The sequence below is a fragment of the Streptomyces albireticuli genome (assembly GCF_002192455.1).
Taxonomy (GTDB): domain Bacteria; phylum Actinomycetota; class Actinomycetes; order Streptomycetales; family Streptomycetaceae; genus Streptomyces; species Streptomyces albireticuli_B.
Genome location: NZ_CP021744.1, coordinates 1,203,338 through 1,315,961, shown reverse-complemented (window position 1 = coordinate 1,315,961; position 112,624 = coordinate 1,203,338). Strand labels below are relative to the sequence as shown.

General features: G+C 72.2%; 103 protein-coding genes, 1 tRNA gene and 2 pseudogenes (1 of these 106 only partly in view). 63 read left to right on the top strand and 43 right to left on the bottom strand.

Annotated elements, in window-relative coordinates:
- The first annotated feature begins 49 nt into the window (after positions 1–49).
- From SMD11_RS05630 to SMD11_RS05620, 3 genes are read left to right on the top strand one after another with little or no spacing between them, the layout of a single operon-like run.
- Positions 50–835 (top strand): SDR family NAD(P)-dependent oxidoreductase, encoded by a 786-nt coding sequence (locus SMD11_RS05630; protein ID WP_087925375.1) that lies wholly within the window; start codon positions 50–52, stop codon positions 833–835.
- Positions 835–1,575, top strand: a complete 741-nt coding sequence (locus tag SMD11_RS05625; protein ID WP_087925374.1) for an SDR family NAD(P)-dependent oxidoreductase — start codon at positions 835–837, stop codon at positions 1,573–1,575. Before SMD11_RS05630 ends, SMD11_RS05625 begins: the two co-directional genes overlap by 1 nt.
- A 41-nt stretch (positions 1,576–1,616) precedes the next feature.
- Positions 1,617–2,654: an LLM class flavin-dependent oxidoreductase gene (locus SMD11_RS05620; protein ID WP_087925373.1), complete on the top strand. Its 1,038-nt coding sequence runs from the start codon at positions 1,617–1,619 to the stop codon at positions 2,652–2,654.
- A 130-nt stretch (positions 2,655–2,784) separates the two neighbouring features.
- Here the strand turns inward: SMD11_RS05620 and SMD11_RS05615 are convergent, their stop codons facing one another.
- Together SMD11_RS05615 and SMD11_RS05610 are read right to left on the bottom strand one after the other, a co-directional pair.
- Positions 2,785–3,333, bottom strand: coding sequence for a hypothetical protein (locus tag SMD11_RS05615; RefSeq protein WP_087925372.1), 549 nt, complete (start codon positions 3,331–3,333; stop codon positions 2,785–2,787).
- Between the two features lie 3 nt (positions 3,334–3,336).
- Positions 3,337–4,188, bottom strand: a complete 852-nt coding sequence (locus SMD11_RS05610) for an SAM-dependent methyltransferase (RefSeq protein ID WP_087925371.1) — start codon at positions 4,186–4,188, stop codon at positions 3,337–3,339.
- Positions 4,189–4,379: 191 nt separating this feature from the next.
- Here SMD11_RS05610 and SMD11_RS05605 point away from each other — a divergent pair, with 191 nt between their 5' ends.
- Positions 4,380–5,291, top strand: a complete 912-nt coding sequence (locus SMD11_RS05605; RefSeq protein ID WP_159395224.1) for a TIGR03619 family F420-dependent LLM class oxidoreductase — start codon at positions 4,380–4,382, stop codon at positions 5,289–5,291.
- Positions 5,292–5,350: 59 nt separating this feature from the next.
- Here the strand turns inward: SMD11_RS05605 and SMD11_RS05600 are convergent, their stop codons facing one another.
- Entirely contained in the window at positions 5,351–6,055 is a 705-nt protein-coding gene (locus SMD11_RS05600) for a TetR family transcriptional regulator (RefSeq protein WP_087925369.1), read from the bottom strand.
- Positions 6,056–6,119: 64 nt separating this feature from the next.
- Here SMD11_RS05600 and SMD11_RS05595 point away from each other — a divergent pair, with 64 nt between their 5' ends.
- The gene (locus SMD11_RS05595; RefSeq protein ID WP_087925368.1) at positions 6,120–7,619 is read left to right on the top strand and encodes a DHA2 family efflux MFS transporter permease subunit; all 1,500 of its coding nucleotides are present in this window, start codon (positions 6,120–6,122) and stop codon (positions 7,617–7,619) included.
- Between the two features lie 217 nt (positions 7,620–7,836).
- Here the strand turns inward: SMD11_RS05595 and SMD11_RS05590 are convergent, their stop codons facing one another.
- From SMD11_RS05590 to SMD11_RS05580, 3 genes are read right to left on the bottom strand one after another with little or no spacing between them, the layout of a single operon-like run.
- Positions 7,837–8,892, bottom strand: a complete 1,056-nt coding sequence (locus SMD11_RS05590) for a methyltransferase (RefSeq protein WP_087925367.1) — start codon at positions 8,890–8,892, stop codon at positions 7,837–7,839.
- Positions 8,889–10,043 (bottom strand): acyltransferase family protein, encoded by a 1,155-nt coding sequence (locus SMD11_RS05585; RefSeq protein WP_234365917.1) that lies wholly within the window; start codon positions 10,041–10,043, stop codon positions 8,889–8,891. Before SMD11_RS05585 ends, SMD11_RS05590 begins: the two co-directional genes overlap by 4 nt.
- Positions 10,040–10,930, bottom strand: coding sequence for an NmrA/HSCARG family protein (locus SMD11_RS05580; RefSeq protein WP_087925366.1), 891 nt, complete (start codon positions 10,928–10,930; stop codon positions 10,040–10,042). The genes SMD11_RS05585 and SMD11_RS05580 overlap by 4 nt, the downstream gene beginning before the upstream one ends.
- A gap of 453 nt (positions 10,931–11,383) precedes the next feature.
- On the opposite strand from SMD11_RS05580, the gene SMD11_RS05575 reads away from it, so the two are divergent.
- The gene (locus tag SMD11_RS05575; RefSeq protein WP_087925365.1) at positions 11,384–11,776 is read left to right on the top strand and encodes a DoxX family protein; all 393 of its coding nucleotides are present in this window, start codon (positions 11,384–11,386) and stop codon (positions 11,774–11,776) included.
- Positions 11,777–11,781: 5 nt separating this feature from the next.
- The gene (locus SMD11_RS05570) at positions 11,782–12,906 is read left to right on the top strand and encodes an acyl-CoA dehydrogenase family protein (RefSeq protein ID WP_234365916.1); all 1,125 of its coding nucleotides are present in this window, start codon (positions 11,782–11,784) and stop codon (positions 12,904–12,906) included.
- 60 nt (positions 12,907–12,966) lie between these two features.
- Here the strand turns inward: SMD11_RS05570 and SMD11_RS05565 are convergent, their stop codons facing one another.
- The 4 genes and pseudogenes from SMD11_RS05565 to SMD11_RS37210 all read right to left on the bottom strand — a co-directional run.
- Positions 12,967–13,926, bottom strand: coding sequence for an aromatase/cyclase (locus SMD11_RS05565; RefSeq protein ID WP_087925364.1), 960 nt, complete (start codon positions 13,924–13,926; stop codon positions 12,967–12,969).
- Positions 13,923–14,207 (bottom strand): acyl carrier protein, encoded by a 285-nt coding sequence (locus tag SMD11_RS05560; RefSeq protein ID WP_234365915.1) that lies wholly within the window; start codon positions 14,205–14,207, stop codon positions 13,923–13,925. Before SMD11_RS05560 ends, SMD11_RS05565 begins: the two co-directional genes overlap by 4 nt.
- A 41-nt stretch (positions 14,208–14,248) precedes the next feature.
- Positions 14,249–14,953 (bottom strand): annotated as a pseudogene (locus SMD11_RS05555) (beta-ketoacyl synthase N-terminal-like domain-containing protein); the annotation flags it as partial.
- Positions 14,922–15,107, bottom strand: a pseudogene (locus SMD11_RS37210) (beta-ketoacyl synthase N-terminal-like domain-containing protein); the annotation flags it as partial. The pseudogenes SMD11_RS05555 and SMD11_RS37210, both read right to left, overlap by 32 nt.
- A 215-nt stretch (positions 15,108–15,322) precedes the next feature.
- Between SMD11_RS37210 and SMD11_RS05550 the strand changes: the two are divergent.
- From SMD11_RS05550 to SMD11_RS05535, 4 genes are all read left to right on the top strand, one after another.
- Positions 15,323–16,279, top strand: coding sequence for a GlxA family transcriptional regulator (locus SMD11_RS05550; protein WP_087925362.1), 957 nt, complete (start codon positions 15,323–15,325; stop codon positions 16,277–16,279).
- 122 nt (positions 16,280–16,401) lie between these two features.
- Positions 16,402–17,400, top strand: coding sequence for a type I glyceraldehyde-3-phosphate dehydrogenase (gap, locus tag SMD11_RS05545; RefSeq protein ID WP_087925361.1), 999 nt, complete (start codon positions 16,402–16,404; stop codon positions 17,398–17,400).
- Positions 17,401–17,576: 176 nt separating this feature from the next.
- Positions 17,577–18,602 (top strand): DMT family transporter, encoded by a 1,026-nt coding sequence (locus tag SMD11_RS05540; protein WP_087925360.1) that lies wholly within the window; start codon positions 17,577–17,579, stop codon positions 18,600–18,602.
- 108 nt (positions 18,603–18,710) lie between these two features.
- Positions 18,711–19,217 (top strand): inorganic diphosphatase, encoded by a 507-nt coding sequence (locus tag SMD11_RS05535; RefSeq protein ID WP_087925359.1) that lies wholly within the window; start codon positions 18,711–18,713, stop codon positions 19,215–19,217.
- Positions 19,218–19,300: 83 nt separating this feature from the next.
- On the opposite strand, the gene SMD11_RS05530 is transcribed toward SMD11_RS05535, so the two are convergent.
- Together SMD11_RS05530 and SMD11_RS05525 are read right to left on the bottom strand one after the other, a co-directional pair.
- The gene (locus SMD11_RS05530; protein WP_087925358.1) at positions 19,301–19,714 is read right to left on the bottom strand and encodes an SsgA family sporulation/cell division regulator; all 414 of its coding nucleotides are present in this window, start codon (positions 19,712–19,714) and stop codon (positions 19,301–19,303) included.
- Positions 19,715–19,787: 73 nt separating this feature from the next.
- Entirely contained in the window at positions 19,788–21,257 is a 1,470-nt protein-coding gene (locus tag SMD11_RS05525; protein WP_087925357.1) for a sensor histidine kinase, read from the bottom strand.
- Positions 21,258–21,732: 475 nt separating this feature from the next.
- Between SMD11_RS05525 and SMD11_RS05520 the strand changes: the two genes are divergently transcribed.
- On the top strand, positions 21,733–22,821 hold the full coding sequence (locus SMD11_RS05520; protein ID WP_418952505.1) for a WD40/YVTN/BNR-like repeat-containing protein: 1,089 nt from the start codon (positions 21,733–21,735) through the stop codon (positions 22,819–22,821).
- On the opposite strand, the gene SMD11_RS05515 is transcribed toward SMD11_RS05520, so the two are convergent.
- Entirely contained in the window at positions 22,810–23,109 is a 300-nt protein-coding gene (locus SMD11_RS05515; RefSeq protein WP_087925355.1) for a YciI family protein, read from the bottom strand. The genes SMD11_RS05520 and SMD11_RS05515 overlap by 12 nt on opposite strands.
- Before the next feature lie 40 nt (positions 23,110–23,149).
- On the opposite strand from SMD11_RS05515, the gene SMD11_RS05510 reads away from it, so the two are divergent.
- Positions 23,150–23,854, top strand: coding sequence for an endonuclease V (locus SMD11_RS05510; RefSeq protein WP_087925354.1), 705 nt, complete (start codon positions 23,150–23,152; stop codon positions 23,852–23,854).
- A gap of 46 nt (positions 23,855–23,900) precedes the next feature.
- On the opposite strand, the gene SMD11_RS05505 is transcribed toward SMD11_RS05510, so the two are convergent.
- A complete protein-coding gene (locus SMD11_RS05505) occupies positions 23,901–24,404 on the bottom strand; it encodes a GNAT family N-acetyltransferase (protein WP_087925353.1) in 504 nt (167 codons plus the stop codon).
- Between the two features lie 175 nt (positions 24,405–24,579).
- Here SMD11_RS05505 and SMD11_RS05500 point away from each other — a divergent pair, with 175 nt between their 5' ends.
- The 6 genes from SMD11_RS05500 (at position 24,580) to SMD11_RS05475 (ending at position 32,146) form a co-directional block, all read left to right on the top strand.
- Positions 24,580–25,539, top strand: a complete 960-nt coding sequence (locus SMD11_RS05500) for a dihydrodipicolinate synthase family protein (protein WP_087925352.1) — start codon at positions 24,580–24,582, stop codon at positions 25,537–25,539.
- Between the two features lie 56 nt (positions 25,540–25,595).
- The gene (locus SMD11_RS05495) at positions 25,596–25,973 is read left to right on the top strand and encodes an MmcQ/YjbR family DNA-binding protein (RefSeq protein ID WP_087925351.1); all 378 of its coding nucleotides are present in this window, start codon (positions 25,596–25,598) and stop codon (positions 25,971–25,973) included.
- Between the two features lie 323 nt (positions 25,974–26,296).
- Positions 26,297–27,445 (top strand): CaiB/BaiF CoA transferase family protein, encoded by a 1,149-nt coding sequence (locus tag SMD11_RS05490; protein ID WP_199843803.1) that lies wholly within the window; start codon positions 26,297–26,299, stop codon positions 27,443–27,445.
- Positions 27,442–28,584: an acyl-CoA dehydrogenase family protein gene (locus SMD11_RS05485; protein ID WP_087925349.1), complete on the top strand. Its 1,143-nt coding sequence runs from the start codon at positions 27,442–27,444 to the stop codon at positions 28,582–28,584. Before SMD11_RS05490 ends, SMD11_RS05485 begins: the two co-directional genes overlap by 4 nt.
- 90 nt (positions 28,585–28,674) lie before the next feature.
- Positions 28,675–29,889: an acetyl-CoA C-acetyltransferase gene (locus SMD11_RS05480; RefSeq protein ID WP_087925348.1), complete on the top strand. Its 1,215-nt coding sequence runs from the start codon at positions 28,675–28,677 to the stop codon at positions 29,887–29,889.
- Between the two features lie 70 nt (positions 29,890–29,959).
- Complete coding sequence (locus SMD11_RS05475; protein WP_087925347.1) at positions 29,960–32,146, top strand: 3-hydroxyacyl-CoA dehydrogenase NAD-binding domain-containing protein; 2,187 nt, start codon at positions 29,960–29,962, stop codon at positions 32,144–32,146.
- 60 nt (positions 32,147–32,206) lie between these two features.
- Here the strand turns inward: SMD11_RS05475 and SMD11_RS05470 are convergent, their stop codons facing one another.
- Positions 32,207–32,935: a MerR family transcriptional regulator gene (locus SMD11_RS05470; RefSeq protein WP_087925346.1), complete on the bottom strand. Its 729-nt coding sequence runs from the start codon at positions 32,933–32,935 to the stop codon at positions 32,207–32,209.
- A gap of 173 nt (positions 32,936–33,108) precedes the next feature.
- On the opposite strand from SMD11_RS05470, the gene SMD11_RS05465 reads away from it, so the two are divergent.
- Positions 33,109–33,915, top strand: a complete 807-nt coding sequence (locus SMD11_RS05465; protein ID WP_087925345.1) for a VOC family protein — start codon at positions 33,109–33,111, stop codon at positions 33,913–33,915.
- Positions 33,916–34,027: 112 nt separating this feature from the next.
- Here the strand turns inward: SMD11_RS05465 and SMD11_RS05460 are convergent, their stop codons facing one another.
- Positions 34,028–35,536, bottom strand: a complete 1,509-nt coding sequence (locus tag SMD11_RS05460) for a M1 family metallopeptidase (protein ID WP_087925344.1) — start codon at positions 35,534–35,536, stop codon at positions 34,028–34,030.
- A 236-nt stretch (positions 35,537–35,772) separates the two neighbouring features.
- Here SMD11_RS05460 and SMD11_RS05455 point away from each other — a divergent pair, with 236 nt between their 5' ends.
- Together SMD11_RS05455 and SMD11_RS05450 are read left to right on the top strand one after the other, a co-directional pair.
- A complete protein-coding gene (locus SMD11_RS05455; RefSeq protein WP_087925343.1) occupies positions 35,773–37,731 on the top strand; it encodes a Xaa-Pro dipeptidyl-peptidase in 1,959 nt (652 codons plus the stop codon).
- A gap of 99 nt (positions 37,732–37,830) precedes the next feature.
- Positions 37,831–39,468 carry an ABC-F family ATP-binding cassette domain-containing protein gene (locus tag SMD11_RS05450; RefSeq protein ID WP_087925342.1) on the top strand — a complete coding sequence of 546 codons (1,638 nt, stop codon included), beginning with the start codon at positions 37,831–37,833 and terminating at the stop codon, positions 39,466–39,468.
- Between the two features lie 279 nt (positions 39,469–39,747).
- Here the strand turns inward: SMD11_RS05450 and SMD11_RS05445 are convergent, their stop codons facing one another.
- On the bottom strand, positions 39,748–42,120 hold the full coding sequence (locus SMD11_RS05445; RefSeq protein ID WP_087930301.1) for a Tex family protein: 2,373 nt from the start codon (positions 42,118–42,120) through the stop codon (positions 39,748–39,750).
- 95 nt (positions 42,121–42,215) lie between these two features.
- Positions 42,216–42,821, bottom strand: a complete 606-nt coding sequence (locus SMD11_RS05440; protein WP_087925341.1) for a TetR/AcrR family transcriptional regulator — start codon at positions 42,819–42,821, stop codon at positions 42,216–42,218.
- Between the two features lie 146 nt (positions 42,822–42,967).
- Between SMD11_RS05440 and SMD11_RS05435 the strand changes: the two genes are divergently transcribed.
- Positions 42,968–44,137: an FAD-dependent oxidoreductase gene (locus SMD11_RS05435; RefSeq protein WP_087925340.1), complete on the top strand. Its 1,170-nt coding sequence runs from the start codon at positions 42,968–42,970 to the stop codon at positions 44,135–44,137.
- Positions 44,138–44,161: 24 nt separating this feature from the next.
- Here SMD11_RS05435 and SMD11_RS05430 read toward each other — a convergent pair whose 3' ends face one another.
- Complete coding sequence (locus SMD11_RS05430; protein ID WP_087925339.1) at positions 44,162–45,025, bottom strand: SCO6745 family protein; 864 nt, start codon at positions 45,023–45,025, stop codon at positions 44,162–44,164.
- A 111-nt stretch (positions 45,026–45,136) separates the two neighbouring features.
- Here SMD11_RS05430 and SMD11_RS05425 point away from each other — a divergent pair, with 111 nt between their 5' ends.
- From SMD11_RS05425 to SMD11_RS05415, 3 genes are all read left to right on the top strand, one after another.
- The gene (locus tag SMD11_RS05425) at positions 45,137–46,108 is read left to right on the top strand and encodes a GlxA family transcriptional regulator (protein ID WP_087925338.1); all 972 of its coding nucleotides are present in this window, start codon (positions 45,137–45,139) and stop codon (positions 46,106–46,108) included.
- Between the two features lie 103 nt (positions 46,109–46,211).
- Entirely contained in the window at positions 46,212–46,832 is a 621-nt protein-coding gene (locus tag SMD11_RS05420) for a DJ-1/PfpI family protein (protein ID WP_087925337.1), read from the top strand.
- 94 nt (positions 46,833–46,926) lie between these two features.
- Positions 46,927–47,625 (top strand): ester cyclase, encoded by a 699-nt coding sequence (locus tag SMD11_RS05415; protein WP_087925336.1) that lies wholly within the window; start codon positions 46,927–46,929, stop codon positions 47,623–47,625.
- Positions 47,626–47,670: 45 nt separating this feature from the next.
- On the opposite strand, the gene SMD11_RS05410 is transcribed toward SMD11_RS05415, so the two are convergent.
- The gene (locus tag SMD11_RS05410; protein ID WP_087925335.1) at positions 47,671–48,426 is read right to left on the bottom strand and encodes an enoyl-CoA hydratase/isomerase family protein; all 756 of its coding nucleotides are present in this window, start codon (positions 48,424–48,426) and stop codon (positions 47,671–47,673) included.
- Between the two features lie 75 nt (positions 48,427–48,501).
- Between SMD11_RS05410 and SMD11_RS05405 the strand changes: the two genes are divergently transcribed.
- Both SMD11_RS05405 and SMD11_RS05400 read left to right on the top strand, forming a co-directional pair.
- On the top strand, positions 48,502–49,137 hold the full coding sequence (locus SMD11_RS05405) for an HdeD family acid-resistance protein (RefSeq protein ID WP_087925334.1): 636 nt from the start codon (positions 48,502–48,504) through the stop codon (positions 49,135–49,137).
- A 127-nt stretch (positions 49,138–49,264) separates the two neighbouring features.
- Positions 49,265–49,765 carry an ATP-binding protein gene (locus SMD11_RS05400; protein WP_087925333.1) on the top strand — a complete coding sequence of 167 codons (501 nt, stop codon included), beginning with the start codon at positions 49,265–49,267 and terminating at the stop codon, positions 49,763–49,765.
- On the opposite strand, the gene idi is transcribed toward SMD11_RS05400, so the two are convergent.
- The 3 genes from idi to galE form a co-directional block, all read right to left on the bottom strand.
- Entirely contained in the window at positions 49,740–50,351 is a 612-nt protein-coding gene (idi, locus tag SMD11_RS05395; RefSeq protein WP_087925332.1) for an isopentenyl-diphosphate Delta-isomerase, read from the bottom strand. The genes SMD11_RS05400 and idi overlap by 26 nt on opposite strands.
- Before the next feature lie 56 nt (positions 50,352–50,407).
- Positions 50,408–51,355, bottom strand: a complete 948-nt coding sequence (locus SMD11_RS05390; RefSeq protein WP_087925331.1) for a cation diffusion facilitator family transporter — start codon at positions 51,353–51,355, stop codon at positions 50,408–50,410.
- 151 nt (positions 51,356–51,506) lie between these two features.
- Complete coding sequence (gene galE, locus SMD11_RS05385) at positions 51,507–52,496, bottom strand: UDP-glucose 4-epimerase GalE (protein ID WP_087925330.1); 990 nt, start codon at positions 52,494–52,496, stop codon at positions 51,507–51,509.
- A gap of 267 nt (positions 52,497–52,763) precedes the next feature.
- Here galE and SMD11_RS05380 point away from each other — a divergent pair, with 267 nt between their 5' ends.
- The 17 genes from SMD11_RS05380 (at position 52,764) to SMD11_RS05300 (ending at position 73,356) form a co-directional block, all read left to right on the top strand.
- Entirely contained in the window at positions 52,764–54,638 is a 1,875-nt protein-coding gene (locus tag SMD11_RS05380) for a DUF5941 domain-containing protein (RefSeq protein WP_087925329.1), read from the top strand.
- A complete protein-coding gene (locus tag SMD11_RS05375; RefSeq protein ID WP_087925328.1) occupies positions 54,635–55,372 on the top strand; it encodes a sugar phosphate nucleotidyltransferase in 738 nt (245 codons plus the stop codon). Before SMD11_RS05380 ends, SMD11_RS05375 begins: the two co-directional genes overlap by 4 nt.
- Positions 55,360–56,421 (top strand): iron-containing alcohol dehydrogenase family protein, encoded by a 1,062-nt coding sequence (locus SMD11_RS05370; protein ID WP_087925327.1) that lies wholly within the window; start codon positions 55,360–55,362, stop codon positions 56,419–56,421. The genes SMD11_RS05375 and SMD11_RS05370 overlap by 13 nt, the downstream gene beginning before the upstream one ends.
- On the top strand, positions 56,399–57,184 hold the full coding sequence (locus SMD11_RS05365; RefSeq protein WP_087925326.1) for a CDP-alcohol phosphatidyltransferase family protein: 786 nt from the start codon (positions 56,399–56,401) through the stop codon (positions 57,182–57,184). The genes SMD11_RS05370 and SMD11_RS05365 overlap by 23 nt, the downstream gene beginning before the upstream one ends.
- A 29-nt stretch (positions 57,185–57,213) precedes the next feature.
- Positions 57,214–58,104: a glycosyltransferase family 2 protein gene (locus tag SMD11_RS05360; protein ID WP_087925325.1), complete on the top strand. Its 891-nt coding sequence runs from the start codon at positions 57,214–57,216 to the stop codon at positions 58,102–58,104.
- A 78-nt stretch (positions 58,105–58,182) separates the two neighbouring features.
- A complete protein-coding gene (locus SMD11_RS05355) occupies positions 58,183–59,118 on the top strand; it encodes an ABC transporter permease (RefSeq protein WP_087925324.1) in 936 nt (311 codons plus the stop codon).
- Positions 59,111–59,923 (top strand): ABC transporter ATP-binding protein, encoded by an 813-nt coding sequence (locus SMD11_RS05350; RefSeq protein ID WP_087925323.1) that lies wholly within the window; start codon positions 59,111–59,113, stop codon positions 59,921–59,923. Before SMD11_RS05355 ends, SMD11_RS05350 begins: the two co-directional genes overlap by 8 nt.
- A gap of 430 nt (positions 59,924–60,353) precedes the next feature.
- Entirely contained in the window at positions 60,354–61,253 is a 900-nt protein-coding gene (gene hpnC / locus SMD11_RS05345; RefSeq protein WP_087925322.1) for a squalene synthase HpnC, read from the top strand.
- Complete coding sequence (hpnD, locus tag SMD11_RS05340; protein ID WP_087925321.1) at positions 61,250–62,200, top strand: presqualene diphosphate synthase HpnD; 951 nt, start codon at positions 61,250–61,252, stop codon at positions 62,198–62,200. Before hpnC ends, hpnD begins: the two co-directional genes overlap by 4 nt.
- Before the next feature lie 91 nt (positions 62,201–62,291).
- Positions 62,292–63,752 (top strand): hydroxysqualene dehydroxylase HpnE, encoded by a 1,461-nt coding sequence (hpnE, locus tag SMD11_RS05335; RefSeq protein ID WP_087925320.1) that lies wholly within the window; start codon positions 62,292–62,294, stop codon positions 63,750–63,752.
- Positions 63,749–64,888, top strand: coding sequence for a polyprenyl synthetase family protein (locus tag SMD11_RS05330; RefSeq protein ID WP_087925319.1), 1,140 nt, complete (start codon positions 63,749–63,751; stop codon positions 64,886–64,888). Before hpnE ends, SMD11_RS05330 begins: the two co-directional genes overlap by 4 nt.
- Positions 64,889–65,004: 116 nt before the next feature.
- A complete protein-coding gene (shc, locus tag SMD11_RS05325) occupies positions 65,005–67,008 on the top strand; it encodes a squalene--hopene cyclase (RefSeq protein WP_087925318.1) in 2,004 nt (667 codons plus the stop codon).
- Positions 67,008–67,658: a 1-hydroxy-2-methyl-2-butenyl 4-diphosphate reductase gene (locus SMD11_RS05320; protein WP_087925317.1), complete on the top strand. Its 651-nt coding sequence runs from the start codon at positions 67,008–67,010 to the stop codon at positions 67,656–67,658. Before shc ends, SMD11_RS05320 begins: the two co-directional genes overlap by 1 nt.
- Positions 67,659–67,663: 5 nt before the next feature.
- Positions 67,664–68,686 (top strand): adenosyl-hopene transferase HpnH, encoded by a 1,023-nt coding sequence (hpnH, locus tag SMD11_RS05315; protein WP_087925316.1) that lies wholly within the window; start codon positions 67,664–67,666, stop codon positions 68,684–68,686.
- Positions 68,687–68,691: 5 nt separating this feature from the next.
- Complete coding sequence (gene ispG, locus SMD11_RS05310; protein WP_087925315.1) at positions 68,692–69,858, top strand: flavodoxin-dependent (E)-4-hydroxy-3-methylbut-2-enyl-diphosphate synthase; 1,167 nt, start codon at positions 68,692–68,694, stop codon at positions 69,856–69,858.
- Between the two features lie 145 nt (positions 69,859–70,003).
- The gene (dxs, locus tag SMD11_RS05305; protein ID WP_087925314.1) at positions 70,004–71,953 is read left to right on the top strand and encodes a 1-deoxy-D-xylulose-5-phosphate synthase; all 1,950 of its coding nucleotides are present in this window, start codon (positions 70,004–70,006) and stop codon (positions 71,951–71,953) included.
- Entirely contained in the window at positions 71,950–73,356 is a 1,407-nt protein-coding gene (locus SMD11_RS05300) for an aspartate aminotransferase family protein (RefSeq protein WP_087925313.1), read from the top strand. Before dxs ends, SMD11_RS05300 begins: the two co-directional genes overlap by 4 nt.
- Before the next feature lie 58 nt (positions 73,357–73,414).
- Here SMD11_RS05300 and SMD11_RS05295 read toward each other — a convergent pair whose 3' ends face one another.
- Positions 73,415–74,218 carry a tyrosine-protein phosphatase gene (locus tag SMD11_RS05295; protein ID WP_087925312.1) on the bottom strand — a complete coding sequence of 268 codons (804 nt, stop codon included), beginning with the start codon at positions 74,216–74,218 and terminating at the stop codon, positions 73,415–73,417.
- A gap of 212 nt (positions 74,219–74,430) precedes the next feature.
- Between SMD11_RS05295 and SMD11_RS05290 the strand changes: the two genes are divergently transcribed.
- A complete protein-coding gene (locus SMD11_RS05290) occupies positions 74,431–75,222 on the top strand; it encodes an SGNH/GDSL hydrolase family protein (RefSeq protein WP_087925311.1) in 792 nt (263 codons plus the stop codon).
- Between the two features lie 68 nt (positions 75,223–75,290).
- Here SMD11_RS05290 and SMD11_RS05285 read toward each other — a convergent pair whose 3' ends face one another.
- A complete protein-coding gene (locus tag SMD11_RS05285) occupies positions 75,291–75,749 on the bottom strand; it encodes an ATP-binding protein (RefSeq protein ID WP_234365914.1) in 459 nt (152 codons plus the stop codon).
- A gap of 146 nt (positions 75,750–75,895) precedes the next feature.
- Between SMD11_RS05285 and SMD11_RS05280 the strand changes: the two genes are divergently transcribed.
- From SMD11_RS05280 to SMD11_RS05270, 3 genes are read left to right on the top strand one after another with little or no spacing between them, the layout of a single operon-like run.
- Positions 75,896–76,762 carry a helix-turn-helix domain-containing protein gene (locus SMD11_RS05280; protein WP_087925309.1) on the top strand — a complete coding sequence of 289 codons (867 nt, stop codon included), beginning with the start codon at positions 75,896–75,898 and terminating at the stop codon, positions 76,760–76,762.
- A 3-nt stretch (positions 76,763–76,765) separates the two neighbouring features.
- Positions 76,766–77,023: a DUF397 domain-containing protein gene (locus SMD11_RS05275; protein WP_087925308.1), complete on the top strand. Its 258-nt coding sequence runs from the start codon at positions 76,766–76,768 to the stop codon at positions 77,021–77,023.
- Positions 77,020–77,868 carry an SAM-dependent methyltransferase gene (locus SMD11_RS05270; RefSeq protein WP_087925307.1) on the top strand — a complete coding sequence of 283 codons (849 nt, stop codon included), beginning with the start codon at positions 77,020–77,022 and terminating at the stop codon, positions 77,866–77,868. The genes SMD11_RS05275 and SMD11_RS05270 overlap by 4 nt, the downstream gene beginning before the upstream one ends.
- Before the next feature lie 239 nt (positions 77,869–78,107).
- Here the strand turns inward: SMD11_RS05270 and SMD11_RS05265 are convergent, their stop codons facing one another.
- On the bottom strand, positions 78,108–78,710 hold the full coding sequence (locus SMD11_RS05265) for a carboxymuconolactone decarboxylase family protein (RefSeq protein ID WP_324614691.1): 603 nt from the start codon (positions 78,708–78,710) through the stop codon (positions 78,108–78,110).
- Positions 78,711–78,910: 200 nt separating this feature from the next.
- Here SMD11_RS05265 and SMD11_RS05260 point away from each other — a divergent pair, with 200 nt between their 5' ends.
- From SMD11_RS05260 to SMD11_RS05250, 3 genes are all read left to right on the top strand, one after another.
- Entirely contained in the window at positions 78,911–79,582 is a 672-nt protein-coding gene (locus SMD11_RS05260) for an alpha-ketoglutarate-dependent dioxygenase AlkB family protein (RefSeq protein ID WP_087925305.1), read from the top strand.
- A gap of 256 nt (positions 79,583–79,838) precedes the next feature.
- A complete protein-coding gene (locus SMD11_RS05255) occupies positions 79,839–81,029 on the top strand; it encodes an MBL fold metallo-hydrolase (RefSeq protein WP_087925304.1) in 1,191 nt (396 codons plus the stop codon).
- Between the two features lie 223 nt (positions 81,030–81,252).
- Complete coding sequence (locus SMD11_RS05250) at positions 81,253–82,221, top strand: chitosanase (protein WP_234365913.1); 969 nt, start codon at positions 81,253–81,255, stop codon at positions 82,219–82,221.
- Between the two features lie 78 nt (positions 82,222–82,299).
- Here SMD11_RS05250 and SMD11_RS05245 read toward each other — a convergent pair whose 3' ends face one another.
- A complete protein-coding gene (locus SMD11_RS05245; protein ID WP_087925303.1) occupies positions 82,300–85,527 on the bottom strand; it encodes an amidohydrolase family protein in 3,228 nt (1,075 codons plus the stop codon).
- A 244-nt stretch (positions 85,528–85,771) separates the two neighbouring features.
- Between SMD11_RS05245 and SMD11_RS05240 the strand changes: the two genes are divergently transcribed.
- Positions 85,772–85,845 (top strand) — tRNA-Pro (locus tag SMD11_RS05240).
- Between the two features lie 237 nt (positions 85,846–86,082).
- On the opposite strand, the gene SMD11_RS35305 is transcribed toward SMD11_RS05240, so the two are convergent.
- The 5 genes from SMD11_RS35305 to SMD11_RS05215 all read right to left on the bottom strand — a co-directional run bounded on the left by SMD11_RS35305 (position 86,083) and on the right by SMD11_RS05215 (position 91,501).
- Entirely contained in the window at positions 86,083–88,500 is a 2,418-nt protein-coding gene (locus tag SMD11_RS35305; protein ID WP_087925302.1) for a hypothetical protein, read from the bottom strand.
- On the bottom strand, positions 88,497–88,847 hold the full coding sequence (locus tag SMD11_RS05230; protein ID WP_087925301.1) for a helix-turn-helix domain-containing protein: 351 nt from the start codon (positions 88,845–88,847) through the stop codon (positions 88,497–88,499). Before SMD11_RS05230 ends, SMD11_RS35305 begins: the two co-directional genes overlap by 4 nt.
- Positions 88,848–88,863: 16 nt before the next feature.
- A complete protein-coding gene (locus SMD11_RS05225; protein WP_087925300.1) occupies positions 88,864–89,967 on the bottom strand; it encodes a tyrosine-type recombinase/integrase in 1,104 nt (367 codons plus the stop codon).
- A 65-nt stretch (positions 89,968–90,032) separates the two neighbouring features.
- Entirely contained in the window at positions 90,033–91,241 is a 1,209-nt protein-coding gene (locus SMD11_RS05220) for a tyrosine-type recombinase/integrase (RefSeq protein ID WP_418952504.1), read from the bottom strand.
- Complete coding sequence (locus SMD11_RS05215; RefSeq protein WP_087925298.1) at positions 91,238–91,501, bottom strand: helix-turn-helix transcriptional regulator; 264 nt, start codon at positions 91,499–91,501, stop codon at positions 91,238–91,240. The genes SMD11_RS05220 and SMD11_RS05215 overlap by 4 nt, the downstream gene beginning before the upstream one ends.
- A gap of 422 nt (positions 91,502–91,923) precedes the next feature.
- Here SMD11_RS05215 and SMD11_RS05210 point away from each other — a divergent pair, with 422 nt between their 5' ends.
- Entirely contained in the window at positions 91,924–92,805 is an 882-nt protein-coding gene (locus SMD11_RS05210; RefSeq protein WP_087930299.1) for a DUF5655 domain-containing protein, read from the top strand.
- Between the two features lie 457 nt (positions 92,806–93,262).
- Here SMD11_RS05210 and SMD11_RS05205 read toward each other — a convergent pair whose 3' ends face one another.
- Positions 93,263–94,054 carry a TauD/TfdA family dioxygenase gene (locus tag SMD11_RS05205; protein ID WP_087925297.1) on the bottom strand — a complete coding sequence of 264 codons (792 nt, stop codon included), beginning with the start codon at positions 94,052–94,054 and terminating at the stop codon, positions 93,263–93,265.
- A gap of 171 nt (positions 94,055–94,225) precedes the next feature.
- Here SMD11_RS05205 and SMD11_RS05200 point away from each other — a divergent pair, with 171 nt between their 5' ends.
- Together SMD11_RS05200 and SMD11_RS35780 are read left to right on the top strand one after the other, a co-directional pair.
- Entirely contained in the window at positions 94,226–94,645 is a 420-nt protein-coding gene (locus SMD11_RS05200; RefSeq protein WP_087925296.1) for an NUDIX hydrolase, read from the top strand.
- Between the two features lie 21 nt (positions 94,646–94,666).
- On the top strand, positions 94,667–95,830 hold the full coding sequence (locus SMD11_RS35780) for a helix-turn-helix domain-containing protein (RefSeq protein WP_199843801.1): 1,164 nt from the start codon (positions 94,667–94,669) through the stop codon (positions 95,828–95,830).
- A gap of 23 nt (positions 95,831–95,853) precedes the next feature.
- Here the strand turns inward: SMD11_RS35780 and SMD11_RS05190 are convergent, their stop codons facing one another.
- Positions 95,854–96,060: a hypothetical protein gene (locus tag SMD11_RS05190; protein ID WP_087925295.1), complete on the bottom strand. Its 207-nt coding sequence runs from the start codon at positions 96,058–96,060 to the stop codon at positions 95,854–95,856.
- A 248-nt stretch (positions 96,061–96,308) separates the two neighbouring features.
- On the opposite strand from SMD11_RS05190, the gene SMD11_RS05185 reads away from it, so the two are divergent.
- The 6 genes from SMD11_RS05185 (at position 96,309) to SMD11_RS05160 (ending at position 103,916) form a co-directional block, all read left to right on the top strand.
- Positions 96,309–97,700, top strand: coding sequence for a helix-turn-helix transcriptional regulator (locus SMD11_RS05185; RefSeq protein WP_087925294.1), 1,392 nt, complete (start codon positions 96,309–96,311; stop codon positions 97,698–97,700).
- Complete coding sequence (locus SMD11_RS05180) at positions 97,697–98,584, top strand: phosphotransferase enzyme family protein (RefSeq protein ID WP_087925293.1); 888 nt, start codon at positions 97,697–97,699, stop codon at positions 98,582–98,584. Before SMD11_RS05185 ends, SMD11_RS05180 begins: the two co-directional genes overlap by 4 nt.
- A gap of 413 nt (positions 98,585–98,997) precedes the next feature.
- On the top strand, positions 98,998–99,978 hold the full coding sequence (locus SMD11_RS05175; protein ID WP_418952411.1) for an Acg family FMN-binding oxidoreductase: 981 nt from the start codon (positions 98,998–99,000) through the stop codon (positions 99,976–99,978).
- A 116-nt stretch (positions 99,979–100,094) separates the two neighbouring features.
- Entirely contained in the window at positions 100,095–100,973 is an 879-nt protein-coding gene (locus tag SMD11_RS05170; protein ID WP_087925292.1) for a universal stress protein, read from the top strand.
- Between the two features lie 53 nt (positions 100,974–101,026).
- Complete coding sequence (locus tag SMD11_RS05165; RefSeq protein WP_087925291.1) at positions 101,027–101,482, top strand: CBS domain-containing protein; 456 nt, start codon at positions 101,027–101,029, stop codon at positions 101,480–101,482.
- Positions 101,483–101,507: 25 nt separating this feature from the next.
- On the top strand, positions 101,508–103,916 hold the full coding sequence (locus tag SMD11_RS05160; protein WP_087925290.1) for a glycoside hydrolase family 65 protein: 2,409 nt from the start codon (positions 101,508–101,510) through the stop codon (positions 103,914–103,916).
- A 3-nt stretch (positions 103,917–103,919) separates the two neighbouring features.
- Here SMD11_RS05160 and SMD11_RS05155 read toward each other — a convergent pair whose 3' ends face one another.
- The 9 genes from SMD11_RS05155 to SMD11_RS05125 form a co-directional block, all read right to left on the bottom strand.
- Positions 103,920–104,609, bottom strand: coding sequence for a pyridoxamine 5'-phosphate oxidase family protein (locus SMD11_RS05155; RefSeq protein WP_087925289.1), 690 nt, complete (start codon positions 104,607–104,609; stop codon positions 103,920–103,922).
- A gap of 160 nt (positions 104,610–104,769) precedes the next feature.
- Positions 104,770–105,420: a CBS domain-containing protein gene (locus SMD11_RS05150; protein ID WP_087925288.1), complete on the bottom strand. Its 651-nt coding sequence runs from the start codon at positions 105,418–105,420 to the stop codon at positions 104,770–104,772.
- 32 nt (positions 105,421–105,452) lie between these two features.
- Entirely contained in the window at positions 105,453–106,127 is a 675-nt protein-coding gene (locus tag SMD11_RS05145) for a CBS domain-containing protein (RefSeq protein ID WP_087930297.1), read from the bottom strand.
- Between the two features lie 48 nt (positions 106,128–106,175).
- Complete coding sequence (locus tag SMD11_RS05140; protein WP_159395223.1) at positions 106,176–107,012, bottom strand: universal stress protein; 837 nt, start codon at positions 107,010–107,012, stop codon at positions 106,176–106,178.
- A gap of 45 nt (positions 107,013–107,057) precedes the next feature.
- The gene (ppsA, locus tag SMD11_RS05135) at positions 107,058–109,427 is read right to left on the bottom strand and encodes a phosphoenolpyruvate synthase (RefSeq protein ID WP_087925286.1); all 2,370 of its coding nucleotides are present in this window, start codon (positions 109,425–109,427) and stop codon (positions 107,058–107,060) included.
- A gap of 240 nt (positions 109,428–109,667) precedes the next feature.
- Positions 109,668–109,946, bottom strand: a complete 279-nt coding sequence (locus tag SMD11_RS36985; RefSeq protein WP_324614690.1) for a DUF305 domain-containing protein — start codon at positions 109,944–109,946, stop codon at positions 109,668–109,670.
- Positions 109,947–109,951: 5 nt separating this feature from the next.
- Positions 109,952–110,323 (bottom strand): DUF305 domain-containing protein, encoded by a 372-nt coding sequence (locus SMD11_RS36980; protein ID WP_324614689.1) that lies wholly within the window; start codon positions 110,321–110,323, stop codon positions 109,952–109,954.
- Positions 110,324–110,636: 313 nt separating this feature from the next.
- Positions 110,637–110,843 (bottom strand): hypothetical protein, encoded by a 207-nt coding sequence (locus SMD11_RS35300; RefSeq protein WP_159395222.1) that lies wholly within the window; start codon positions 110,841–110,843, stop codon positions 110,637–110,639.
- A gap of 53 nt (positions 110,844–110,896) precedes the next feature.
- Positions 110,897–111,190 carry an SHOCT domain-containing protein gene (locus SMD11_RS05125; protein ID WP_087925285.1) on the bottom strand — a complete coding sequence of 98 codons (294 nt, stop codon included), beginning with the start codon at positions 111,188–111,190 and terminating at the stop codon, positions 110,897–110,899.
- Positions 111,191–111,384: 194 nt separating this feature from the next.
- On the opposite strand from SMD11_RS05125, the gene SMD11_RS05120 reads away from it, so the two are divergent.
- Positions 111,385–112,624, top strand: the 5' end (the start) of a protein-coding gene (locus SMD11_RS05120) for a heavy metal translocating P-type ATPase (protein WP_087925284.1). It continues 1,259 nt past the right edge of the window; 1,240 of the gene's 2,499 nt are visible here — the first part of the coding sequence; its start codon is at positions 111,385–111,387; its stop codon lies off the right edge, out of view.

Here is a 112,624-nt window from a genome sequence, read left to right as displayed (position 1 = left end):
ACCGCACGCTCGTGCCGCCACCTTCCGACGACAGCGGGATCGGAGACGCATGAGCGAGACAGTCAGGCCCGTGGCCCTGGTGACCGGCGCCACGAGCGGGATCGGCAAGGAGATCGCGTGGCGGCTGGCCGCGCGCGGCACGCGGGTCCACCTCTGCGCCCGTGGCAAGGACGAGCTGGAGGCGACCGTCACCGGGCTGCGCGCCGCGGGCCACGAGGCGGACGGCGCGGTGTGCGACGTCTCCCGGCCGGAGCGGATCAGGGAGTACGTGCGCACGGCCGTGGACCGCTACGGACCGGTGGACGTCCTGGTGAACAACGCCGGCCGCAGCGGCGGCGGCGCCACCGCGGAGATCCCGGACGAGCTGTGGTTCGACGTCATCGACACCAACCTCAACAGCGTCTTCCTGATGACCAAGGAGGTCCTGACCACCGGCGGGATGCTCGCCAAGGGCAGCGGCCGCGTCATCAACATCGCCTCCACCGGCGGCAAGCAGGGTGTGGTGCACGCCGCCCCGTACTCCGCGTCCAAGCACGGCGTCGTCGGCTTCACCAAGGCCCTCGGGCTGGAACTCGCCCGCACCGGCATCACCGTCAACGCCGTGTGCCCCGGCTTCGTCGAGACGCCCATGGCCCAGCGGGTCCGTGAGCACTACGCGGCCATCTGGGACGTCAGCGAGGGTGAGGCGCACGACCGCATCACCACCCGGGTGCCGATGGGCCGCTACGTCGAGCCTCGCGAGGTGGCCGCGATGGTCGAGTACCTGGCCGGGGACGACGCGGCCGCGGTGACGGCCCAGGCGCTGAACGTCTGCGGCGGGCTGGGGAACTACTGATGTCCGCGCCCGCCCGCGTCGCCCTGGTGACCGGCTCCTCGTCCGGCATCGGGGCGGCCGTCGCCACCCGGCTGGCCGCCGAGGGGATCCGCGTCGTGGTCAACTCCGCCCGCTCCGTGGAGGCCGGCGAGAAGCTCGCCCGGTCCCTGCCGGACGCCGTGTACGTACGGGCCGACGTCTCCGTCGAGGCCGAGGCCCGCCGACTGGTGGCCGCCGCGGTGGAGCACTACGGGCGGCTCGACCTGCTGGTCAACAACGCGGGCGTCACCCGCGTCGTCCCGCACGCCGACCTGGAGGGCGCGTCCCCGGCCGTCTGGCGGGAGATCTTCGCGCTCAACGTCTTCGGCACCTGGCAGACGACCGTGGCCGCGATGCCGCACCTGGCCGCGACCGGCGCGGGGGCGGTGGTCAACATCTCCTCCGTCGCCGGCTGCCGGCCCGCGGGCAGCTCCATCCCCTATGCGGTGAGCAAGGCGGCGATCGGGCACATGACCGTGCTGCTCGCGAACGCCGTCGGCCCGCGCGTACGGGTCAACGCGGTGGCGCCCGGCCTGATCGAGACGCCCTGGACCCGCGACAGCGACTTCTTCGCCCCGATCGCCGAGAGGGTGCGCGAGGGCACGCCGCTGCGCAGGGTGGGCCTGCCCGAGGACGTCGCCGAGGCCGTACTGGCCCTCGCCGGCGCCTCGTACACCACCGGACAGGTACTGCTCGTGGACGGCGGCGCACACCTCGTCTGACGCCTCGCTCGGCGTTCGGGGACCCCAACGGAGGGAACGGCATGCGGCTCGGCGCGAATCTCATCTACCAGGGCGCGGGCGAACTGGCCCGCGCCGCCGAGGAGCTCGGCTACGACGTGGTGCTGGCCCCGGAGGGCTACCGCTCCGACGCCGTCAGCGTCCTCGGCCTGGCCGCCGGGGCGACCCGGCACATCGGGCTCGCCTCGGGCGTCATGCAGATCCCCGCCCGCCCGCCGGGCACCGCCGCCCTCACGGCGGCGACGCTGGACGCGCTGAGCGGCGGCCGGTTCCGGCTGGGGCTCGGCGTGTCCAACCCCGATGTGTCGCACGGCTGGTACGGCGTGCGCTTCGACCGGCCGCTGGCCCGCACCCGGGAGTACGTGGACATCGTCCGCCGGGCGCTGGCGGGGGAGTCCGTCACCTACGAGGGCGAGCACTTCCGCCTGCCCGTGCCCGGCACCCGCGGTGACGCGCCCCTGTACCTGCACACCGAACGGCCGCGGTCCGCGGTCCCCGTCTATCTGGCGGCGGTCGGGCCGCGTGCCCTCCGGCTGGCCGGGGAGATCGCCGACGGCTGGATCGGGGTCTTCGCCTCGCCCGAGGACGTCGCCGGGGCCGTCGCCGAGATCCGGGCGGGCAGGCTGCGGGCGGGGCTCGCCATGGCGGGCTTCGACGTCCTGCCCAGCCTGCCCGCGGCGGTCGCCGACGACGTGGACAGCGCCGTGGACGCCCTGCGCGGGCAGTACGTCTACCTGCTCGGCATCGGCGACCCCGAGCGGAACTTCTACTGCGCCATGGCCCGGCGGATGGGCTACGGACGCGAGGCCGCCCTGCTGCGGGAGCGGCTCGCCGCCGGTGACCGCAAGGGGGCGGGGGCCGCGCTGCCCGCGGCCTTCATCGACCGTACGGCCCTCGTCGGGCCCGTGCCCCGGCTCGCCGACCGGATGCGCGCGTACGCCGACGCCGGCGTCACCACGCTCGGGGTGATGGTCTCCGCGGCGGCGACCACCCTGGACGGCCGGACCCGGATCCTCCGCGCGGCGGCGGACGCGCTCGCGCTGGCGGACGCCGGGGGGTGAGGGCCGGCCCGGACGGTGCTCCGTGCCGGGCCGCGCGACGTCCGCCGCGTACGGGTGTTCGTGTAGGCGCGCCTGTACGGCGCCTGCGTAAGAGCGTGCGCGTCCGCGTGGGACCGGGCGCTTACGGGCGTCACCGCACCGGCACCGTCCGGCTGAGCGTGCCCGCCGGGTCCGGGTAGCCCGTCACCGTGCCGTGGCGGGCGTCCCGGGTCCTGGACCAGCGGTAGCTCCACGCGGGGTCGGTGAGACCGGACCCCGCCAGGCCCGTCTCCACCGCGCCGCTGCCGTCGGCCCGCAGCGTCCAGCGGAGCGCCGGGAGGGTGAACGGCACACCGGCGGCGAAGGGCCCGGGGGAGCGGACGGCCAGGCCGCCGCCGGGGAGCGGTTCGGCGTACGGGGTTCCGTCGCCGCCCTCCAGCGCGAACCGGACGTCCCGCGCGGCCGTTGGCGCGTGGAAGCGCAGGGTGGTGTCGCGGATGCCGCTGCTGATCCTGGGGTTGAACGTGAGGGGCGCGGGCGCGAGGAGCACGGTGAACTCCTCGCCGACGGCGACCGTGCGCGGCGCGGTGACGGTGAAGCGCAGCACGTACGGGATGGTGTGGTCGTCGCCGTCCGGCTCGGTGCGGACCCGGCAGACGAGCGCCGGCGCGCGCTCCGCCGTCAGGGCGTCGGCCGGCACGGCTCAGCCCTCCCGGACCGCGGCGGCCAGGCCGCTCGGGCGGGCCCCGACGCGCGCGGCGAGGTCCCCGCCGCGCCCGTACCGGGCCGCGAGCCCGGCCACCGTCGGGGCGTCCATGACGTGCCAGCCGTGCGCGGTGAGCCAGGCCGCCGGGTCGTCGAGCGTGGACCGCCAGGCCGCGCCCAGGCCGTCGAGGGTGTCCGACACCTCTGCCAGGCTGCCGCCCTTCGTGCCCGAGTCGATGTGGTCCATGGCGAGCTCGCTGCCGGGGGCCGACAGCTTGCCCACCTCGTCCAGGAGCGCGTCGTTCTCGGCGGCGGACAGATAGGGCAGCAGTCCTTCGACCAGCCACGCGGACGGCGCCGCGGGGTCGAGGCCGGCGCCGAGCAGCGCGCCGGGCCAGTCGCCGCGCAGATCGGCGCCCAGGACCGTGCGCGCGCAGGCGGGCACCGCCCGCTGCCGGGCCAGCACCCCCTCCTTGAAGTCGAGCAGCTCCGGCAGGTCCGCCTCGAACAGGCGGGTACCGCCGGGCCAGGGGAGCCGGAACGCCCGGGTGTCCAGGCCCGCGGCCAGGATCACCACCTGACGGCAGCCGCGGCCCGCCGCGCCGGTCAGGTAGTCGTCGAAGAAGCGGGTGCGCACGGCCACGTACCCGGCGAAGTCCCGCATTCCGTCCACGGCGCTCGCGCCGACGGCCTCCACGAAGGCGCGGGCGTAGGGGTCGTGGAACAGCCTGTGCTCGCGGTCGCTCTCCGCGGCCCGCCCGGCGGCGATGCCCACCGCGGTCAGGCTGACGCCCGTGGGCAGCTCCGGGCCGCCGCCGGGCCCGGCCGGTCCTGTCCTGCCGTCGTTCATCCGACGCTCCCTTCGGTGTGCGGGTGGTGTGCGTGAAGATGGTCCCGGCGGGTGGAGGGGGGCTCGAAGCCCGCTGGAAGAACGGGAGTTCGGTGCGCCGTTCGAGGGCGGCAGTAGCCGCGCTCCAGCGATCGGTGCCATCGTGGACGGGGACAGGGAAGAAGCTCTACGCGCTCACGGAGGTTCCTCGCGTGACCAGCTCCCAGCAACGTCCGCCCCGCCGGCTGAGGATCGGGGGTGACCTCCCCTACTTCGACAGCCGTCACGAACTCCGGGACTACGTCCAGGCGTTCGAGGAGCTCGGCTACGACCACCTGGGGTTCGGCGAGCACGTCCTGCCGGCCCGGGCGCCGAACTGGCCCTCGGGCATCTCCCCGTGCGAGCCGTGGCACGAGGCGTTCACCCAGGCCGCCTTCGTGGCCGCGCTGACCTCGCGGATCGAGATCGTCCCCTCCGTGCTGCTGCCGCTGCGTCCGGCCGGCATCGCGGCCAAACAGGCCGCCGAGATCGACCTCTTCTCGGAGGGGCGGCTGCGGCTGTCCGTCAGCGTCGGCTGGAACCGTGAGGAGGTCCGCGCCCTCGGTGCGGACCCCGCGACCCGCGGCCGGCTCCTGGAGGAGCAGGTGGAGGTGATGCGGCTGCTGTGGACCGAGCCGCACGTCACCTACCGGGGCAAGCTGATCGAGATCGTGGACGTGGCGGTCAACCCGCGCCCGGAGCGGCCGGTGCCGGTGTGGATGGGCGGCGGCGACTTCGAGGGCGGCGGGGTGCCCGGCCCGGTGGTCCTGGACCGGATGGCCCGCATCGCCGACGGCTACAAGATGTTCGGCCCGCTGATGCGGGACGTGGACGCCGGCCTGGACGTGATCCGCCGGCTGCGCGCCCTGGTGGCCGAACACGGCCGGGACCCCGAGGACTTCGGCGTCGAGGCGCGCATCCCGCTCCAGCTGCTGCCCGAGGACGCCTGGATCGAGCGCCTGGAGACCTGGCGCCGGGCCGGTGCCACGCATATCACCCTCTCCAACCGGCGGGGTGCGGGCGGCGCGAACGCCGAGATCGCACGCCTCACCCGCTTCCGGGAGCTGACCGACGGCCTCTGGTAGGCGGCGCGCCGGGCGCCCGGATCCGGGCGCCCGGCGGTGGCGGGGGTGCGCTCCCGCCGTTACGGCTCGCGCCCGGCCGGCTCGTACCCCTCGATCTGCGCGGGCACGGACAGGTGCCGCAGGAAGCGGCGGATCTGCTCACCGTATTGCTCCTGGAACTCGGGCGAACTCGGGTCGAGGCCCGACGCCTCCTTGGCGATCTGCGGCATCACGATCGGCGCCATCACCATGCCCATCACCGCCAGCCGGAGGAAGCCCGGGTCCATGTCGGCGGAGATCTCGCCCCGCTCGCGGGCGCGGTGCAGCCGGGCCAGGTCGGCGGTGATCGCCGACGTCTCCTCGGGGATCTCCTGCGTGTCCCCCGACAGCCCGCGCCAGATGGCGAGCCGGGCCGGCCGGGGGTCGGCCAGACCGCGCTCCAGATAGCGGACGGCGACCTCCTCCAGCGGTGCGTACTCCTCGGCGAAGAGGGCCTCGCGCTCGGCCCACTCGCGCTGCAACTCGCGGTAGAGGCCGTGCTTGCCGCCGAAGTAATAGCTGATCAGCTGCTTGTTCACGCCCGCGCGCTCGGCGATGTCCTGCACCCGGGCGCCGGCCAGGCCGTGGCTGGCGAACTCCTCCAGCGCCGCGTCCAGCAGCAGCTTCCGGGACCGCTCCGCGTCCCGCTGCCGCTCCTCGGTCTTCGGGGCGCGGCGCGGCCGGGGGCGGTCGGGCGGCTCAGTGGCCTCGGGGGCGGCCCCGGGGCGGCTCCTCTTCGTCGTCATGCGCACACTTTACTCAATCATCCGGTTGGTTGACAGTGGCATCCCGATGGATGACCATGGGGTCATGGCTGCATACGATGACCGAGCGGGCACGCCGGACGGGGCCGCGGCGGCCCCGGCGGAGAAGCCCGGCCTCTCCCCTCAAGCGCGGCAAGCGGTGCTGGTCGTCCTGCTGGGCGCGATCCTGGCCTTTCTGGACTCGACCGTTGTCAACGTCGCCCTCCGGCACCTCTCCCTCGACTTCGACACCTCGCTGGACACCGTCCAGTGGGTGGTCACCAGCTATCTGCTGGCCCTGGCGGCGGTGATCCCGCTGTCCGCCTGGGCCGCACGGCGCTACGGACCCCGCCGGCTCTACGCGTGGTCGCTCGCGGTCTTCACGCTGGCCTCGGCCCTGTGCGGCGTCGCCACGTCGGCCGAGATGCTGATCGGCTTCCGGATCCTCCAGGGCATCGGCGGCGGGCTGATGATGCCCGTCGGGCAGATGATCCTGGTGCGGGCGGCGGGGCCGCAGGGCCTGGCCAGGGTGATGAGCGCGATCGGCGTGCCGATGGTGCTCACACCGGTCTTCGGGCCGACCATCGGCGGGCTGCTCCTGGACCACGCCGGCTGGGAGTGGATCTTCTGGATCAATGTGCCCATCGGGCTGCTGGCCCTCTACCTCACGGTGCGCCTGCTCCCGCGCGATGTGACCGAGGAGGCGGGGCCGCTGGACGCGATCGGGCTGTTCCTGGTGTCCGTGGGCGTCGTCGGCGTCACGTACGGGCTGGCCCAGGCCGGTCAGCAGGGTGATCTGCTCGCCGCCGACGTCCTGCTGCCGTTCCTCGCCGGCCTGGTCCTGACCGCCGCGTTCGTGCTGCGAGCCCTGCGGGTCGAACATCCGCTGCTGGACCTGCGGCTGTACCGGAACAAGATGTTCAGCGCGGCTTCCTTCGCCACCTTCGCGATGGGCGCGGCCATCTTCGGCGGCATGATCCTGATGCCGCTGTACTACCAGGTGGTCCGGCACGAGGACGCCGTCGCCACCGGGCTGCTGCTCGCCCCCCAGGGCATCGGCGCGGCCGTCGCCATGTGGCTCTCGGGGCGGCTCTTCGAGAAGATCGGCAGCCTGACGGCCGTCATCGGCGGCGCGATCTGCGTCGCGGCGACCGTGCCGTTCGTGCTGATCACCTCCGGGAGTTCCTACTGGCTGCTGAGCCTGGCGATGGTCGCCCGCGGCTTCGGCATCGGCATGGCCGGCATGCCGGCCATGACCGCGGCCTTCCGGGCCCTGGAGCCGGCCCAGGTGGGCGACGCCACCCCGCAGCTCAACATGTTGCAGAGGGTCGGCGGTTCGATGGGCACCGCGCTCTTCGTCGTGGTGCTCCAGCAGCACCTGGACGACGCGGGCGCCCGCCCGGCCGAGCAGGCGTCCGGCTTCGGCACGACGTTCGTCTGGGTGCTGGCGGCCGCGGTGGTCGCCACGCTTCCCGCCGTCCTGATGACGGCCCTCGAACGCCGGGCGGCCAGGGAGGCGGCGGGCGTGCCGGACGACACGGGGACGGAGGCCCGCAGCGCGGTGTGACCTCGCGGCCGGCCCGACCGTCCAGGGGCATTCCCCCTGAGCTCAGCCGTCGCCCGACGGGCCCGGGCCCGGCCGGAGCGAGTTCACGTCCGCGCTCCGGCCGGGCCGGCGACGGCTCGCCGGGTCCGGTGTCGCGTCCCCCGCGCGCTCCGGACCCACCCGGCGTCGTAGGTGAGGCGCCCCCGCCCCACCCGCCCCGCTTACACCGCCGCCCCGCTCACACCCCCGCCTCGATCACCGCCTCCGTGCGCGGGCTGCCCGCCGGGTCGTCCGCCGGCGGCCGGAGGTGCCTGACCTTCAGGCCGGCCCGCAGCAGCAGATCCCGGAACTCCTCCACGGTCCGCTCCCGCCCGCCGAGGACGACCAGCATCTGGAGATCGGAGAACTTGCCGGGGTGGAAGCCACCGCCCTCCGGGATCACCTGGTCGATGACGACGAGCCGCGAGTCCTCCGTCATGGCGGCACGGACGTTGCGCAGGATGCGCAGCGCGTCGTCGTCGCCCCAGTCGTGCAGGATCCGCGAGAGCACATACGTGCTCCCGCCCGTCGGCACCCCGTCGAAGAAGCTCCGGCCCACGATCTCCACCCGGTCCGCGACCCCCGCCCCGGCCAGCACGCCGGGCGCCTCTCCGACGACCGTCGGCAGGTCCTGGAGCACACCGCGCAGCCCGGGCCGCTCCCGCAGGATGTGCGCGAGCAGCGTCCCCACGCTCCCGCCCAGGTCCACCACGGTGGTGTCGGAGGAGAAGTCGCAGGAGTCGACGGCCGGCGGGACCGTGCCCCGGCCGACCATCGTGTGGAAGACCTTCCGCGCCTCCTCGTCGCGGTCCAGGAAGGCGAAGGCGGGCATGCCGTAGATCCGGTCGAAGGCGGGCTTCCCCGTCCGCACGGTGTACATGACGTCGGCCCAGGAGCGGAAGTTCTCCGCGCCGTTGACGATCGTGAACTGCGCCAGGCCCCCGCCGCGGAACGCCTCGCCGGACGGCGTCAGTTCGAAGACCCGCCCGGGGTGTTCGCGGAACAGCCCGAGCGCGGCCACCGCGCGGCAGAAGCGGTAGAGGGCGTCCGCGTCGCTGTGGGTGGCGGCCGCCAGCTCGTCGCTGGTCAGCGGCCCGTCGCCGAGCAGGTCGGCGAGGCCGAGCCGGGCGGTCACGTACAGGCTCTGGAAGGTCCACGGGGCGCTCCGGAAGACCAGCTGGAACAGGTCGTCGCCCGGGGACGCCCCGGTGTCGGGGGACTCGGGGGAGTCGGGGGAACCAGGGGAAGAGGTCATGAGAATTCACCCACTTCGAGAACGAGTTTTCTGCGGGGCCTGCTCCACCGCCGCATCACCGGCCGTTCGACGCCCGCGTACAGCAGCCAGGCCACGCCGACCGCGGCGCCCAGGACCGGCAGGGACAGCCCCGCGGCCTGCCAGCCGGAGAGGTCGTCCGCCGGCCCGATGCCCAGGGCCCGGGCGACCTGGTCGATGAGCAGTTCGTGCACCATGTACAGCGCGAACGACACCTCGCCGAGCCACACCATCGTGGTGCCGCGCAGCGGGGACGGCCGTCCGCCCACGTCCGCCCCGGCCCCCGCGACGATCAGCAGGGCCAGCGGCACCACGGTCACCGCGGCGGTGCCGTACTGACCGGGCGCGTACAGCGCCCCGAAGTACGAACCGAGGACGAGCGCCCCCGCCGGCGCGAACGGCACCCGCGGGAACCGGCCCTCCGCGACCAGCCGCGCCAGCACCATGCCGAGCGCGAACTCCAGGCACCGCGTCAGGGGGAAGAAGTAGACGAACCACATCTGCGTCACCGAATAGGGCATCCGCGGCGACAGCACCGCACCGCCCGACAGGAACACCTCGGACACCAGCGGCACACACCACACCGCGGCGGCCAGCCCGCCGGCGCACCACCACAGCCGCCGCCCCGGCGCCCGGCGCAGCGCCGTCAGCAGCAGCGGGAACGACAGATAGAAGAACGCCTCGCACCCCAGCGACCAGCTGACCGAGTTGACGCCGGTCAGAACGTCGAAGCGCGGCAGCCACGTGTGCACCAGCAGGAGGTTCGGCAGCAGTTGGTGCCCCGTCACCGTACGGCTCTGCGACAGCGCCAGGAGCACCGCGGCCGCGGCCGTCACCAGGTGGTTGGGGTAGATCTTGCAGGCGCGCCGGCGCCAGAACGCCCCGGGCCCCGCACCGGGCCGCGCCGACCACGTCAGCACGAACCCGCTCAGGACGAAGAAGAACGACACCCCCGTCGACCCGGCCTTGCTCCAGAGGAACGCCGGCCCCTCGCCCGACCCCCAGCTGCTGGGGATGAACTGGAAGAAGGCGTGCGAGAAGAAGACCGCGGCGGCCGCCAGGAAGCGCATGCCCGTCAGCGAGGGCAGCCCCGGCCGGCGGCCGTCCCGGTCCACCGTGGCCGACGCCGTCATTCCGGATCTCGCGGTGACCACCCGGACCCCCGCAGGAAGGCGTCGAAGGTCAGCAGCCCCGGGTGCGCCGCGCGCAGCGCGGGGATGTCCGCCGTGTAGCCGACTTCGTTGAACCACACGAAGGTCTTGGCCATCCACTCGTTCTGCCGCCGGATCTCCTCGATCGGCACCGACTCGAAGCGGGCCGGCAGCCCGGTGTGGCGCGCGAACGCCTCGGCGATCCGCGGGCCGGTGAGCTCGTCACCGGCGATCTCCACGTTCCGGCCGGCGAAGTGCCCGGGGTCGTCGAAGGCGTCGGCCACGAACCAGCCGATGTCCTGCGAAGCGATCATCTGGAGCCGGGTCTCCGGCAGCAGGCCCCGGCTGAGCACCAGCTGCCCGGAGGCGTCCACGACCGGCGGCAGGTCGAGGAAGTTCTCCATGTAGTAGACCGCGCGCAGGAACGTCGTGGGCACGCCCGCCGCCCGCATGGTCCGCTCGACCGTCAGCTTGGTCTCCCGCCAGCCCACGCCGCCGGGGTTCTCCACGCCGCCGACCGAGCTGTGCACGAGGTGCGCCACCCCCGCGTCCCGTACGGCCGAGGCCAGCAGTGCCGCGTGCCGCTCCTCGCCGTCCAGACCGTTGCCGTGCGTCGGCGTGAAGACGGTGAACACCCCGTACGCCCCCGCCACCGCCGCCCGCACGGCGGCCGGGTCGTCCAGCGACCCCTTCACCAGCCGCACGCCCTTGGCCTGGAGCTCCCGGGCCCGCGGATGCTCCGGATCGCGTACGAGCGCGCGGACCGCCCAGCCCCGGTCGAGCAGGTGCCGGGCCGCCGAACCCCCTTGCCGGCCGGTCGCGCCCAGCACCAGCACCCAGCGATCGATGTCCCTGTCCCCGACGGCCATCGCATGCCCCTTCTGAGAGTCGTTGCTCCGGCGCCCCACGCTCGGCGCGCGCACTGGAATCCGGCTGGAGGCGCGGTCGACAGCTGAGCGCCCCGGCCAGGCCGTCGCCCCGGCCGGCGCGGTCGGGGCGACGGCACCGCCTGTCCAGCGCGCGTCGAGCGGCCTTCGAGCTCCCGCGGGGAGCGTCGGGCACCGCACCCGCCACGGCGAAGGGAGCCACCGGCCATGGACCACGGCCCGGGCACGACACCCCCGGCGGCCACCGCCCGTACGCCGGCCGGCTTCCGCACCACGGGCCCGGATCCCGGCCGGCGGCTGCGGCCCGTCGGCCCGCCGCCGCGGGGACGCGACCGTACGCGTCACCGGTGCGGGAGCGGCCGTCGAGCCCCCGGCCGGATCACCGTCACCACGACACCGGGCCGCTGACGGCCCGGAGAGGAGCGCGAGGGAGCCATGAAGAGGACACACCGGACCGTACGGGGACTGGCCAGGCCGCTGCTGGCCGCCAGCTTCGTCACCGGCGGCTACAGCGTGCTGCGCGACCCCGGCCCGCTGCCCGCGCTCGCGGAGAAACACGGAGTGCCGCTGCCGGAGGCCGCCACCCGGGCCACGGCGGCCGGCATGCTCGTCGGCGGCGTGGCGCTGGGCGCCGGCTTCCGGCCGCCGCTCAGCGTCTGCCTGCTGGCCGTCTGCCTGGTGCCGACGACCGTGACCGTGCACGACTTCTGGAGGCAGGAGGACCCGGCCCGCCGCGTCACCCAGCGGAACGAGTTCTTCAAGAACCTCAGCCTGCTCGGCGCGCTGGCGATCGCCGCCGCCGACGCGCTCGCGGCCGGCGGGGAGTGAACGCCGTGCGGACCGAAGAGGAGATCACCGGCGCGCCCCTCGCCGCCGGGGCCCGGGACGTCGCCCGGCTCGCGGCACACCACGCCGCCGACGCCGACCGGGAGCGCAGGCTGCGCCCCGACGTCGTCCGCGCCGTCGTCGACGCCGGTTTCGCCCGGCACTTCGTCCCCCGCCGGTGGGGCGGGACCGCCGGCACCTTCACCGAGCTCGCCGACGCCGTCACGGCCGTCGGCGAGGGCTGCGCGGCCACCGCCTGGGTGGCCTCGCTCGGCTCGACCGTGGCCCGGATGGCCGCCCACCTGCCCGAGAAGGGACAGGCGGAACTCTGGGCGGAGGGGCCCGACACCCTGCTGGTGGGGGCGCTGATGCCGGTCGGCCGCGCCGAGGCCGTCCCCGGCGGCTGGCGGCTCTCCGGCACCTGGTCGTTCATCAGCGCCGTGGACCACTCGCAATGGGCACTGGTGTGCGCGACGACACCGGCCGACGGACAGCACCGGGCCCGCTACTTCGCGGTGGAACGCGCCGCCTACACCATCCGGGACACCTGGTTCTCGGTGGGCATGCGCGGCACCGGCAGCAACACCCTCGTCCTGGACGGCACGTTCGTACCCGAGCACCTGTCCTTCGACCGCGAGCAGGTGATGGAGGGCACCGGCTCACCGTCCCCGGCGGCGTGCCACCGGGTGCCGCTGAAGGCCGTCAACGGCCTGTCCTTCGTCCTCCCCGTCCTGGGCGCCGCGCGCGGCATGCTCACCGCGTGGACCGCCTGGGCCGCCGCCCGTGCCGGCGCCGGAGCCGCGCACGACGCGGGCTTCCGCGACGTCCTCGCCCGCACCGCGGGGGAGCTGGACGCCGCCGAGCTCCTCGTGCGCCGCGCCGCCGCCGTCGCCGACCAGGGCACGTACACCGGACTGCTGACGGCGCGCGGCGCCCGCGACTGCGCGCTCGCCTCGGAGACGCTGCTGACCGCCGTCAACCGGATGTTCCGCGCGACGGGCACCTCCGGCCAGGCCGCCGGCGGCCCCTTCGAACGCTCCTGGCGGGACGTCAACTCCGCGACCAGCCACCTGGTGCTGCGCCTGGACGCCGCCGCCACGGCTTACGCCGAGCAGGTCCTGGCCGCCGGTTGACCGGATACGTCACTAGGGCCCGCCGGGGGATCCCGGCGGGCCCTAGTGACGCATTCCGCCTCAGCGTGCCGCCGTCCCGGCCCCCGCCGCCAGCGACAGCGTGGTCCGGCTGTTGTCCCCCAGCGCCCGGCGCACGTACGAGCGGGCGTCGGTCAGGGTGGCGCCCTCGCCCAGCACCGAGGGCACCGCGGCCGCGTCGATGACCACCGTGTGCCGCGCCGTCGCCCTGGCTCCACGGCCGGCTCCGGCGTCCTCGAACGTCCACAGACCGCTGTGGCCGAGCAGCGGCTTTGGCAGCACCCGCTGCTTGTAGGCGATCCAGCCGGGCCGGTGGCACACCCGGACCGAGCGCGTCGTGTGCGCCGCGCCGTCCGGGGTGACCGTCTCCATGGCCAGCTCCTGGACACCCGGGGCGATCTCCGTCAGCTCGCTGCGCGACACGTGCGGCAGCCGCTCGGCCCACAGATCGGCACGCTCGACGAAGGTGTACGCGGCCTCCGCCGGGCACGCCGCCTCGATCGTGTCGCTGAAGGTCAGGACGACGTCCCGCACCGGGTGCCCGGACTCGGAGACGCGCGCCAAGGCGGCCAGCTCCGAGCGGCTGTTACGGTCGAGGGCCGCCGAGACTCCGGCCGGGGCCACCGGGTCGTCGCCGACGGTGGTGAAGCGGTGCCGCAGCACCACCTCCGTACGGCGGCCGGGCAACGGCCGCAACAGCCACGCGCCGGCCATCGAGGCGACCGGCGGAGCGGAGCGCTCCTGCCGGAAGCCCACGTAGAACCGCTCGGGAACGAGGGTGCGGCGCGAAGTCCACCGCCGGACCTCGCCGTTCACCTCCGCCCACAGCTCGAAGCGCTCCGAGCGGTCGGTACGGGCCAGATGCCGGACGTGGACGCACGGGCCGAAGACCGCCGGCCAGGACGCCGCGTCCGCGATCAGCGCGTAGAGCCGCTCCGGGGGCGCGGACACGATGAGCGAGTGCTCGGTGCGGTGCACCCGGGGCGGGCCGGAGCCGGTCACGCGACCCTCACCTCCTCGGCCGGCTGTCCGGCGCGCGCGGATCCGTTGACGAGGTCGAGCAGCGCACGCGGCGTCTCCAGCTCGGTCAGGACGTCGTCGGCGATGTCCACCCCGAAATCCTGCTTGATCCGGGCCGCGCTCTCCATCAGGGCGAGCGAGTCGTAACCCAGGTCCGTGAAGGGGATGTCGAGGATGTCGCCGGCCGGAGCGGCCGTCTCGTCCTCGCCCGCGCAGGCCACGAGTATCCGGCGCAGGGTGTCGATGTCCATCGGTTCGGTCATGATGTGTTGCCTCCTGGTGAAAACAGCGGTTCGGTGAGCCGTCAGGAATCCGGACCGGTCATGACGACGGCCGAGTTGAAGCCCCGGCGGCCGCGAGCGAGCACCAGGGCGGAACGGACAGGCAGGCCGCGCGGCTCGTCGCGCACGAGGTCGAGACCGTAGTCCTCGGGCACCCGTGCGGTGTGCGCGGTGTGCGGGACGACGCCGTCCCGCATGCTGAGCAGGGCACAGAGCAGGTCCACGGGGCCACCGCCCCCGTACAGCCGCCCGGTCAGCGCCTTGGGCGCCGTGACGGGCACGCCGTACGGGCCGAGGACGGCCCGCAGCGCCTCGGCCTCGGCGCGGTCGAGTGCGGGGACGCCCGCGGCGTCGGCGAACACGACGTCGATGTCATGAGCTGTGAGGTCGGCGTCGACCAGGGCCGGTTCGACGGCCCGGCGCGGAGAGGGCGACCGGCCGCTCCCCGGCGGCGGATCGAAGGTCGCGGCGTAACCGGCGATCCGGCCGTACCGCCGGGGCGCGCCGCGCTCCCGCGCCGAGTCCGCGTCCTCGACCACGAGGATCGCACCCCCCTCACCGGGCACATGGCCACCGGCGTCCCGGTCGAACGGCAGGAAGGCGCGGTCCGGTTCGCGTGCCGTGCTCACCCGCCCGCCCGCCGGCTGGGACGCCCAGCCCCACGGGTCCAGCGCCGAGTCCACCCCGCCGGCGACACCCCTCGGCCCGCGCGTCGAAGTCGACCTCGCCGGCGACCCGCGAACGAAAGGGCGAGGGATCGAAGAAGGAGATCCTGCGGGTCGCCGTCCGGCCGTTGGCGAGCAGCTCCCAGAACTCCTTGGTGCCACTGCCCCCAGGGGCGCGCACCCCGATACCGGTGATCACTACGCGCCGTTCCCCCACGGCCGCTCCCTTCGCCTGCGCCCGCCACGGGCGTCCCGGAGCCCCGGCCGGACGTGCTGCCGGGGCTGCGAGCAGACTCGGGGTGCGGCCTCGACCTCCCCTGGAGGGGCACTCGGGAACGGCTCGGCGTGGGTGGAGGGGGTCCGGGCGGGGCGGGCATGATCCGGCGCGCCGCCGCTGCCGGTGGGCCGGCACGCCCCACGTAACCTCGTCCCGTGCCAGCCTCCCCTTTGTATCGCGTCGCCGTCCTCGTCCTTGAGGGCGCGAAACCGCTCGACGTCGGAATTCCCGCGCAGGTCTTCACGACCCGCGCGAGCATGCCGTACGAGGTGCGGGTGTGCGGGGCGGCACCCGGTCTCGTGACCGGCGGTGACGGTCTGTCGTACCACGTCGCCCACGGCCTGGAGGCGCTCGCGTGGGCGGACATCGTCTTCGTGCCCGGCTACCGGCACCCGGACCGCGAGGAACCGCCGCGGGCCGTCGTCGACGCGCTGGGCGCCGCCCACGACCGGGGCGCGCGGCTCGCCGCCATCTCGACGGGCGCCTTCGCGCTCGCCGCCACGGGTCTGCTCGACGGCAGGCGTGCCACGACGCACTGGCACTACACGCGGGCACTCGCGGCCAGGCACCCGCGCATCCGGGTCGACGAGAACGTCCTGTTCGTCGACGAGGGCAGCGTGCTCACGTCGGCTGGTGCCGCCTCCGGCATCGACCTGTGCCTGCACATCCTGCGCGGCGACCTCGGGGTGGCCGCGTCCAACCACGCGGCCCGCCGCCTGGTCGCGGCCCCTTACCGCAGTGGTGGCCAGGCACAGTACGTGCCGCGCAGCGTGCCCGAGCCGCACGGCGAGCGCTTCGGCGCCACTCGCGAGTGGGCGCTGCACCGGCTCGCCGAGCCCCTCACCCTCGACGTACTGGCGCGGCAGGCCGGGGTCTCGCCGCGCACGTTCTCCCGGCGCTTCGTCGAGGAGACCGGCTGCACGCCGATGCAGTGGGTGATGCGCACCCGCATCGACCAGGCCCGCGAGCTGCTGGAACGCTCGCAGCGCAGCGTCGAACAGATCGCCGCCGACGTCGGGCTGGGCACCGGCGCGAACCTGCGCCTGCACTTCCAGCGCGTCCTCGGCGCCACGCCGAGCGAGTACCGGCGCACCTTCACCCGGGGTGAATAGGAAGTGAAGAGAACCGCCACCTGGATCCGGGTGGCGGGATCCTTTCGAACCGTGGCGATCCCGCCACTGTCAGCCTCGTCCGCCGCGAGCGAGGCTGGTGGCGAAGGGAAGGGATGTCACCCATGACTCGCATCGCCATCAACGGATTCGGCCGCATCGGACGCAATGTGCTGCGCGCACTTCTGGAGCGCGAGAGCGCCCTGGAGATCGTCGCGGTCAACGACCTCACCGAGCCCGCCGCTCTCGCCCGGCTGCTCGCCTACGACAGCACGGCCGGCCGGCTCGGGCGCCCGGTGACCGTCGACGGGGACGCCCTCGTCGTCGACGGCCGCCGGATCACGGTGCTGGCCGAGCGCGAACCGGCGCGGCTGCCGTGGGCCGCCCTCGGCGTCGACGTCGTCCTGGAGGCCACCGGCCGCTTCACCTCGGCCGAGGCCGCCCGCGCCCACCTCGACGCGGGCGCGCGCAAGGTGCTCGTCAGCGCGCCGTCGGACGGCGCCGACGTCACGCTCGCGTTCGGGGTCAACACCGGCACGTACGACCCGGCCGCGCACACGATCGTCTCGAACGCCTCCTGCACCACCAACGCGCTCGCGCCGCTGGCCAAGGTGCTCGACGAACTCGCGGGTATCGAGCACGGGTTCATGACGACGGTGCACGCCTACACGCAGGAGCAGAACCTCCAGGACGGTCCGCACCGCGACCCGCGCCGTGCGCGGGCGGCCGGGGTCAACATCGTGCCGACCACGACGGGCGCGGCCAAGGCGATCGGCCTGGTGCTGCCGAACCTCGACGGCAAGCTGTCGGGCGACTCGATCCGCGTCCCCGTCCCGGTGGGCTCGATCGTCGAGCTCAACACGACCGTCGCCCGTGACGTGACGCGCGAGGACGTGCTGGCCGCCTACCGCGCCGCGGCGGAGGGCCCGCTCGCGGGCGTCCTCGAATACTCCGAGGACGCGCTCGTCTCGTCCGACATCGTCGGCAACCCGGCCTCGTCGATCTTCGACTCGGCCCTCACCCGCGTCGACGGCCGCCACGTCAAGGTGGTCGCCTGGTACGACAACGAGTGGGGCTTCTCGAACCGCGTGATCGACACGCTCGAACTCCTCGCCACCGGCTGACCGCCCACGAGGTGACGCGCTCCGGCCGGGGCAGGCCGGGGAGAGCGCCCCGCCGTAGCCCCGTACTCCATCTGTAGTACCTGACAATCCGTACCTGGGTACGACGACGGGGCGGCCTCCGCGAGGGATCGTGGAGGCATGAAGGGCTTCGGGACGGACGACCGGCGAGTGGCGACGTGAGTTCGCTGGTGGTGTCGGTGCTGCTGTGCCTGGTGTCCGCTGTCTGTTACGCGGCGGCGGCCATCGTGCAGGAGCGTGTCGCGGCCTCGGACGAGGGCGGGGCCTACGGGCCGCTGCGGCGGCCGAGCTGGTGGGGCGCGGTGGCGCTGACCGGCGTGGGCGCCGGGCTGCACGTGGTGGCGCTGGCCTTCGGGCCGCTCAGCCTGGTGCAGCCGCTCGGCGCCCTGACGATCGTCTTCGCGCTGCCGATGGCCGCCCTGCTCGTACGCAGGCCCGTCGGCGCCGTGGGCTGGCGGGGCGCCGTCCTCGCGACCTGCGGCCTCGCGGGACTGCTGGCGCTGACCGGCCCCGCGCGGACCGACTCCCTCGCCGCCGGGCAGCGGCCCGAGCTCGCCATGGGCGCGGTCGTCGTCGTGGCGGTCGTCTCGCTCGGCGCGCGGTGGGCGCGCAGACCCGTCGTCCGGGGCGTCGTGCTGGCCTGCGCGGCCGGCATCGCCTTCGGGATGGCGTCCGTCTTCACCAAGGCCGCCGCCGAGGACTGGACCTCGCACCGGACCGGCGCCCTGGTGCCCACCCTGATCACGATCGCCCTCCTCGCCTCCGCCGGGATGCTGCTGTCCCAGGCCTCCTACCGCGGCGCCGGTCTCTCCGCGCCGCTCGCGACCGTGACGGTCGTCAATCCCGCGGTGGCGGCGGCCGTCGGGATAGCGGTCCTGGGCGAGGGGTTCCGGTACGGGCTGTCCGGCGGGCTGCTGGCACTCGCGGCCGGAGTCGTCGCCGCGAGCGGGGTGATCACGCTGACGGTCCACGACAGCGACAGGAAGCCGGGCCGGGAGCGGGCGCCGGAGCCCCTGAGTCCGGCGGATCCCGGCCCCCGGCCCCCTCTCCCGGCGGATCCGGGGCCCCGGTCCGCTCTCCCGGCCGCCCCCGGACCCCGGGCTCCTCTGCCGGCCTCCCGGCCTCGCTGCCGTTCCCGGTCCCGTTCCCTCGTCCCGGCGCGCTCCGCCTCGAAGTCCGGCTGACGGGCGTCCCGGCCCGGCCGGGAAGTCGGCCCTGCCGACCCGTGGTGTCCTGCCGCCCGGCGGGCCACCATGGGTGGCCGGTCGGCCGACACTTACGGAGGAACGTCCGTGGACTTCGACGTCGTGGTGGAGATTCCGCAAGGCAGCCGCAACAAATACGAGATGGACCACGAACGGGGGCGCATCCGGCTGGACCGGCTGCTGTTCACCTCCACCCGCTACCCCGCCGACTACGGCTACATCGAGGCGACCCTCGGCGCCGACGGCGACCCCCTGGACGCGCTCGTCCTCGCGAGCGAACCCACTTTTCCCGGTGTCGTGATCCGCTGTCGCGCCCTCGGGATGTACCGGATGCGCGACGAACAGGGCGCGGACGACAAGGTGCTGTGCGTGCCCGCCGCCGACCCCCGCCACGAACACCTGCGGGACCTGCGCCACGTGCCCGAGTACGACCGGCTGGAGATCCAGCACTTCTTCGAGGTCTACAAGGTGCTCGAACCCGGCAAGTCCGTGGACGACGGGGCCTGCTGGGCCGACCGGGCCGCCGCCGAGGCCGAGATCCTCGCCTCCCGCGAGCGCGCCGGGGCCCGCTCGGGAAGGCCGCGCCTCCACTGACACCGCCGGGGCCGCGGCCGCCGTGCGGATCGCACGCCCGGCACCGCGGCCCCCGCTCGGCCCGGCCGCCCCGATCCCTGTGCTCAGGCCTCCCGCAGCAGGGCCGCCAGGTCGCCGTCCAGGTCGAACTGCCCGCCCTCGCTGCCGGCGGGCACCAGGGCGTAGGAGCGGGTGAGGAACCGGCGCAGCTCGGCCGTGTCGATCTGCACCATGGCCACGCCCTCCGCCGCGTGGAACTCCAGCACCGTCCGCTCCGGGCCGCACGGCCACACATGGACGTCACCGTGGCCCGTGGGCGAGATCAGTCCGCAGGCGAGCAACTCGCGGGAGAAGGCCCACTCGACGTCCGCGCCGTCCAGGGACGCCGTGGGTGGAAAGGCGATGTGCACGGCGAAGGGATCGGAGCGCTGATAACGCAGTTGTGCGGGAACGGCGCGGTCCTGCGGGGCCGACGCGATCAGCCGTGCCTGGACAGCTTGGTCGATGACAGTGGGCAACGCGTGCTCCCTTGCGATCGGTATGGGGTGGTGCGGTCCTTGCCTCTCTGCTTCGTCTGGAGAGACGGTGGATCTACGGTGGCAGTGCACATGAATCGAGCGTGACCTGCGTCACCACCCTTCGAAGATCAAGACATATGTTCTTTACGCCTACGAACCTGAAGTAACGGCAGGAACGTCGGGAACACCGGCATTGCCAGGTAATCCTTTCCACGGGAGCCGCCGGCAGTCGCGAGGGCGGCCTCGGCGGGGTGGCCGGAGAAGGCAGGGATCTTGCGCGGGACCCCGCGCGCCCCTCACCGCCGTACCGGCAGCACCGCCAGTACCTCCCACCCCCGTCCGGCACCGGGCCGGCCGTCAGGGAACCGCCGATGGCGTCCGCGCGTTCGGTCAGCCCGACCAGCCCCAGCCCCCCGCTGTCCTCGGGGGTGCGATGCGCGTGGGAGGCGCTTCGGCGGCCGTCGTTGCGCACGGACACGAACAGGCGCCCTTCCGCGCCCCTGAGCGTCACCCGCACGTCCGAGGTGTCGGGGCTGTGCTTGGCGACATTGGACAGCGCTTCGGCGACGATGCGGTGCACCGAGGCCGCCAGCTCGGGGGCCGGGCCCTCGTCGAACGCCGGGTCGACGCGCAGCGTCACGTCGGGCGCCCCCGGGCTCGTCCGCCGGAAGTCCTCGACCAGCTCCGTGAGGTCGAGACCGGGCAGCGGCCTGCGGTGCGGCTGGTCCTGGTTGAGTACGCGCAGCAGCCGCCGCGCCGACGTCATCGCCTCGTCACCGGCCTCCTGGATGTCCCGCAGCGACGCGGCGACCCGCGCGTCCTCGGTCAGCGACCCCGTGGCCTTGGCCATCAACGTCATCGCCGCGACGTGGTGGGACACGAAGTCGTGCAGCTCACCCGCCAGCTCCAGGCGCTCCGCCTCCCGCGCGGCGGCCACGGCCTGCGCGCGCTCCGCGTCCCGGTAGCGCAGACACAGCCCCAGAGCGGCCACCCCGGCCACGACCAGGGCGTACGCGACGACGGTGGTGCTCAGCACCTCCGCGTCCCGGACCGGCGCGGCGAGGACGCCCGCCGCCAGCGCGATCCCCAGTGGCACCGCGGCTCGCACCGGCGCCCGCCACGCCACCAGCGCCAGCAGGGCCAGCAGCGCCGCGCTCTCCGTCAGCCCCCACACGGGCAGGTGCTCCCCGGCCGTCAGCAGATATCCCGTCGCCGACCACGAGACGCCGACGGCCGCGACGGCACGGGTGCCGAGCTGCGCCCACGGCAGCACGCACGCCGCGACGAGCAGGCCGGCGACCCAGATGACGAGGTGCGCGTGATGAACGCCGCCCACGCCTGTCTGCCCCGAGTACGAGGCGCCCCGGCTGAGCAGCCGCCCCTCGACCACCCACAGGCCGCAGAGCGCGGCGGCGATCCAGGTGTGGCGGCGGCGGAACCGTCCCGGAGCGGTGGTCCGGGCCTTGACGGTCCGGGTCTTGACGGCCCCGGGTTTGGAGGCCGGGGGAGTGACGTAGGCGGGGAGTGAGGGCGTCGGCGTCATGTCCTCACGCTAGGAGGGGGCGGGGGGTGGGGGGATCGCCCGTGCGGTCACGGGGTACTGGCCGAAAGGATGAATCTTTGACGGGTTGGGGACGGGGCGGCCGGGGCCGGGGTGACGTGGGGGATGGGCCGGCCGCTGCGCGGGGCCTTTCCCCAGCCCCGCCCCTTCCCGTAACCGGGGGCGAGCCCCCGGGCCCCCGGTTCCGCGCTCCGCGCGGTGGCCTCAATCGCCGGCCGGGCTGGATTGTGCCCCTGTCCGAGGCCGGCTTTCCGTGCGCCGGAGGCCGCTTCCCTCGCTCCGTGGTCGGGTTTTCCTGCCGGGTTCCGGGCGACAAATCAGCCTGTCCGGCGTCTGAGGACCGGGGTCCGGGGCGGAGCCCCGGGAGCGGGAAGGGGCGGGTCTGGGGAAAGAAACAACCCCCGCCCCCATGGACGCCCACCCACCCCACCCACTACCTTCCCGCCCCATGAGACGGATGAGAAACCTGATACGAACCGCCGCCACTCTCACCGCACTCACCGCCGCACAAGCGGCCCTCCCCGGCCCCGCCGCCCACGCAACCCCCACCACGGCCCCCTCCGCAAACCCCACCTGGCACCTCACGGACACCGGCACCGACGCCCGCTTCCGCGGCCTCGCCGCCGTCAGCCGCTCCACCGCCTGGGCCGCGGGCACCAAAGGCACCGTCCTGCTCACCAGGAACGGCGGCCGCGACTGGCGGAACGTCTCGCCGCCCGGGGCCGCCGGGCTGGAGTTCCGGGACGTGGAGGCCTTCGACGCGCGGCGGGCCGTCGTCCTGGCGATCGGGGAGGGCGAGGCGTCCCGCGTCTTCCGCACGGACGACGGCGGCGCGACCTGGACCGAGAGCTTCCGGAACACCGATCCGCGGGCGTTCTACGACTGCATGACCTTCTTCGACGCCCGCCACGGCATCGCGCTCGGCGACCCGGTCGACGGCCGGTACCGCGTCCTCTCCACCGCCGACGGCGGCCGCAACTGGCGGGTGCTGCCCCCGGACGGGATGCCCCCGGCCCTGCCCGGCGAGGCGGCGTTCGCCGCCGGCGGGCAGTGTCTGGTCAGCCACGGCGCCCGGGACGCCTGGATCGCCACCGGCGGCGCGGCGACCGCGCGGGTCCTGCACTCCGCCGACCGCGGCCGCACCTGGACCGCCACGGACACGCCCGTACCGGCCGGCGACCCCGCCCGCGGCGTCTTCGGCCTCGCCTTCCGCGACCGTACGCACGGTCTGGCCGTCGGCGGCGACTACCGCCCCGGGCAGCCCTCGGAGCGCGCCGCCGCCGTCTCCGGGGACGGCGGCGCGCACTGGACCACCGCCGGCCGGCCGCCCGCCGCCTACCGCTCCGGCGTCGCCTGGCTGCCGCACAGCCGCCGCGCGGCACTCGCCGTCGGACCGACCGGCAGCGACCTCACCACCGACGGCGGCCGCACCTGGCGGGGCTTCGACCCCGGCTCGTACGACACCGTCGACTGCGCCCCGGACGGCGGCTGCTGGGCCGCCGGCGAGAAGGGGCGGATCGCGCGGCTCGGCGGGTCAGGACGGTAGCTGCTGCCGGTAGTGCTCCATCGCCGGCACGGTCTTCGTCGCGATGAACTCCGTGATCGAGTACTCGCACACCCCGGCGACGCTGAACGGGTCGCTCCGGGTGATCTCCTCGATCTTCGCGCGGTCGTCGCCGACCGCGAGGATGATCCCGCCGTCCCGGGGCACCTTGCGGCCGGAGGCGAGGAACACACCGGACGCGTAGTGGGCGTCCAGCCAGGCGACGTGCTCGGCGAGGGCGGCGTCGACGCGCTCGATCGGCGCGATGTAGGTCAGCTCGAGTACGAACATGATCGACAGGCTACGCCCGTCCCGTAGCGTAGGCCTCACTATGACGTACGCGACGACCGAAGCCCCCGGCGGACCGCCGCCCGGCTGGCCCACCACGGAAGCGGCGGCGACCGCCGTCCAGGACGAACTGCGCGGCCGGGTGGTGCTCGACGAGCCGGGGCCGGTGCCGGGTGAGCCGCTGACCGTCGTGGGCGTGGACGTGGCGTACGACGACGAGCGCGACGTCGTCGCGGCCGCGGCCGTCGCGCTCGACGCGGACACTCTGGAGGTCGTGGCGGAGGCCACCGCCGTCGGCCGGGTGGCCTTCCCCTACGTGCCCGGCTTGCTCGCCTTCCGCGAGATCCCCACGGTGATCGCCGCGCTCGACCGGCTGCCCGTCCGGCCGGGCCTGGTCGTCTGCGACGGCTACGGGCTCGCCCATCCGCGCCGGTTCGGCCTGGCGAGCCACCTGGGCGTGCTGACCGGGCTGCCGACGATCGGCGTCGCGAAGAACCCCTTCACCTTCCGCCACGACCCTCCGGGGCCCCGCCGCGGGGACGCCTCCCCGCTGCTGGACGGCGAGGAGGAGGTGGGACGGGCGCTCCGTACGCGCGAGGGCGTGAAACCGGTCTACGTGTCGGTGGGCCACCGGGTGAGCCTGGACCACGCGTGCGGGTTCACACTGCTCCTGGCCCGCGAGTTCCGGTTGCCGGAGACGACGCGGGCCGCGGACGCGCTGTGCCGGGCGGCGCTGCGGGAGGCCTGACGGCGGGTGCAGCCCGGGGGACGGCCGCCCCTGTCCCCGGACGCGCCTACTGCTGTCCTTCGACCCGATAGGTGCGCAGGCCCCGCTTCAGGTAATTGTCCAGTGCGCGGGGGTGGTCCTTGGTGCAGGTGTGCAGCCAGACCCGGCGCACCGCGTCCGCCCCGACGGGCTCGGTCGCCCACGCCTGGCGCAGAGCGAGCGTCAGGGCGTAGCCGCCCAGGCCTTTCCCCACGAATTCGGGCAGCAGCCCGAACGCGGTGATCTCCACGTCGCCGCCCGGCTGCGGCTCCAGGTAGGCGACGCCGGCCTGCTCGTCCTCGAAGGTGATCAGCCAGTACTGGCGCAGCGGGTGCTCCGCGAGGTGCTCGTGCCACTGCTCGTCGGTCCGGGAGGCCGAGCGCCATCCGTAGGCTTCACCGACCCGTGCCTGCACCGTGCGCACCAGCGGTGAGTCGTGGTCGATCCCGCGCAGGCCGAGAGCGGGCACAACAGGCGCCGGCCGCACATCATTCGGGTCGGTTATCTCCAGGTAGGTAGTGATTTTCTCCATTCGGAGAGGCTACCCGCCCCGCACCCAGCTGATCTTTACAGCTACCGGACCCGTGCACTCCGGAGCTTCCCCCGCCCCCTTGACACCCCCCACCCCCTCCGACAGATTCGGCGCCGAAGCGGACATCCCACCCCGGACCGCAAAGGCTGGCACCCGCGATGCCCATGAGACGCCCATGACAGGCCCCGACGGAACCACCCGCCCCTGGCCCGTTCCCCTGACCGGTGTCGTGCCCCCGGTGTGCACGCCCCTCACCCCCGCCGGAGGCGTCGACACCCGGTCGCTCCGCTCCCTCGTCGAGCATCTGCTGGCGGCGGGCGTGGACGCCCTGTTCGTCCTCGGGTCCAGTGGGGAGACCGCCTATCTGAGTGACGCTCAGCGCCGCACCGTCGTCCGGACGGCCGTCGACGTCACCGGTGGCCGTGTGCCCGTGCTCGCCGGGGTCATCGACACGAGCACCGCCCGGGTCACCGACCACGCCCGCGCGGCGCTCGCGCTCGGTGCCGACGCGCTCGTCGCCACCGCGCCCTTCTACGCGGCCACCCATCCGGCCGAGACCGCCGACCACTTCCGCCGCGTCCGCGCCGCCGTCGACCTGCCCCTGATCGGCTACGACATCCCGTCCGCCGTGCACTCCAAGCTCACCGCCGCCACCCTTCTGGCCCTCGCCGAGGACGGCACCCTCGCCGGGCTCAAGGACAGCAGCGGCGACCTGGGCGCCCTGCGCCGGCTGCTCGTCGCGCTGCGGGCCCGCGGCCTCGACCGTACGTTCACCGTGCTCACCGGCTCCGAACTGACCGTCGACGCCGCGCTGCTGGCGGGCGCCCACGGCGTCGTGCCGGGGCTCGGCAACGTCGACCCCGCCGGATACGTGCGGCTGTGCGCGCATGCCCGCGCCGGGCGCTGGGCGGATGCCGCCGCCGAACAGGACCGGCTGGCCGCGCTGTTCGCGCTCACCGAGACGGGCGACCCGGCGCACATGAGCATCGGATCCTCCGCGATCGGCGGCTTCAAGGCGGCCCTCGGCCTCCTCGGCGTCATCGACCATCCGGTCACCGCCGCTCCCCAGCGGCCCCTGCCCGACGCCTCCGTACGAGACGTACGGCGACTCCTGGTGGAGGCGGGCCTGCTGTGACCGGGCCTCCGGGATAGCGTGGGCCGCGACAGACCGAGCACCTCCCGGAGGCACCCATGGCGGCAACCCCAGCTCCCCTCAAGGCACGCGCGGCCGTCCGCGCGTTCGCGCTCGGGCTGCCCGGCACGGTCGAGGAGTTCCCCTGGGAGGATGACGCCGTCATCAAGGTCAACAAGAAGATCTTCGTCTTCCTGGGGTCCGAGGGGAACACCGAGACGCCCGGCATCAGCGTCAAGCTCAAGGACGAGGAGGCGCACGGACACGCCCTCACCGTCCCCGGCGCCGCGCCCACCGGCTACGGGCTGGGGCGGTCCGGCTGGGTGTCCGTCCCGCTCGGCGGAGGCACCCCCGTCGAGCTGCTGTGCGACTGGGTCGAGGAGAGCTATCGCACCATCGCCCCCAAGCGGCTCGTCGCCGAGCTCGACGCGGCCTGATCCGGGCGGGGCGGGTGGCGCGGGTGCGCCTGCGGCGGGCTTTTTCCCCTACCCGCCCCTTCCCGAATGTCCTCAATCGCCGGACGGGCTGAAAAATCAGCCCGTCCGGAGGGGAAAAAACCCCGCGCAGCGGCAACCCGCCCCCGTCAAATCCCCCGCCCCCACCGCCCCTTGCCCTCCCCGCCGATCCGCCCGAGGGCTTGTGAAAACTGGAACCCGTTCTTAACATCGCGAGTGTTACAGCACTTATGTCATAAGTCTGGCGACGGCGTCAGGGTGACAGTCGAGGTGACGGCCGGGACGGCGTCGGGATGGCGGTCGGAATGGCAGGGACAGTAAGCGGCGGTCCGCTCGGCGGCGTCCGCGTGGTGGAACTCGCGGGGATAGGGCCCGGCCCCTTCGCCGCCATGCTCCTCGGCGACCTCGGCGCCGACGTCGTCCGCGTCGACCGGCCCGGCGGCTCGGAAGTGCGCATAGAGCCCCGCCACGACGTCCTCAACCGCAACAAACGCTCGGTGGTCGTCGACCTCAAGTCCGCCGGCGGCCCGGCGGCCGTCCTGGACCTGGCCGAGCGCGCCGACATCCTCCTGGAGGGCTACCGCCCCGGCGTCACCGAGCGCCTCGGCATCGGCCCCGAGGCCTGCCTCGCGCGCAACCCCCGCCTCGTCTACGGCCGGATGACCGGCTGGGGCCAGGACGGCCCGCTCGCGCCGACCGCCGGCCACGACCTGTCGTACCTCGCCGTCACCGGCGCCCTGGGCCTGGCCGGCCCCGCCGACGGCCCGCCGTACGCCCCGGCCAACCTCCTCGGAGACTTCGGCGGCGGCTCCCTCTACCTCGTCGTCGGGGTCCTCGCCGCCCTCCAGCACGCCCGTACCACCGGCGTCGGACAGGTCGTCGACGCCGCCATCGTCGACGGCGCCGCCCACCTCACCGCCATGATCCACGGCATGCTCTCCGCGGGCGCCTGGCAGGACCGGCGCGAGGCCAATCTCTTCGACGGCGGCGCGCCTTTCTACGGCACCTACCGCACGGCCGACGGCGGGTACATGGCGGTCGGCGCGCTGGAGCGGCGCTTCTACGGGGAGTTACTGGACCGGCTCGGCCTGCCGGACGGACCGGAGGTGCCGCCGCGCGAGGACCCCGCCCGCTGGGACGAGCTGAGAGCCCTCGTCGCCGCGCGCTTCGCGCAGCGCACCCGCGCCGAGTGGACGGCCGTCTTCGAGGACTCGGACGCCTGCGTCGCGCCCGTCCTCTCCCTCCGGGAGGCCCCCGGCCACCCGCACCTCGCCGCCCGCGCCACCTTCGTCGAGCACGAGGGCCTCACCCAGCCCGCCCCGGCCCCGCGCTTCTCCGTCACCCCCGGCGCCGTGCGCCGCCCGCCCGCACAGCCCGGCGCGGACACCGCCGAGGTGGCGCGCGACTGGGACGTCCGCAGCCTCGACCCGCCGCAGAAAGGCCCGCAACGATGAAGCGTCAGCTCTTCACCGCCGACCACGAAGCCTTCCGCGAGACCGTCCGCACCTTCCTGGCCAAGGAGGTCACCCCGCACTACGAGCGCTGGGAGCGGGACGGCATCGTCTCGCGCGACGCCTGGCTGGCGGCCGGCCGGCAGGGCCTGCTGGGCATCGCCGTGCCCGAGGAGTACGGCGGCGGGGGGAACGACGACTTCCGCTACGGCGTGGTGCTCACCGAGGAGTTCACCCGGGCGGGTGCCGCCGGGCTCGCCGTGGGGCTCCACAACGATGTCATCGGCCCCTACCTCACCTCCCTCGCCACCGACGAGCAGAAGCGCCGCTGGCTGCCCGGCTTCTGCACCGGCGAGACGATCACCGCCATCGCCATGACCGAGCCGGGCGCGGGCTCCGACCTCCAGGCCGTCCGCACCTCGGCCGAGGACCGCGGCGACCACTGGCTGCTCAACGGGTCCAAGACCTTCATCTCCAACGGCATCCTCGCCGACCTCGTCATCGTCGTCGCCAGGACCACCCCCGAGGGCGGGGCGAAGGGCCTCAGCCTGCTCGTCGTCGAGCGCGGCACACCGGGCTTCGAACGCGGCCGCAACCTCGACAAGATCGGGCAGAAGGCCCAGGACACCGCCGAGCTGTTCTTCCACGACGTGCGCGTCCCCAAGGAGAACCTCCTCGGCGAGCTGAACGGCGCCTTCGTCCACCTGATGACCAACCTCGCCCAGGAGCGCATGAACATCGCCGTCGCCGGCATCGCCGCGGCCGAGCACCTCCTGGAGCTCACCACCCGCTACGTCAAGGAGCGCGAGGCGTTCGGCCGGCCCCTCGCCAAGCTCCAGCACATCCGCTTCGAGATCGCCGAGATGGCCACCGAGTGCGCCGTCACCCGCGCCTTCCTCGACCGCTGCGTCGCCGACCACACGGCCGGTGAGCTCGACGCCGTGCACGCCTCCATGGCCAAGTGGTGGGCGACCGAGCTCCAGAAGCGCGTCGCCGACCGCTGCCTCCAGCTCCACGGCGGGTACGGGTACATGACCGAGTACCGGGTGGCCAAGGCGTTCACGGACGGCCGCATCCAGACCATCTACGGCGGCACCACCGAGATCATGAAGGAGATCATCGGCCGCTCCCTGCTCTCCTGACGGCGACACCCGGCAGTCCGCACCCCCGCACCCCGCACCGCTCCTCCCGATCCCCCCTCGACTCGACGGATTCCCGAAAGGTTCACGACCTTGAGCACCGAAGCGTATGTGTACGACGCGATCCGCACCCCGCGCGGCCGCGGCAAGGCCAACGGGGCGCTGCACGGCACCAAGCCCGTCGACCTCGTCGTCGGCCTCATCCACGAGCTGCGCGGCCGCTTCCCGGGTCTCGACCCCGCGGCCATCGACGACATCGTGCTCGGTGTCGTCAGCCCGCTCGGCGACCAGGGCTCCGACATCGCGCGGATCTCCGCCATCGCCGCGGGCCTCCCGGACACCGTCGCGGGCGTCCAGGAGAACCGCTTCTGTGCCTCGGGCCTGGAGGCCGTCAACCTCGCCGCCGCCAAGGTCCGCTCCGGCTGGGAGGACCTGGTCCTCGCCGGCGGCGTCGAGTCGATGTCGCGGGTGCCGATGGGCTCCGACGGCGGCGCCTGGTTCAACGACCCCATGACCAACTTCGACGTCGGCTTCGTGCCCCAGGGCATCGGCGCCGACCTCATCGCCACCCTCGGCGGCTTCTCCCGGCACGACGTCGACTCCTTCGCCGCCCGCTCCCAGGAGCTCGCGGCCACCGCCTGGAAGGAGGGCCGCTTCGACCGCTCCGTCGTGCCCGTACGCGACCGCAACGGCCTGGTCGTCCTCGACCGCGACGAGCACGTGCGCCCCGGCACCACCGTCGAGGTGCTCGGCAAGCTCAAGCCGTCCTTCGCGGCGATCGGCGACGCGGGCGGCTTCGACGCCGTCGCCCTCCAGCAGTACCACTGGGTGGAGAAGATCGACCACGTCCACCACGCGGGCAACTCCTCCGGCATCGTGGACGGCGCCGCGCTCGTCGCCATCGGCAACCGCGAGGTCGGCGACCGATACGGCCTCACCCCGCGGGCCCGGATCGTCTCCGCCGCGGCCACCGGCTCCGACCCGACGATCATGCTCACCGGCCCGGCCCCGGCCACCCGCAAGGCCCTGGCCAAGGCCGGGCTGACCATCGACGACATCGACCTGATCGAGATCAACGAGGCGTTCGCCGCCGTGGTGCTGCGCTTCGCCGACGAGCTGGGCATCGGCCTGGACAGGATCAACGTCAACGGCGGCGCCATCGCCCTCGGCCACCCGCTCGGCGCCACCGGCGCCATGCTGCTGGGCACCGTCGTCGACGAGCTGGAGCGACAGGACAAGCGCTACGGCCTGATCACCCTCTGCGTCGGCGGCGGCATGGGCGTCGCCACCGTCGTCGAGCGCCTCTAGCCGTCACGCCCCGGCCCACCCGGCCCCGCGTCCGCGTCCGCACCGCGAAACCTCCATGGAGACCTCGAAAATGAGCTCGAACGTGAGCGAGAGCACCACCATCCGCTGGGAGCAGGACGGCGACGGCGTCGTCACCCTCGTCCTGGACGACCCGGACCAGTCCGCCAACACCATGAACGCCGCCTTCCAGGCCTCCCTCACCGCGGTCGCCGACCGTCTGGAGGCCGAGAAGGAGACCGTACGGGGCGTGGTCTTCACCTCCGCCAAGAAGACCTTCTTCGCCGGCGGCGACCTGCGCGAACTCATCGCGGCGACCCCCGCCCACGCCCAGGAGACCTTCGAGGGCGGCCTGCGCGTCAAGCGCGACCTGCGCCGCATCGAGACCCTCGGCGTCCCCGTCGTCGCCGCGATCAACGGCGCGGCCCTCGGCGGCGGTTACGAGATCGCCCTCGCCTGCCACCACCGCGTCGCCCTCGACACCCCCGGCACGAAGATCGGCCTGCCCGAGGTCACCCTCGGCCTGCTGCCCGGTGGCGGCGGCGTCACCCGTACGGTGCGGCTCCTCGGCATCACCGACGCCCTCCTGAAGGTGCTCCTCCAGGGCACTCGGTACAACGCCCCGCGCGCCTTGGCGGCGGGCCTGGTCCACGAGGTCGCCGCCACCCCCGAGGAACTCCTCGCCAAGGCCCGCGCCTTCGTCCAGGCGCACCCCGAGTCGCGGCAGCCCTGGGACGAGGAGGGCTACCGGATCCCCGGCGGCACCCCCGCCAGCCCCCGCTTCGCCGCCAACCTCCCGGCCTTCCCGGCCAACCTCAAGAAGCAGCTCGCCGGCGCGCCCTACCCGGCACCGCGCAACATCCTGGCCGCCGCCGTCGAGGGCTCCCAGGTCGACTTCGAGACCGCGCAGGTCATCGAGGCCCGCTACTTCACGGAGCTGGTCACCGGCCAGACCTCCAAGAACATGATCCAGGCGTTCTTCTTCGACCTCCAGGCCGTCAACTCCGGCGCCAGCCGCCCCAAGGACACAGCGCCCCGCCCGGTCACCAAGGCCGCCGTGCTCGGCGCCGGGATGATGGGCGCAGGCATCGCCTACGCCTGTGCCAAGGCCGGCATCGAGGTCGTCCTCAAGGACGTCTCCCGCGAGGCCGCAGAGAAGGGCAAGGCCTACTCCGCCGGCCTGCTGGCCAAGGCCGTCGCCAAGGGCCGGACGACCGAGGCCGAGCGGGACGCCCTGCTCGCCCGCATCACGCCCACCGGCGACGTCGCCGACCTCGCGGGCTGCGACGCCGTCATCGAGGCCGTGTTCGAGGACACCTCCCTCAAGCACAAGGTCTTCCAGGAGATCCAGCACGTCGTCGCCCCCGACGCGCTGCTCTGCTCCAACACCTCGACCCTCCCCATCACCCTGCTGGCCGAAGGCGTCGAGCGGCCCGCCGACTTCATCGGCCTGCACTTCTTCTCGCCCGTCGACAAGATGCCCCTGGTGGAGATCATCAAGGGCGAGCGGACCGGCGACGAGGCCCTGGCCCGCGCCTTCGACCTCGTCCGGCAGATCCGCAAGACCCCCATCGTCGTCAACGACTCGCGCGGCTTCTTCACCTCGCGCGTCATCGGCCGCTTCATCAACGAGGGCGTCGCCATGATCGGCGAGGGCGTCCCGGCCGCCTCCGTCGAACAGGCCGCCGCCCAGGCCGGCTACCCGGCCAAGGTGCTCTCCCTGATGGACGAGCTGACCCTCACCCTGCCGCGCCGCATCCGCGAGGAGACGCGCCGCGCGACGGAGGAGGCCGGCGGCACCTGGGAGCCGCACCCGGCCGACGCGGTCATCGACCGGATGGTCGACGAGTTCGGCCGCACCGGCCGCAGCGGCGGCGCCGGCTTCTACGACTACGCCGACGGCAAGCGGACCGGGCTGTGGCCGGGCCTGCGGGAGCACTTCGCCCCGCGGGGCGGCACGACCGCCGAGGTCCCCTTCACGGACATGAAGGAGCGGATGCTCTTCTCGGAGGCCCTGGACACCGTCCGCTGCCTGGAGGAGGGCGTCCTCACCTCCGTCGCCGACGCCAACATCGGCTCGATCCTCGGCATCGGCTTCCCCGGCTGGACGGGCGGCGCGATCCAGTACATCAACGGCTACGAGGGCGGACCGCGCGGCTTCGTGGCGCGGGCGCGGGAACTCCAGGCCGCGTACGGCGAGCGGTTCGCTCCGTCGGCGCTGCTGCTGGAGAAGGCGGAGAAGGACGAGCTGTTCCGCTGAGCCGCGCTCCTGAGGGCACGGCCCCGGGACGCCGGGCGGGCCACCGGGCCCGCCCGGCGCTCACGGCGCCGTGTCCCCTCGCGTGTCCCCCTGCGCGTACAGCTCCCGCAGCTCCCGCTTCAGGGACCGCTGGAACGCCGTCACCAGCGCCTGCACCACCAGCGGCTGCATGTGCGCCGACAGCGACTTCATCGACGCGACGTCCGGCGTGTCCACCTCCTCGTGGAAGAGCCGGGTCAGCGACCGGGCCGTGGAGCGGGCGTGCTCCAGCAGGACCGCGCGGGCCGCGAGGATCGTGTCCGGCGCGATCGGCACGTCCAGCAGCCGCAGACCGAGGTACAGCAGCCCCGGGTCCACCAGGAAGGCGTCGGCGTCCTCGGGGTCGCGCTCCAGGACGGCCATCGCGGTGAGCCGGTCGACGTCCTCCTCGCCCAGGGCGCGCCCGGCCCGCCGCTCCAGCTGCGCCCGGGTCGCCGGCTCCGGCCGGTCGGGCGTCCAGGAGGCCACCAGGGCACGGTGGATGGCCAGGTCGCCGGGGCTCAGCCCGTCCGGGAGGTGCCGGAGGTAGCGCTCGATCGCGGCGAGGGTCAGCCCCTGGTGCTGGAGCTCCTCGATGAGGGCGAGCCGGGAGAGGTGGTCGGGGCCGTAGCGGCCGACCCGGCGCGGGCCGATCTCGGGCGGCGGCAGCAGCCCCCGGGTGCTGTAGAAGCGCACCGTGCGGACGGTCACCCCGGCGCGGGCGGCCAGTTCGTCGACGGTCAGGGTCGGTCCCTCGGTCTCGGTGGCCATCGGCGACGCCTCGCTCTCTGTTCCGCGCCCTTCGGGTTTCTCAGTATTGCTGTACCACCATCACTGTGAAACCTCACGCGGGTGTCGGGAGCGGGGGCTGCCCGGCCACGGGGCGCGGTTGTCAGTGCCCGGTGGGACGCTGGCTTGACAAGGACCCGTGAAGGGAGATCGTCATGATCACTACGGACTTCGTCCCCGGTTCCCCGTGCTGGCTGGACCTCGGCTCCCGTGACATCCCGGCCACCGCGGCCTTCTACAGCACGGTGTTCGACTGGGAGTTCAAGCCGTTCGGCGACGAGGCGGGCGACTACGGCCTCTTCAGGACCGACGGCAAGACGGTCGCCGGCGTCGGCCCGCTGACCGAGGAGGGCGCCCGCCCGGCCTGGATGATCTATTTCCGCACCACCGACGCGCGGGCCACCGCGCAGGCCGCGGAGCAGGCGGGCGGCACCGTCCGCGTCGCCCCCACCGACGCCGGCGAATACGGCTCGATGGCCCAGCTCACCGACCCCCAGGGCGGGCAGTTCGCCGTCTGGCAGCCGGGGGAGACCGAGGGCGGCTTCGAGCATGCCGATGCCCCGGGCTCCCTGTGCTGGACCGAGCTCTACACCACCGACGCCGCCGGGGCGAAGGAGTTCTACGGCGCTCTGTTCGGCTGGACGACCTCGGACATGCCGCTGCCCGGCGGCGGGGGCACGTACTTCCTCCTCACCCCGGCGGGCCAGGGCGAGGAGCGGATGCACGGCGGCCTGATGGAGCTCTCCTCGGACGACCTCTCGCTGAACGGCGGCAAGCCCTACTGGCACCCGGTCTTCGCGACGGCGGACTGCGACGCCACGGTCGCGAGGGTCACGGCCGGCGGCGGCTCCGTCCAGATGGGCCCCGAGGACGCGGAGGGCGTGGGCCGGCTGGCCGTCTGCCTCGACCCGGCGGGCGCCGACTTCGTGGTGCTCACCCCGGTCGAGGACGCCAAGGGCTGACCCGGACCGCCCGGCTCCCCGGCGGGAGACGGCGAAGGGCCCGGCGCGCCGCGTCACGCGGAGCGCCGGGCCCTCGGGACCGGGGTGGGCCGGACCGGCGAGCCGGATCAGGTCAGTGCCGGTGGGCGGCCTGCGCCTCCTGGATCTTCTTCCAGGACTTGGGCTGCGGGGTGGCCGCCAGCGACTTCGCGGACTTGGCGGGCTTGCCCGCCTTGCCGCCGGGCGCGGGCAGGGAAGCGGGCTTCGACGGGGTGAACAGCCAGGTGTCGAAGAGCGGGGCCAGCTTCTTGCCGGAGACCTTCTCGGCGTACTTCACGAAGTCCTGCACGGAGGCGTTGCCGAACTTGTTCTCGGTCGGCCACTGCTTGAGGATGGTGAAGAACGTCTTGTCGCCGACGGTGTTGCGCAGCGCCTGAAGGGCGACGGCGCCACGGTTGTAGACGGCGCGGTCGAACTGCCGGTCGGCGCCCGGGTCGCCCGGCTTCACGGTCCAGAAGGCGTTGTCGGCCGGGACCGAGTCGTAGACGTACTGCGCGAGCTCCTGCGCGGTGCCCTCGCCCTCCTTCTCCGACCACAGCCACTGCGCGTAGGTCGCGAAGCCCTCGTTGACCCAGATGTCGCGCCAGTTCTTCACCGACACGCTGTCACCGAACCACTGGTGCGCCAGCTCGTGCACGACCAGTGAGGTGTTCGCGCCGTTGGCGAAGCCCGAGGGGCTGTAGTACGGGCGGGTCTGGGTCTCCAGCGCGTAGCCCGTCTTCACGTTGGGCACGTAGCCGCCGAGCGCGTTGAAGGGGTACGGGCCGAAGAGCGTGCTGCCCCAGTCGACGATCTCGGCGGAGCGCTCGATGCTGGCCTTGGCGGACGCGGCGTTGTCGCCGAGGTCCTTGCTGTAGGCGTTGACCACCGGCAGGCCGTTGGCGGTGGTGTCGGTGGTGATCTCGAACTTGCCGACCGCCAGCGTGGTCAGATAGCTGGCCTGCGGCTTGGTGGAGCGCCAGTTGTAGCGCGTCCAGCCGAGCTTCGAGGACTGCGAGGCCAGGACGCCGTTGCTGATGGCCTGGACGTCGTCCGGCACCGAGACCGAGATGTCGTAGGTGGCCTTGTCGGTCGGGTGGTCGTTGCTCGGGAACCACCAGTACGCCGACTCGGGCTCCTGCGCCACGACCGCGCCGTCCGGCGTGCGGTTCCAGGCGGTGAAGCCGTCGATCTTCACCTGGGACGGGGTGCCGCTGTAGCGGACCACCACGCTGATCTGCTTGCCCTTCTCCAGCGGGGAGGACGGAGTGATCTCCAGCTCGTGGGCGCCGGTGGTGGCGTACGTCGCCTTCTTGCCGTTGATCAGCACCTCGCTCACGTCGAGCGCGAAGTCGAGGTTGAAGCGGGACAGCTGCTGGGTGGTGGTGGCCAGCAGGGTCGCCGTGCCCTCCAGCTTGTCCGTCTTCGGCTGGTACTTCAGGCGCAGATCGTAGTGGGAGACGTCGTAGCCGCCGTTCCCCGCGGTCGGGTAGTACGAGTCCCCGACGCCCGGGGCCCCCGGCGTGGCGTCGGCCGCCGACGCAGGGATCGCCAGCAGCAGGCAGGCCGCGGCCGCGCTCGGAACGATGAGTCTGTGTCGCACGAGTCACTCCAACTCGTAGAGGAGAACGATCACTCGAAGCCTATGTATTCATCCCGGGCACGGGAATGTCCATGGGGCAACCCGACATGTGACCGACATGTGCCTGTCATCACCTGGGGCACGAGCCGTCACGAGGGGCCTCTTCCGCCCCCTTCTGCCCGGTAGTTGGGCCGCGCTACCGTCCGGCCGTGCGTAGACACCCGCGGGACACCCGCATACCCTGGACCCCCCTCGTCATGGCGGTGCTGGCCGCCCTGACGGCCGTTCTGCTGCCCCCGGCGGCGAGCACGGCGAACGCCGCGGCCGAGCGAGGCGGCTCGAACGGCGTGAGCAGACCCGTCTATTCGTACGACCGTGCCGTCCGTGAGTCCGTCTGGGTCGACACCCGGGTCGACGGTGACGGCGACGGCCGCACCGACCGCGTCGCCGTCGACATCGTCCGCCCCCGGGAGGCCGCCGAGCAGGGCCGCCGCGTCCCGGTCATCATGGACGCCAGCCCCTACTACTCCTGTTGCGGGCGGGGCAACGAGGGACAGAAGAAGACCTACGACGCGCAAGGCGCCCCCGTACAGTTCCCCCTGTACTACGACAACTACTTCGTACCGCGCGGTTACGCGGTCGTCCTCGTCGACCTTGCCGGAACGAACCGTTCCGACGGCTGCGTGGACATCGGCGGCCGCTCCGACGTCCAGTCCGCGAAGTCCGTCGTCGACTGGCTGAACGGCCGCGCCCACGGCTACCGCACCCGCACCGGCCAGGACACCGCCGAGGCGTCCTGGACCACCGGCGCCGTCGGCATGATCGGCAAGAGCTACGACGGCACCGTCGCCAACGGCGTCGCCGCCACCGGGGTCGAGGGCCTGAAGACCATCGTCCCGATCGGGGCGATCAGCTCCTGGTACGACTACTACTTCGCCAAGGGCGCCGCCCTCTACGACGGCGGCCCCGACGGCCTCGCCACCCGCGTCGAGAGCCCCGAGGCGCTCGGCCGCTGCAAGGCCGTCAAGCGCGCGCTGGCCGAAGGGGCGCCGCGCAACGGCGACCGGACGCCGCAGTGGGACGCCCGCGACTACGTCCCCGACGCCGGGAACGTCCGCGCCAGCGTGTTCGTCGTGCACGGCATGCAGGACCTCAACGTCCGCACCAAGCATTTCGGCCAGTGGTGGGACGCGCTCGCCGAGGAAGGCGTCGAGCGCAAGATCTGGCTCTCCCAGACCGGCCACGTCGACCCCTTCGACTTCCGCCGCGAGGCCTGGGTCCCCACCCTGCACCGCTGGTTCGACCACTACCTCCTCGGCTACGACAACGGCGTCGATCGCGAACCGATGGCGGACATCGAGCGCGCCCCCGACCAGTGGTCCACCGACCGCGTCTGGCCGCCCGGCGGCACCCGGACCACCGCCCTGCGCCCCGCCGAGGGCCCCGTGACCGGCGTCGGCACCCTCGGCCTCGCCCCCGCGCCGCGCGGCGCCACCGCCGCGTTCACCGACGACCCCAAGCTGAACGAGCACGACTGGGCCACCCGGATCGACGAGCCGACCCCCGGCAAGACCGGCTTCGTCACCCCGCCGCTCACCCGCGACCTGCGGCTCTCCGGCTCCTCGCGCGTCGACCTGACCGTCACCCCGTCCACCGCCTCCGCCCACCTCTCCGCCGTCCTCGTCGACCTCGGCCCCGCCACCGTCCGCGACTACGCGGCACGCGGCGAGGGCATCCTCACCCTCGACGACCGCAGCTGCTGGGGCAGCGGCACCCCGCAGGACACCGGCTGCTTCAAGCGGACCGAGGCCGACAAGGAACAGGTCGGCCACACCGTCTTCAGCCGCGGCTGGGCCGACCTCGGCCACTACGCCGACCCCGCCCCCGCACGGCCCGTCACCCCCGGCAAGCCCTACAGGATCTCCCTCGACCTCGCCGCCACCGACCACGTCGTCCCCGCCGGCCACCGGCTGGCCCTGATCGTCGCCGGCACGGACGCGGGTCTCATCGAGCCCGCCTCCACCACCCCGCGCGTCACGGTGGACCTGCGCGGCACCACCGCCCGGCTGCCCCTCGTCGGCGGCTACGCGGCCTTCGCCCGCGCCACCGCCGGTGACCACCGGGCCACGGAACGGCCCGCGCCCCCCACCGGCACACCGCGGCCCGGCATCCGGCCCCCGGCCGGCCTCGACCACCTCCCCGCCGGCACCCGCTGACCTCTTCCGCCCCTCGGTGGCCCCGCCCCGCCGGGGCGGGGCCACCCCACGGAAATCCGGTACGGAACCGTCCCCTCCAGCGGCTAGAGTCGAGGGGATATGAGCACCACTCTCGTCGCCAAGGACCTCGCCGCAGGGCACGGTGACCGCACCCTCTTCGCCGGCCTCGACCTCGTCGTCGCCCCCGGCGACGTCATCGGCCTGGTCGGCGCCAACGGCGCCGGCAAGTCCACCCTGCTGCGGCTGCTGGCCGGCCTGGACACCCCCGAGGAGGGCACGCTCCGGCTCAGCCCGCCCACGGCGAACGTCGGCCACCTGCCCCAGGAGCCCGAGCGCCGCCCCGGCGAGACGGTCCGCGCCTTCCTCGCCCGCCGCACCGGCGTCGCCGAGGCCCAGGCCGCGCTCGACGCCGCCACCCAGGCCCTCGTCGACGGCGCCCCGGGCGCGGACGACGCGTACGCCCTCGGGCTCGACCGCTGGCTCGCCCTCGGCGGCGCCGACCTGGACGAGCGCGCCGAGGAGGTCACCGCCTCCCTGGGCCTCACCGTCGACCTCGACCGGCACATGACCAGCCTCTCCGGCGGCCAGGCCGCCCGCGCCGGCCTCGCCTCCCTGCTCCTCAGCCGCTACGACGTCTTCCTGCTCGACGAGCCCACCAACGACCTCGACCTGGAGGGCCTCGCCCGCCTGGAGAGCTTCGTCACCGGCCTGCGCGCCGGCACGGTCCTGGTCAGCCACGACCGCGAGTTCCTCGCCCGCACCGTCGACAAGGTCCTCGAACTCGACCTCGCCCAGCAGCAGATCACCCTCTACGGCGGCGGCTACGACGCCTATCTGGAGGAGCGCGAGACCGCCCGCCGGCACGCCCGCGAGGAGTACGAGCAGTACGCCGACACCCGCGCCGCCCTGGAGTCCCGCGCGAACACCCAGCGGAACTGGATGGAGAAGGGCGTCCGCAACGCCCGCCGCAAGGCCACCGACAACGACAAGATCGGCCGCAAGCTGCGCGCCGAGTCGACGGAGAAGCAGGCGGCCAAGGCCCGGCAGACGGAGCGGCTCATCGAGCGCCTGGACGTCGTCGAGGAGCCCCGCAAGGAGTGGGAGCTGCGCATGGAGATCGCCGCCGCGCCGCGCTCCGGGGCGGTCGTGGCCACCCTGCGCGGCGCCGAGGTGCGCCGCGGCTCCTTCGCCTTCGGCCCCGTCGACCTCCAGATCGACTGGGCGGACCGGGTCGCCATCACCGGGGTCAACGGCTCCGGCAAGTCCACCCTGCTCGCCGCCCTGCTCGGCCGGCTGCCGCTGGACGCGGGCGCCGCGGCCCTGGGCCCCGGCGTCGTCGTCGGCGAGGTCGACCAGGCGCGCGGCCTGTTCCTCGGCACGGACACCCTGCTGGACGCCTTCGGGGCGGCCGTCCCCGAGCTGGAGCCCGCGGACGTCCGCACCCTGCTCGCCAAGTTCGGCCTGAAGGCGGCACACGTGCTGCGCCGGGCCGAGACCCTCTCCCCGGGCGAGCGCACCCGCGCGGCCCTGGCCCTCCTCCAGGCCCGGGGAGTCAACCTCCTCGTCCTGGACGAGCCCACGAACCATCTCGACCTGCCGGCGATCGAGCAGCTGGAGTCGGCCCTGGACTCGTACGACGGGACGTTGCTGCTGGTGACGCACGACCGGCGGATGCTGGACGCTGTGCGGACGACTCGCCGGATCGAGGTCGCGGCGGGGCGGGTGACGGAACGCTGACGTACGGGCCTGAGGGCGAGCTGAGAGCCCTGCGGGCGGCTTTTTCCCCTACCCGCCCCTTCCCGTGACTGGGGGCTTCGCCCCCAGGCCCCCGGCCGCGCTGACGCGCGGTGTCCTCAAGCGCCGGACGGGCTGATTTCAGCCCGTCCGGGGGCACCTCCCAGCGGTAGCTGGGGGAGTTCGAGGACCGGGGTCCGGGGCGGAGCCCCGCACGCGGCGGAGCCGCACATCGGATGCAGCGGGAAGGGGCGGGGCTGGGGAAAAAGCCCCGCGCAGCGGCTACTTCCCCTTCGGCCCGCCCAGCAGCCCCGCCCGCCGCAACGCGTCCGCCATCGCGTCGTTCGCCGGAGCCGCAGCCCCACGTGGAGCCTCCGCCCGCCGCGGCCGCGGCGTACCACCCCGCCGCTGACCCCCACGGTCCCCACGGTCCGCCCGCTCCTGCGGCCCCCCACCGGAAGGCGCCCCGTCCTCCAGCCGCAGCGTCAGCGAGATCCGCTTGCGCGGGATGTCGACGTCCATCACCTTCACCCGCACGATGTCCCCCGGCTTCACCACGTCCCGGGGGTCCTTCACGAACGTCTTCGACATCGCCGAGACGTGCACGAGCCCGTCCTGGTGCACACCCACGTCGACGAAGGCGCCGAACGCGGCGACATTGGTGACGACGCCCTCCAGGATCATCCCCGGCGTCAGGTCGCCGATCTTCTCCACGCCGTCCTTGAACGTCGCCGTCCGGAACGCCGGGCGCGGGTCGCGGCCCGGCTTCTCCAGCTCGCGGAGGATGTCGGTGACGGTCGGCAGGCCGAAGGAGTCGTCGACGAAGGTCTCCGGGCGCAGCGAGCGGAGCACGGAGGTGTTGCCGATGAGCGCCGCGACCTCGCCGCCCGTCGACTTCACCATCGCCCGCACCACGGGATACGCCTCGGGGTGGACGCTGGACGCGTCCAGCGGGTCGTCGCCGCCGCGGATGCGCAGGAAGCCGGCGCACTGCTCGTACGCCTTGGGGCCGAGCCGGGAGACGTCCTTGAGCGCGCGGCGGGACCGGAAGGGGCCGTTGGCGTCGCGGTGGGCGACGATGTTCTCGGCGAGGCCGGAGCTGATGCCCGAGACCCGCGAGAGCAGGGGCGCGGACGCGGTGTTGACGTCGACGCCCACGCCGTTGACGCAGTCCTCCACGACCGCGTCGAGGGAGCGGGAGAGCTTCACCTCGGACAGGTCGTGCTGGTACTGGCCGACGCCGATCGACTTGGGGTCGATCTTCACCAGCTCGGCGAGCGGGTCCTGGAGACGGCGCGCGATGGAGACCGCGCCGCGCAGCGAGACGTCCAGACCGGGCAGCTCCTGCGAGGCGAACGCGGAGGCGGAGTAGACCGAGGCGCCGGCCTCGGACACCATCACCTTCGTGAGCTTCAGCTCCGGATGGCGGGCGATCAGGTCCGTCGCGAGCTTGTCCGTCTCGCGGGAGGCCGTGCCGTTGCCGATCGCGATCAGCTCGACGCCGTGCTCCCGGGCCAGCCGGGCCAGGGTGGCCAGCGAGGCGTCCCACTTGTTCTGCGGGACGTGCGGGTAGATCGTCTCGGTGGCGGACACCTTGCCGGTGGCGTCGACGACGGCGACCTTCACGCCCGTACGGAACCCGGGGTCGAGGCCCATCGTGGCGCGCGTCCCGGCCGGGGCCGCGAGCAGCAGGTCCCGGAGGTTGGCGGCGAAGACCCGGACGGCCTCGTCCTCGGCGGCCTGCCGCAGCCGCAGCCGGAGGTCGATGCCGAGGTGGACGAGGATCCGGGTGCGCCAGGCCCAGCGCACGGTGTCGCCCAGCCACTTGTCCGCCGGGCGGCCGCGGTCCGCGATGCCGAAGCGGCGGGCCACCGCCAGCTCGTACGAGCTCGGGCCGGCGGCCGCGCCGTCGGCCGGGGGCTCCTCGGGCTCCAGGGTGAGGTCGAGGACCTCCTCCTTCTCGCCGCGGAGCATGGCCAGCACCCGGTGCGAGGGCAGCTCGGTGAAGGGCTCGGCGAAGTCGAAGTAGTCGGCGAACTTGGCGCCCGCCTCCTCCTTGCCCTCGCGCACCTTCGCCGCGACCCGGCCGCGCGTCCACATGCGCTCGCGCAGCTCGCCGATCAGGTCGGCGTCCTCGCCGAACCGCTCGGTGAGGACGGCGCGGGCGCCCTCCAGGGCCGCGGCCGCGTCCGCCACGCCCTTCGCCGGGTCGACGAAGGCCGCCGCGGCGGCCGCCGGCTCCACGCCGGGGTCGCGCAGCAGGCCGTCCGCGAGCGGCTCCAGACCGGCCTCGCGGGCGATCTGCGCCTTGGTGCGCCGCTTGGGCTTGAAGGGGAGGTAGATGTCCTCCAGGCGGGCCTTGGAGTCGGCGGCGAGGATCCGCGCCTCCAGCGCCTCGTCCAGCTTGCCCTGGGAGCGCACCGACTCCAGGACCGCCGTCCGCCGGTCCTCCAGCTCCCGCAGATAGCGCAGCCGCTCCTCGAGCGTGCGCAGCTGCGCGTCGTCGAGCATCTCGGTCGCTTCCTTGCGGTAGCGCGCGATGAAGGGCACGGTGGACCCGCTGTCGAGCAGGTCGACCGCCGCCTTCACCTGCCGCTCCCGCACACCGAGTTCCTCGGCGATCCTGCCTTCGATCGACGCCCCAGATGCCGTCACGATCACGCTCCGCTTTCTCTTCGAGCTGCGGTCTGCATTGTGGCAGGTGCCGCCGACAGCGCGGCCCGCCACCCGCGGGGCGCCGGGCCCGGCGGTCACCCGTCCCGGCCGGGGCGGTCCTCCTGTCGCGCCAGAGGGGTGGCGGCCCAGCCGTGTTCCAGCAGGGTGAACACGTCGTGTGTGGTGCGGGCCGGGTCCTCGCTCGCGCGGGCGAGGGCGGGGACTTCCAGGGCGAAGCGTGCCAGGCCGGTGACGGCGGGGTCCTCCGGGGCGAGTCCGGTGGCCTCGGCGAGGACGGCGGCCAGTGTCCGCTCGTGGCGTGACCACATGCGCCGGGCGTAGTCCCGCAGCGCGGGGGTGGATTCGACGAGGACGAACACGGGGTCGTCGGTCCGCACGGCGGTACGGCTGCGCACCATGTGGTCGCGCAGGGCGTGCAGCACGGGCTGACCGGGGGCCCGGTCGCGAACGGCGGCGACCAGGGCGCTCTCGATGTCCGCGTCCAGGTCGAAGACGAGGGCTTCCTTGCTGGGGAAGTGCTTGAAGAGCGTGCTCAGCGAGACGTCGGCCGCTTCCGCCACCTCACGTACCCCGACGTCGTCGAAGCCGCGCTCGGTGAACAGCCGCACCGCGGCGTCCGCCAGGGCCTGCCTGGTCAGCGCCTTCTTGCGTTCGCGGCGCCCTGTCGTTGTCTCGGCCATGCTCCCACCCTACCCCTTGAGGGGATTCGATCGTAAAGGCGATCCGATAAAAAGTCGGAGCGGTTGTACGTTTGGATCGACTGTGCTTCTGTGGACCGGACACCAGCACCGCACCCTCTTCCACCGTCGAACGGAGCGTGCCCCTCATGTCCACCACCCCTCGCATCGCGATCGCCGGCGCCGGCCTCGGCGGCCTCGTCTGCGCGCGCGTCCTCCAGCGGCACGGCGCGCCGGTCACGGTCTTCGAGCGGGACACCGGCCCCCGCTCCCGCGCGCAGGGCGGCACCCTCGACATCGACGCGGACACCGGCCAGGCCGCCCTGCGCGCGGCCGGACTGTTCGACCGATTCCTCGCCCTGTCCCGGCCCGAAGGCCAGGAGTGGCGCCTGTACGACCGCCACGCGACCCTGATACGCCACGACCGGGCCGACGAGGACGACCTGAGCAGGCCCGAGATCGACCGCGGCCGGCTGCGCACGCTCCTGCTGGACTCCCTCACCCCCGGCACGGTCCGCTGGGGCCACTCCGTAAGGGCCGTCACCCCACTGCCCCGCGGCACCGCCCGCCTGCACCACCACGACCGCACCACCGAGGAGTTCGACCTGGTCGTCGGCGCCGACGGCGCCTGGTCCCGGGTACGCCCCGCGCTCTCCGACGCCCAGCCCTCCTACGCCGGCGTCACGATGGTGGAGGCCCGCTTCGACGATGTCGACCGCCGGCACCCCGGCATCGCCCGCCTGGTCGGCCGCGGCACCATGTCGGCCAAGGCGGGCGGCCACAGCCTGGTGCTGCAACGCAACAGTGACGGGCACGTCCGCGCCTACATCACCTTCCGCGGCCCCCAGGACTGGCACGCCGGCCTCGACCTCGCGGACACCGAAGCCGTACGCGCCCGCCTCCTCGCCCGGTACCAGGGCTGGCACGAGAGCCTGCTGGACATCCTGCGCGACAACGAGGGCGGCTTCATCGACCGCCCCATGTTCGTCCTCCCCGTGCCCCACTCCTGGCAGCGCGTCCCCGGCGTCACCCTGCTCGGCGACGCCGCCCACCTGATGCCGCCCGCCGGCGTCGGCGCCAACCTCGCCCTGCTCGACGGCGCCGAACTCGCCCGGGCCGTCATCGACCACCCCACCGTCGACGAGGCCCTCGACTCCTACGAAAGCGTCATGCTGCCCCGCGCCGCCGACAATGCGAGGGCGGCCCGGCGGATGCTCGCCACCCTCCTGCCCGACACCGACTCCGACGAGGCCGTCTTCCCCGACAGCCTCTGGCCGGACGGCACCCTGCCCGACCCGCGCCCCGCTCGCACCGGCTGAGCGCCGCCACCCCGCGGAGTCGCGTCAGCCCTTGCCGACCAGGTCCGCCGGGAAGGCGCCCGCCGCGAACGCCGCCGCCGCGAAGCCACCGGCCAGCTCCGTGAGCCGGGCCACGCCCGCCGCGCCCAGGTGCTCGTACGGGGCCGCGTCCAGGCGGTCCGTCTCGTCCTCCAGATCCTTGCGCAGCCCGAGCCCCTCCTCCGTCAGCTCCCCGTCGGCGGCCAGCAACCCCCGCCCGCGCAGCCGCTCCTGTCCCGCGGTCAGCTCCTCCTCGCTCCAGCCGCGCGTGGCGAGGACCCACTTCGGGCTCATCCCGTGGCCGCTCGCCTGGTGGCTGAGGAGCGACTCCACGGGGTCGAGCCCGGCCCGCAGCAGCGCCGTCAGGTGTCCGTCGCCGCGGTGCTCGCGCAGCAGGGTGGCGGCGTGCCAGAAGGCCAGGTGCGGCGCCTCCGGCACGGGCAGACCGGCGTGGGCCGCGTACAGCGGGCGGGCGGCGGGGGAGCAGGCCTCGGCGGCGCGCAGGGCCAGCTCCGCGGCCTCGGCCATGTCCGCCGAGGTCACGGCGTCGTCGCCGAGCAGCCTGCGCAGGGTGCTGTCGACGGCGCGCAGCCGGGCCGGGAGGACCGTCTCCGGCGCGGCGGTGTCCCAGACGGCCGGGACGTGCCGGGCGACCAGCGAGGGCGCGAAGCCGTAGAACGTCGCGGTGACCGCGCCCGCGCCCACCCGGCCGAGGGCGGCCGCCCGTGACGCGAAGTAGGCGCCGCGCCGGTCCGCCACACCGATCGCGGCCATCTCCGTGAGGAGGTCGGGGGAGAAGTACACCGTGGAGTGCAGGGGGTTGAGGAAGTTGTGACAGCGACGGCCGGCCCGCGGCGGGAGAGTGGTCATGGCCGCACGCTACCGACTGGTTGGTATGGCGGGAAGGGGGGCGGCGCGATGGCAGGAAAGGTGGGGTATCCGTCATTGCGGCTGTTCCGGGGGCGCGGTCAGGATGGTCCCATGACGCCCTGTCGCACCGTGCTCATCGTCCTCTTCGAGGGCGTCCAGAGTCTCGATGTCACCGGCCCGCTCGAAGTGTTCGACACACCTCGGGTGGTGACCGGCGAGCCGGCGTACGAGGTGCGCACCGCGACGCTCGACGGCGGGCCCGTCCGTACCAGCAGCGGCCTGATGCTGACGCCCGACCTCGCGCTCACCGACGCGGAGACCCCGCACACCCTGCTCGTCCCCGGCGGCGAGGGCGTCCACGACCTGGACCCCGGCCTCTACGCGTGGCTCCGCGAGCGGGGTCCGGAGGCCGAGCGGCTGGTCTCCGTGTGCACCGGGACGTTCGTGCTCGCCGGGGCCGGGCTGCTCGACGGCCGCCGCGTCACCACCCACTGGGCCTTCTGCGAGACGCTGGCCCACCGGCACCCGGCCGTGCGCGTGGAGCCCGACCCCATATACGTACGCGACGGCAAGGTCGCCACCTCGGCGGGCGTCACGGCCGGTATCGACCTCGCGCTCGCCCTCGTCGAGGAGGACCTGGGCCGGGACCTCGCCCTCGCCGTCGCCCGCGGTCTCGTCGTCTTCCTGCGCAGACCCGGCAACCAGGCCCAGTTCAGCGCCCAGCTCGCCGCCCAGAGCGCCCACCGCAGACCGCTGCGGGACGTCCAGCAGTGGATCGCCGAGCACCCCGACGGTGACCTGTCCGTGGAGGCCCTCGCGGCCCGCGCCAACCTCTCGCCCCGGCACTTCGCCCGCGCCTTCCGCAGCGAGGTCGGCATGACGCCCGGCCGCTACGTCGACCGGATCCGCCTGGAGGCCGCGCGCCGGCTCCTGGAGGACACCACCGACGGCGTCGAGGAGGTCTCCCGCGCCTGCGGCTACGGCACGCCGGAGGCCATGCGCCGGGCCTTCGTCCGGACGCTCGGCACCGCGCCCGCGGAGTACCGGCGGCGCTTCCGGCCCCTCACGCTGCTGACGGCCTGACGCCGGCCGCACCGCCCGGGAACGGGCCCTCATGACCTTTCCGGCCTGACCTGGCCCGACCTGATCCGATCCGGCTCGATCCGATCCGACCGAAAGGGATGCCGTGCAGATCGCCATCCTGCTCTACCCGGGATTCACCGCCCTCGACGCCATAGGCCCGTTCGACACGCTCAGCCGCCTCCCCGGCGCCGAGACCGTCCTCGTCGCCGAGCACCCCGGGCCCGTGCGCAACGAGTCCGACAACCTCGCCCTCGTCGCCGAGGCCGCCCTGACCGAGGTCACCCGGCCCGACATCGTCGTCGTGCCCGGCGGGGCCGACACCAGCGGCGTGATGGCGCCCGGCGCGGTCCAGGAGTGGCTGCGCGCGGTCGACGCGACGTCGACGTGGACGACGTCGGTGTGCACCGGCTCCCTGGTCCTCGGCGCCGCCGGGCTGCTCAAGGGCCGCCGCGCCACCTCGCACTGGCTGGCCCTGGAGACGCTGGCCTCCTTCGGGGCCGAGCCGACGGGGGAGCGGGTGGTCACGGACGGCAAGTACGTCACCTCCGCCGGTGTCTCCTCCGGCATCGACATGGGGCTGACGCTCCTGGGCCGCATCGCGGGCGACCGCGCCGCCCAGAGCGTGCAGCTGCTCATCGAGTACGACCCGCAGCCGCCGTACGACGCAGGCTCGCCGGAGAAGGCCCCGGCCGACATCGTCGCCGAATGGCGCGCCACGGTGTGATCCCCGGCCCGCGGTGGTCCGGTACGGGGGTCCGGACCACCGCGCCCATGGCGCCTCCCGGGACATAAAATGGACATGTCTCCCGGGAGGCGTCATGGCATTCCTACAGCTGATCGACTGCACGACCCGTAGATACGACGACATGGACCGGCTCATGGACCGGTGGCTGGAGCTGACCGAGGGCAGGCGCACCGCCACCCACTCGGTCGTCGGCCGGGACCGCGCCCGGAGCGACCACTACGTGGAGATCGTAGAGTTCCCGTCCTACGAGGACGCGATGAGGAACTCCGGCCTGCCGGAGACCAACCGCGTCTTCGAGGAGATGGTCGCCCTCTGCGACGGCATGCCGACCTTCACCGATCTCGACGTGGTCCGGGACGAGCAGCTCAACAAGACGACGGTCCGCCGGTTCTTCGAGGACATAGCCGTCGGCGGCGACCTCGCCCTCGTCGACGAGCTGTTCACCACCGATTACCGCGACCACGACATCGCGAAGACGCAGGACACCACCGTCGGTTCCGACGTCGTCAAGCAGGACGTCGCCGGCTGGCGGGCGGCGTTCGACTTCGGCTTCACCCTCCACGACCAGACGGCCGAGGGCGACCGGGTCGCCACGCGCTGGACGTGGCGCGGCACCCACCACGGCGACTTCATGGGCCTCGCGCCCACGGGGCGGGTGGGCGAGATGGAGGGCGTGACCGTCTTCTCGTTCCGCGACGGGAGGATCTGCGAGGGGTGGTGGACGTACGACCTGCTGAGCCTGCTGCGCGCGCTGGACGTCGTGCAGCTCTGAGCGGAACCCCGGGGCGGGCCGGCCGGCCCGCCCCGCCGCGCGGCCTCAGCCCACCGTCCACCCGAAGCGCGGAGCCCGCCGCTCCAGGAACGCCGAGACCCCCTCCGCCGCCTCCCCGCTGCCCCGCCCCTGCGCCTCCCAGTGCGCCAGCCGGTCCGTCCCCGCCAGGGGCGCCGCCGCGAACTCCTTCGCCGCCACCTGCGTGAGCTGGGACCGCGAGGCGAGCACCGCCGCGAACTCCGCCACCCTCTTGTCGAGCGCCTCCGCCGGCCACACCTCGTCCACCAGGCCCGTGCGCAGCGCCCGCCCGGTGTCGATCAATTCGGCCGAGAACAGCAGGTATTTGGCCGTCGCCGGGCCGACCAGCTCGACCAGCCGCCGGGTGGACGAGGCCGCGTAGACGATCCCCAGCTTGGCCGGGGTGATCCCGAAGGACGCCCCCTCGGCGGCGAAGCGCAGGTCGCACGCCGCCGCGAGCTGGCAGCCGCCGCCCACGCAGTAGCCGCGCACGGCGGCGACCGTCGGCTTGGGGAAGGCGGCGAGGGCCTCCTCGGCGGCGACCGCCAGGTCGCGGGAGGCGTCGGGGCCGTCGGTGAGCGTGGAGATGTCCGCGCCCGCGCAGAAGGTGTCGCCCTCGCCGGTCAGCACCAGCACCCGGACCGCCGGGTCGGCCGCGCAGCGCTCCAGGAGCGGGGGCAGGGCCCGCCACATGGCCGTGGTCATGGCGTTCCGCTTGGCGGGGTTGGCGATGCGGACGGTGGCGGTGGCGTCGGTGACGTCGAGATGCAGTGCGGGCTCCATGGCCGGATGCTATCCGGGAAGGGTGGGGGCGATCCGTCCTGATGATCAAGCGGGGGGCGCTACGAGGAGGCGCTCATGTCCAAGGGCACGCGGCGGGCGCGGGACCCGGGCAGCCGCAGGCTCCACCGGGGCTTCGGGGTGCTGGCGCTGCTGGGTGGCGTGCTGGTCCTCGCGGGGCTGGTGGGCCTGGTCTACGTGGGTTTCGCGACCCTCACCACGATGATCCTCTTCGGCTGGCTGCTGCTGATCGGCGGGCTCGTCGGCCTGCTGCACGCGGTCCAGTCGAGGGAGAGCAGCTTCTTCTGGCTCGGCGTGGTGGTCGCCGCGCTGAACATGGCCGCCGGCGTGGTGGTGATCCGGCGGCCGGAGGTGGCCGCCGAGGCGCTGACGATGTTCGCGGCCCTGCTCTTCCTCACCGGCGGTGTCTTCCGGCTGGTGGGCAGCATGGTGGTGCGCGGGCCGCAGTTCGGCTGGACGCTGCTCCAGGGTGCGTTCGGGCTGCTGCTGGGCATCCTGGTGCTGGGTGACTGGCCGCACAGCAGCCTCTACGTCATCGGCACGTTCATCTCGCTCGCCCTGCTCTTCGACGGGCTCGGTCTGATCGCGCTGGGGGTCGGCGGGCGGCGCGTCGTCAACCTGGTGACGGAATCAAATGTTCCGGATCGTTCAGCGAGCAACGACCAGGGTGGCCAGGAACAGTCGCGTGAGTGACCGTGGCATACGCACGCGATCAAATCCCGTCGATAGAAGCTGACTTCTGTTCAGCCTGCCGGTGCGGACCCTCAGGTTCCCAACACTCAAGGGTGCGGTCGACCAGGGTGAGGGGTTGGTATCGGACATGGAAATCCTCGGGAGCGTCCCGCCCGAACCGGGACAGGCCCCGCCCCGCAGACCGATCGAGTTCGACGGCGCCTGGCGGTTCACGGCTCCCGCGCTGGACTCCTCCGTGCCCCGGGCCCGGCACGCGGTCCGCGACCTGCTCCGGCACCAGCGGGTGGCGCTGGGCGAGGACCTGCTCCAGGGGCTGCTGCTGATCGTCTCCGAGCTCGTCACCAACGCCGTGCGGCACGCGGCGCTGCTCTCCCCGGAGGTGTCCGTGGAGGTCTCCCTCGGCCCGGACTGGGTGCGGGTGGCCGTCGAGGACGACCACCCCTACCGGCCCAAGCCCCTGGAGGCCGGCGAGGACCAGATCGGCGGCCGGGGGCTGCTGCTGGTCAAGGCCATCTCGGACGAGGCCGGCGGCCTGTGCGACGTGGAGCACACCGCGAGCGGCGGCAAGGTGGTGTGGGCCGCCCTGCCGCTCGGCGCTCCGGCTACCAGCCCGCCGCGTCCCCGGTGATCTCACGCACCACGGGCCGCGCGGTGTCCAGGACGTCCATGAACCACGCCGAGAAGGTGAACTTCTCCCGCAGCGCGTCCAGCTCGGCCGGGGTCACGAAGGCCGTCTCCTCGACCTCCTCCGGGTCCGGGCGCAGCGCGCCGCCCACGGTCCCGACGAAGAGGTGGTTGTACTCCTGCTCGACCAGGCCGGACGCGGGGTCCGGGTGGTTGTACCGCACCGTGCCGGCCTCGCGCATCAGCGTGGGCGCGACACCGAGCTCCTCACCCGTCCGGCGGGCGGCGGCGACGAAGGGCGGCTCGTCCGGGTAGGGGTGGCCGCAGCAGGTGTTCGACCACACACCGGGGGAGTGGTACTTCCCCAGCGCCCGGCGCTGGAGCAGCAGCCGCCCCGCGTCGTCGAAGAGGAAGACCGAGAAGGCCCGGTGCAGCTTGCCCGGCGCGATGTGGGCGGACAGCTTCTCGGCGGTGCCGATGGTTCTGCCGGTCTCGTCGACCAGTTCCAGCATGATCGGTTCGGCTGTGCCGGCGGGGGTGGGAACCGCTGCGTCGTCGGTGGAGAGGCCCTTGGCGGGTGTGCTCGGCATTGACCATCCTCGTTGTCGGTCGTCGACCCTCAAGTCTGCCGTACCGCGGCCCGGCGTCAATGACAGAGTCTGGCCTCGTGCTCCGCGTGGCCACCGGGCTCCAGCTGGAAGGTGCAGTGCTCCACGTCGAAGTGCTCGCCGAGGCAGCCTTGCAGGTCGTGCAGCATTTTCTCGTGGCCGACCGAGTCCAGCGCCGCGTGGTCGACGACCACGTGCGCCGACAGGACGGGCATCCCGGATGTGATCGTCCACACATGCAGGTCGTGCAGGTCCTCCACGCCGGGCAGCGCCATGATGTGTGACCGGATCTCGTCTATGTCGACGTTCCTCGGGGCCGCCTCCAGCAGGACGTCCAGCGCCTCCCGGAACAGCTTGACCGTCCGCGGGACGATCATCAGGCCGATCAGCAGCGAGGCGACCGGGTCCGCCTGTGTCCAGCCCGTCGCCATGATCACCAGCGCCGAGACCACCACGGCCAGCGAGCCCAGCGCGTCCGAGAGGACCTCCAGGAACGCCCCGCGCACATTGAGGCTCTCCTTCTGCCCCCGCATCAGCAGGCCCAGGGAGATCAGATTGGCGACCACACCCACCAGACCGAAGACCACGGTCATGCCGCCCGGCACCTCGGTGGGGTTCGCCAGCCGCTCGATCGCCTCGACGAGGATGAAGCCGCCCACACCGAGCAGCAGCAGACAGTTCAGCAGCGCCGCCAGGATCTCGGCGCGGGCGTAGCCGTACGTCCGGCGACCGCCGGCCGGGCGGTTGGCGAAGTGGATCGCCACCAGCGCCATGCCCACCCCGACCGCGTCCGTCGCCATGTGCCCGGCGTCGGCGAGCAGCGCCAGCGAACCCGTCAGCGCGCTGCCGACGATCTCCGCGGCGAGCACCGTGAGGGTGATCCCCAGCGCGATCCGCAGCCGGCCCCGGTAGGCCGCGGCCGCCGTGCCGCCGGCGCCCGGCGGGGGGCCTCCGTGCGAATGGCCGTGGTCGTGCCCTGCGCCCATGAATGCCGCCTCCCGAACCGGTGAGCCCCGGCCGGCGGGTGCCGGCCGAGGCTTCAGTGAACTACGGGTGGGGGGTATGGGGCAACGCGGCACTGAACACCGTTGTCATCTGCTCTGACCTGCGACGATGCCCCGACGCGCTGATCTGTGGTTATGCCGGGACCCGAGCCCCGGGGTGGTGGTGGCACCAGCCTTCCCAGGCCGAACTCACCATGCCCCGCACGTCGTGCGCCGGGCTCCAGCCGAGCTCCCGGGCGATCAGTTCGTTCGACGCGACGACACGCGCCGGATCACCCGGACGGCGTGGCTCGACGACGGGCGCGGGGCTGTGGTGCCCGGTGACCTCCGCGATCAGGTCCGCCATCTCGCGGACGGACACCCCGTGCCCGGTGCCGACGTTCAGCGTGAGGTCCCCCGAGCCCGGCCGCTCGGCCAGCCGCCGCGCCGCCGCCAGGTGGGCCGTGGCCAGGTCCTCGATGTGGATGTAGTCACGGACGCAGGTGCCGTCGGGGGTGGCGTAGTCGTCGCCGAAGATGCGCGGGCTCTCGCCCCGGCCGAGCCGGTCGAACATCATCGGGATGATGTTGTAGACCCCGGTGTCGGCCAGCTCGGGCGTGGCCGCCCCCGCCACGTTGAAGTAGCGCAGGCAGGCGGTGGACATGCCGTACGCCGAGCCGGTGGCCCGGACCAGCCACTCGCCGGCCAGCTTGGTCTCCCCGTACGGGTTCATCGGCAGGCACGGCGTCTTCTCCGTGACGAGGTCCACGTCCGGCATGCCGTAGACCGCCGCGGAGGAGGAGAAGACGAAGCTCCCGACGTTCGCCGCGACCGCCGCCTCCAGCAGCACCGTCAGCCCGTGCATGTTCTCCCGGTAGTAGAGCAGCGGCTTCTCCACCGACTCCCCGACCTGCTTCTTCGCCGCGAGATGCACCACACCCGTGACACCCAGCCGGGCGAACGCCGAGTCCAGCACCTCACGGTCCAGGACCGAGCCCCGCACCAGCTCGCACTCGCCGGGCAGCCGCCCGGCCACGCCGGTGGACAGATCGTCCAGCACGGCGACCCGCTCCCCCGCCGCCACCATCGCCCGCGCCACGTGCGCCCCGATGTACCCGGCCCCGCCTGTGATCAGCCATGTCATAACGGCACCCTAATCCAGCCAAGGTAAGGGCCCCGTCGGCTTCACTTCTCTTCACTTCCCTTCACTCCAGTGCGCCCGGAACCTCCTGGGCGTCCCATGCGTCCTGTCAGTGGCGGGAAGGCGGGGTGCACGTGCGGTGAACGGCACCTTCCGGTGATCCGATAGCCTCTGCCGACGTGCCGCCCGCACCCGGGTCCGGGCACGACTGCCGCCCGCCGCGTCCCGCGGCCCCGAGGCGGCCATGTCAGCCGCAAGGAGTGAGTTCGTCTGTCGACCGCCATCCTCACAGGCCCGCCGCCCGTCGGCTCCTCCCTTGAGGAGGACCTGCGGTCCCTCGGCTTCGACGTCCGCGTGGCGACGGACGTCACCGGGGCGCTGGCCGCCGTCCCGGCCACCGAGCGGGTCGCTCTGGTGGATCCCGGCTTCGTCGGGCACGTCCACGCCCTGCGGCTGGCCCTGACCGACCCCCGCTTCCCGGCCGCCGCCGTCGAGGGCGCGCTCACCGCGCAGCCGGACGCCCGCGCGTCCCTGACGCGCGCGCTCGGCACCGTGACGACCGGCCGCCCGGCACGGGCCACCGGACCGGACGCGGCTCCGGACAACGACTCCGAAGAGCCCGGCCACCACCCGTCCGGGCCGCACGGGCCCGCCGCGGAGCTCCCCGGCGCCGTCGCCGCCCGGCTGGAGGCCGACGGCGTCGCCGTGCACCGGCCCGAGCTCGGCGTGCTCGTCGCGGCCGTGCCGCACGGGGACGAGGCGCGCGCGAAGACCCTCGCCGAGGTCGGCGCCGTCGACGACGAGGCCGTACGCCTGCGCAACGCCGTGAAGTCCCGCGACGGCTTCTTCACCACCTTCTGCATCAGCCCGTACTCCCGCTACCTCGCCCGCTGGTGCGCCCGCCGCGGCCTCACCCCCAATCAGGTGACGACCGCCTCGCTGCTCACGGCGCTGATCGCGGCCGGCTGCGCGGCCACCGGCACCCGGGGCGGCTTCGTCGCCGCCGGCGCGCTGCTCCTCTTCTCCTTCGTCCTCGACTGCACCGACGGCCAGCTCGCCCGCTACTCCCTCCAGTACTCCACGCTGGGAGCCTGGCTCGACGCCACGTTCGACCGCGCCAAGGAGTACGCCTTCTACGCGGGCCTGGCCCTGGGCGCCTCCCGGGGCGGCGGCCACGACGACGTATGGGCGCTCGCGCTCGGCGCGATGGTCCTCATGACCTGCCGGCACGTCGTCGACTTCGCTTTCAACGAGGCGAACCACGACGCCACGGCCAACACCAGCCCGACGGCCGCGCTCTCCGGCCGGCTCGACAGCGTCGGCTGGACCGTATGGGTCCGCCGCATGATCGTGCTGCCCATCGGCGAGCGCTGGGCGCTGATCGCGGTCCTCACGGCGCTCACCACACCCCGCGTGGTCTTCGTCGTCCTGCTGATCGGCTGCGCCTTCGCCGCCTGCTACACCACCGCCGGCCGCGTCCTGCGCTCGCTGACCCGCAAGGCCCGGCGCACCGACCGGGCCGCCCAGGCCCTGGCCGACCTCGCCGACTCCGGCCCGATCGCCGAGGCCGCGGGCCGGACGCTCGGCGCCACCGTGCCCGGCCGCGCCTACGGCCCCCCCTTCTGGGCCGTGCTGGCGACGGCCTGCCTGCTGATCGGACCGCTTCTCACCGGCAACGGCGGCAGCTGGCGGGCCGTGCTCCAGGCCGTGGTGTACGCGCTCTTCGCGGGCGTCGCCGTCGCCCAGCCCCTCAAGGGACCGCTGGACTGGCTGGTCCCCCCGGTCTTCCGGGCCGCCGAGTACGGGCTCGTCCTCACCCTCGCCGCGCAGTCGGACGCCCCCGGCGCCCTGCCCGCTGCTTTCGGCCTGGTGGCCGCGGTCGCCTACCATCACTACGACACGGTGTACCGCATCCGCGGTGGCACCGGCGCGCCCCCGCACCGGCTGGTGCGGGCGATCGGCGGGCACGAGGGACGCGTCCTGGCGGTCTCGATCGCCGCCGCCCTGTGGCACGGCCAAGGTTTCACCATCGCGCTGACGGTCCTCGCGGCCGCCCTCGCGATCACGGTGCTCATCGAGAGCATCCGTTTCTGGGTGTCCTCCGGGGCGCCCGCTGTACACGACGAATCAGGAGAACCCGCATGATCGGCCTCGTGCTGGCTGCCGGCGCCGGACGGCGTCTGCGTCCCTACACCGACACTCTGCCCAAGGCCCTGGTGCCGGTGGACGGTGACACCACCATCCTCGACCTCACCCTGGCCAACTTCGCCGAGATCGGTCTGACCGAGGTCGCGATCATCGTGGGCTACCGCAAGGAGGCCGTGTACGCCCGCAAGGAGGCCCTGGAGGCCAAGTACGGCCTGAGCCTCACCCTGATCGACAACGACAAGGCCGAGGAGTGGAACAACGCCTACTCCCTGTGGTGCGGCCGCGACGCCCTCAAGGACGGCGTGATCCTCGCCAACGGTGACACCGTGCACCCGGTCTCCGTCGAGCGCACCCTCCTCGCCGCCCGCGGCAAGGGTCAGAAGATCATCCTCGCCCTCGACACGGTGAAGCAGCTCGCCGACGAGGAGATGAAGGTCGTCGTCGACCCCGAGAAGGGCGTCCAGAAGATCACCAAGCTGATGGACCCGGCCGAGGCCACCGGTGAGTACATCGGTGTCACCCTGATCGAGGGCGAGGCCGCCGCCGAGCTGGCGGACGCCCTCAAGGTCACCTTCGAGCGCGACCCCGACCTCTACTACGAGGACGGCTACCAGGAGCTCGTCAACCGCGGCTTCAAGGTCGACGTGGCGCCCATCGGCGACGTCAAGTGGGTCGAGATCGACAACCACGACGACCTCGCCAAGGGCCGGGGGATCGCGTGCCAGTACTGACGAGGCTCATCCCCTCGCCGGTCGTCGTCGACATCCGGGCCGGAGCGCTGGACGATCTGGCGAAGATCCTCGCCGATCAGCGGATCTCCAGCTCCGGCAAGCTGGCCATCGCCATCAGCGGCGGCTCCGGGGCGGTGCTGCGCGAGCGGCTCGCCCCGGCGCTGCCCGGCGCCTCCTGGTACGAGGTCGGCGGCGGCACCCTCGACGACGCCATCAAGCTCGGCGACGCCATGAAGAAGGGGCACTACGACGCGGTCGTGGGCCTCGGCGGCGGCAAGATCATCGACTGTGCGAAGTACGCCGCCGCACGGGTCGGGCTGCCGCTGGTGGCCGTCGCGACGAACCTGTCGCACGACGGCCTCTGCTCGCCCGTCGCCACGCTCGACAACGACGCGGGCCGCGGCTCGTACGGGGTGCCCAACCCCATCGCCGTCGTCATCGACCTCGACGTCATCCGTGAGGCACCGGTCCGCTTCGTGCGCTCCGGCATCGGTGACGCGATCTCCAACATCTCCTCCGTCGCCGACTGGGAGCTCTCCCACCGCGAGACGGGCGAGGCGATCGACGGCCTGGCCGCCGCGATGGCCCGCCAGGCCGGCGAGGCCGTGCTCCGCCACCCCGGCGGCGTCGGCGACGACGGCTTCCTCCAGGTGCTCGCCGAGGGCCTCGTGCTCACCGGCATCTCCATGTCGGTGGCCGGCGACAGCCGCCCCGCCTCCGGCGCGTGCCACGAGATCAACCACGCCTTCGACCTGCTCTACCCCAAGCGGGCCGCCAGCCACGGCGAGCAGTGTGGCCTCGGCGCCGCCTTCGCCATGCACCTCCGCGGGGCCCGCGAGGAGTCCGCGCTGATGGTCGAGGTGCTGCGGCGCCACGGCCTGCCGGTGCTGCCGCAGGAGATCGGCTTCAGTGCCGAGGAGTTCGTCAGGGCCGTCGAGTACGCCCCGCGGACCCGCCCCGGGCGCTACACGATCCTGGAGCACCTCGACCTCTCCACCGACCAGATCAGGGACGCTTACGCCGACTATGCCAAAACCGTCACTAGCTGAACTCCGTCCGGTCGTCCACCCCGGCGGCCTCAAGGACCGGCGCAGCGGTGAGCACTGGGCCGGGCGCATCTACATGCGGGAGATCTCGCTGCGCTGCACCCGGGTCCTGGTGGACACCAGGCTCTCGCCCAACGGGTACACCGGGCTGATGATCCTCGCCGGGATCGCGGCCGGCGCGGCACTCCTGGTGCCCGGCCTGACCGGGGCGATCCTGGGCGCGCTGCTCATCCAGCTGTACCTGCTCCTGGACTGTGTCGACGGCGAGCTCGCGCGCTGGCGCAAGGTCACCTCGATCACCGGCGTCTACCTCGACCGGGTGGGCCACTACCTCTCCGAGGCCGCCCTTCTGGTGGGCTTCGGCATCCGCGCCGCGGACGTCTTCCACAAGGACGGCGCGAGCACGCAGTGGCAGTGGGCGCTCCTGGGCACCGTGGCCGCGCTCGGCGCGATCCTGATCAAGGCCGAGACGGACCTGGTGGACGTGGCCCGGGCCCGCAGCGGGCTGCCGGCGGCGGAGGACTCCGCGGCCACCCCCCGCTCCTCGGGCATGGCCCTGGCCCGCAAGGCCGCGGCGGCGCTGAAGTTCCACCGCCTGGTCGGCGGCGTCGAGGCGTCCCTGGTGATCCTGGTCGCGGGCATCGCGGACTTCTTCCACCACGACCTGCTGTTCACCCGGATCGCGGTTGTGCTGCTCGCCGCCATCGCGGTATTGCAGACAGTGCTCCACCTCGTGTCCATCCTCGCTTCCAGCAGGCTGAAATGAGTGCCTCCTCCGCTCCCGCCGCGTCGAGCATGAAGCTCGGCGCGGTCGTCCTGACCATGGGCAACCGCCCCGCCGAGCTGCGCGCGCTGCTGGAGTCGGTGGCCAAGCAGGACGGCGACCCCATCGAGGTCGTCGTCGTCGGCAACGGCTCGCCGCTGCCCCCGCTCGCCTCCATGGCCCCGCCCGGGCTGACCGTGCGGACCGTCGAGCTCTCCGAGAACGTCGGCATCCCGGCCGGCCGCAACGTCGGCATCGAGGCCTTCGGCCCCGCCGGCCGCGAGGTCGACGCGCTGCTCTTCCTGGACGACGACGGGCTGCTGCCCGGCCAGGACACGGCCGCGCTGTGCCGCGAGGCCTTCGCCGCCGACCCGAAGCTCGGCATCGTCAGCTTCCGCATCGCCGACCCCGACACCGGGCTCACCCAGCGCCGCCACGTGCCGCGGCTGCGCGCCTCGGACCCGATGCGGTCCTCGCGCGTGACCACCTTCCTCGGCGGCGCCAACGCGGTCCGCACCCGGGTCTTCGCGGAGGTCGGCGGCCTGCCCGACGACTTCTTCTACGCCCATGAGGAGACCGACCTCGCGTGGCGGGCCCTCGACGCGGGCTGGATGATCGACTACCGCTCGGACATGGTCCTGCACCACCCGACGACGCCGCCGAGCCGCCACGCGGTCTACCACCGCATGGTCGCCCGCAACCGCGTCTGGCTGGCCCGGCGCAACCTCCCGGCGCCCCTCGTCCCCGTCTACCTCGGGGTGTGGCTGCTGCTGACCCTGGCCAGGCGGCCCTCGATGCCGGCGCTGCGCGCCTGGCTTGGCGGCTTCAAGGAGGGCTGGACGACCCCCTGTGGCCCACGGCGCCCCATGAAGTGGCGTACCGTGTGGCGCCTGACCCGACTGGGTCGCCCTCCCGTGATCTGACAAGCTCTTGTCTGAGAGCATCGGGCGCGTCCCGGGGCAGGACCCCGGGAGCGCACCTTGAGGACGAAAGTGTCAACTGTGAGCGAGACAACGCACGACAGTGCGGTCGCCATGAGTGCCCCGCCATCCCCCGACGACGGACTCTCCGCCGCCGAGCTGGCCAAGAAGTACGGCCTCGCGGTGAGCGGCGCCCGGCCCCCGCTGGGGGAGTACGCCCGGCAGCTGTGGGCGCGGCGCCACTTCATCCTCGCGTTCTCCCGGGCGAAGCTGACCGCGCAGTACAGCAAGGCGAAGCTGGGCCAGGTCTGGCAGGTGGCCACGCCGCTGCTGAACGCGACGGTGTACTTCCTCATCTTCGGCCTGCTGATGCAGCAGAGCAAGGGGATGGGGATCAGGACGTACATCCCCTTCCTGGTGACGGGCATCTTCGTCTTCACCTTCACCCAGAGCTCGGCGATGGCGGGCGTCCGCGCCATCTCGGGCAACCTGGGGCTGGTGCGGGCCCTGCACTTCCCCCGGGCGGCGCTGCCGATCTCCTTCGCGCTCCAGCAGCTCCAGCAGCTGCTGTACTCGATGGTGGTGCTCTTCCTCTTCCTGCTGGGCTTCGGCCACATGCCGTCGCTCTCGTGGCTGCTGATCGTCCCGGTGCTGGTGCTCCAGTTCTGCTTCAACACCGGCCTCGCGATGGTGCTGGCCCGCGCGGGCAGCAAGACCCCGGACCTCGCCCAGCTGCTGCCGTTCGTCACGCGTACCTGGATGTACGCGTCCGGCGTGATGTACAGCCTGGTGGACGCGCTGGAGAAGGCGAAGGCGCCGGGGTGGGTCGTGGACGTGCTGAGCGCCAACCCGGCCGCCGTCTACATCGACCTGATGCGCTGGTCGCTGATCGAGAACCACAGCAGGATCCACCTGCCGCCGCACGTCTGGTCCCTGGCCCTCGGCTGGGCGCTGGTCTTCGGCGTCGGAGGCTTCGTGTACTTCTGGAAGGCTGAGGAGCAGTACGGCCGTGGCTGAACAGAACCCCACCGGGGCCCCCGAGGTCCCCGCTGCGCCTTCGGGCCCCCGTATCCCCACCGTGATCGCGGACGACGTGCACATCGTCTACCGCGTCTACGGCGGCAGCACCGGCCGCGGCAGCGCGACCGCCGCGCTCAACCGGCTGGTGCGCCGGACGCCGGGGGCCGGCGTCCGGGAGGTGCACGCCGTCAAGGGCGTCAGCTTCACCGCCTACCGCGGTGAGGCGATCGGCCTGATCGGCTCCAACGGCTCCGGCAAGTCGACCCTGCTCAAGGCCATCGCCGGGCTGCTGCCCGCCGAGCGCGGCAAGGTCTACACCGACGGCCAGCCCTCGCTGCTGGGCGTCAACGCGGCCATGATGAACGACCTCACGGGCGAGAAGAACGTGATGCTCGGCGGGCTGGCGATGGGCATGTCCCGGGAGCAGATCCGCGAGCGCTACCAGGGGATCGTCGACTTCTCCGGCATCAACGAGAAGGGCGACTTCATCACGCTGCCGATGCGGACGTACTCCTCCGGCATGGCGGCCCGGCTGCGGTTCTCCATCGCCGCGGCCAAGGACCACGACGTCTTGATGATCGACGAGGCGCTGGCGACCGGTGACCGGTCCTTCCAGAAGCGCTCCGAGGCCCGGATCCGCGAGCTCCGCAAGGAGGCCGGCACGGTCTTCCTCGTCAGCCACAACAACCGGTCGATCCGGGACACCTGCGACCGGGTGCTCTGGCTCGAACACGGGCAGCTGCTCATGGACGGACCGACCGAGGAAGTGGTCCGGGCCTATGAGAAGGAGACGGCCCGCTAGTCCCGCGAGCCCGCGTTTTCCGGCCAGGCGCACCGGCCCCCGCCGTCTCCGACGGGCGGGGGCTTGACCTATCCGTAACGATCAACTCGCTTATTGTCAGGGTTGATTCGCCCCTCGCGTGGCATTGTATGGATCAAGCACCTACCCGGGCGCGCACCGCACATCTGTACGGCGTACGCTGTACAGTGCTGATTTATGGAGAAGCGGGGCGATACCGGTGTATCTCCCCCGGTCGGAAGGGTGATCCGGAGGGAGATCCGGGAGGTGCCCAAGGGGCACCGGGGGACGCCTGCCCTGCGGCGTGTCCGAAATAGGATGTTCTGGGTCGGCAGTGTAGAACGGGAGATGTGACGGCAATGGCTACGGGAACTCTCCAGCTCCGCGGCGCTCCCGCCGTCCTCGGCCCGACGACGCGCCCGGGCAGCACCCGGTGACGGCGGGGACGGCCGCGCACGAGCGCGCCGTGCTCGACAAGGCCGCGCACGAGAACTTCCCGGTGGCACCCTTCTTCCTGCCGCGAGCCTGGCGGGACGACCTCATGGCCGTCTACGGCTACGCCCGCCTCGTCGACGACATCGGCGACGGCGACCTGGCCCCGGGCGGCCGCGACGCCGAGCTGCTGGGCCTCGACCGGGAACAGGCGGACGACCGCCCGGCCCTGCTCGACGCCTTCGAGGCCGACCTCCTGCGCGTCTTCGACACCACCGGCACCGGCCCGCGCCACCCCCTGCTGCTCCGGCTGCGCCCGACCGTCCGCCGGTGCGGCCTGACCGCTGAACCGTTTCTCGGCCTGATCGCGGCCAACCGCCAGGACCAGCACGTCACCCGCTACGCCACCTACGCGGACCTGCTCGCCTACTGCGAGCTGTCCGCCAACCCCGTCGGCCGTCTGGTCCTGGGCATCACCGGCACCGCCAGCCCCGAGCGGATCCGCCGCTCGGACGCGGTCTGCACGGGTCTCCAGATCGTCGAACACCTACAGGACGTCGCCGAGGACCTCGGACGCGACCGCGTCTATCTCCCGGCCGAGGACATGCAGCGCTTCCGCGTCGACGAGGCCGATCTGGCCCGTCCCACCAGTGGCGCGTCGTTGCGTGCCCTGGTCGCGTACGAGGCGGAACGCGCCGGGGAACTGCTGAATGAAGGCACCCCCCTGGTGGGTAGCGTCCACGGCAGGTTGAAGCTGTTGCTCGCGGGGTTCGTGGGCGGGGGGAGGGCCGCGCTCCGCGCGGTCGCCGCCGCGGGACACGACGTACTGCCCGGACCGCCCAAGCCCACCAAGCTCAGCCTGCTGCGCGAGGTGGGAGCGACACTGCGAAGAGAGGGGTGAGCGGGACCGTGAACGGATCGCCAGACGCGTCCGCGCCGGTACTCGCCGCGTACAGCTACTGCGAGGCGGTCACCGGCCAGCAGGCCGGCAACTTCAGCTACGGCATCAGACTGCTGCCGACCGCCAAGCGGCGCGCCATGTCGGCGCTCTACGCCTTCTCCCGGCGCGTCGACGACATCGGTGACGGCCCGCTGGACCCGGCGGCCAAGCAGCGGCGGCTCGAGGAGACCCGGGCCCTGCTCGCCCGGATCCGCGAGGGCGGCATCGAGGACGACGACACCGACCCGGTGGCCGTCGCGCTCAGCCATGCCGCGCGCCGCTTCCCGATTCCGCTCGGCGGGCTCGACGAACTGATCGACGGCGTTCAGATGGATGTGCGTGGCGAGTCCTACGAGACGTGGGACGACCTCGCCGTCTACTGCCGCTGTGTCGCGGGTGCCATCGGCCGGCTCTCGCTCGGGGTGTTCGGCACCGTGCCCGGCGCGCGCGACGCCGCGCGCGCCGCTGAGTACGCCGATACTCTGGGTCTCGCGCTCCAGCTCACCAACATCCTGCGCGACGTCCGCGAGGACGCGGCCAACGGCCGCACCTACCTCCCGGCGGACGATCTCGCCAAGTTCGGCTGCGCCGCGGGCTTCCATTCCGCGAAGCCGCCGGCCGGGGCCGACTTCACGGGCCTGGTCCACTTCGAAGTCCGGCGCGCCCGCGCGCTGTTCGCCGAGGGCACCAAGCTCCTCCCCATGCTCGACCGGCGCAGCGGTGCCTGCGTCGCCGCCATGTCCGGCATCTACCGCAGGCTGCTGGACCGCATCGCCGAGGAGCCCGAGGCCGTGCTGCGCGGCCGCGTCTCGCTCCCCGGCCGCGAGAAGGTGTACGTCGCCGTGCGCGGCCTGTCCGGTCTCGACGCCCGCGGCGTCGGCCGGCGGACCGCCGGGGGGCGCGCTTGATGCCCCGGACGCCCCGTTCCCGGACCGGCAAGCGGTGTGCAACCCTCCGCCGATGGCATACGTCACTGACAGCAGCCGAGGGGGTGGGCGCATGACCACACCACGCACGACGACCCGTACCGGACGGGAGCGCGCGCACGACGCGACCCCCTCCACCGGAGCCACCGCGGTGGTCGTCGGCGGCGGGCTGGCCGGCATCACGGCCGCGCTCGAACTCGCCGACGCCGGACTCCGCGTCACCCTGCTGGAGGGCCGCCCCCGCCTCGGCGGGCTCGCCTTCTCCTTCCGCCGCGGCGACCTCACCATCGACAACGGCCAGCACGTCTACCTGCGCTGCTGCACCGCCTACCGCTGGTTCCTCGACCGCGTCGAGGCCGCCGCGCTCGCGCCGCTGCAACCCCGGCTCGACGTGCCCGTGCTCGACGTCGGCCACCCCTCGGGCAAGCCGCGCCTGGGCCGGCTGCGGCGCACCGCCCTGCCCGTCCCGCTGCACCTCGCCGCGAGCCTGGCCACCTACCCGCACCTCTCGCTCGCCGAGCGCGCCAAGGTGGGACGTGCCGCGCTCGCCCTCGGCGCCCTCGACCTCGACGACCCCGCGCTGGACGACGAGGACTTCGCGAGCTGGCTGCACCGCCACGGCCAGTCCCCGCGCGCCGTCGAGGCCCTGTGGGACCTCGTCGGCGTCGCCACCCTCAACGCCACCGCCGACCGCTCCTCGCTGGGCCTGGCCGCCATGGTCTTCAAGACCGGCCTGCTCTCCGAGCCCGGCGCCGCCGACATCGGCTGGGCGCGCGTGCCCCTCGGCGAGCTGCACGACACCCGGGCCCGCGCCGCCCTCGACAAGGCCGGCGTCCGCACCGAGCTGCGCACCCGCGCGACCTCGCTCACCCGGGCCGAGGACGGCCGCTGGCAGGTCGACACCGAGGCCGGGGCCGGCGGCACCGAGCGGCTCGACGCCGACGCGGTGGTCCTCGCCGTGCCCCAGCGCGAGACCCACGCCCTGCTCCCCGAGGGCGCGCTCGACGACCCGGACCGGCTGCTCGGCATCGACACCGCGCCGATCCTCAACCTCCACGTCGTATACGACCGCAAAGTCCTGCGGCAGCCCTTCTTCGCGGCGCTCGGCTCCCCGGTGCAGTGGGTCTTCGACCGCACCGACTCCTCCGGGCTCGCCGCGCGGGGCACCGGCGGCCAGTACCTGGCCGTCTCCCAGTCCGCCGCGCACGACGACATCGACCGGCCCGTCGCCGAGCTCCGCGCGCGCTACCTCCCGGAGCTGGAGCGGCTGCTGCCCGCGGCCCGCGGCGCCGGCGTAAGGGACTTCTTCGTGACCCGGGAGCGTACAGCGACGTTCGCCCCCACCCCGGGGGTCGGCGGGCTGCGGCCCGGCGCCCCCACCGCCACGCCCGGCCTCTTCCTGGCCGGCGCGTGGACCGCCACCGGCTGGCCCGCGACGATGGAGGGCGCGGTGCGCAGCGGTGTCCAGGCCGCCGCCGCGGCACTCTCCGAGCTGGGCCGACCGCATCACCACCCCTTGCGGGAGCCGGCATGACCGAGGCGAGCCATCAAGCGTCGCGTTCCCCCGACGGGGCGCGTACGAGCACGACCACCAGAGGAGAGACCGTGACATCGGCGATCCCAGCTGTCGACACCGCAGGCGTCAACGCCCTGCTGGAGCGCGGACGGACGCTTGCCACGCCGGTGCTGCGTGCCGCCGTGGACCGGCTCGCGCCGCCCATGGACACCGTCGCCGCCTACCACTTCGGCTGGATCGACGCCCAGGGCAGGCCCGCGCACGGCGACGGCGGCAAGGCCGTCCGGCCCGCCCTCGCCCTGCTCTCGGCCGAGGCCGCCGGAGCACCGCCGGAGACCGGCATCCCCGGCGCCGTCGCCGTCGAGCTCGTGCACAACTTCTCGCTGCTCCACGACGACCTGATGGACGGCGACGAGCAGCGCCGGCACCGCGACACGGTGTGGAAGGTGTACGGCCCCGAGCAGGCCATCCTGGTCGGCGACGCGCTGTTCGCGCTCGCGAACGAGATCCTGCTGGAGCTCGGCACGGTCGAGGCCGGCCGCGCCACCCGGCGGCTGACCACCGCCACCCGGAAGCTGATCGACGGTCAGGCCCAGGACATCTCCTACGAGCACCGCGAGCGGGTCACCGTCGAGGAGTGCCTGGAGATGGAGGGCAACAAGACGGGCGCCCTGCTCGCCTGCGCCGTCTCCATCGGCGCCGTCCTCGGCGGCGCCGACGACCGCACGGCCGACACCCTGGAGGCCTACGGCTACCACCTGGGCCTCGCCTTCCAGGCCGTCGACGACCTGCTGGGCATCTGGGGAGACCCGGAGGCCACGGGCAAGCAGACCTGGAGCGACCTGCGCCAGCGCAAGAAGTCGCTGCCGGTCGTCGCCGCCCTCGCGGCGGGCGGCCCCGCCTCCGAGCGGCTCGCCGACATCCTCGCCGCCGACGCCAAGCTCGGCGAATCCCAGACCGCCGACTTCGACGAGGAAGAATTCGCCAGCCGCGCGGCGTTGATCGAAGAGGCGGGCGGCCGGGAGTGGACCTCCCAGGAGGCCCGCCGCCAGCACGCCACCGCGATCGAGGCCCTCGACGGAGTCGACATGCCGGCCCAGGTACGGGCCCAGCTCACGGCGCTCGCCGACTTCGTCGTCGTACGAAAGAGATGATTCCCATTCACCCGATCTGAGCAGATCGCAGTCGCCGGCCGACGCCCTGACGGTGCGTCGGCCGACGGAGCCCCCAGCACGGCAGAGAAGAAAGATCACTGCAAAAAGGGGAAACCATGACAGCGACGACCGACGGAAGCACCGGAGCCCCTCCGCTCCCCGCAGCCGCGGCCAAGGACAGCACCACCGTTACGCCCCCGCCCGACGGCGGGCCGGCGGCGGCCACGACGGCCGCCGAGCGGGCCACCGCCAGGGCGGTCGACCACCTCCTGTCCCGGCAGGACCCCGAGGGGTGGTGGAAGGGCGACCTCCAGACCAACGTCACCATGGACGCCGAGGACCTGCTCCTCCGCCAGTTCCTCGGGATCCAGGACGAGCGGACCACCCGCGCCGCCGCCCTCTTCATCCGCTCCGAGCAGCGGCCCGACGGCACCTGGGCCACCTTCCTCGGCGGACCGCCCGAACTCTCGGCCACCATCGAGGCCTATGTCGCGCTGAGGCTCGCCGGGGACGCCCCCGACGCCCCGCACATGGCCGCCGCCTCCGCCTGGATCCGCGCGCGGGGCGGCATCGCCGCCTCCCGGGTCTTCACCCGCATCTGGCTGGCCCTCTTCGGCTGGTGGAAGTGGGACGACCTGCCGGAGCTGCCGCCCGAGATCATGTACGTGCCGAAGTGGGTCCCGCTCAACATCTACGACTTCGGCTGCTGGGCCCGGCAGACCATCGTGCCGCTCACCGTCGTCTCGGCGAAGCGGCCCGTGCGCCCCGCGCCCTTCGCGCTGGACGAGCTGCACACCGACCCGCGCCGGCCGAACCCGCCCCGCCCGCTCGCCCCGGCCACCAGCTGGGACGGCGTCTTCCAGCGCCTGGACAAGGCGCTGCACCGGTACCGCAGGTTCCCCGTCAAGCCCCTGCGCCGCGCCGCGCTCAACGCCGCAGCCCGCTGGATCATCGAGCGCCAGGAGAACGACGGCTGCTGGGGCGGCATCCAGCCACCCGCCGTCTACTCCGTCATCGCCCTGCACCTCCTCGGCTACGACCTCGACCACCCCGTGCTGCGCGCGGGCCTCGCGTCGCTGGACCGTTTCGCCGTCTGGCGCGAGGACGGCTCGCGGATGATCGAGGCGTGTCAGTCCCCGGTGTGGGACACCTGTCTCGCCGCGATCGCGCTCGCCGACGCGGGCGTGGCCCCGGACCACCCGGCGCTCGTCAAGGCCGCCGACTGGATGCTCGACGAGCAGATCCTCCGGCCCGGCGACTGGACGGTGCGCAGGCCGGAACTGCCCCCGGGCGGCTGGGCCTTCGAGTTCCACAACGACAACTACCCCGACATCGACGACACCGCCGAGGTCGTCCTCGCGCTCAAGCGCGTCGCCCATCCCGACCGCGCCCGGCTGGACGCGGCCGTGGAGCGCGCCGCCCGCTGGAACCTGGGCATGCAGTCGAAGGACGGCGCCTGGGGCGCCTTCGACGCCGACAACACCAGCCCCTTCCCCAACCGGCTGCCGTTCTGCGACTTCGGCGAGGTCATCGACCCGCCGTCCGCCGACGTCACCGCGCACGTGGTGGAGATGCTGGCCGTCCTCGGCAGGCAGCACGACCCGCGCACCCGGCGCGGCATCGAGTGGCTGCTCGCCGAGCAGGAGGAGAACGGCGGCTGGTTCGGCCGCTGGGGCGTCAACTACGTCTACGGCACCGGGTCGGTCGTCCCCGCCCTCGTCACCGCCGGGCTCCCCGCCTCGCACCCGGCGATCCGCCGGGCCGTGCGCTGGCTGGAGAGCGTGCAGAACGACGACGGCGGCTGGGGCGAGGACCTGCGCTCGTACCGCGACCCGGAGTGGATCGGCCGCGGCGCCTCCACCCCCTCCCAGACGGCCTGGGCCCTGATGGCCCTGCTCGCCGCGGGGGAGCGGGACGGCAAGGCGGTCGAGCGCGGGGTGGCCCGGCTGGTGGAGACCCAGGCCGAGGACGGCTCCTGGGACGAGCCGCACTTCACCGGCACCGGATTCCCCTGGGACTTCTCCATCAACTACCACCTGTACCGCCAGGTCTTCCCCCTCACGGCCCTCGGCCGCTACGTCCACGGGGAGCCCTTCGCCGCCGACCGCCAGGAGGCGTGATGCCCCACGGCACGGGAACCCCCGGCCCCGCACCGCTGCTGGTCGCCTGCGCGCTCGGCATCGAGCGCCTCGCCCTGCGCGGGGGCGGCCTCGGCGGTGCGGCCGGGCCCGTGACCGTACTGCGCACGGGCATGGGCCCGGCCGCCGCGGACCAGGCCGTCACCCGCGCCCTCGCGGACGACGGCATGCGGTACGCCTCGGTGATCGCCACCGGCTTCTGCGCCGGGCTGGCACCGGGGATGCACCCCGGCGACCTGGTCGTCGCCGACGAGACCCGCGACGCCGAGGGCCGCACGGAGTGCGCCGGCGCCGAGCTCCTCGCCAAGGAGCTCGCGCGGGTGGCACCCCGGCGCGTCATCCACACCGGCCCGCTCGTCGGCTCCGACCACGTCGTGCGTGGCGCGGAGCGCTCCGGCCTGCACGCCGCGGGGGCGCTCGCCGTCGACATGGAATCCGCCGCCACGCTCCGAAGCGCCGTCCGCACGGGACCGCGCCCGGTTGCGGCCGTCCGGGTGGTCGTGGACGCTCCAGAACATGAACTCGTACGAATCGGGACGTTGCGGGGTGGAATATCAGCCTTCCGGGTGCTCCGCACCGTCCTTCCGGCATTTATCGAATGGCACCGATCTTTACTGCTCCCCAGGAGGTGAGCCAGATGGCCATGCCGCTCCGCCAGTCCATCCGGGTGGGAACCTACCTTTTTGAACAGAAGCTGCGGAGGCGGGAGAAGTTCCCGCTGATCGTCGAACTGGAGCCGCTCTTCGCCTGCAACCTCAAGTGCGAGGGCTGCGGGAAGATCCAGCACCCGGCGGGCGTGCTCAAGCAGCGCATGCCCGTCGCGCAGGCCGTCGGCGCGGTTCTGGAATCCGGTGCGCCGATGGTCTCCATCGCCGGCGGCGAGCCCCTGATGCACCCGCAGATCGATGAGATCGTGCGGCAGCTGGTGGCGAAGCGAAAGTATGTCTTCCTGTGCACCAACGCCCTGTTGATGCGTAAGAAGATGGAGAAATTCACCCCCTCACCGTATTTCGCTTTCGCGGTGCACATCGACGGGCTGCGCGAGCGGCACGACGAATCCGTTGCGAAGGAGGGCGTCTTCGACGAGGCGGTGGAGGCGATCAAGGAGGCCAAGCGGCGTGGCTTCCGGGTCACCACCAATTCCACCTTCTTCAACACCGACACCCCGCAGACCATCATCGAGGTGCTCAACTTCCTCAATGACGACCTCCAGGTCGACGAGATGATGATCTCTCCCGCCTACGCCTACGAGAAGGCCCCCGACCAGGAGCACTTCCTGGGCGTCGAGCAGACCCGGGAGCTCTTCAAGAAGGCCTTCTCGGGCGGCAACCGCGGCCGCTGGCGGCTCAACCACAGCCCGCTCTTCCTCGACTTCCTGGAGGGCAAGGCCGACTTCCCCTGCACCGCGTGGGCCATCCCGAACTACTCCCTCTTCGGCTGGCAGCGCCCCTGCTACCTGATGAGCGACGGCTACGTCCCGACGTACCGGGAGCTGATCGAGGAGACCGACTGGGAGAAGTACGGGCGGGGCAAGGACCCGCGCTGCGCCAACTGCATGGCGCACTGCGGCTACGAACCCACAGCCGTCCTCGCCACCATGGGGTCGCTGAAGGAATCGCTGCGCGCCGCGCGCGAGACCGTCGCGGGAAACCGGGGCTGACGGGCATGGGATCCGTGGAGCCTGTCTCACTCGGACTCCCCGGCCTGCCGGCCCGGCCGCTGGCGAAGCGCCGCCCCTCGCGGCGCATCCAGGTCGGGTCGGTCCCGGTCGGCGGGGACGCGCCGGTGTCGGTGCAGTCCATGACCACGACGGTGACGGCGGACATCGGCGCGACGCTCCAGCAGATCGCCGAGCTCACCGCCTCCGGCTGCCAGATCGTCCGGGTCGCCTGCCCCTCGCAGGACGACGCGGAGGCACTGCCGGTCATCGCGAAGAAGTCGCAGATCCCGGTGATCGCCGACATCCACTTCCAGCCGAAGTACGTCTTCGCGGCCATCGACGCCGGCTGCGCCGCGGTCCGGGTCAACCCGGGCAACATCCGGCAGTTCGACGACAAGGTCCGCGAGATCGCCAAGGCGGCCGCGGACGCGGGAACCCCCATCCGGATCGGCGTCAACGCGGGCTCGCTGGACCGGCGCCTGCTGGAGAAGTACGGCAAGGCCACCCCGGAGGCGCTCGTCGAGTCGGCGCTGTGGGAGGCGTCGCTCTTCGAGGAGCACGGCTTCCGTGACATCAAGATCTCGGTCAAGCACAACGACCCGGTCGTGATGATCAATGCCTACCGCCAGCTGGCCGCCCAGTGCGACTATCCGCTGCACCTCGGCGTCACCGAGGCGGGCCCGGCATTCCAGGGCACGATCAAGTCGGCCGTGGCGTTCGGCGCGCTGCTCTCCGAGGGCATCGGCGACACCATCCGGGTCTCCCTGTCGGCGCCACCGGCCGAGGAGATCAAGGTCGGCATGCAGATCCTGGAGTCCCTGGGCCTGCGTCAGCGCCGTCTGGAGATCGTCTCCTGCCCGTCCTGCGGCCGCGCCCAGGTCGACGTCTACAAGCTCGCCGACCAGGTTACGGCAGGTCTGGAGGGCATGGAGGTGCCGCTGCGCGTCGCCGTGATGGGCTGCGTCGTGAACGGGCCGGGCGAGGCCCGCGAGGCGGATCTCGGTGTCGCCTCGGGCAACGGCAAGGGCCAGATCTTCGTCAAGGGCGAGGTCATCAAGACCGTCCCCGAGTCCAAGATCGTGGAGACCCTCATCGAGGAGGCGATGAAGATCGCCGAGACCATGGAGGCCGCGGGCGCCGGCTCGGGCACGCCCGATGTCACCGTGAGCTGACCGACGGGGCCACGCCCGCCGGAGACCAGGCCGACCGGACCGACCGGTCGGACGCAGGCACACCCAGTCAGATCAGACAGTCCCCGGAAGGAGCGGCCGTCAGGGCTGCCCGGCCGGGGCCGAGAGACGAGGAGGGGGCCCCGACGTGTCGTTGTTGGAGAACATCCGCGGTCCGCGCGACGTGAAGGCACTGGACACCGAGGACCTGACCGAACTGGCAGAGGAGATCCGCCACTTCCTGGTGCACGCCGTGGCCAGGACCGGCGGCCACCTCGGACCCAACCTCGGCGTGGTGGAGCTGACCATCGCGCTGCACCGCGCCTTCGACTCGCCCGCCGACCGCGTCCTGTGGGACACCGGCCACCAGTCCTACGTGCACAAGCTGCTCACCGGCCGCCAGGACTTCTCCAAGCTCCGCGGCAAGGGCGGCCTGTCCGGTTACCCCTCGCGCGAGGAGTCCGAGCACGACGTCATCGAGAACAGCCACGCCTCCACGGTCCTGGGCTGGGCGGACGGCCTCGCCAAGGCCAACCAGGTCCTCGGCCGCTGGAACCGCCACGTCGTCGCCGTCATCGGCGACGGAGCCCTCACCGGCGGAATGGCCTGGGAGGCCCTGAACAACATAGCCGCGGCCAAGGACCGGCCCCTGATCATCGTCGTCAACGACAACGAACGCTCCTACGCCCCCACCATCGGCGGCCTCGCCGACCACCTCGCCACCCTGCGCACCACCGACGGCTACGAACGCTTCCTCTCCTGGGGCAAGGACGCCGTCCAGAGCGTCCCCGTGCTCGGCAAGCCGCTCTACGAATCGCTGCACGGCGCGAAGAAGGGCTTCAAGGACGCCTTCGCCCCCCAGGGCATGTTCGAGGACCTCGGCCTCAAGTACCTCGGCCCGATCGACGGCCACGACATCGAGGCCGTCGAGTCGGCGCTGCGCAAGGCCAAGCGCTTCCACGGCCCCGTCCTCGTCCACTGCCGCACCGAGAAGGGCCGCGGCTACCAGCCCGCCCTGGAGGACGAGGCGGACCGCTTCCACACCGTGGGCGTCATGAACCCCCTCACCTGCGAGCCGCTGGCGCCCGCCGCCGGCCGGTCCTGGACCTCGGTGTTCGGCGACGAGATGCTGCGGATCGGCTCCGAGCGGCCGGACGTGGTGGCCATCACCGCGGCGATGCTCCACCCCGTGGGCCTCACCAAGTTCGCCGCCGCCTACCCCGACCGGGTCTGGGACGTCGGCATCGCCGAGCAGCACGCCGCCACCTCGGCGGCCGGCCTCGCGACGGGCGGCCTGCACCCGGTCTTCGCCGTCTACGCCACGTTCCTCAACCGCGCCTTCGATCAGGTCCTGATGGACGTCGCCCTGCACAAGTGCGGCGTGACCTTCGTCCTGGACCGGGCCGGCGTCACCGGCACCGACGGCGCCTCGCACAACGGCATGTGGGACATGTCGATCCTCCAGGTCGTGCCCGGCCTGCGGATCGCCGCCCCGCGCGACGCCGACCAGCTACGGGCCCAGCTCCGCGAGGCCCTGGACGTCGACGACGCCCCGACCGTCATCCGCTTCCCCAAGGAGACCGTCGGCGAGCCCCTCCCGGCCACCGCGAAGATCGGCGGCATGGACGTCATCGGCGGCCCCGGCCCCGAGGAGGAGCCCGCCGAGGTGCTGCTCGTCGCCGTCGGCACGATGGCCCCCGTCTGCCTGGCCGCCGCCGAGCTGCTCACCGCCCGCGGCACCTCCTGCACCGTCCTCGACCCCCGCTGGGTCAAGCCCGTCGACGAGGCCCTGCCCGCGTACGCCGCGCGGCACCGCGTCGTCGCCGTGGTCGAGGACAACAGCCGCACGGGCGGCGTCGGCTCGGCCGTGGCGCAGGCCCTGCGCGACGCCGAGGTCGACGTGCCCGTGCGCACCTTCGGCATCCCCGAGCAGTTCCTCCCGCACGCCAAGCGCGGCGAGGTGCTCGCGGACCTGGGGCTCACCCCGGCCGAGATCGCCGGCCGGATCAGTGCCGCCCTGGCCCGTAAGGAGGTGACGGCGGCGGCGCCGGCCGCGGCCGGCAGGACCAGCAAGGCCCGTAAGGAGAACGACGCATGACACCCGACGGCACCGACGGCGCGAAGGGGTTCGACCTCGCCCGGCTCCTCGCGGAGCGCGGCGGCGAGCGGTACGACCTGCACACCCGTCACCTCAACCACCAGCTGCCCCGCATGCTGCGCACCATCGGCTTCGACAAGGTCTACGAGCGGGCCGAGGGCGCGTACTTCTGGGACGCCGAGGGGCGGGACTACCTCGACATGCTCGCCGGCTTCGGGGTGATGGGCGTCGGCCGCCACCACCCCGTCGTCCGCAAGGCGCTGCACGACGTCCTGGACGCCTCGCTCGCCGACCTCACCCGCTTCGACTGCCAGCCGCTGCCCGGCCTCCTCGCCGAGAAGCTGCTGTCGTACACCCCGCACCTGGACCGGGTCTTCTTCGGCAACAGCGGCACCGAGGCGGTCGAGACCGCCCTGAAGTTCGCCCGCTACGCCACCGGCCGGCCCAGGGTCCTCTACTGCGACCACGCCTTCCACGGCCTGACCACCGGCTCCCTGTCCGTCAACGGCGAGACCGGCTTCCGCGACGGCTTCGCCCCGCTGCTGCCGGACACCGCGATCCCGCTCGGTGACCTCGACGCCCTGGAGCGGGAGCTGCGCCGGGGCGACGTCGCCGCCTTCGTCGTCGAGCCCATCCAGGGCAAGGGCGTCCACGAGCCGCCGCCGGGCTTCCTGCGCGCGGCCCAGGACCTGCTGCGCCGGCACAAGGCGCTGCTGATCGCCGACGAGGTGCAGACGGGCATCGGCCGCACCGGCGACTTCTACGCCTACCAGCACGAGGAGGGCGTCGAGCCGGACCTGGTGTGCGTCGCCAAGGCGCTCTCGGGCGGCTACGTACCGGTGGGCGCGACCCTCGGCAAGGACTGGATCTTCAAGAAGGTCTACTCCTCCATGGACCGGGTGCTGGTCCACTCGGCGAGCTTCGGCTCCAACGCCCAGGCCATGGCGGCCGGCCTCGCCGTGCTCTCGGTGATGGAGGACGAGGAGCTCGTCGCGGGTGCCCGGCACACCGGGGAGCTGCTGCGGAGCCGGCTGGCCGCGCTGGTCGGGAAGTACGAGCTGCTGCACGACGTCCGGGGCCGCGGGCTGATGATCGGCATCGAGTTCGGCAGGCCCGGCTCGCTGGGCCTGCGCAGCCGCTGGGCGATGCTCCAGGCCGCGCGCAAGGGCCTCTTCGCGCAGATGGTCGTGGTGCCGCTGCTCCAGAAGCACCGGATCCTCACCCAGGTCTCCGGCGACCATCTGGAGGTGATCAAGCTGATCCCGCCGCTGACCATCGGCGAGCGCGAGGTGGACCGCTTCGTGACCGCCTTCACGGCCGTGATGGACGACGCGCACGGGGGCGGCGGGCTGATGTGGGACTTCGGCCGGACGCTGGTCAAGCAGGCGGTGGCCAACCGCTGACCGGCCGGATGGCCGGACGGGCGCGCCGCCGCCCGTCCGGCCACCGAAGCCCTGTGGCTCAGTCCGTCAGCAGCCGGGCGCGCAGCCGCTCCCGGTCCGCGCCGCCGAAGCCGAGCCCCTGGGTGAGGTACCGCTCGGTCGTCCCCCAGATCTCCTCGATCGTGGCGAAGGCCTCCGCGAGGTACTCGGCGCGGGCCTCGAACATCGGCGAGAGGAGCTCCGCGACCTCCAGCTCCTCCTCCCCGGCGCCCTCGGCGCGGTGCATCCGGTAGCGGCGGTGCGGGGCGTTGGACTTCAGGTAGTCGGCCTCGATGGTCTCCCGCGAGGCCCCGAGCGCCAGCAGGGTGACGGCGATCGAGAGGCCCGCCCGGTCCTTGCCGGCGGCGCAGTGCATCAGCGCGGGCACGGCGTCCTCGGCGAGGGCGTTCAGCACCCGGGCGTGCTCGGCGGTGCGGGTGGTGACGATCTCGCGGTACGTCTCGGTCATCCGGTCCGCGCCCCGGGTGCCCGAGAGCACGCTCCGCAGCTGGGTGAGGTCGCGGGCGCGGACCATCCGCCAGAACTCGGCGCCGTCCGCCGGGTCGTTGAGCGGGATGTTCACATTGCGCACCCCGGTGAGCTCGACGTCCGTGCCGTCCAGCTCGATGTCGGCGGCGTTGCGGAAGTCGAAGACCGTGTGCAGGCCCAGCGAGTCGAGGAAGCGGGTGTCCGACTCGGTCGCGTGGGCGAGGTGGCCGCTGCGGAAGAGGACGCCGGGCCGTACACGCCGTCCGTCGGCGGCCGGCAGGCCGCCCAGATCACGGAAGTTGCGTACCCCCGCGAGCTCGGGTTCGGTGGACGGGACATGTGGCGTCTGCGTCACGGGCGCTCCCCAGGTCTCGGCTGTCGACGTTGCTCGTCGACCAGGCGGCTGAACGACTCTACGCCACTGGTTGTACGCGGAATCCAGGCCGCGCGACACCGGTGTTGACGTATTCCGCTTGGGGTGACTTTGTTGGGGTGGGATACATCACGGCACGTCAACCCCTGGTTACGGTGGCGTAAGTCACTCCCCAAGAGGAAAGATGTGCTGACGTGGCAGACGATTCGAATTCATTCAGCAAGAGCGCGATCGGGTCGTACGCAGCCGTCGGGGACAGCTTCACCGAAGGCGTCGGCGACCCAGGGCCGGACGACACCTTCATCGGCTGGGCCGACCGACTGGCCGTACTCCTCTCCGACCAGCAGGACGAGCACACCTTCCGGTACGCCAACCTCGCCGTCCGCGGCCGGCTCCTCGACCAGATCGTCGAGGAGCAGGTGCCCCGGGCCAAGGAGCTCGGCCCGGACCTCGTGACCTTCTGCGCCGGCGGCAACGACATCCTGCGCCCCGGCAGCGACCCCGACGACGTGGCCGAGCGCTACGAGGCGGCCGTCGTCGACCTGGCCTCCTCCGTCGGCACGGTGCTGCTGTGCACCGGCTTCGACACCCGGGGCGTCCCGGTCCTGCGCCATCTGCGCGGCAAGATCGCGACGTACACGGCGCATGTCCGCGCCATCGCCGACCGGCACGACTGCCCGGTCCTCGACCTGTGGTCGCTGCGCTCGGTGCAGGACCGGCGGGCCTGGAGCGACGACCGGCTGCACCTCTCGCCCGACGGGCACACCCGCGTCGCGCTGCGCGCCGCCCAGGTGCTCGGGCTCCAGGTACCGGCCGACCCGGACCAGGCGTGGCCGGACGAGGGGCTGCGGTCGCCCGCCGAGGTGCGCCGGGACAACATCCACTGGGCGCGCGAGCACCTGGTGCCGTGGATCGGCCGCCGGCTGCGCGGCGAGTCCTCGGGTGATCACGTGGAGCCCAAGCGGCCGGACCTGCTGCCGCTGTAGGCGGCTGTAGGCAGCGCCCGAAAAATTCAGAAAAAGAGGGGGAAGGACACCGGGTTCCGGCCCGGGTGTCAGAGGGGGAGCCGCCCGTGCGGCAGATCGGCCCAGACGACACGGCCACGGCCGTCGTCGTCGGGCCGGACCCCCCATGCCTTCGACAGCGCGCCCACCAGCAGCAGTCCGCGCCCGCTCTCCTCGTCCGCCCCGCTGCACCGGGCCCGGGGCTCCGTCGAGGTGTGGCCCTGATCGGCCACCTCTATCCGCAGATGCGCGCCGCTCAGGCGCAGTTGACAGCTGACCTTGTCGCTGTCCGTGTGCCGCACGGCATTGGTGAAGAGTTCCGACACCACCAATTGAGCGTCGTCGCACGCCACTTCGTCGATACCCCACTCCCGCAGCCGCGCGAGAACTCGTCTGCGCGCCTCCGCTACCGAGGTGTTGAGAGCCGGGAAGTGGAAGGCGTCCTGGAGACGCGCGGCTATGGAACTGCCGTAGCGTCCGAGCGAAGGTGCGTCATGGGAGGGGACCACTCCGCAACTATGTGCGATGTGAGTCATGTGTGGCAAGGTTCAATCTGCAAATTGCAGAATCGTCAGATCAGTCTGTCCGCTCCAGGGGGTGCGTGGCAGACTGCGCTGCACGGGGGGCATATGACAAAAGTTGGAGGGGATGAACAGTGGCGGACGCGCGGCCGACAGGCGCCCCGACCGTCCTGAGGGTCGTGCTGGGCAAACGGCTCCAGGACCTCAGGGAGCGGGCCGGCCTCTCCTTCGAGCAGGCGGGCCGTGCCCTCGACGTCACCCACGCCACGGTCCGCAGGATGGAGAAGGCCGAGGTCGGCCTGAAGCTCCCCTACGTGGAGAAGCTCCTGCGCGTCTACGGCGTCGCCGACCCCGAGGAGCTCGACGGCTTCCTCACGCTCGCCCGGGAGGCCAACCGCCCGGGCTGGTGGCACCGCTTCCGGGACGTCCTGCCCGAGTGGTTCAGCGCCTTCGTCTCCCTTGAGGGCGAGGCCAACCTCATCCGCGCGTACGAGCCGCACTACGTCCCCGGACTGCTCCAGACGGAGGCCTACGCCCGGGCCGTCCTCCGCGCCGGGATGCCGCACGCCCCCGACGCCGACATCGACCGCGCGGTCACCGTCCGCCGGGAGCGGCAGGCGCTGCTCACCCGGGACGGGGCGCCGCTGCTGTGGGTGGTGATGGACGAGACCGTGCTGCGCCGGCCCATCGGCGGCCCCGGCGTCATGCGCGAGCAGATCGCCCACCTCGCGGCCGCCACCGCCATGCCGAACGTACGGCTCCAGATCATGCCGTTCGCCGCCGGGCCGCACCCGGCGATGTACGGACCGTTCCATATCTTCCGGTTCCCGCTCCCGGAGCTGCCGGACATCGCGTACGCCGAAAACCTCGTCGGGGCCTCGTACTTCGACCAGCGTGACGATGTCTCGGCCTTCCTGGAGGCGCTGGACCGGATGTGCGCGCAGGCCGCGCCGGCACACACCACCGAGGCCTTCCTGGGTGGCATTCGTAAGGAGATCTGATCCATGGATCGCATATACAACGGCATGCCCGCCACCGACCTCGGCACCGAGGGGTGGAGCAAGCCGTGGAGCGGCGGCAACGGCGGAAGCTGCGTCGAGGCCATGCGGCTGCGGGACGGCCGGGTCGCGCTCCGTCAGTCCACCGATCCGGACGGCCCCGCGCTGATCTACACGCACCACGAAATCGAAAGCTTCATCAAAGGCGCGAAGGCCGGCGAAGCCGACTTCCTTCTCGCGGGAACGAGTGTGAGCTGCGAATGAAAGGGCACGGCGTGAGCGAGCAGGGTTTCGCGGCGGAGGAGATCGACACCAGCAGGCCGCACCCGGCCCGCATGTACGACTACTACCTCGGCGGCTGGGACAACTACGAGGTCGACCGGCAGGCCGCCGAGCACGTCATCCAGGTGCACCCGCAGGTGCGGCTGTCCGCCCGCGCCAACCGCGCCTTCATGGCGCGCGCCGTGCGGGACGTGGTGCGGGACGGCGTCCGCCAGATCATCGACATCGGCACGGGCATACCCACCTCCCCGAACACCCACGAGGTGGCCCGGGAGATCGACCCCGACGTCCGCGTCGCCTACGTCGACAACGACCCGATCGTCGCCACCCACGCGGGCGCCAAGCTGACGAACGCCGGCCGCGCCGCGTTCGTCCTCGGCGACGTGCGCGAGCCCGGTGCGATCCTGGCGCACCCGGTCGTCCGCGAGCTGATCGACTTCCGCGAGCCCGTGGCCGTGCTGCTCGTCGCCGTCCTGCACTTCGTCAAGGACGAGGAGGACCCCGCCGGCATCGTCGCGACCCTGGCCGACGCCCTCCCCGCGGGCAGCCGCCTGATCCTCTCCCACGCCACGGCCGAGCCGTACGAGGGCTACGAGGGCGGCTACACCGACGTCAAGGCCCGCGACAGCGTCCTCGGCACGTACAAGAACGCCACCGCCGCCCTCAACCTCCGCGGCCGCGCGGCGGTCGAGCCGCTCTTCGGCGACTTCGCGCTGGAGGAGCCGGGGCTGGTGCGGGTGCCGCTGTGGCGGCCGGAGGGGCCGGTGCCGGATGTGGTGGAGCTGAACAACACGATCTTTTACGGCGGGGTGGGGCGGAAGGGGTAGGGGGCGCGGGGGTGGGTGCGGCGGGTGGGTTGCCGCTGCGCGGGGCCTTTTCCCCTACCCGCCCCTTCCCGTAACCGGGGGCAAGCCCCCGGGCCCCCTCTTTCCGCGCTCCGCGCGGTGTCCTCAAACGCCGGACGGGCTGATTTCAGCCCGTCCGGCGTTTGAGGACATTCGGGAAGGGGCGGGGTGGGGACAAGGCCCCGCGCAGCGGCACCCCGCACCCCCACCCCCGCCCGGCCTCAGGCCGCCCCGCCCCCCAGCGGAACGTCGCAACGGTCCTTGAACCCCTGACTCGTCAACCCCAGCGCCGAATTCACCCGCGACCGAAGATTCTCCACCCCCACCATCGCCGTAAGCTCCACCACCGCCGCATCCCCCAACGCCCCCCGCAACCGCTCCACCAACCCGTCCTCCACCACCGGCGGCGTGGCCGTCATCGCCTCCGCGTACTCCATGACGTCCCGCTCCAGCGGTGTGTAGACGTCGCTGGAGCGCCAGCGCGGCACCTCGCGCAGCTTCTCGCGCGGGACCCCGTGCCGCTGGTGCTCCCAGTAGCCGAAGTCCATGCACCACGAGCAGCCGATGGACGCCGCCGAGGCCATCACGGCCAGGGCCTTCAGGCCCGGGTCCAGTGCCTTCCAGCGGGCGACCGACATCTCGAAGCGGGACGAGCCGATCAGTACGCGCCGGTTGTGGGCGAACGCCATCACCGGGTCGAGGGTCTTTCCGTAGACGCGCCGGCAGTACCACTTCACCGCGCGGATCAGCGGGGTGGTGCGGGCCGGTTCGAGCGGGATGCGGGCCATGGTCGGTGCCTCCGTCGTGCGTGTGCCGTCGTTCATGAACGGACGTCTCAGGTGAATCGGACAGTGATCGGATGCTGCTGCCCTTACGACGCGGTGGCCCCACCGATCCGTGACATCCGTCCGGGGCGCGGCGGTGAGACCGTGGTCACAGGCCGGATCCGGCCCCTCCGGTCCTGCCCCGGCCCCCGCCCGCCCCCGCTCCGTCACAGCCGCTCCGGCCGATCTACGCTGGCCGCATGGACGAGCTCTTCCCCCGGCCGCCCGCCGAGGTCGCCCCGGGAGCCGTGCACGTTCCCGGCTGGCTGGACCCGGCCGCCCAGGCCCGGCTGCTCGACGCCTGCCGCGCGTGGGCGAAGCCGCCCGCCGGGCTGCGGACCGTGCGGATGCCCAGTGGTGGGCGGATGTCGGTCCGGACGGTCGGTCTGGGCTGGCACTGGTTCCCCTATGGTTACGCCCGCACCGTGGTCGACGGCGACGGCGCGCCGGTCAAGCCCTTTCCGGCCTGGCTGGACGGGCTGGCCCAGGACGCGGTGCGGGCGGCCCGCGAGGCCTCGGCGGACGCGGCGCCGTTCGGCCCGGCGCCGGCCGCCCCGTACGACACGGCCGCGATCAACTTCTACGGGCCGGGCGCGCGGATGGGCATGCACCAGGACCGCGAGGAGCGCTCGGACGCGCCCATCGTCTCCCTCAGCCTCGGTGACAGCTGTGTCTTCCGGTTCGGCACGGTGAGCGGCCGTGAGCGCCCGTGGACCGACGTCGAGCTGCGCAGCGGCGACCTCTTCGTCTTCGGCGGCCCGGCGCGGCTCGCCTACCACGGCGTTCCCCGCACCCACCCGGACACCGCGCCGCCCGGACTGGGGCTCACCGGGCGCCTGAACATCACCCTCCGGGTGAGCGGTCTCGGCTGACCCCGGAATACGGCCGAAAACAAGCCACGTGCACGTGAAAATTCACGTGCATATGGCCCCGGGACCCTGCACAGTGGGGCATCAGGTGGTGAACACCGGTCGTCGGCCGGGCCCGATCACGGGGGTGGGCCCGGACGGCGCACCGGGTGTTCCCCCAGGCGCGGTCCGCCCGACGACGGGGGGCCACCCGCCGGTCGTTCGAACAGGAGCAGATAATGACGGTGACTCTCACCCGACGCTGCTTCCTGGAGGTGCCGTGACCGGCTCCCGCCCGAAAAGCTCACCGCTCGACGCCCTGCGACCGGCCGCGTTCGGCGTCGACCCGTCGGGGGAGCGGATGGCGCGCATCCGGCGGTCGCCGCACTACGCCGACGGCGTCTTCACCAACCCGGTGGCGGCCCAGCACACCCCCTCCGGCTCCATGCTGAAGTTCCTGCCCACCTACTTCCGCAGAGAGGAGCGCGCCCGCCGTGCCCCCGCGGGCAACGTGCCGGTCCACCCCACGACCGTCGCCGACCTCGCCACCCCCGCGGCCACCGGGCTGCGGCTGACGTGGATGGGCCACTCCACCGTGCTCGCGGAGATCGACGGGCACCGGGTGCTCTTCGACCCGGTGTGGTCCGAGCGCTGCTCGCCCTTCGCCTTCGCCGGCCCGCGCCGCCTGCACCCGGTGCCGGTGCCGCTGTCCGAGGCGGGGCACGTCGACGCCGTCGTGATCTCCCACGACCACTACGACCACCTGGACATGCCGACGGTCCAGGCCCTGTCCCGGCACACCCGCGCGCACTTCGTCGTGCCGCTGGGCATCGGCGCCCACCTCGAACACTGGGGGGTGCCCGAGGACCGGATCACCGAGCTCGACTGGCACGAGTCGACCCGGGTCGGGGACCTCACCCTCACCGCCACCCCCGCCCGCCACTTCTGCGGCCGCGGGCTCCGCAACACCCAGCACACCCTCTGGGCCTCCTGGGTGGTCGCGGGTCCCGAGCACCGCGTCTTCCACAGCGGCGACACCGGATACTTCCCCGGCTTCGCGGACATCGGCGCCCAGTACGGCCCGTTCGACGCCACGATGGTGCAGATCGGCGCGTACAGCGAGTTCTGGCCCGACATCCACATGACACCCGAGGAGGGCATGCGCGCCCACCTCGACCTCCAGGGGGACCCCGCGCGCGGCGTCATGCTGCCGATCCACTGGGGCACCTTCAACCTCGCCCCGCACCCCTGGGAGGAGCCCGTCGAGGGCACCGTCGCCGCGGGCGAGCGCAGTGGCGCGCGGGTGGTGACGCCCCGGCCGGGACAGCCCTTCGAGCCGGCCGCCGGGCTGCCGGCGGACCCGTGGTGGCGGGCGGTCGCGACCCGGCCGGCGACCCCGGAGGAGCGGTGCCCGGCGCGAGCGCGGACCGCGAACGGGGCGGGCCGCGCCGGGGCCACCGTCCGGGCGTAGCGGGGGAGTTGGCGCCGTGTGCTGCCTCGGGGCGGGGCTCCCGGGGGCCGGAGCGGTGCGATTTCCTACGTAATCCCCTAGTGAGTGCGCTCCGGGGCCTATGAGGTCGTACGCGCCTCTTGTGGCGGAAGCGGTGGGCCCGCTTCAATGCCGTTCGTTGGTTAGGAAAGCTTCCTAACAGCCGGGGCCATGAGGCCCCGGCGACCCGGGAACGGAGATCCGCATGCCCACGCGCACCGCGACGACCACCGCACGCTCCCGCACCACCTCGGACGGGACCCCGCCCCAGGCGTCCTCCCTCGCCCCGCGCCGCACCCCGGGGAAGCCGAGGCGGACCACCCGCCTCGCCCTCGCCGGCGTGGCCGCCGTCCTCCCCGCCCTCGCCCTCACCGGGGTGAGCCAGGCGGCGGCCGTGACCGCCTCCACCGCCCACCACGTCACCACCGCCCCGCTCACCGAGCGGATACGGGCCCAGGCCGCGACCGGCCTGGACGACCCGTACAAGAAGGACATCGCCATGCGGCTGGTGTCGAGCGCCGAGAACTCCTCGCTCGACTGGCGCGCCCAGTTCACCTACATCGAGGACATCGGCGACGGCCGCGGCTACACCGCCGGCATCATCGGCTTCTGTTCCGGCACCGGCGACATGCTCGACCTCGTCGAGCGGTACACCAAGGACAAGCCCGGCAACCCGCTCGCCAAGTACCTGCCCGCCCTGCGCAAGGTCAACGGCAGCGACTCCCACGCCGGCCTCGGCAAGCCCTTCGAGGACGCCTGGCACAAGGCCGCCCAGGACAAGGCGTTCCAGGCCGCCCAGGAGGCCGAGCGCGACCGCGTCTACTTCGGCCCGTCGGTCGCGCAGGCCAAGGCCGACGGCCTGCGCACGCTCGGCCAGTTCGTCTACTACGACGCGATCGTCATGCACGGCCCCGGCAGCGGCAAGGACAGCTTCGGCGGCATCCGCAAGGCCGCCCTGGCCAAGGCGAAGCCGCCGGCCCAGGGCGGCGACGAGAAGACCTACCTCGGCGCCTTCCTCGACGCCCGGAAGAAGGCCATGCAGAACGAGGAGGCCCACAGCGACACCAGCCGCGTCGACACCGCGCAGCGTGTGTTCCTGAACAACGGCAACTTCGAGCTTCAGCCGCCGCTGAAGTGGAAGGTCTACGGCGACTCGTACGAGATCAAGGAGTAGGCGCGGGCGGGGCCGTGGAGGCGCGGGAAGCGCCTCCACGGCCCCGGCGCGGGCCGGCAGGGCCCGGCCCGGTGCGACTCAGTGCGGCAGCTCCATGTCGCAGCACGACTCCCGGCGCAGCTGCCGTCCGACCGCCAGCCACTCGCCCAGCGAGCGCGCCGCGGGCCCGTCCTCCGGCCGGGCGGTGGCGTACGAGCCGACCAGGTCCGCCTGGCGGAAGGGCACGCCCCCGCGCAGCACCGACTCCGTCCGCACCAGCCGGTCGAAGTCGGTGAACGGGTCGCCGTCCACCACCGTCATGTCGGCCAGCTTGCCGGCCTCCAGCGTGCCCAGGTCCCGCTCGGCGCCGAACGCCCGCGCGGGCAGCACGGTCGCGGTGCGCAGCGCCTCCGCCGCCGACAGCCCGTAGCGGTGCAGCGCCCGCAGCCCCATGTGCAGCGAGAGCCCCACGGGCACCAGTGGGGCGTCCGTGCCGAGGGCGACGACGCCGCCTCCGGCCAGCACCCGCCGGTAGACGCCGACCTCGCGCTCCAGGGTGTCCAGCTGGTCGCGGGTGGGCGGGCTGCCGGCCGTCCGGCGGACGACCGCGACGTCCCACGGCGGCATCAGCGTCGTCACCCGGGGGTCCTCGGCCAGGGCGGGCGCGTCGCCGAGCAGCGGCACGGAGGTGAAGAGCGTCGCGATGAGGTGGAAGTCCACGCCCCGGCTCGTGTAGATCTCCACCAGGTCCTGGTACGCGTGGCCCGTCGCCGTCGTGGCGTGCCCGAACTCCAGCCGCTGGGTGGCCTGGAGATGGGTCGTGAGGTCCTGGCCGAGCTGGACGCCGGGCGAGCAGAGGTGGCTGCCCGCGCGCACCCCGAGCCGCTCGTGCGCGAACCGGGCCGCCTCCTCCATCACCCAGCCCGGGGCCCGCACGTACGTCTTGACGAAGTCCCAGTCCAGCGCGGCGGCACGGTCGAGCGACCGGCGCAGCCCCTCCCGGGTGCGGTGCGCGCGCCCCATGCTGTACGCGACGCGCCCGCCGTCCAGCAGCTCGCCCGAGGTCAGCATCCGGGGCCCGGCCAGCGCCCCCGCGGCGACGGCCTCGCGGAGGCGCGCCTGCTCGTAGGCGAACCCGCCGAGCGAGACGGCCGTGGTGATCCCGTAGGCCAGCAGCAGCGCGGTCTCCCGGCCGCCGTAGATGTTCTGGTACGGGTGGGTGTGCGCGTCCCAGAGGCCGGGGATCACCGTGCGGTCCGAGGCGTCGATCCGGCGGACGGACGCCCGGCGCGCCCGGTGCGGCCCGACGGAGTCGACGCGGCCGCCGCGCACCGTGACGTCGACGTCGTCGCGCACCGTGTCCCCGGTGCCGTCCCAGAACCTTCCGGCGTGGACGACGACGTCGGCGGGGGTGGGGCGCCGGTAGTCGAGCGTGACGGGGACCGTACGGACCGCCCGGCTCCCGATGTCCATGATCCGCAGCCGTCCTGCGGAGAGATAGAGGAGGCGGCGCCCGTCGGCGGACCAGGACGGGTGGTCGGCGGCCTCGTCCGTCAGCCGCCGGGGCGCGCCCTCGGGGGCCCCGTCGGCCCGTACGGGCAGCAGCCACAGCGCGGACTCGGAGATCACCGCCATGTGGCGCCCGTCGGGCGACCAGACGGGCCCGGAGTCGTAGCGGTCGGAGAGGGAGGCGTGCGGGGCGAGGGCGTGCAGCCGGGCGGTGCCGTCGCGGGTGTCGACGACCCGGATGAGGTTGTAGCCCTCGCGGAACCGCTGGTTGAGGCGGTTGCGGTCGCAGAAGGCGAGGTAGCGCCCGTCGGGTGACCAGCTGGGTCTGCCGGGCAGCCCGCCGGCGCCGAGCGGGGCCGCGAGGACGCGGTCGGAGCCCCCGGCGAGGTCGCGGACGACGATGTTGCCCGCCATGTCGACGCTCGCGAGGAGCCGCTCGTCCGGGGAGAGCGCGGGATAGACCCGGCCCCCGTCGGCCAGCACGGTCTCCTCGCCGGAGGCGAGGTCGTGGCGGCGCACGGCGAGCAGCCCGTCCCGGTCGCCCGCGTAGACCAGGGACCGGCCGTCGCGGGTCCAGGTGGGCCCGAGCAGATAGCGGGTGGGCTCGGCGCTCACCACCCGGCGGGGCCGCCCGCCGGCGACGTCGGCGACCCAGAGCGAATTCAGCGCGGCGAAGGCGACCCGGCGCGCGTCGGGGGAGAGGGCCGGCAGGTGGAGGGCGCGGGCGGTGCGGGTCCCGCCGGCCTCCAGGTCGTAGCGCTTGACGCGGTAGCGGGGCCGGGGGACGGGAAGCCGGGCGGAGAAGGGGAGGAAGGTGAGCGCGGAGGAGACCTTGCCATGGTTCACCCGGACCACCGCGAACCGTCCGCCGAGGGTGAGGAGCAGCTCGTCCCGCGAGATCCAGCGCGGCGGTACGGGCTCGACGTCACCGTCGATCTTCACGACCGCGCCGTCGACGACGAGCACGCAGGTGGCGGTGGGCGCCGCCGTGGTCCGGAGGTAGGCCAGGCGGCCGGCGGGCGAGACGGCCGGGGTCATCACCTGCGCGGCGGCGGTCTCCGTGTGCTCCACCCGGACCGGGCCCCGTCCGTCGGCGGGCGCGGACACGACCGTACGGGCCTCCAGCGCCGTCCCGGCGACCCGGCCCCGGACGAAGATCAGCCGCTTGCCGTCCGGCGACCAGGTGGGATCGAAGTCCTCCCAGGCCCCGTCCTGGAACGGCCCGTCCTGGCCGGTCACCCCGCTGATCCGGGTGAGGCCGCCGGTGCGGACGTCCACCACCCACACGCGGTACGGGCTCCCGGCCACCGGGTCACCGCCCCGCTCGGACGCGAACGCGACGCGCGACCCGTCCGGCGACCAGGAGGGCCCGCGGTCGTCCCAGGGCCCGTCGGTCAGCTGCCGCAGCCCCGACCCGTCGGGCCGCAGCGTCCAGATATGGAACCCGCCACCCCGGAAGGCGCAGACGGCGAGCCGCCTGCCGTCGGGGGAGTGCACGGGCCGGGTCGGTTCCAGATCGGCCGGCGTGATCGCCACGGCGTCGCCGCCGGCCCGGGAGAAGGACCACAGGACGTTCTGCACCTCGGCGACGAGCCGGTCCCCGGCGGGCGCGAGGCTGGCGGCGCCGTTGGTGGCGGCGGTGAAGGAGAGCGTGGGGACCGCGGCACCGGGCGTCGCGGCGCCGGCCACCCCCGCGGGAAGGGTCGCGGCCACCCCGGCCGCGGTGGCGGTCCCGGCCGCCGCCTGGAGGAAGCCGCGCCGTGAGAAGGGCGGGGAGGGGGAGAAAGCGGGGGTGAGAGCGTTGCCGGACGTGTCCAACTGTCCTCCTGCTGCGGGGGAGTTGTCTGGGGCCGGAGCTGAAGCGGAACGCTCGATGGTCGCACGCGCCGAGCCCCACGGGTCAACACCGCGCCGCCCCTCCCGGCCCGCCCCACCCCCCTCCCCGCCCCTCCTCCGCCACCCCAAGATCCACGTCCGGCGAACCGTGCGCGGTCACCCCGTGAAGTGCGGTATTGTTCTCATGCGCGGTCGGCGAGGGAGTGATCCCGAGCCGGACAAGCACCGGGACGTGGCGCAGTTTGGTAGCGCACTTGACTGGGGGTCAAGGGGTCGTGGGTTCAAATCCCGCCGTCCCGACACGGTGAAAGAAGCCTCTGATCAGCGGGAAACCGCAGGTCAGAGGCTTCTTTGCATTGCTCACCGGACGAGCCGCAGGTGCCGCACGGGCGCGGCCTCTGGGACCAGTTTGGGACCAGCGGGCTCCTGGCGGCCTTCGACGAGGTAGCGGCTGAGAGCTGCGCCGGCCAGGTGGATCGACCGGCGGTCGGGGTGTAATGGTGTGCTCGGGTATTGGAACTGTCGGAATGCCCCCTGTCAGGAACTGTTCCGGCGGCTGATCGCGGCCGCGTAGGCGCCCCAGTCTCCGGCGGCGGCTCGCTGCCATTTGACGGCGACGGTGATGTCAATGCCGAGGGTGCGGGCGAGGACCGCAGCGGGTAGCTCGGCGGCAAGCTGGAACAGCGCGGTCGAGCGGGCTTCCGCGAGCCGGATGCCGAGTTTGCGGAGCCGTTCGCCCATGGCCCAGGCACTGATCGGGCGGCCGGGCTGGCCTCCAGGGAAGAGCCAGGTCGAGTCTGACCGGCCGAGGACGGCGTGGCTGCGGCGAGTCTCGGCCTGCCGGAGGGCCAGTTCAGCGACGGGTGCGGGGAGCTCGACGGGGACGGCGCCGAGGCTGATGCGGACGGTTCCGTCCGTCGCCTCGATGTGGTCGACGGTGAGCCGGGAGATCGCTGCGGGCCACTGGGCATAGAGGAGCAACAGCAGTCCGGCGAGACGGTCTTCGGGCTTGAGGGCCTCGTCGTGCAGCAGGCGTCGGGCGGTGGCCCAGCGGGCCTCGTCGTCCATCGGCTGGGAAGGGCCGTTCCATCGCTCGGCCGGGAAGCTGAGGTCGTGGGTGATCTTCTGGGAGCGGGCCCAGCGCACGAAGTGGCCTGCCTCTCGACGGAGGCGGACATCGTCGCTGGTCATCCAGTGTTCGAGGTCGGCTTGCCGACAGGTGGCAAGGGTTAGGTTCCGTTCCTCGAACCAGTCCAGGAGATAGACGGCCGCCCGCAGATGTTGCCGAGCGACCGCGAGCTGGGAGTGCGTGATTTCCTTGCCGCGACTGCGTCGGCGAAGCCGCCGCAAGAGGTGCCACGTCGCGTACCGGTGCAGGATTTTCCGTCCCTCGGCCGTCGCGTGGGAGGTGACGAGGTCTTTCACGTGCCGTTCGAGCCGGACCATCTGCTCGTCCCGCTTGGGCAGCACTTCGGTGGCGACGAGCACGCTGCGGATGTGCTCGATGACCTTGCCTTCGGGGAGTTCGTCCAGGGCCTCGTGGGTGAGGGGGCGGAGGCCGGAGCCGAGATCGGAAAGGACGGTGGAGACGATGCCCTTGGAGAGCCAGTTCATAGCGGTGGCCGCTCGTTCGGAGCCAGCCAGAGCGTCGTGGAGGGGTTGCAGCTTCGGGGTTATGGAGCCGGTGCTATCAGCGAGGAGCTCGTGGAGCCGCTGCTTGAGGGTGCAGCGAGGACACGGTCCTGGAGCATGCAGTCGTTCGGCATGTCCGCAAGTGGGACACGGGCGCCAGAGCGCGGCATCCGGAGTGGTGCAAGGGCCGCAGATGGGTGCGTCGGCGGTGCCGGAGTGGATGCCCCGGAGTCGTCCGCAAACGGTGCAGTGAGCCTGGCGCTGTCGGCAGCCGCCGCAGCGGGGCAGGCCGGTGAGCTTCGAGAGTGTGCAGGGTGCGGTGTGGCCGCAGAGCGAGCAGAGCAGTATGGGCAGAGGACGGCAGTTCGGGCAGATCGGCCCGTCGGCGGTGCGGGAGCTGACCATGCGCGACTTTCCGCAGACGATGCAGGTCTCCAGGTTGGCCGGATCGGTGATCAGACAGGTTGGACACAGCGGTCGCCCTTGGTCGTCGCGGGTCGCCGGCTCGCGACGGGCTCCGCAGCGTACGCATTCCTCGATGCGGGACTTGGCGATGCAGTTGCGGCAGACCCGCTGCCCGTCGAGCGGCTTGTCGATGCGGACCACCCGGTGGCAGCGGGGGCAGGACGGTCGGACGATCCCGGGGACACCGGCCTCGTGCAGAAGGTCGATGAACCTCAGGATGGCGCGGTGCGGTGCGAGATGCCCCTCGCCAGTCAGCAGGCGGGGGTTCTCCTCCAGGGCCCAGACCACTCTCTGCCGGTAGTGGGGACGGTGGGGCGCTGACCGGCGGAGAGCTTCGGCGACCACGTCGCGGTCGGCGCCCGGGACGATCGTGCTGATCACCGTGTGGATGACCGTGACCGGGTCACGGTCATCATGGTCGGGACACATCGAACAGCGCGGCAGGCCCCTGCGGTCCCGGAAGGCGACGCGTCGGGTGTTGCCGCAGGAGGCGCATTCGGTGGTCTCCTTGACGCAGACTGAGCAGTACCAGTCCTGGGCCTGCCGCTGGAGGCTTCGCAGGCTCTTTCCGCAGTCGGCGCAGACCGGCGGCGAGATCGCTGAGGCGCCGGCTCTGCGGAGCGATATGAGGAGATCGCCGACGGCCCGTGGCGCCGGGGACCGGCCATCGGTCAGGATGGCGGGCCGGGCCGCCAGGGCCTTGGCCAGGTTCCGTGACTTCGCGCGGCCGCCCGCGACCGCGGTGACCACGCTCCGGATAGCCTCGGAGCCGAGTTTGCTCTCGGCGTTCGCGACCAGGTCCGTGATCAGGCCGATCGGGTCCGTGACGGCGCGGTCGAGAGATACGGTGCTAGTCACGACAGGTCAACACCCCTGATCCGGGCTCGCTTTGGCCTCAGCTCGCCGAGTCCCTCTATGTCGGGTGCCGAGCCGCCGGCAGCGGCTCGCTTCGGCTTCTTCACGGCTCCGGCCACCACGATGGGCTCGATGAGGTCGTCCATGGTGCAGTCCAGGATGTCGAGCAGGGCCATGAGGATCTTCAGGCTCAGCCGCTCCGGTCGCTCGACGACGAGCCGGTAGACCTGGCTCGAGGACAGGGTGATGCCCCGTTCGGCGAGCGCAGGAGTGAGGTCGGTGGTGGAGAACATCCCGCGGTCAGCCATGACTTTGCGCAGGTGCCAGTGGTAATCGAGCTTGGCGGCCATCGCCGGTTCCCTCCTGTCAGGCCCCGGCGAATGCCGGGGCCAGTGCCTTGTGCAGGGAAGTGTTCATGAAGTCGTCGCTGACGTGGGTGTAGATGGCCAGGGAGCTGTCGCTCTCGTGGCCGACCTGCTGCTGGATGAAGCGGCGGTCGACGCCGTCCTCGGTCAGATGCGTGACATACGAGTGCCTCAAGGAGTGCGGGACCAGCTCCTTCGGCAGCTTGAGGGCGTCGCGGTATGCCTCGAACCGGTCGTTGATCGAGCCGGGCCGGAGACGGCCACCGCGTTCGGTGATCCACAGAGCAGGGTGGTCGGGGAATCCGAAGCGCGGGCGGACGTTCTCGACGTAGTCGGCGACCGCCTCGACGGCCCAGTCCATCACCGACAAGACGTTCCGGCGCCGCGGCGGCTGGCCCTTCTTGGCCTTGCCGTAGCGGACGTTGAGCGTGCCGTACCGGCCGAACTGCCGGGCCTGCGGGTTGCGTCCGAAGTCGACCACATCGAGCTTGGAGGTCTCGGTCCGGCGAAGCCCCCACCCGTAGATCACCTTGAAGAGAGTGGCATCGCGGTAGGCCGCCAGGGCGCCCTTACGTTTCGCCCGCAGGGCTCGTTCGACCTGGTCGTCGGCGTAGTCGAGGAAGAGCTGCAGCTGTTCCCGGGTGAACGGCTTCGCCTCCGGGTCACCCTCGTAGTCGTTGAGGTGGGCGATGGTGTTCCACTCATGGCAGACCGCCACCGGGAAGGTGCCGAAGGCTTCCTCGCAGGCAGGGCCCCAGCCGTAGCGGCCGTCGATGAGGAACTCGCTGAACAGCCGCACGGTGCCCTGGTAGCTACGGATCGTTGACGGCGCCAGATGCTTCTCACCGGTCAACGAGACCGACCACTCGTCCATGTGGGCCGGCGTCCACTGCCACGGGTACTCGTTCGCGAACTCCAGGAACCGGCGTATGAGTCGTTCCCGCGGTTCGATCGTGTCGTCCCTCAGCCCTCGCGACTTCTGCTGAGCACGCCAGCCCCGCAGCATCGCGTCGAACATCGCGTCCTCGGGGCGCAGCTGGACCACCCCGGAGACGAGCTCCAGTTGGGCCGACCCGGCCAGGGCCACCTTGCGCTGATGCACCACTCCAGACCATCCCTTCTGGAGGGAGGATCATGCATCAGGAGGGATGAGATCGGCAACATGCCTGGTCAGGCGGCTAGGTCGCAGAAGCCACAGAGTCCTTCAAGCCCTCGCCGCGACCTGGTGACCTGCAACTTCTCGCCCACCTGATGCAATTCCCGAGGGTTGAGGTACCGCTGGGTGGTGGTGATCGAGCCGTGTCCGGCGATCATGCGGAGGACGTGGACGGGGATGCCGGCGTCCGCCATCCACGTCAGTCCGGTGTGCCGGAGGTCGTGGCGGCGCAGGTGTTCGTAGCCGAGTCGGACGACGACCTCGTCCCAGTGGGTGGCGTCGCGCAGGATGGCCGTGGTGATCCGCCCGCCGCGCGGCCCGGTGAAGATCCGGGCCATGGGGTCGTGCCCCACTGCGTCGAGGCGGGCACTGACCATGGGCCGGATCTCGGGGATGAGGGGGACCGCCCGGCGTCTTTTGCCCTTGGTGCCCTTGTCGATGAGGCCGCCGGGCCCGGGGGTGGTCTGGCGGCAGCACTCCCAGGTCCAGGTGCGGCGGTCGATGTCCTGGGCGCGGACACCGGAGACCTCGCCGATGCGGGCGGCGGTGCAGGCGGAGAACCGGACGACATCGCCCCAGCCCAGGTACTGGTCGTGGGAACGCTCGACGAGGGCGTTGGCCAGGTCGTCGAGGGCGTCCCAGTCACGCAGGGCCAGGGAGCGGGGGTCGTCGAGTTCGTCCTCGACCTGCTGGTACGTCCTCTGCCAGCCGGTGATCTTGGCGGGGTTGACGTCGATGATGCCGTCGCGGACGGCCTGCTCCATGACCCGGTTCAGCGGGGCGATGGAGTTCTTGACCGTCGAGCGGCCGTGACCGTCGGCGATCCAGCCGTAGACGGTGCGGTCGACAACACCGTTGGTGATGACGGGCACTTCGAGGTGCCCGATCGCCGGGACGACGCGCAACCGCCAGCCCGCCCCGTAAGGGTCCATGGTCTTGGGCTCCAGGCCACGCATGGCCAGGTCCCATTCCAACTCGCCGTATTCGGCAAGCGACATCGTCGCCACGGCGGGACTCACGCCGCGCTGCGCGATGCGCTCCATCCGGTCAACCCAGGACTGGGCTTCGTCGTCCGTGGGCAGCATCCGCGAGCGGGAGAGGCGCTGACCGGATTCGGGGTCGAACCATCTGACGCGGGCGCGATGGGGATTGGGGAACCCCTCACGGTATTCCACGTCCACCGACAGCTTGACGCCGATCGGCGGCATCTGCTTCTGCATCAGGCGGCCTGCGCCGGGTCGATTCGGCGGCTGGCGAGCCACTGCTGAAGGTCGAGCGCGCTGTACATCACAGCGCGCTGCGACAGTTGCACGAAAGGCGGCCCCTGCGGAGGGCGCGCGGTGCGCCACCGGCGGAGGGTGGAGGGATCGCGCTTGAGGAGCTGGGCAACTTCTTCCGTGGTGTACCAACTGGCGGTCAGAGAGTCGACCGAAGTCTCTTTGCTGGAGGCAGGGGATATGTGCGGTGTAGCGCGGTCGGGCATGGTCTTCCTGCGGTTGAACGAGGATCTGTGCAAGGCGAATTCCGCGAGAGTTTCCGATCGCTGATCGGCTGGTTCCGGCGAGACACAACACTGGGTCGACCTCGCGGAAGAGTCCACTCAAGCGGGGGCGCATTCTCTGACGGAGAACACGCGCACAGGACCAGTTTCTTGACCGCAGTCGGTTGGGATAACCGGCGAATGTCTGTTATAAAGCGCGCGCTGCTTCTCGGAGAGGCGACGGCTTCGGATGGCGGCGCGCCAGCCGCAGGAGGCTGCGCTGCCCACTGACAACCTGCGGGATGCGTGCACGGTGGGACCGCATGCCCCACGTTCACGGCAATCGGATTGCAGGCCAGCATGCAGCGGGAAACAATCTTGCCTCCGTCGGCTGTTAAGGCAGGCGGAGGCAAGAAGGGGTGGACGTGTCAGGTCTGAAGTTGTTCAACGTCGGGGCGGGCGGCGCGGAGGAGATTCCTGCGCGACCGGTAGCGCGCGAGCGATGTCTGCAGGAGCTGGTCGAGCAGCACATGGAGACCTTCCTCGGCGTGCGCTTCCTGGCCAGCGAGTACAGCACGGGACCACGGCACGGAGGCCGGATCGACTCCCTCGGGCTTGATGAGAACGGGGCGCCCGTGATCATTGAGTACAAGCGCGGCCAGGACGCAGGTGTGATCAACCAGGGGCTCTTCTACCTGTCGTGGCTGATTGACCACAAGGCCGAGTTCCAGCACCTGGTCCGCGAGCGCCTCGGCGCAGCCGCCGCGGCCCAGGTGCTGTGGAACGATCCCAGGCTGATCTGCATCGCTGAGGACTTCACACGCTACGACGCCCATGCCATCGGGGAGATCCAGCGCACGATCGACCTGGTCCGCTACCGGTACTTCGGCGGCGACCTGCTCGCGCTTGAGCCGGTCGCCTCCGTCACGGGACGGGACCGCCAGCCACGTCCTCGGCGGGCCGGCGCTCGTCCGGGTCGGCACTTCGGTGGTGTGGCCGAAGAGCTGAGATCGGCCGTCGACGAGGTCTTGGTCTCCCTCGGCGATGACGTGACCCAGGTGGACCGTAAGCAATATCGCGCCTACCGGAGACTGCGGAATTTCGCCTGTGTCAGCCGCATGCATAAGCAGCATGTCCTTATCTATCTGAATGCTGACCCGGGCAAGGTGGATCTGATCCCCGGTTTCACTCGCGATGTGACGAATGTCGGGCATCACGGTACGGGCCCGTTGGAGGTGCGCCTTCGTACGGAGAAGGACCTCGAACGGGCCGTCCCTCTTTTCCGTCTCGGGTATGCCGGCGCGTAATTGGTGCGCGATCCCACGTGTGGCGGTGGCGGATGGTGCATGAACTACCGCGACGAACTCGATGTCGGTGCACGCGGGGCTGAGTAGCCGGGCCCGAAAGGGTTCACCGGGGCGATCTTCGGGGGTGGGCGAGTCACGGAGCGTTGTGTCGGGGGCCGGGAGGAACGTACAGGCGGGGCCGGCGGTCCGTGGTGTGCATGGTGCCGCCGTAGCCGCACGGCGGTGAGGTCTCGAAGGGCGCGGCGGCAGACCGTGATGAGTTGTTGTGGCGTCATGGTGGGGTCGTCTGCGGCGAGTTTGATGAGTTCGGCGGAGGCGGCCGGCGGCAACCTGTCAAGGGTGACGCGGATCGTGCCCATGATGCTCTCGGCATCGATGGGGCATTCGTGTGACCTGGCCCGGGAGAAGATCCATCGGGCAGTGCGCCATCTGTGGGTGACGATCTCGGCGGCTCGCATCACGCGACCACTGGGCCGGCTGTGGTCGGCGTGATTGCAGACCGCGACGCGGGAGCGAAGCCGGTGGGGAGGCGGAAGCGGGGTTCGCCGAGAGCGCGCCAGCACAGGCGGCTGCCCGTGAAGGCTTCTCGGGCGTGGAGCCAGCGTTCGTTGTCGAGGAGGTAGCCCTGTCCGGCGCCGAGCGGGAGGCGGATTTGGTAGGTCGTGAGCGCGCTTCGGAGGTATGGCAGGTACGTCTGCACGGTGGGACTGAAACGCGCGTGCCCGTCGAGCCTCAGCCGCACGGAGACCCGGCCGTCCGGGTGTTCGGTGAAGACCTGTGTGGCGTGGCCGTCTCCGCCGCCGAAGAACGCAGTGCGCGGCTTGCTCAGGGCCATGATGGCTTCTCGGCGGCGTGCCGTGATGTCGGTGTAGACGGAACGGCCGTCAGTCAGCAGGCAGTCGCCTCCGTAGAGGGCGGGCGTGCCGCAGACCAGCAGCATGAGCCGGGGCGGGTTCGGGACACCGGAACGTTCGGTGTGCGGGGCCAGCTCGCAGTTGCCGAAACCCCCGTATCCGGCAAGGTGGGTGTGACGGCGGGTGTCGCGGATAACGGTCAGTCCGTCGGGGTCGCTGTCGCGGTGCGGGGTGATGTCCATGATCCGGGCCGCGAATTCGCGGAAGACGGTGCGGGAGGTGAAGCCGCTGAGGGTGATCAGTCCGGTGTCGCGTAAACGCTCCCGGACCACCTCTTCGGCCCGCGGCGACTGGATGTCGACGTAGTGGGCCGTGAACGGCTGGGCCTCGCGCATCGGCGCGCTCCTTTCGGCGGGGACAGTGCGGTCAGAGTCGAGGGCAGGGGGCGGCCCCGTACAGCGACGGATTGTCGACTCGGACAATCCGCTCAAGACGTCAGCGAGTTGGGAGCCGCGTGCTATGTTCCGCACGCCCCTTGGACCGGCGATGCACCGCGAAGGACAGCGATGATCTACAGGCCCCCGACCTGGCCCGTCTCCGTCAAGGCCGTCGCCATCGGCAGCCGTCAGCGTGTGTTGCTGCTGAAGAACGAGCGCCAGGAGTGGGAGCTGCCTGGCGGCCGCCTCGAAGTCGGTGACGACAGCCCGGAGACGACGGTCGAGCGGGAGCTGTTCGAGGAGGCGGGCTGGGAAGTGAAGACGGGCCCGCTCATCGACGGCGGCGTGTGGATCTACGAGCCGATCCCCGGCCGGCGCGTTCTGATCGTGACCTACGGCTGCATCGTGCTCACCCCGTACCAGGCACCGGTCATCAGCCACGAGCACAAGGAGATCGGTCTGTTCACGGCCGAGGAGGTACCCGGCCTGAACATGCCGGATGGGTACAAGCGTGCGGTTGCTGCCTGGTACGGCCAGCGGCACAGCTGATCGAGCGCCGCGGGTGATGACATGACGCTTCCGGCGCCCCGGCCGGCTGCCCGGCATGTGGTGTGGCATTGGACGACTCCGCAGGCCGAGGACATCCTCGCCACCCGCGACCTGGGGGCGATTCTGCGTTTCCACCGTGCGGTGCACCAGCTCAACCAGACCGAGCTCGGCGAGCTGCTGGGCTACGACAAGACGTACGTCTCGGCCCTGGAGCTGGGCAAGCGGTCGCTGGAGGACGTCGGCTCGCGGCGCCGCGTCGCGGAACGCCTCGGACTGCCACCACACGTCCTCGGCGTGACCGACTTCGCCGACACGGATCACCGGGCGATGTTGCAGTTCGGCGAGTCCACCGTGCGTCTGGCGGAGATCGCCCGCCAGTCCGGCCACGCCTCCGAGGCCGTCGCCGAGCTGTGGCCGCTGGTCGCCCGCCTCGAGGCCCGCGTCGAAGACGGCCACAGTGAACGCGACGTCGTACGGCTTCTCGCCCGCGCCCGGGTCGGCCTGGGCGTCGCCCTCGGCAACGTGCTGCCCGAGGAACGCCTGGCCACCGCGGCCCGATGGACCGCCCGGAGTCTGGAAGCGGCCCGCCGTCTCGGTGACGATCCAGCCCTGCTCTCCGGCATCTTGCGCATGCACGGCAATGAGCTGCGCAAGGCCGGCATCCATGGTGCCGCCGTCGAGCGCCTGCGCCACGCGATCGCCATCGCCCCCACCGTCGACGACCGGGCCGCCGTACTGCCGCTCCTGGCCCGCGCGGCGGGCGCGCTCGGTGACCGGGAGCTGTTCGACTCGGTGATGTGCGAGGCGGACAGCCTTGTCGGCACGGTCGGGAACACCTCGTTGTTCAACCCGTTTTCGCTCCACGAGATCCGTTTGCGCGGGCTTCTGGACACCGACCGCGCACGAGCCGCCATACGACTTGTGGAGGAGCAGCCGACCCTGACGACCACGGTGGCGCCGCAGTGGCGGGTGATCGAGCTGGTCACCGTTGCTCAGGTTCGCTTGATCGGCACTGACCACATCGGGGCAGCCGAAGCCTTGAACGCCGCGGTGGGCGAAGCGGCGATACAGCGGCTGCCGCACCAGTTGCAGCGCATCATGCGGGCCGCCGGCCAACGGCTGCCGGAGGTCCGGGCCGCCGCGGGCGACGCACTGGACCGGATGCGACAGGAGATGGCCGCGTAGGGCGGCCGGAACCGCTTGCCCGTTCACCGGGTCTCACCGGGACCGAGGTCGGGGAAGGGCATCGCGCGGGCGAGATCGTAGTACACCTCGTAGTCGTGGGCGGCCCAGCTCATCGCGTCGCCGTGCGCTTGCCTGTAGCGGGCTCCGGCGGGGGATTCGGTGGTGCTATCGCGGTTCTGCTCGGCGTTGGTGGCGGGAACGGACATAGCGGTGCCGGGGAAGGCGGGCATGGGGAGGCTCCAGCCTGAGCGGTCCTGTGGGCTCGGCGGGCCACCGTCGTCCATCGTTTCCAGACGATTGGCCCGCCGTCTTGCGTACGGAGGATGGAAGGAACTGCCCAAATACCGGAAGAATCCTGTGGCGTTGGGCCATGCTCCTGGGCACGGATACTGCACGTCGCCGCCACATCCGTGATAGCGGCGGATGCGTACGGCTCCCGGGTGTACGCATCAACGGCGTGGACGATTGAGGAGACGCGATGCCGCAGCCGCCGAAGGAACTGAACCCGACCGGATCGGTCAGAGAACGATTCGGCGCTCACCTCCGCCACTGGCGCATGGTCCGGCGCTTGACACAGACGCGGCTCGGCCACCTGGTCCACGTCAGCGGCAACCAGATCGGAAAGATCGAAAAGGGTGAGCGGCTGTGCCGGAAACCGCTGGCGCGCCTTCTCGACGCCGCTCTGGACACCGGCGGAATCCTGGAGTGGATGTGCCCCTATGCCGAAGCCGAAGCGGACAACGAACGGCATGATGCGTACAAAACCAAGGGCAGGACAGGCGCCGGTCGTACGGGTGTTCCGGAGTCGGTCATGCTGTCACTCGACGACGAGACACTGCGCGACAACTGGAGTGATGTGCGACGCCGTTCTTTCCTCACCGCCGGGGGCGTTTCCGCGATAGCGGCCTCTCCCTTCTCCCACCTGCTCGCCCCCACTGAGCCCGCACAGCTTCCGGCCGTGGTGCGCCTCCAGGACATCGAGCAGATCCAGGACGCTGCAAACGTCGTCTCCGGTTGGGACAACGCCTACGGTGGGGGCGGCATCGTCCGCCAAGTCGCCACAGCGCAGCTGAAGTGGGCTTCCGCCCTCCTCGAGTGCCGTTGCCCGGAGAAGATCCGACCTCATTTGTTCGCTGCCGCCGCCCGCCTAGGCATGGTTGTCGGCGCCACAGACTTCGACGCCTATGCACACGACGACGCTCGCCGTGTGTTCGCGTTCGCCGCCGCCTGCGCCGAGGAAGCCGGGGAGTGGCACCTGCGTGCGAAGATCTACAGCTTCCGGGCCCGGCAGGCCATCTGGCTCGGCGACGCGGACACCGGGTTAACCCATGCAGAACTCGGCCTTGCCCGCTCCGAACGACTCACTGCCACCGAGCTCGCCATGCTCCACACCGCCCGTGCCCGCGCCTACGCCAAGCTCGGCGACACCGAAGCCGCCCTCAAGGCAATCGGCGCAGCAGATGAGGCATTCTCCCGCCGTGTCCCGGAGGCCGATCCGCCGTGGATGGCCTACTACGACGAGGCCCAGCACCAGGGCGACACCGGGCACGCCCTGTACGACATCGCCCTCGCCGGTCACCATCAGCCGACAGCCGTCGAACGCTTCGACACCGCGGTGAAGCTCCACACCGATGCTTACGTGCGATCGCGGGCGATGTCCCGCACGAAGCTCGCCGCCTTGAACATGGCCGTCGGCGACCCGCGCGAGGCCGTCGCCATGGGAGAACTGGCCCTTGAGGATGTGGGGCAGATGCGTTCTAGGCGGGCAGCAGACGGGCTGCGGGAACTCGCAGCCCTCGGGTACCGGCACCGGGCCATCCCGGAGGTCGTGCAGCTGCGAGAGCGTATCCAGGAGGCGATCAACGCGTGAGCGCCGTCGTCATCCAGTCCCGTCGCGTCCTGGAGGAAGCCTGCCGCCGGGCCGGCCTTTCCGCTGTGGGGGCGGAGCCGATCCGGATAGCGGGGAATGCCATCTGGCGACTGACCGGTCGGATCGTCGCCCGCATCGGTCGCCCCGACGGTCGAGCTGTAGCCGAACGCGAACTGGCCGTGGCCCGCTGGCTCACCGCCAACGGGATCAGCACGGTTCGGCCGGCCGTCACCGACGAACCTGTCCTCGCTGCTGGTCGACCGGTGACGTTCTGGGCCGAACTGCCTCCCCACCAACCGGGTACCGCAGGTGATATCGCCCGGCTGCTGAAGCAGATGCACGCGCTCAGCCCTCCCGGCTCCCTTGGCCTGCGGCCGTTGGATCCCCTTACCAAACCAAAGCGCCGGATCGCCGAAGCCGGCATCCTCACCCCGGACGACCGGAGCTGGCTCCAAGACCACGCCGACCGGCTCAGTGCGGACTTCGCACGGCTCCCGTCCGGTCTGCCGTTCTGTGCTCTGCACGGCGACGCCTGGGACGGCAACGTCGCTGTCGACGCCGACGGCATCGCGTACCTCCTCGATCTGGAGAACACCTGCTATGGCCCCCCGGAATGGGACCTGGTTTCCACAGCGGTGAAGCGCATCACGACCGCCACTGTCACCGTGCCTGAGTACGAGGACTTCTGCGCCACGTACGGCATGGACGTGACCTCGTGGCCCGGCTACCCGGTACTGGCAGGCATCCGGGAACTGCGCATGGTCACCTTCGCCCTCCAGATCGCCGATGAACACCCACACGCCCGCGCCGAGGCACAACACCGCGTCGACTGCCTCCGTGGCCGCAAGGGCGCACGCCCATGGACATGGACAGCCGTGCCGTGACCGGAAAGTCTCTCCGCGAAGACTTACGGAGGTGTCCGAATGACCAGTGGCCAAGGCGGCACCACGCCTCGGCAGCGGCCTGACCTGACGAACACCGCGAGTTCCAGGAGGAGGCGCTTGTCCTGCTGCGTGCAGCCGTCGGGCTGGAGCCGCATGCCGAGTACGACGCTCGGATGCGTGACCTCTGACCACAGGGTCTGGGCCGGAAATGTCGCCGGTGCTGTCACGCGTGGCAATGATCTCGCGCCCACGCACTCTGGGCGGGCGCCTCCGTTATGCCAACTGGGCCGCGGCCTGGAACAGGCGTAATCCTGCTCACGCCACATCCAACCTGGAAGAGAGAGGATGGGAGAGAGCCGGTGTCGCCGCCGGCCCCTGCTGGAAGGGAGATCCCGGTGACAGCATCACCCACCTTGGACGACGACCAAGTGACGGAGCTGGTCGGTGAGGCAGTGGCTGCCCCCTCCATGCACAACGCACAGCCCTGGCGTTTCCGGTACTCACGGGGAAACGGCACGTTCCGTCTGTACGCGGACCCGGAGCGGGTCATGCCCCACTCCGACCCCGACGGCCGAGCCCTGCACATCGGATGCGGAGCCGCCCTCTTCAACCTTCGCGTCGCCCTCGCGACGGCCGGCTTCCAATCGGACGTCGCACTGTTGCCCGCCTCCCAGGACACCGCCTTGCTGGCTCTTGTCCACACGGCACCGTCCGAGGACGGTGAGGACATTGGGCTCAGGCTGCTCGGGTCCGCGATCCACCAGCGGCACACCAGCCGGTACCCGTTCGCCGAAAAGGCGATTCCGGAGAACGTACGCACTGCTCTCGTAGACGCCGCGCAACGGGAAGGAGCCGTGCTCTCCTTCCCCGAGTCCTGGCAGTCGCGCTGGGTGGAGGAACTGGCCGAGGAAGCCGAAGCGCGAAACCTCACCGACCAGGGCAGTGAGCAGGACCTCGCCCAATGGACGCGGATCGGCGCCGGCGAAGCGGACACGGCGACGGACGGGGTTCCGGAGTACGCCTTCGGTCCGCGCAAGCACGGCGGACGGGCACCGATGCGCGACTTCTCGGGCGGGAAGCCGGTGGCCGATCGCGGAACAACGCCCTTCGAGGACGAGCCGCATCTTGCCGTGCTCAGCACGGACGGCGACGAACCGCTGCATTGGCTGCGCGCGGGGCAGGCCATGCAGCGCGTCCTGCTCCTCGCCACCCTCAAGGGCCTGGCCACCTCGTTCTCTACCCAGGCACTGGAATGGCCCGACCTGCGCTGGCCCCTGCGCGACCCCCTCACCGGTACCGGCCAGGTACAGATGATCCTGCGTCTCGGCTACGGACCGCAGGGCCCGGCTACACCCCGGCGCCCAGTCTCTGACGTTCTGGTCCTCGAAGACTGACCCTTGGCTTCGGGCGCCTCCAGTGGCTGTTCTGCCCGGCTGGACTCAGGCTGGAGGGGACGACGAGTCACAGAGGGCTCGGAGGGCGTACGTCGATCGCACGGAGGTGACCCGCCATGGAGCCGGCATCCATCACCGTCGGGCTCGACGGTTCTCCCGAGAGCCTTGAGGCTGCCCTCTGGGCATCGGACGAGGCGGACCGCCGCGGACTGGGCCTGCGCCTTCTGCATGCCTGGGTCCTGCTGGCCGGCGAACCTTCCACCGGCCTTCCGGCCGACCAGGATCAGAACTACTGGGCGAAGCGCATCGTGAGGGCGGCTGTGGCAGCCGTGCACGAGCGACACCATGACCTCGCTGTCATCGAGGACCTGGTGGCGGAAGAGCCCGAGACCGCGCTGCTACGGGCTGCTGAGAGTTCAACGATGGTCGTACTGGGGTCACGGGGTCTGGAACGCGTCGAGAGCTTCTTCCTGGGCGACATCAGCCTTCAGGTGGCAGGCAGGGCCGAACGGCCGGTGGTACTCGTACGGTCCGCGGCAGCCGGGGCTCGACCACCCGTCGGTACCGACGAGGGGGGCGTGGTCGTCGGCGTCAGTCTGCATGGCCCATGCGACAGCATGCTGGAGTTCGCCTTCGAGACGGCTGCGGCACGAGGTGTGCCCTTGCTCGTCGTGCATGGCTGTCCGTTGCCGGTGCAGGCTTACGCACCCTGGGGCGTCGATCCCGACGTGGCCGGCGAGATCAGCAAGGAGGCCGGGGAGAAGCTGTCCCAGGCCGTGCAGCCGTGGCGCGAGCGCAACCTGGACGTCAGGGTGACCACCACTGTCCGGCTGGGAAGCCCTGCCCGTGCCGCCCTCGGGGCGGCCGAAGGAGCCGGTCTTCTGGTGGTCGGTAGACGCAGGCACCACCAGCCCTTGGCACCACGCCTGGGGAATGTCGCACAGGCGTGCGTGCACCACGCCCGGTGCCCGGTCGCCGTCGTCCCCCACAACTGAGGCGCGGGGCCGATGGGGCCTGAACGCGTGGCGCTCCGGAGGGAGGGCGGGCTATGAAAGTGTCGGCGTTGATGACCACGCCCGCGATCACGGTGAGCCACCAGGCCACCGCAGCGGAGGCAGCCGTGCTCATGGCGGAAGAGGCGGTGGGCTGCGTTGCGGTCACCGAGGGTGACATTTTGGGTGGCATTCTCACTGATCGTGACATCGTGGTGCGCAGTGTCGCACAAGCCGCCGGGTCGGACGAGCCGGTCATCCGCCTGATGAGCACACCCGTGGTCACCGTGAGCGCATCGGACGATCTGGACGTCGCCTACCGACTGTACCGACGCGAAGACATCCGGCGCCTGGCGGTATTCGACAGCAGGCGGCTCGTCGGCGTCCTCACCGTCGACGACCTCTTCGCCGACGCCCTGCAGCGTCTGGCGGACCTGCTCGGGCCCGTCTCGCGGAGCGCACTGCGCGAGCAGGCGGACGACAGCCGCCCGCGCCCGCGTTCGGCCCCCTGAACCGGAACGGGAAGCGAGACTGGCCATGGGGGAGTGGACCTGGGAGTACGAGGGCTACGACCCCACCACGGAGCCCTTGCGGGAGACGCTCCACACGCTCGGGAACGGCTACTTCGCGACACGAGGCGCGGCGCCCGAATCCCGGGGAGGGCTGGTCCACTGCCCGGGCACCTACGTGGCCGGCTGCTACGACCGCCTCGTCTCCTCGGTGGCGGGCCGCCAGATCGAGAACGAGGATCTGGTCAACCTTCCGAACTGGCTGCTCCTGCGCTTCCGGCTGCTGTCTCCCGACGGCTCGCCCGGGCCGTGGTTCACGCCGGACGTCTGCGAGGTCACGGACTACCGGCAGGTGCTCGATCTCCGGCAGGGCACACTGACCCGGACCTTCCGGTACCGGGCGGTCGATGGTCGCGTGTTGCGGGTGGAGCAGTGCCGTCTGGTCCACATGGGCGACCCGCACATCGGAGCCTTGCGGACGGTCTTCGTGGCCGAGGGGTGGGGCGGGCGGATCGAGGTGGAGGCCGGGCTGGACGGGAACGTCACCAACGCCAACGTGCACCGTTACCGCGCTCTGGACCGCCGTCACCTCACCGGCGTGCACGTCGGGGTGGCGGAGCCGGACAGGGTCTGGCTCCGCTGCCGTACCAGGACGTCGGAAACCGGCATCAGCATGGCCCAGCGAGCCGAGGTCGTCGGGCCGCCACCGGTGTCGGCCTCACTGAACGCGGCAGGGCACCTGGCGGTCCACCGCTTCGAGCTCGCCCTGCCCGAGGGGCAGCCCATCACGCTGGTCAAGACCGTGGCGCTGCACACGTCCCGTGACCGGGCGATCAGCGACCCACTCGCAGCGGCCACCGAACGGGCGGCCCGCGCCCCGGACTTCGCCGCGCTTCTCCACTCGCATGCCGTTGCCTGGAGGCAGTTGTGGCGACGAGCAGAGCTTGAGGTGCCGGGCGAGGCGGGCCACGTGTTGCGCCTGCACCTCTTCCACGTCCTGCAGACGCTCTCCCCGCACACCGCGGACCTCGACGTCGGCGTGCCGGCGCGGGGACTGCACGGGGAGGCGTACCGGGGGCACGTCTTCTGGGACGAGCTGTTCGTGCTGCCGTACCTCAACCTGCACTTTCCCGAGGTGTCGCGGGCCCTGCTCGACTACCGTCACCGGCGGCTCCCGCAGGCTGTGTGGGCGGCGCGGCAAGTGGGCCGGGCCGGCGCGGTATATCCCTGGCAGAGCGGCAGCGACGGCCGGGACGAGAGCCAGCGGCTGCACCTGAACCCGCGCTCCGGCCGTTGGCTGCCCGACCATACCTGGCTCCAGCGGCACGTCGGCTCCGCGATCGCGTACAACGTGTGGCAGTACTGCCAGGCCACCGGCGACACGAAATACCTGCATACCAAGGGCGCGGACATGGTGCTGCAGATCGCCCGCTTCTGGGCGAGCAGCGCGGTTCTCGACCCTGCGAGTGGCCGGTACCGCATCCGCGAAGTCGTCGGCCCCGACGAGTACCACGACGCCTACCCCGGCGCCGGCCGACCCGGCATCGACGACAACGCGTACACCAACGTCACGGCCGCGTGGGTTCTCGCCCGCGCCCTCGATATCGCCCGTGGTATTCCGGCCCGGCGCCGGCAGGAACTCGTCGAACGCGGCAGCCTCGACACTGGCGAACTCCCGCTGTGGGAGGAGCTCTCCCGGCGCCTCATGGTGCCGTTTCACCAAGGGGTCATCAGTCAGTTCGACGGCTACGGGGAGCTGGCCGAGCTGGACTGGGACCGATACCGGGCACGCTACGGCAACATCCGCCGACTGGACCGCATTCTCGAAGCCGAGGGCGACGCGGTCAACCGGTACCGGGTATCGAAGCAGGCGGACGTGCTGATGCTCGGCTATCTCTTCTCGCCGGCTGAACTCGCCTCGCTCTTCAAGCGTCTCGGCTACCGGCTCACGGACGAACTCTGGCAGCGCACGGTCGACTACTATCTGCGCCGCACCAGCCACGGTTCCACCCTCAGCGAGGTCGTCCACGGCTGGGTCCTGGCCCGCGCCCGCCGCGCCGACGCATGGCGCTACTGCCATGAAGCGCTCGAGGGCGATGTCGCGGACCTCCAGGGCGGCACCACGCCGGAAGGCATCCACCTCGGTGCCATGGCCGGGACCCTCGACTTTGTCCAGCGTGGCCTGACGGGGCTGGAGACCCGGGAGGATGCCCTCTGCTTGGACCCGGTGGAGCTGCCGGAACTCTCCGAGTTCGGCTTGACCCTCCGCTACCGGGGGCATTGGGGCATCGGAGTGCGGGTGCGGAGCGACGAGTTGACGGTCAGTGTGCCGGACTCGGAGGAGTCGGCGGTCAGGATCGTCCTGCCCGATCGCTCGCTCACCGTGCTGCCGGGCGCGGGGACCTCGGTGAGATTGCCCGGGCGACAGAACGGCTGAGGCTCACCGGGTGTGGATGGTGCGCCCGGTCACCTGGCCGGGGCGAATCCGGATCCACAGGTCCCGCTTGCCGCCGGCCCAGGGTTCCGCTCCTGGGCGGGTGGCGAGGGCCTCGACCGTGCCGGGGTCGATGATGTGCTCGGCCGTTCCGGTGATGAGGACGCTCCAGCCGCGGCTGAGGTGTTCGTCGATGTGGTCGGCTTCGAACGCGAGCTGGTCCGCGTCGGCTGCGGCCGCCGCGCCTCCCGTCTCGGTTCGGTAGACGATGGTGCGGCCGTCGACCAGGAAGTTCACGGGCAGGACGACGGGTGCGGGCCCGGCGGTCAGGCCGATCCTGCCGATGCCGTGCGTGCCGAGTTTCTGCCAGCAGTCGTCTTCGGAGAGCTGCGCGAGCAGGGGGCTGGTACCGGCGGGCTGCTGGCCGGGTGCCGCCTCACGCGGGCCTCCCGCGAGTTCGTCGTAGGGCATCTCCAGGGCGGCGGCGAGGCGGATGAGGGCGGCGGGGTCGAAGTCGCCGCTGAACGTCTCCAGCTGGCTCAGGTAGGCGGCGGACATGCCGGCCCGGTGTGCCACCTCTTCCCGGGTCAGTCCCAGCTGCTCGCGGCGCACTGCGCAGCGGATCGCCACCGTGTCCTTGTGCGGACCGGCGGAGTCCGTGTCGGGGTCGCCGGGTCGCGGCCCGCCGTTGTGCATCGTCCCAGCCTCCACGTGGCCGCCCGGTGCGGGGTGCCGTCGCCGGCGGTCCGCGGCTCGCTAGCCGCCTCTTCCAGGGGATCAGAACGTGAGGGCTCGTGCCAGTGCTGTGCAGCCGACCGGGAGCCCGGACGGTGGCGCCCGGGCTCCCGGTCGGCGTTCAGCTCGTCGGGCCGTCCAGGCGGAGGTCGACGTTGACGACGCCTTCAGCGGCCCTGACCAGCCGTGCCACGAACGGGACCATGGTCGCGTCGGGCAGGTGGCCCGAGAGGGTGACCACACCTTCGGTCACCTGGACCTCGACGGTGGGGCTCCGGTGGGGAAAGAGGCGGGCGATGACCTCGTCGCGGACCTCCTGCGCGATGTCCTCGTCGCTGCGGAGGTAGACCTTGAGCAGGTCGGCGCGGCTGACGATGCCGGCGAGCATCCCTTCGGCGTCGACCACGGGCAGGCGCTTGACGCCCTTTCGGGCCATGATGCGGGCGGCTTCGGCGACGGTGGCATCCGCGTGCACGGTGACGGCGGGAGTGCTCATCAAGTCCTCCGCGGTCCTCGCACCCGCCTTCGCCAGGTCACCGAGCTGCTCGGGCCGGGCGACGTCGGTCGGCTCGCGTCCCTTGTACTCCTCCTTCGACAAGAGATCGGCCTCGGAGACGACGCCGATGACACGGCCCTCGCCCGCCAGGACGGGCACGGCGCTGACCTTCCACTCCGCGAGCGTCCGGGCGATCTGCTTGTAGGGCGCATCACCGCTGACCGCCACGACGGTCTGCGTCATCACGTCACTGACGGTGCGCTGCGTGCGGTACATCTCTGGCTCCTCGTGAGAGTGCCCGCGCGTGGTCATGCGGCGGGGAAGCCGCCTCCGGTGTCGTCCGTCGTGTACGTCAGGCGCTGGTGGACCGAGACGACGCCGTCCACTGAACGGCACAGATGTTCGATGAGCGGGATCGTGCTGCGGGTCTCGACGTTGCCGGTGAGGATGACCTGTCCTTCGGACACCTCGGCCCGCACCGCCGAGGGTGCCAGACCCATGGTGCGTTCCAAGAGATCGCGTTCGATCTCGGAGCGGATGGCGGCGTCCTCGCGGAGGAAGACCCGCAGGATGTCGGCCCGACTGATGATGCCGACGAGATTGTCGGTCTCGTCGACCACCGGCAGGCGCTTGACGTTCTGCGTCGTCATCAGCCGGGCGGTCTCCACGACGTTCCACTCCGGCCGCGCGCACACCGGGGGAGCGGACATGAGTTCCTCGGCCCTGGCGCCTTCCGCTTTGGCACGCTCCCACGCTTCGAGACTGGGTACGGCCACGCGGCCGAAGGGGTCGGGCTGGTCGGCCGACTTGCGCATCAGGTCCGCCTCGGAGACCACGCCGACCACTCGGCCGCTGGGGTCGACGACCGGCACCGCCGTGACGTCGTTCTCGGCGAGCTCCCTGACGATCTCCTTGAACGGCGTGTCCGGCCGCACCCGCACCACGTTGCGGGTCATGAGCTCATCAACCGTCCGGTGCTGCAGCATGACGTTCGGGTCCCTTCCGGAAGATCCCAGATACTCCCGTTTATGTCAGCTGTGCGGTACAACCGCCACCGGACATCTGACATGGTGGACCGCAGCGTGGGTTACGGGGCCGATATGCGCGCCGAGGGCCGGCCGGTGCACACGACGGCCGACGACCAGGAGCTCCGCGTCCCTGGCTGCCTCGACCAGACGCTGGGCGGCCGGCCCGGTCGTCAGCCACTTGTCCACTTCCACGCCCGGCCACTGCTGCCGCCATGGGGCCAATCGGCCCACGAGGACGCCGCCGCCCGGTTTCTCCTCGCCTTCACTGCCGTCGGTGGCTTCCTGCTGTCGGGCGTGGACGACCCGCAGCACGACCTGCCTGGCCGCCGCGGCGCGGAAGGCGAAGTCCACCAACGGGCCGTACGAACCATCCCGCCCGACCCCCACCACGACCGGACCGTCACCTCCGCGCACCGGCGGCTCCACCCCGGCACGGACCAACACCACAGGTACGGTCGCGTGGGCGACCACCGCCAGGCTCACCGAGCCCAGCAGCCACCCCTCGAAGCCGCCGAGCCCTCGCGATCCCAGCGCGAGCAGCTGCGACTCCCGGCCCGCCTCGATGAGTGCCTTCGCCGGCAGCTCGGAAACGCCGTCCACGTCGACCCGCAGGCCCGGATGCGCCTCGGCCAGCTCCTGCCGAACGGTCTCGATCCTGCCCTCCGCCCATTCGCGCTGGGCGGAGACGCCGGGGGAGAACTGCAGATTGCTGGTCCTCCACTCCAGTGCGTGTACGACGCGCAGTGGCGCGTCCCGTGTCACGGCCTCGCGCGCGGCCCAGGCCACGGCGGCGAGGCTCTCCTCCGAGCCGTCGACGCCCACAGCGACCGGACGTGCCACGATGACCACCTCCACGGGTGGGCGGTGCCCGGGCGCCGCTCCCACTCACTGCTGTTCGGCCGCCGCCACATGCTGTTTCACCGGGACGAAGCTGTCGGGTGCGACAGAGACGGAGTCGATCCCGGCTGCGACCAGGAACGCCGCGAAGTCGGGGTCGTCACTCGGGCGTTGACCGCACAGGCCCACAGGACGGCCTGCGTCATGGGCGATGGAGATCAGGGATTCGATGCTCCTGGTCACCGCGCGGTCCGTCTCGTCGAAGAGCCCGGCCAGCTCCTCCGAGTCGCGGTCCACGCCCAAGGTGAGCTGCGTGAGATCGTTGCTGCCGATGGAGAAGCCGTCGAAGCGCTCGGCGAATTCGCGAGCGAGAACAATGTTCGCCGGGATCTCCGCCATGACGTACACCTGCAACCCGTGCTCACCACGCCGTAGTCCTTCCTGTGCCATGACTTCCAGGACACGGTCCGCTTCCGCCGGAGTACGGCAGAAGGGGATCATCACTACGACGTTGGTCAGTCCGAAGCCCTCGCGCACCCGCCGGATCGCCTGGCACTCCAGGGCGAATCCTTCCCGGTAGCCCTCGCTGTAGTAGCGGCTGGCGCCACGCCACCCGATCATCGGGTTTGCCTCGGCCGGTTCGAAGGGGCGGCCGCCGACCAACTTGGCGTACTCGTTGGTCTTGAAGTCGCTGGTGCGCAGGATCACCGGAGCCGGCCATCGGGAGGCGGTAATGGTGGCCACCCCGCGCGCCAGACGATCGACGAAGTATTCGGCACGGTCGGCATACCCCGCGGTGAGCTCGTCGACGGCGTGCCGCTCCTCGGCGGAGAGCCGGCCGGGCCGGAGCAGCGCCATGGGATGGACTTTCACCTGATGGGCCACCATGAACTCCATACGGGCCAGCCCCACGCCGTCCGCCGGCAGCTGCCACCAGCGGAAGGCCGCGGCTGGGTCCGCGAGGTTCAGCATGACCCGGGTACGCGTCGCGGGCAGCTCCGTGACGTCGATGTCCGTCTCCTCGTAGCCGACCAGGCCTGCGTAGACGCGGCCTTCCGAGCCCTCGGCGCAGGAGACGGTGACCGGGTCGCTGTCGGCCAGGACGGCCGTCGCGTTGCCGGTGCCGACGACAGCCGGGACACCGAGCTCCCGGCTGACGATGGCGGCGTGGGAGGTGCGTCCGCCGTGGTCGGTGACAATGGCCGCGGCCCGCTTCATCAGCGGTTCCCAGTCGGGGTCGGTCACCGACGTCACCAGCACCGAGCCGGTGGGGAAGCGTTCCAGCCCCACGGGGGTCGCGAGCGCGCACGCCGGGCCGGCGCCCACTGCTTCACCCACGGCCACCCCGGTGACCAGGCATTCGCCGGTGCCGGTGAGCTTGTAGCGGCGCAGCACGGCAGGGGCCCGCCGGGATCGTACCGTCTCGGGACGGGCCTGCACCACGAACACCTCCCCGGTACGGCCGTCCTTGGCCCACTCCAGGTCCATGGGCGTCCCGTAATGCCGCTCGACCGCCACGGCCCACTCGGCGAGCGACCGCGCTTCGCCGTCGTCGAGCACGCGCGCACCACGCTCCGCACGGCCGGTGTCCACCGTGCGGGTGAGGCCGCCCTCGGCGTAGACGACCTTGATGAGCTTGCTGCCGGTCGCCGCACGGATCACCGGGTTCAGGACCGGATTCTTGAGCAGGGGCTTGAACACGACGTACTCGTCAGGATCGACCTGCCCGCTGACGACGCTCTCGCCGAGCCCCCACGCCGCGTCGATCACCACGACCTCCGGGAACCCGGTCTCGGTGTCCAGAGTGAACATCACCCCCGAGCAGCCCAGGTCGGAGCGGACCATCAGCTGCACGCCGACCGAAAGGGCCACGGCGAGCTGGTCGAAGCGCATCCGCTCCCGGTAGTCGATCGCCCGGTCGGTGAAGAGGGAGGCGTAGCAGCGGTGACACGCGTCCAGCAGCGCTTCGCCACCGCGAACGTTGAGGTAGGTCTCCTGCTGCCCGGCGAAGCTCGCCTCGGGCAGGTCCTCGGCGGTGGCGCTGCTGCGCACGGCGACATCGGGATCGGTACGCCCGGCCTCGTGAGCGAGCCGGGCGTACGCCTGGATGACCTCGTCCCCCAAGGCCGTGGGCAGGGGCGTGGCGAGGATGTCGGCGCGGATCGCCGCGCCCACCTCCGACAGCGCCGCGCCTGACGGCAGGCGGGCCAGATGCCCGGCGATCCGGTCGCCCAGGCCATCCGTCCGCAGGAACTCGCGGTAAGCGTCGGCGGTGGTGGCGAACCCGTCGGGGACGTTGACCCCTACGGGGGCCAGGTGCCGGATGAGTTCACCGAGCGAGCCGTTCTTGCCGCCCACTACGGACACGTCCGAGCGGCCCAGCTCGGAGAAGGGGATGACGCGTCCGGTAAGGGGCATCGCACCTCCTTGGCGAGCACGGAGCCGCCATCGGTTTGGGCGCCCCGGACGTCCTGGCGGCGACGCCGTCAACGGGAGGGCCCATCCGCTTCTCGCGGATCCCGATTGCGCGGTGCACGGTCGTGAACCGCTTCCCCACGTCTCTTGCGGGTTCCTCCCGCCACTTCCATCACACCACGCTCAGGAGCTCCCCGCCAGGGCTTTGACCAGCCACCCTTCACGCACCGGCCGGTCCGGTGGTCAGGATGCGGTCGGGGAGGGTGAGCCGGTACCGAGCATCTTCCGCATCTGCGCGATCTCTGCGGTCTGCGAGGTGACGATGCTGTCCGCCAGCTCCTTGGCCGGCGCGTAAGAGCCTCGCCGTTTCTCGGTGTTGGCCATCGAGATCGCGCCTTCATGGTGCTCGATCATCATGGTCAGGAACATCTTGTCGAACGCTGTTCCCGTCATGCCCTTGAGGCTGTTCATCTGCTGGTCGTCCATCATGCCGGGCATGCCGGTGGGACTTCCGTGGCTCATGCCGCTCATCCCCGGGGGACCGGCTCGCCCCAGGCTCTCAGCCAGGCGGTCATGGTCTCGATCTCCGGCGCCTGCGCCTTCTTGATCCTCTCAGTGAGTGCCTTCACCTCGCCGGAGGAGGAGTGGGCCTGGACCATGTCGGACATGACGATGGCCTGGCGGTGGTGCGGGATCATCCCCTGCGCGAAGGTGACGTCGGCCTGGTTGTGCAGTCCAGCGGGGGCGGAGGCCGATCCGGAGGGGGTGGCGCTGGTGGACGTGCCGGCCGATCCCCCGTTGTTGCTGTTCCCGCCGCAGGCAGCCAGGACGAGCGTCGCCGTCACCGCGACAGCAGTGGCCGAAGCAGCGCGGCGGGCCTGAAGGCAGAGCGTGCTCATGTCGGGAGCTCCTGGCTACGGGGAGGTTCTCGGCATACGTCTACGTGACGAGAGGCATCAACGAGGGTTGCCGCGCCGCAGGAGCGATTCTTCAGGCCCGTCTGCCCCTGATGTGGCGATCGCTCTCTTCCGGGTGTCCAGCCGGTGGGCGAAGTAGCGCTCTGTGGCCGCATGGACGGCGTCGCGTCAGCGCTGGCGAAGGGCGGGCAGCGGCGGCACAAGGCGGCAAGGCGGAGGGTCGCTCAGCAGAGCCGGCCGGTCAGGAGCAGTGTGCCGGTCAGTTCTGTGGTGGTCATCGCCGGGCTCCGCGGAGTCAGGAGCGGTTGTCGCGGCCCATGCCGCGCATCATCAGCACCATCATGCCCATGCACATGACCGCGGTGATGAGAAATCCGGGGCTGAGGAGGCCCGTGGCGACCAGCATGATCGCCGCGACGAGCATCGGGACACAGCAGGTGATCATCATCCATCCGTGCCCGCCTCGCTTGCCGTGCCCTGGGGAACTTGCGTGGGTGCTCATGACGCGCTCCTCGGTGGGCGAGCGCCAAAGGCGGAGGGCGGGAGCCTGCCCGGTCAGGGTTTCGCCGGGCCCGGTGGCGAGCCGCGGAGAGTGGCCAGGCGACGCTGGTATTCCTCCTCGTCGATCTCGCCGCGTGCGTACCGCTCGGCGAGGATCTGTTCGGGGCTGCCGGGCGCGGGGCCTTTGTGCCAGCTGGTGTGTTCGCCACCGGGCGGGACTGCCGGGCGGGCGAGGGACCGGAAGAGGAGCACGGCGACGGTGATGATCAGCCCCCAGAACAGGATCATGCTGATCGTCATTGCGAACCAGCCCCAGCCACTCATGCCGTGGCCGTACCAGAACATCATTGCGCTTCACTTCCCCAGGTCATCCGGGGTACGGGTCCTGCGGTGGGGGGGCACCTACCTCCATGGTCTCTCCTTGTCGCGCCGACTGGTGGAGGACGGAGGGCTCGTTCGCGCGGGTGAGTGGGCCCTCTTGTTTGTCGCGATGCAGGCTGGAAGGTGAACGAGGCGGTTCCGGCCAGGGACGGAGGCCTGTCATGGGTGTCGCCGACGCCATCGCGGCTGTGGTAGCGGCAGGGCTGATCGCGGCCCTGGGATGGTTCTTCTTCGGACCCCGCAGAGCCGGCGCCGCGAAGATCGAAGACGGTGTCCAGCGGGCCGACATCACGGTGCGGGGCGGCTACAGCCCCGACGTCGTCCTGCTGCGCCAGGGCGTGCCGGCGGAGCTGGTCTTCGACCGGCGGGAGACCGGGGAGTGCACCTCCCGGGTGGTCTTCCCCGATCTGCACGTCAGCGCGGCGCTCCCTGCCTTCACCCGCACCATGGTGCGGCTCAGCCCCGACCGGGCCGGGTCCTTCGGCTTCGCCTGCGGGATGAACATGATCCGCGGAACGCTCGTGGTCGAGCCGGCGGAGGACATGACACCACCGGCCGCCACTGGGGGCGAGCCAGAGGCAGCGGCCAGGCCCGCAGCTGGGGCACCGTCCGAGGGACCGGCGGCCGAGGCGGAGGCAGTCGAGTCCGCCGAGCGGCGGGCGGAGATCTCGGACCTGACCCGCCGGGTCGCCGTCGGCGCGGTCCTGACCCTGCCGGTGCTGTTCGCCGTCATGGCCCACGAGCTGTTCGGTGCCGCCTGGGTGCCCGGCTGGCTGCTCAACCACTGGCTCCAGCTCGTGCTCGTCACACCGGTGATGTTTTACACCGGGTGGCCGATCCACTCCACAGGCTGGCTGACTCTGCGCCACCGTGGCGCCGACATGAACTCCCTGATCACCCTGGGTACCACCGCCGCCTACGGCTACAGCCTGCTCGTCACCGTCGCCCCCACTCTGTTCCCGGTGGACGTGCGCGGGGTGTACTTCGAGGCGGTCGGGGTGATCCTCGCTCTGATCCTGCTCGGCCGCCTGCTGGAGGCCCGCGCCAGGGCCGGCACCGGAGAGGCTATCCGCGCCCTGCTCGGGCTCCAGGCCCGTACCGCCCGGGTGATCCGCGAGGGCATGCAGCAAGAGGTCCCCGTCGAGGACGTCGTCGTCGGCGACGAGATCATCGTCCGGCCCGGCGAGAAGGTACCGGTCGACGCCGAGGTGCTGTCGGGCTCCTCGCCGGTGGACGAGTCCATGGTCACTGGCGAGCCCATGCCGGTCACCAAGCGGGCCGGGGACACCGTCATCGGCGCCACCGTCAACGGCACGGGATCCTTGCGCGTACGCGCCGCGAAGGTCGGCGCCGACACCATGCTCGCCCAGATCATCCGCCTCGTTCAGCAGGCCCAGGCGT

Bases quoted from the DNA above. Each gene is read 5' to 3' on its own strand.
- SMD11_RS05630 (WP_087925375.1), top strand. From the start codon at position 50: ATGAGCGAGACAGTCAGGCCCGTGGCCCTGGTGACCGGCGCCACGAGC.
- SMD11_RS05625 (WP_087925374.1), top strand. From the start codon at position 835: ATGTCCGCGCCCGCCCGCGTCGCCCTGGTGACCGGCTCCTCGTCCGGC.
- SMD11_RS05620 (WP_087925373.1), top strand. From the start codon at position 1,617: ATGCGGCTCGGCGCGAATCTCATCTACCAGGGCGCGGGCGAACTGGCC.
- SMD11_RS05610 (WP_087925371.1), bottom strand. From the start codon at position 4,188: ATGAACGACGGCAGGACAGGACCGGCCGGGCCCGGCGGCGGCCCGGAG.
- SMD11_RS05600 (WP_087925369.1), bottom strand. From the start codon at position 6,055: ATGACGACGAAGAGGAGCCGCCCCGGGGCCGCCCCCGAGGCCACTGAG.
- SMD11_RS05595 (WP_087925368.1), top strand. From the start codon at position 6,120: ATGGCTGCATACGATGACCGAGCGGGCACGCCGGACGGGGCCGCGGCG.
- SMD11_RS05590 (WP_087925367.1), bottom strand. From the start codon at position 8,892: ATGACCTCTTCCCCTGGTTCCCCCGACTCCCCCGAGTCCCCCGACACC.
- SMD11_RS05585 (WP_234365917.1), bottom strand. From the start codon at position 10,043: ATGACGGCGTCGGCCACGGTGGACCGGGACGGCCGCCGGCCGGGGCTG.
- SMD11_RS05580 (WP_087925366.1), bottom strand. From the start codon at position 10,930: ATGGCCGTCGGGGACAGGGACATCGATCGCTGGGTGCTGGTGCTGGGC.
- SMD11_RS05575 (WP_087925365.1), top strand. From the start codon at position 11,384: ATGAAGAGGACACACCGGACCGTACGGGGACTGGCCAGGCCGCTGCTG.
- SMD11_RS05560 (WP_234365915.1), bottom strand. From the start codon at position 14,207: ATGACCGAACCGATGGACATCGACACCCTGCGCCGGATACTCGTGGCC.
- gap (WP_087925361.1), top strand. From the start codon at position 16,402: ATGACTCGCATCGCCATCAACGGATTCGGCCGCATCGGACGCAATGTG.
- SMD11_RS05525 (WP_087925357.1), bottom strand. From the start codon at position 21,257: ATGACGCCGACGCCCTCACTCCCCGCCTACGTCACTCCCCCGGCCTCC.
- SMD11_RS05520 (WP_418952505.1), top strand. From the start codon at position 21,733: ATGAGAAACCTGATACGAACCGCCGCCACTCTCACCGCACTCACCGCC.
- SMD11_RS05515 (WP_087925355.1), bottom strand. From the start codon at position 23,109: ATGTTCGTACTCGAGCTGACCTACATCGCGCCGATCGAGCGCGTCGAC.
- SMD11_RS05510 (WP_087925354.1), top strand. From the start codon at position 23,150: ATGACGTACGCGACGACCGAAGCCCCCGGCGGACCGCCGCCCGGCTGG.
- SMD11_RS05505 (WP_087925353.1), bottom strand. From the start codon at position 24,404: ATGGAGAAAATCACTACCTACCTGGAGATAACCGACCCGAATGATGTG.
- SMD11_RS05500 (WP_087925352.1), top strand. From the start codon at position 24,580: ATGACAGGCCCCGACGGAACCACCCGCCCCTGGCCCGTTCCCCTGACC.
- SMD11_RS05495 (WP_087925351.1), top strand. From the start codon at position 25,596: ATGGCGGCAACCCCAGCTCCCCTCAAGGCACGCGCGGCCGTCCGCGCG.
- SMD11_RS05490 (WP_199843803.1), top strand. From the start codon at position 26,297: ATGGCAGGGACAGTAAGCGGCGGTCCGCTCGGCGGCGTCCGCGTGGTG.
- SMD11_RS05485 (WP_087925349.1), top strand. From the start codon at position 27,442: ATGAAGCGTCAGCTCTTCACCGCCGACCACGAAGCCTTCCGCGAGACC.
- SMD11_RS05475 (WP_087925347.1), top strand. From the start codon at position 29,960: ATGAGCTCGAACGTGAGCGAGAGCACCACCATCCGCTGGGAGCAGGAC.
- SMD11_RS05470 (WP_087925346.1), bottom strand. From the start codon at position 32,935: ATGGCCACCGAGACCGAGGGACCGACCCTGACCGTCGACGAACTGGCC.
- SMD11_RS05465 (WP_087925345.1), top strand. From the start codon at position 33,109: ATGATCACTACGGACTTCGTCCCCGGTTCCCCGTGCTGGCTGGACCTC.
- SMD11_RS05455 (WP_087925343.1), top strand. From the start codon at position 35,773: ATGGCGGTGCTGGCCGCCCTGACGGCCGTTCTGCTGCCCCCGGCGGCG.
- SMD11_RS05450 (WP_087925342.1), top strand. From the start codon at position 37,831: ATGAGCACCACTCTCGTCGCCAAGGACCTCGCCGCAGGGCACGGTGAC.
- SMD11_RS05440 (WP_087925341.1), bottom strand. From the start codon at position 42,821: ATGGCCGAGACAACGACAGGGCGCCGCGAACGCAAGAAGGCGCTGACC.
- SMD11_RS05435 (WP_087925340.1), top strand. From the start codon at position 42,968: ATGTCCACCACCCCTCGCATCGCGATCGCCGGCGCCGGCCTCGGCGGC.
- SMD11_RS05430 (WP_087925339.1), bottom strand. From the start codon at position 45,025: ATGACCACTCTCCCGCCGCGGGCCGGCCGTCGCTGTCACAACTTCCTC.
- SMD11_RS05425 (WP_087925338.1), top strand. From the start codon at position 45,137: ATGACGCCCTGTCGCACCGTGCTCATCGTCCTCTTCGAGGGCGTCCAG.
- SMD11_RS05415 (WP_087925336.1), top strand. From the start codon at position 46,927: ATGGCATTCCTACAGCTGATCGACTGCACGACCCGTAGATACGACGAC.
- SMD11_RS05410 (WP_087925335.1), bottom strand. From the start codon at position 48,426: ATGGAGCCCGCACTGCATCTCGACGTCACCGACGCCACCGCCACCGTC.
- SMD11_RS05405 (WP_087925334.1), top strand. From the start codon at position 48,502: ATGTCCAAGGGCACGCGGCGGGCGCGGGACCCGGGCAGCCGCAGGCTC.
- SMD11_RS05400 (WP_087925333.1), top strand. From the start codon at position 49,265: ATGGAAATCCTCGGGAGCGTCCCGCCCGAACCGGGACAGGCCCCGCCC.
- idi (WP_087925332.1), bottom strand. From the start codon at position 50,351: ATGCCGAGCACACCCGCCAAGGGCCTCTCCACCGACGACGCAGCGGTT.
- SMD11_RS05390 (WP_087925331.1), bottom strand. From the start codon at position 51,355: ATGGGCGCAGGGCACGACCACGGCCATTCGCACGGAGGCCCCCCGCCG.
- galE (WP_087925330.1), bottom strand. From the start codon at position 52,496: ATGACATGGCTGATCACAGGCGGGGCCGGGTACATCGGGGCGCACGTG.
- SMD11_RS05375 (WP_087925328.1), top strand. From the start codon at position 54,635: ATGATCGGCCTCGTGCTGGCTGCCGGCGCCGGACGGCGTCTGCGTCCC.
- SMD11_RS05365 (WP_087925326.1), top strand. From the start codon at position 56,399: ATGCCAAAACCGTCACTAGCTGAACTCCGTCCGGTCGTCCACCCCGGC.
- SMD11_RS05360 (WP_087925325.1), top strand. From the start codon at position 57,214: ATGAAGCTCGGCGCGGTCGTCCTGACCATGGGCAACCGCCCCGCCGAG.
- hpnE (WP_087925320.1), top strand. From the start codon at position 62,292: ATGACCACACCACGCACGACGACCCGTACCGGACGGGAGCGCGCGCAC.
- SMD11_RS05330 (WP_087925319.1), top strand. From the start codon at position 63,749: ATGACCGAGGCGAGCCATCAAGCGTCGCGTTCCCCCGACGGGGCGCGT.
- shc (WP_087925318.1), top strand. From the start codon at position 65,005: ATGACAGCGACGACCGACGGAAGCACCGGAGCCCCTCCGCTCCCCGCA.
- SMD11_RS05320 (WP_087925317.1), top strand. From the start codon at position 67,008: ATGCCCCACGGCACGGGAACCCCCGGCCCCGCACCGCTGCTGGTCGCC.
- hpnH (WP_087925316.1), top strand. From the start codon at position 67,664: ATGGCCATGCCGCTCCGCCAGTCCATCCGGGTGGGAACCTACCTTTTT.
- ispG (WP_087925315.1), top strand. From the start codon at position 68,692: ATGGGATCCGTGGAGCCTGTCTCACTCGGACTCCCCGGCCTGCCGGCC.
- SMD11_RS05300 (WP_087925313.1), top strand. From the start codon at position 71,950: ATGACACCCGACGGCACCGACGGCGCGAAGGGGTTCGACCTCGCCCGG.
- SMD11_RS05275 (WP_087925308.1), top strand. From the start codon at position 76,766: ATGGATCGCATATACAACGGCATGCCCGCCACCGACCTCGGCACCGAG.
- SMD11_RS05270 (WP_087925307.1), top strand. From the start codon at position 77,020: ATGAAAGGGCACGGCGTGAGCGAGCAGGGTTTCGCGGCGGAGGAGATC.
- SMD11_RS05265 (WP_324614691.1), bottom strand. From the start codon at position 78,710: ATGAACGACGGCACACGCACGACGGAGGCACCGACCATGGCCCGCATC.
- SMD11_RS05260 (WP_087925305.1), top strand. From the start codon at position 78,911: ATGGACGAGCTCTTCCCCCGGCCGCCCGCCGAGGTCGCCCCGGGAGCC.
- SMD11_RS05250 (WP_234365913.1), top strand. From the start codon at position 81,253: ATGCCCACGCGCACCGCGACGACCACCGCACGCTCCCGCACCACCTCG.
- SMD11_RS05230 (WP_087925301.1), bottom strand. From the start codon at position 88,847: ATGGCCGCCAAGCTCGATTACCACTGGCACCTGCGCAAAGTCATGGCT.
- SMD11_RS05215 (WP_087925298.1), bottom strand. From the start codon at position 91,501: ATGCCCGACCGCGCTACACCGCACATATCCCCTGCCTCCAGCAAAGAG.
- SMD11_RS05205 (WP_087925297.1), bottom strand. From the start codon at position 94,054: ATGCGCGAGGCCCAGCCGTTCACGGCCCACTACGTCGACATCCAGTCG.
- SMD11_RS05200 (WP_087925296.1), top strand. From the start codon at position 94,226: ATGATCTACAGGCCCCCGACCTGGCCCGTCTCCGTCAAGGCCGTCGCC.
- SMD11_RS35780 (WP_199843801.1), top strand. From the start codon at position 94,667: ATGACGCTTCCGGCGCCCCGGCCGGCTGCCCGGCATGTGGTGTGGCAT.
- SMD11_RS05190 (WP_087925295.1), bottom strand. From the start codon at position 96,060: ATGCCCGCCTTCCCCGGCACCGCTATGTCCGTTCCCGCCACCAACGCC.
- SMD11_RS05185 (WP_087925294.1), top strand. From the start codon at position 96,309: ATGCCGCAGCCGCCGAAGGAACTGAACCCGACCGGATCGGTCAGAGAA.
- SMD11_RS05170 (WP_087925292.1), top strand. From the start codon at position 100,095: ATGGAGCCGGCATCCATCACCGTCGGGCTCGACGGTTCTCCCGAGAGC.
- SMD11_RS05165 (WP_087925291.1), top strand. From the start codon at position 101,027: ATGAAAGTGTCGGCGTTGATGACCACGCCCGCGATCACGGTGAGCCAC.
- SMD11_RS05160 (WP_087925290.1), top strand. From the start codon at position 101,508: ATGGGGGAGTGGACCTGGGAGTACGAGGGCTACGACCCCACCACGGAG.
- SMD11_RS05155 (WP_087925289.1), bottom strand. From the start codon at position 104,609: ATGCACAACGGCGGGCCGCGACCCGGCGACCCCGACACGGACTCCGCC.
- SMD11_RS05150 (WP_087925288.1), bottom strand. From the start codon at position 105,420: ATGTACCGCACGCAGCGCACCGTCAGTGACGTGATGACGCAGACCGTC.
- ppsA (WP_087925286.1), bottom strand. From the start codon at position 109,427: ATGCCCCTTACCGGACGCGTCATCCCCTTCTCCGAGCTGGGCCGCTCG.
- SMD11_RS36985 (WP_324614690.1), bottom strand. From the start codon at position 109,946: ATGAGCCACGGAAGTCCCACCGGCATGCCCGGCATGATGGACGACCAG.
- SMD11_RS36980 (WP_324614689.1), bottom strand. From the start codon at position 110,323: ATGAGCACGCTCTGCCTTCAGGCCCGCCGCGCTGCTTCGGCCACTGCT.
- SMD11_RS35300 (WP_159395222.1), bottom strand. From the start codon at position 110,843: ATGAGCACCCACGCAAGTTCCCCAGGGCACGGCAAGCGAGGCGGGCAC.
- SMD11_RS05125 (WP_087925285.1), bottom strand. From the start codon at position 111,190: ATGATGTTCTGGTACGGCCACGGCATGAGTGGCTGGGGCTGGTTCGCA.